A 112,943-nucleotide genomic window follows, 5' to 3' on the forward strand; every position below is an offset into this window, starting at 1 on the left:
CATTTTGAATCAAGATCTAAGGTATTTTTCTCGCTCAAGTTAGCCTTCCAAAGTAAATTGAATGGGTGTTTGAAAGCATTGCAAAGAAACCTGGGCAGGAGCTATTGAAATGGGTTCAAATCTCCACTGAGCCAAAGCCTTGATGGCAGAGCGATCCAAACCCTGAAAGCCTGAGCTTTGGGTGATACCAACTTCTTGCACAAGGCCTTGCTCACTTACACATAATCTTGCAATAACCAAACCCTGTTCCTTAAGTTGTCTGCTGGCTAAGGGGTAATGGGGTTTAGGGCTGTATATAACCTGTCTAGCTGTACCTAATGCGTGACGCCCAACTCCCTTGCTATCACTATGCGCATGGGATTCATTTACAGCACTGGAACTATCGCGCTCATTGCTGGAAGGTGTCTTGATTTGGGGTGCAAACAAGGATTTTTTCTGTTGAGATGACAATGTACTTTTACCTACTAGATTTACCATCAGAAAATCTGGAGCGGATGATGTGGACCCCGCAAATGATCCCGATAAAAGTATCAATAGTGCTAATAAATGAGAGAAAGTTACCCCTGATATTAGCAATACATTTCTAGACAATGCACCAGAAAGCAAATGACACCCTTAAAAAATAAATGAGAAAAACTATATTCAACTTACCAAAAAAATGTGTAGTAAGTTAACTACTGCTCTCAATGATTTTAAAGATGATGTAGTGGTTTAACAACCATGATCCCAATGGGGACGGGGCTTGTAGGGCTATTTAATGTGGTACTACTTTTGGGTTAATCGCCACAGTGAAGTGACTTCTTTAGATCTCGCTGCATGCAATGCATCCTCTTTATCAAATGCCTTGTTGTGCGTTGGCTTCGTATCTAAACGCGCAATCACTTTCAAGCCGGCCTTCTCAATCCAATTCAGAAGCTCTTCTCTTGTTCTCAAGCCTACGTGCTCTGCTAAGTCAGAAAGAATGAGCCAACCCTCACCATTTGGCAACAGATGATCTTTTAAACCGCTCAAGAAACCTTTCAGCATCTGACTCTCAGGGTCATACACCGCATGCTCTAGCAGGGAGCTTGGTCTTGCTGGTAGCCATGGTGGATTACAAACAATGAGTGCTGCTTTGCCATCTGGAAAAAGATTGGCTTTCTGAATTTCAATTTGTGAATTCAAGCCCAAGTGGTCAATATTTTCTTTCGCACAAGCAATTGCTCGATCACTTAGATCGGTCGCAATAATCTTCTGAATATCTCGCAGAGCCATAATCACTGCCAACACTCCGGTACCCGTCCCAATATCAAAAGCTATAGAGCCATCTTTTATTGCTTGAGGTATAGGGGCTTTCAGCACCAAGCTAATATATTCACTGCGCACTGGAGAGAAAACACCATAGTGTGGATGAATGCGAACCTCTTCATCATCTCTTGTCAGAACTTGAATACCTGTCTTGCGCCACTCATGAGCGCTAATAACGCCAAGCAACTCACGTAAAGAAATTACATAAGCATTTTCTTGTGCTCCATAAGCCTCAAGGCAGGCCTGAGCAACATCCGGCGCACGCCTTAAAGAGATACTATGGTCGGCGTTGACCTGTATCAAAATCATTCCCAGAATACGTGCGCGTTGGGATTGGGCAAGGCGATGCAGGTTGAATGCATCCAAGGAACTTTTGGTTTTCTCTTTGGTAACTCTGTCAGCTCTAGTGGATTTCTTGGAGGGCTTATCTACCCTTCTGACCAAAGCCTGCAAGAGTTGCCGCGCATTCTGAAAGTCGCCCCTGTAAAGCATCGCAGTGCCTTCACAAGCTAAGCGATAAGCAATATCAGCAGTCAGCGTGTCATCCGCAATCTGAATCTTTTTATGCGGCACAATCCCATTTTCAGAATGCCAATGAGCGGAACAGATTTGTCCGCCCTCTTCCCATTGAAGGGTTGCTGATTGTGTCACTTAGGAAACCACAAAGCGATTGTTTTGATAATCATCGATGGTTTGTTCAATTTCAGCGCGAGTATTCATTACAAATGGGCCGTACTGAACGATAGGCTCATGTAGTGGTAATGCTGCTAGCACGATGAACTGTGCCCCTAGCTCTCCAGACCTCACCTTTAAGCGATCACCATCCCCAAGAACGATAGCTGCCTGCTTTGGGGCGGGCATCATTGGCCCACCTATTTCTAGGGCGCCCTCGTAAACATAAACGAAAGCATTTAGCTCTTTTGGAATACGGTGTTCGAACTCACCATTAGTTGGTAAATGCACATCTAGAAATAATGGCGCAGTGGTGATCCCTTGAATTGGGCCTTGAACTGCTTTGCCACCATCATCGTATGTGCCCGCAATGACCTTGACTGAGCCCCCATTTACCAAAGCAGTCTTGGGTATATCTTCAACCTGGATATCCTTATAGCCAGCCGCTTTCATTTTTTCTTTAGCCGGCAAGTTAATCCACAACTGAAAGCCGCGCATAGCACCACTCACTTGCTGTGGCATCTCAGAATGAATAATGCCGCGCCCTGCCGTCATCCATTGCACCCCACCAGTCTTCAGGTGGCCTTGATTGCCTAAATGATCCTCATGCAGCATATGGCCTTCTAGCATGTAGGTCACCGTCTCAAAACCTCGATGAGGGTGGGCTGGAAAGCCCGCTACATAATCATTTGGATCATTAGAGGAAAACTCATCAAGCATCAAGAAGGGATCTAACCTGACTTGATTTTGACCGCCCAGACTACGGCGCAATTTCACACCTGCACCATCAGAGGTGGCAATGCCAGGAATAATAGTTTGGATGTTGCGGATCATATTGATGAATGTTTTGACTTGGCTTTGGCTAAGTTTTAACTTTAAGCTGGAGGATGATCCTCAGGATTGACATCTAGCGCTATCAAGAATCGAGACACCATGTTGTAAGCGGCAATTACCGTGACTAATTCCACGGTATCCGTGCTTCCCAAAGCCTTTTGCAAGCGCTTCATTAATTCAGGATCCACTTTGATGTTGCGCGTCATCTGAAAAGTCAAATCGGCGGCGTCATTTTCTACTGAAGAGTAAAGATCTTTTGGAAAATTCGGCTGTCCAATGAGTCGCAAACCTTGAACCTGCTCCTCCGTGCCGCCCGCTTTCTTGAAAGGTGGCGCATGATGAAAGAACTCATACTCAGCACCGTTCAACACGGCTACTCCACACATGGCCAATTCACGTAACTTTGGATCCAAAGAGAGGTTATTACGAATCTCGCCGATAAAGTGATTCCAGCCCTCTGCAATAGGAACGCTATGCAAGAGCATGCGGTCCAAATTAATAAATTGACCACCACGTCTTGTGCGAATAGCAGCGACCAACTCTGCTGGCTCTGCCAAATCCATTGGCTGATACGGAATTAAACGTTCTGACATGCTTACCTTTTATCAATACTGCTTATCAACAACTCTTACTGAGCAGTTTCTTTAATATTGTTTTCAATCACAAACTTACCCCAGATACCCATTTGCTTGCCGATAAAGTCTTGTGCAGCAACTGGGGTGCCACCAACAATTTGAATGCCTTGCATTTTGAACTTCTCAGCGACAGCAGGCGTCTTCAAGGCTTTATTTAATGCCTTATTCATTGCATCGATCACTGCCGGAGAGGTCTTACCGGGGGCCAATACCGCCCACCAAGCTGGCGCACTAAAGCCTGGGAAGCCGCTCTCAGAAATTGTCGGCACATTAGGCAAGGATGGTGAACGCTTGGCAGTTGTAATCACTAGCGGAATAACTCCACCGTTATCGATATGAGGCTTCACCAAAAATTCCGAGCCTACCGCCAACTCCACTTGACCGCCCAAAGCATCTTGCATTAAAGGACCGCCACCACGATAAGGGATGTGGTTCCAATCAAAGCCCGCTTGTTTTGCCAGACGCGCCATTGCTAAGTGACCCAAGCTACCAATTCCAATGGAGCCGTAACTAAATTGCTTGCCTGTCTTGGAAAGATCCACTAATTGCTTAAAACTGGTGATACCAGATTTTTTGCTCGCAACTAACACCATCGGCGATGTGCCAACCAAAATCACGGGGGCAATATCTTTAATCGTGTCATAGGGAAGTTTTTCTTTTAGACTAGGGTTCACACCATGGGTATCAAATACCACCGCAAAGGTGTAGCCATCCGGATCGGACCGAGTCATTGCAGAGGTGCCAATTACACCGGAGGCACCACCAACGTTTTCCACAATCACGTTTTGCTTGAGTTCTGCTTGCAAAGCAGGTGCCAATACACGAGCAACCTGGTCAACCGAACCACCCGGCGGAAAGACCGCAATTAAACGAATTGGCTTTTGAGTTGGCCATGTGCCAACACCCGCATTTTGCGCCAGAGCAACACCGCTAACTCCTAAGGCCATCAAAATGGCTAATAGGCTGTTTTTAAGGGCTTTTTTAGTCATTTTCACTAAATCCTGCATGGACTTTGTCTCCTCTAGATAAGACCTCAAGATTAACACCCCCTCAGCCTATTTGCTCGATAATGCTGCTGTAGCCCAGTGAGAGAAAAATGAAGTCGATTCTAAATATTGCAGCCTATTTATTTGTCAGCCTAGATGGCTTGCCAGAGCTGCGCGCCAAAATGCTGGATGAATGTACCGCCCGCCAGTTGAAGGGAACCATCTTGTTGACTGGTGAAGGCATCAATATGTTCCTGGCCGGCAAAACAGATGAGCTACGTGGATTTATGAATTGGCTCCGTACTGACCCCCGTTTTGCCCCACTTCAAGCAAAAGAAAGTTGGTCCGAGGATCAGCCCTTCAAGAAGATGTTGATCAAACTCAAAAATGAAATTATTCGCATGAATCATCCAGCGATTCGTCCTGAGGAAGGACGCGCTAATTTCATTAGCCCAAAAAAATTGCAAGAGTGGTTAGATCGCGGCACTGACGATCTAGGTCGCCCTGTAGTGATGGTTGATACACGCAATGCCTTTGAAGTCGACTACGGCACTTTTGAGAATGCATTGCATTTCAATATTGAAAAGTTCACCGAGTTTCCAGCAGCAATTTCTGCACATAAAGATGATTTAGCCGATAAGACGCTGGTCAGCTTTTGTACGGGCGGTATTCGCTGTGAAAAATCTGGCTTGTATATGCGGGAGATTGGCATGGAGCATAGCTACCAGCTAGAAGGCGGTATTTTGAAATATTTCGAAGAGGTGGGTTCCGCACATTACCAAGGCAGTTGCTTTGTCTTTGATGAGCGTGAGGCATTGGAGCCAAACCTAGACTCCATCCCCGTAGAACACTCCATTCGAAAGAAACTCAAAGCCAGCCAAGCCTGAGCAGGGCTAACGCTATCAATAGTAAAATGACTTGGCTGTACAAAACTAACTTACAACAACAATTCGGACTCGAGACATGTCTAATACGATCAATCGGCAAAAGCCGATTTTTTTGTCATCCCTTATCTTTGCTTTTTTGGGATTGGCATTCCATTTCAATGCGCAAGCACAAGGTGCAGCAACCTATCCAACCAAACCTATCAAACTGATTGCACCAGTAGCTGCTGGTGGCGGATTAGATAATATTGCACGAGCTGTTGCGGAAAAACTTTCTCGATCTATTGGTCAAACAGTGGTTGTAGAAAACATGGGTGGTGGTGGCGGATCAATTGCCTCACAAGCAACCGCTAAAGCACCAGCTGATGGCTACACACTCATGATTGCTTATGTAGGAACACACGGCACTAACCCTGCTGTCCGCAAACTACCTTACGACGCCATTAAAGATTTCACACCGATTGGCATGATTGGTGCAACACCTAACGTACTCATTATCAATCCTGACCTACCGATCAAGAATTTCAAAGAGTTTGTAGATTACGCCAAAAAGAATCCTGCCAAATTAAGTTATGGATCTGCTGGTCCAGGCACTCTGACACATCTTGGCATGGAGCAACTAAAGCTAGCAGCTGGAATATTTATGGTGCATGTGCCTTATCGTGGCGTAGGTCCTGCCTACACTGATTTATTGGCAAGCCAGACTCAAGCGATGTTCCCTACTCTATTTGCAGCGTTGCCATACATCAATACGAATAGGGTTCGTGGGCTTGCTGTTACTGGATCTAAACGTAGCCCAGTAGCACCCAATATTCCCACCTTCAAAGAGCTTGGATATAACGGCTTTGATGGCCAGCAGTGGTATGGCTTGGTAGGCCCCGCAAATCTTCCACCTGCGATTGTTGCCAAGCTCAATGCCGAATTAAACAAAGTTCTCGCGCTACCAGACTTCTCAGAAAAAATGACAAGTGAGGCTTTGACATTGATGCCGATGACGCCTCCTCAATTTACTAATTACATCAAAGAAGATATTGCACGCTGGGCTAAGGTTGCCAAAGACCGCAATATTGAAATCGATTAATTTTCAATACCCACTTATTTAAAAATACTCACACTTATTCATAGGAAATTTATATGTCTCACGCTATTGCTGCAGCAGCTGATCTCAATGCACCACCAGTCACCAAAATTTTGGCGGAGTTTGTTAATACTCACCCAAGCCAAGGATGGACTCCAGAGGTTGAACACGAAGGGCATCGTACATTCTTAAACTGGCTTGGTTGTGCGATCGGTGCAGCCAATCATGAGAGCATTGAATCCTCATTAGCTGCTATTCGTGAATTTCAACCAGCGCCACAAGCCAGCATCCTCGGTCGCAAAGACAAAGTAGATATGGGCGGAGCAGCATTGATTAACGGCATCAGCTCACATACTTTTGACTTTGACGATACTCACCTCAAAACCGTGATTCATCCAGCTGGCCCAGTGGCTTCTGCAATCCTAGCCTTAGGCGAACACATTGGCGCCAATGGTCGCCAAATGATTGACTCTCTTGTTCTGGGCATTGATGTTGCCTGTCGAGTCGGTAATGCAATGTATCCAGATCACTACCATCGTGGCTGGCATATCACCGGCTCCACAGGGATGTTGGGTTCTGCTGCTGCATGTTCACGCTTAATGGGTCTTGATCTGCAAAAAACAATTATGGCTCTGGGTATTGCTGCCTCACAACCGGTTGGTATGCGCGAGCAATTTGGCACGATGACCAAACCTTTTCATCCGGGTGGCGCTGCACGTGCAGGTCAACTTTCTGCGTTGTTGGCAAAACATGGTTTTACTGCAAGCTCTAAAGCGCTTGAAGCGGGTCGTGGCTATATGCAAACCGTTTCTACTAAGTGTGACTGGTCAGAAATTGATCGCGCACTCGGAAAATCTTTTGAGATTTCCTTAAATACTTACAAACCTTTTGCTTGCGGAATTGTGATTCACCCAGCTATTGATGCTTGCGCCCAATTGCGTGCCCAAGGTGTTAAAGCAGAAGACGTTGAACGCATTGAGCTGCGCGTTCACCCACTGGTACTCGAATTAACTGGCAAGAAAACACCTAAAGATGGACTAGAAGGCAAGTTCAGCGTGTATCACGGCTGCGCTGTAGGCTTGATGTTTGGTCAAGCAGGTGAAGGTGAATATGCGGATGACATCGTTAACCGTCCTGACGTTGTAGCTTTGCGCGCTAAAGTGAACGCGACTACCGATACCTCTATTAGCGAGGCATCCGTTGACGTTAAAGCCTTCCTTAAGGATGGCAAAGAAGTGCATATCTTTGTAAAGAATGCAATTGGCTCTGTAGAAAACCCAATGAGCGACGCTAACTTGGAGCAAAAATTTACAAGCCTGGCTGAGCCGGTAATTGGCAAAGAGAAAACCCTCCAACTGATTTCTGCACTCTGGAAATTAGGACAAGCGCCAGACCTTAAGCAAATCTTAAGCCTTTGCACTCCAGACTAATTTCACCTGAAAGTTTTTTCATTTATGGCTTCATTACCGAACATCGTTATTCTTGGGGATTATGAGCGCGCTTTACGTCGCTTCTCTAACTGGGATAAGTTAGACCAACAAGCTAAGCTCACCTTCTACCATGAGCCTTTGCGTGATGAAGCCTTATATGAAGCAGTAAAAGATGCCGACGTAATTGCTATCGTAAGAGATCGCTCGCCCTTCAATGAGGCGATGATCGCGCGCTTACCAAAACTCAAGTTTTTAATGTTTACTGGCGAACGCAATGGCACCCTAGAAGCCTCTGCTCTAGTTTCCAGAAATATCCCCATGGGCTGCACGCCAGGTGGGCCCTCAAAAGAAACTACCGCCGAGCTTACTTGGGCTTTGATTCTGGGCGCATCTAAGCGCCTGATTGAAGAAAATAAACTGATCGCCTCTGGTGGCTGGCGCGATGCATTTTCTCTCCTACCAATGCTCTCTGGCGAACGCTTGGGCATTATGGGCTTAGGTGCTATTGGCAGTCGGGTGGCACGTGTTGGCGCTGCTTTTGGTATGGAGGTTGTAGCGTGGAGTCCGCGCATGACCCCAGAACGTGCAGCAGCTGAAAATGCAAAAGCCGTTAGCTTAGATGAGTTACTCAAAACCTCTAAGGTGGTATCCATGCACTTAGTAGCTGGCCCCGGAACTAAGGGATTGATTAGCGCTGATCAATTGGCGCTAATGCGTCCAGATTCAATTCTGATCAACACTTCGCGCGCTGCACTCATTAATATGCCTGACCTCCAAAAGGCGCTAGCCTCCGGTAGACCAGGACAAGCAGCGGTGGATGTGTTTGATGTTGAGCCCCTTCCTGAAAAAGATGCACTACGCAACACTCCCAATCTTTTAGTGACGCCTCATTTAGGCTTTATTGCTGAACCAATTTTTGAGGCTTTCTCAAAAGGTATTACAGAAACTTTAGAGGCATGGCTAGAAAATAAACCAGTACCGCATCCCTTTAAGCCTCAATAATTTATTAATAAACAGCGTCCTTGATGCATAACCTAACCCCGTCACAGCTATTTATCAGTTTTAGCAAAATTGGCATGTCAGGCTTTGGTGGTGTACTCCCTTGGGCCAGACGAACCCTAGTGGAGCGGGACAAAATTCTGACGTCTGAGGAATTTAGTGCCATCCTTGGCATTTGCCAAATCGTTCCAGGCCCAAATATTGTTAACCTCGCTGTTTGCGTTGGCTCTCGATTTGCGGGAGCAAGGGGAGCTGCTGCGGCAGTCCTTGGTCTGACCCTCGGACCAATTGCCATCGTGCTGTTACTTGCCACGCTCTATCAACACTACAGCTATTTGGATACAGTGAAAGGACTATTGCGAGGCATCTCTGCAGTAGGTGTAGGCCTCATCGCTTCAACTGGTTTCAAGATGCTGCGCGATGAGTTTCACTTTCCTTTGATGCTGCTAGTGGTTGTCATCACTATCTGTGCAGTCACCTACTTTCATCTTGGTCTAGGTTGGGTTGTACTCGCTGTTTTACCGCTAGCACTATTTTTGGCACGCAAGAAAGCACTTAGTTCATGAGTATGCTTTTAAGCGTCTTCCTGAAACTATCCGCCTTCTCGCTAGTTGCGTTTGGCGGTGTCAACGCTTTGCTACCAGAGTTGTTGAACTTGGCCGTCTATCAAGAGCATTGGATTGATCTGCAAACTTTTTCAGATTACTTTGCTATAGCGCAAGCAGCACCGGGCCCCAACTTCATGACTGTAACCCTATTGGGCTGGCATATTTATGGCGTACTAGGTGCATTTATTGCCACGCTGGCAATTGCATGGCCCTCATCTATCCTGATTTATTTTTTGCAGCGATTTATTATGGGCATTCAAGATCCCATCAAGAAGAAATCTATTCAGTATGCAGCGGCAGCCCTAGCTATTGGACTGGTTCTTTCTTCTGCATGGCAAATTGCTATTCAAATTAACCATGGCGCGGCAGCCTACGCCTTGACCCTTGCGACTATTGGCTTTACATTGTTTACACGCTGGCACCCTCTATATCTAATAGTCATAGGTGGAGCCTTAGGCTTTCTAGGATTTGTTTAAACATTTTAGGAATTAATATGCGACTGATTCAATACTCTACCTTCTGCCTATTAAGCCTTCTCTCTACTTTCTGCAGTGTATCTTTTGCGCAAAGCAATTACCCCAGCAAACCCATTAATTTCATTGTTCCTTATGGTGCCGGTGGTGGCGCAGACTCACGTAGTCGTCAGATAGCCCAAAAAATGAGTGTCATTCTGAAGCAACCTATCATCGTCGATAACAAACCGGGGGCTGGCGGCAACATTGGCACAGAATTCATTTCTAGAGCTGCTCCGGATGGCTACACCATTGGAATGGGCAACTTCGCGCCCATGGCCGTTAATAAAACACTCTTTGGCAATTTGCGCTACGACCCAGAAATAGATCTCACTCCTATCATTTTGATTGAAAAAGGACCTCTAGTATTAGTTGTCAATCCAAGCTCCCCATACAAAACTGTTCAAGAAATTGTTGCAGTCGCCAAAGCTAAGCCGGGTGTTCTCACTTTCTCATCGGGCGGCATTGGAGGAAGCCATCAATTATCCGGCGAACTCTTTAAACAAAGCGCTGGCATCGATATGATTCACGTCCCTTATAAGAGTGGATCTGCTGGCTTAACCGATCTACTGGCCGGGAATGTCACCATGATGTTTGATCAAATGTATTCAGCGATGCCCAGCATCAAAGCCGATAAGTTACGCCCCATTGCGATTACTAGCAAGAAACGCTCTCCTCTTCTACCGAACGTGCCTACTTTTGCTGAAGCAGGCTACCCCAAGGTTGAAGTTCTCAATTGGCAAGGTCTTATCGCACCAAAGGGAACGCCTAAAGCCATTATTGATAAATTAAATGCTGCTGCAAATGAGGCGCTCAAAGATCCTCAGCTACGTGAACTCATGCTCTCGCAAGGGAATGAGATTGGTGGAGGGAGTCCTGCGGAATTTGCCAGCCTAATTAAATCTGAGAGTGCGAAATGGAGTGCTGTTGTAAAAACAGCCAATATCAAGCCGGAGTAAGGAATTCAATTTTGAATGGTATTGGGGGCTTAGTGCCCCCAATTTTATTTGAAAGCCTGGTAGGTCAAGATACCCAAGAAGGTCAGCACAAGTGAGCCAACTAGATTTAGTAGCGCTGTGCCCAAAGCCCAGGTAAATTCCCCGCGCTGCATAAAGCCAACCACCTCAGCAGAAAAGCTTGAGAAGGTAGTCAAGCCCCCTAAGAAACCAGTGACCACTAACAGTTTCCACTCTGGAGAAAGGCTTGGATTGTTACCGAAGAAGGCAACTGCAATCCCAATCAAGTATCCGCCAACCATATTCGATATAAAAGTACCTAATGGCAGCGCAGAAGCCATCCCAACGGTAGCGAAATTAAAGCCAGCCCTTAATAAAGCGCCGAAGCCTGCTCCAAAAAAGATTGCAAAGATAGGAAGCCACATAATCTACTCTTGTTATTGAATTGAAAAACCCAGCATGCCAATTGAACTCATCTCAATTCCATCTGTATAGATTTTGGCCTGCTCCCCCGCTTCCTGCAAGGCTAAGGTATACAAGGCTGGCCAATAGTGCTCTGCTGTCGGAATAGAAAGGTGTGCTGCATCTCCAAAACGCTCCCAGTCAATCAATGCCTCATGATGATTGGCGCGCATTTCTGAAACAAAAAAATCATTGAACTCTTTTGCCCATGGGTAAGGCTCAGCCCCATCTTGCCAATGAATGGTGCGTAAGTTATGCACCACATTGCCGCTAGACAAAATCAAAATATTTTCATCACGCAGGGGGCGTAATTGCTTAGCAAGCTCATAGTGCTCACGTGCTGACATTGCACCATCGAGACTCAGCTGCACCACAGGCACATCTGCATTGGGGTAAATGTATTTCAGAACCGACCAGGCTCCATGATCAATACCCCATTCATTTTCTTCAAGCACAACTGGGACGCTCAATAATTCTTGCACGCGATCAGCTAATGCAGGGCTACCTGGCGCTGGATATTGAACATCAAACAATGCTTGTGGAAAGCCACCGAAATCATGAATCGTTTTTGGTTTAGTCATTGCAGTTACCCAAACTCCGCGGGTTACCCAATGTGCTGAGATCATCAATATCGCGTCAGGGCGCTTTAATGATTTTCCCAGAGCCGACCATGCCGCTGTATAGCGGTTGGGCTCTATGGCATACATCGGACTGCCATGGCCAGCAAATATTGCAGGTTGGCGATGGCTAGTCATTAATACCAATTAACCGAATACGTAACCTGTATGAGCTGCAACCAGTGCAAACAAAATAGCCAAGCTAGTAGCGGCAGCCAACATCACGACCAATGTAATGATCTTTTTGTTGATCTCTTCTTTAGATTCGTTATGCCATTCGTTCATGCTAAATCCTCTATAAACACATTATTGAATGGAGTAATTATCCACTATCGACCGCGACCGGCCTTGCGCATCATGCCTTTTCCGCCACCAAAGCCTGCCTGAGGCCTTCCGGCTGGGCCAGAGGGTCCTTTTGGGACGGGTGGACGTGCTGGCGGCTTCGCTAATACCGCTTTTGCTGGGGTTTTTGAATCGGGTTTCTTTTCGTCAGTCACTTTGAGCTCCTATGGATATCATATTGCCATGATTACTGACTATTCTATCCAAGCTGTCGCAATTAATGCGATTCCCCTGATTTTTGCCATCACCATCCATGAAGCAGCCCATGGCTACGCAGCCCGCAGATTTGGCGATAATACCGCCTACATGCTGGGACGGGTGAGCCTCAATCCCGCTAAACATATAGACCCAGTAGGTACCCTATTGATTCCACTCGTCTTAATTCTGACGGGGTCTCCTTTTTTGGTGGGGTATGCCAAGCCGGTACCAGTCAATTTTGGACGACTCAGAAACCCCAGAATTGACTCGATTTGGGTTGCCTTAGCGGGACCGGGATCGAATTTCGGACAGGCAATCATTTGGGCGGTCTTTTGGGTCCTAGTGCAGGGCTTCGGAATTGATGAACCCTTCCTGACTTCAATGGCAAAAGCAGGAGTAATGTGGAATATCGGTTTACTGGTATTTAATCTGTTTCCGCTGCCACCCCTTGATGGCGGAAGAATTTTGGCAGGCCTTTTGCCTGCACGCCAATCTATTGCCCTAGGCAGATTAGAGCCATGGGGATTCTTTATTGTGCTCGGTCTCGTCTTTACGGGAATTATTGGCACCCTGTGGATGGAGCCCCTCAGCAGTTTTTTCCTGGGCATCATTAATCTTCTAATGACCCCCCTTAGAATGATTTTTTAAGTGGGCAAAAATGACTATTCTGGGATATGCTCAAAATAAGCAGTCCAATTGATCAAGGGAGAGCAATCATGAAACTACACAAATTTATTATGGCAGGCACTGCAACTGTTTTAGCCATTGGCGCAGGCGCTGCCTTTGCTCAATTTCAAAATGCAGAAAAAGCAATTGAATATCGTCAGAGCGTCATGACGATCATTAACACGCACTTCGGAAGAATTGGTGCTGTTGTTAAAGGTGCAGCACCATATAACAAAGATGATGTGAGCAAAAATGCAGAGATCGTAACAATGATGTCTACTTTGCCTTGGCAAGCTTTTGGTCCTGGCACTGAAGGCGGTAAAGCAAAACCTGAGGTGTGGTCAGACAACGCCAAGTTCAAAGCTGCGGCAGAAAAAATGCAATTAGCTGTTGTTGATCTCAATAAAGCTGCTCAGTCAGGCGACTTAGAGAGTATTAAAAAATCTTTTGGTGCAGTAGGAACAACCTGCAAAGGCTGCCATGATGACTTCAAAAAGAAATAAGCAATTTTTATTGATTGTTATTTCGTAATTAAGTAACCGACCGCTACCGCGATCACACTTAAAAGCATCAATGCGAAACCGCGCTGTAACACTCCATCCTTGGAGACACGACCCAAGTCAGCAGGCAAGTATTTAGCCTCCTCGCTTGGGTTGATTTCTTTATCGCCACTAATCATTGGCTTAATCAGATTCTCACCTTTAAATTTCTTGTAATACCAAATTGCTGCGATATGAATTGCAATCAAGGCGTAAATCACTACTTGATTACCTTCGTGAATCTCCGATAAAAATGAAGATATCGAACCAGACACATACTTTGCTAGTGGCCCCTGAAAGGAGACATCATCATCGACAAATAAGCCGGTGAACACTTGAACGCATAAGACAAAAATGAGTGCAAATACAGAAATCGCGCCAATGGGATTGTGCCCAAGAACGCGAGATGAACTTCCACTTAAGTAATCACAAATCGCTTTCTTAGTTGGTAAGAAAGAGGTGAAGCGCGCATGGGTAGATCCAACAAAACCCCAGATGATCCTGAAGATCAATAAGGTCAAAATACAGTAACCGAAATAAGCATGCCATTGGATGAATTCATCACCCAAGTTGACAGTCAAAAAGCTGCCGGCTATACATACCACCAGCAACCAATGAAATAAGCGGATTGGCAGATCCCATACTCGAATAATTTTCTTCATTCTTTAAGGATAACCCTCTTCTCCTCTAAAATAGAGGGAATTCATGAATCCCGGCAAAGCCTTTAGAACCCTACTGCTGTACCGCGTTGGCGCAACCCTAAGCTACCAAATTACGATGGTAGCGGTAGGTTGGCATCTTTACGAAATCACTAATAGCGTAGTTTCACTCGGGCTGATTGGTCTTGCAGAGCTCGTTCCCTACTTTGCGCTGGCTCTATATTCAGGTCATGCAGTAGATCACTACTCTCGCAAGTGGATTGCTGCAATCGCCTGCCTCATTCATATTGCGGTTGGATTATTTTTAACGGTCATCGCATTGGGATGGCTTAGCCCACCAATACCATTGATCTATACCGCAGTAGCATTTATTGGTATTGGGCGCGCTTTATTAAGACCTTCTTATCAAGCGCTTTTTGGACAAATCATTCCGAGAGACCAACTACCGCGTTACACAGCGTATGCATCTTCAGCGTTTCAGATCTGCGTAGTGGCCGGCCCAGGATTGGGTGGGCTCATGATTGGGTTTGCTGGTCTTGAATGGACGTATCTGCTCGCCGCCTTCTGCGGAGCAGTCGGTTTATACGGAATTACTTTCATTACTGCTGTGCAAGAAAAATCGAGCGACTTATCTAAGCACTTTTTAAAGAGCTTTTTGGAAGGGTTTCATTACGTCAGAAAACATGAACTCATTTTGAGCATCATGGCACTCGATATGTTTGCCGTTCTCTTCGGGGGCGCAGTCTCTATTCTTCCAGCCTTTGTGAAGGAGGTGCTCAATGCGGGCCCAGAAACTCTGGGGATATTGCGTGCCGCGCCCGCGGCTGGGGCAGTCCTTACTGGAATCTACCTCGCTCGGCGTCCCGTGCTAAAAGACTCAGGAAAATATCTTCTGATCTCAGTGGCAGGATTTGGGGCGGCGATTATTGCCTTTGGCATCTCCAGTAATTTGTGGCTCTGCGCATTTTTTCTATTTATCTCCGGATGCTTTGACTCGATTTCAGTGGTCATTCGAGGCAGCATCATGCAGCTCACCACGCCAGATCATATGCGCGGCAGAATTAGCGCCATTAATGGCATCTTCATTGGTTCATCTAATGAATTGGGTGCGCTTGAGTCTGGCATTGCTGCCAGCATGATCGGTTTAGTGCCATCCATCGTATTTGGTGGGGTCGCGACTATTGCCATCGTCCTCATTACTTATCGACTCGCCCCGCACCTTGGCAAACTCCACCTAAAAGATATTTCTTAGTGAGCAACTAAACAACTAGTTGCTATTTAATTTCAGGAAGATCTTTCTGAATAATCTTCAGGCCAGCACGTAATGCTTTTTGATAGCGCTCACGTTCAGCTTTAATCGTTTCTGCCGTCCAGGTGAAAAAACCTTCACCAGTTTTCATACCAAACTTGCCGCTTGCGATGCGATCACTCAAGCACTTTGCTATCGTTGGTGAATTATTTAAGGTTGGATAAATGGTTGCGCCTCCAGCACCATGCACCTCAAGGCCAGCATGATCTCGCTGCATGGCTGGGCCTGCTGCGATATAGCGAAAGCCAAAACCAAAACGAACGGCTTTATCAATATCTTCTGGTGTACAGATGCCTTCATCAACCATTGAAAAAGCCTCACGCGATAAAGCATGCTGCAAACGATTAGCCAAAAATCCTGGAAGATCTTTTTTCACAGTAACGGGCACCATGCCACAAGCAGTCATCAAACGTGAGAGGCTTTCACCCACCATTGGAGAAGTCTTTGCACCATATACCACTTCCACACAAGGTACTAAATGTGCAGGCATAAAGAAATGCAAACCAATCATACGAGCAGATGTTTTTAGGCCGCTGGCAATTTCACTAATTGGGAAGCTCGTACTATTGCTCGCCAATACCGCCTCAGGCTTTGCATATTTCTCCAACTTAGTAAATAGCTCTCGCTTGATATCTAAACGCTCAGGCACGCACTCAATCACTAAATCAATATCAGACCAATCAACCTCTTCAAGCGAACCCGCAACAGACAGTAAATGAATGCGATGCTCATAACCGAGATCTGCCATGGTATTTGCAAAGTAATCTGGCAGGAGGGCGCGCCGCTCTGTAGTTGGCTCAACCACCTGGACCGCGCAGCCACCGCGCGCACAAACGGCTGCAACGTCTGCACCCATAGTGCCGCCACCGACAATAACCACCTTGGTTTCAGCTGGGGTAAATAACATGAATACTCTCCTAAAAAGGGGAAGGACTTTTTCTGAAAAATCCTCTTACAATGGGGTCATTATTTCAATAAAAAAGTAAGTGAGACATGATCCCCGTCAATTCGGTGCTACAGGTCGGCCATTTCCCTGAAATTATGCAGGCAGAAATAGATCGGCGCTTTACCCCTTTTCACCATCCCGATCCTCAAGAGCCTGCTCCTGCCGGAAACTTTCAGGCGATTTTGATTCGCTCCAATACCAAGCTGCCCGAGGCCCTAGTTAAACAGATCCCCAGTATTCGTATGGTTGCTACTTGTGGGGTTGGCTATGACAACCTTCCTTTGGCTTATCTTAAAGAGCAAGGAATTAAAGCAAGCAACACCCCTGGCGTCCTAAACGATGCCGTATGCGAACTGGCCATTGGCATGATGCTCGCCCTACTGCGCCAACTGCCCGAGGCGCAGGAATACATCAAAAGCACCGCTTGGTCAAAAGCACCCTTCAGACTCACCACTACTTTGGCTGGTAAACGAGTGGGTATCGCTGGCATGGGTCGCATTGGGCAAGATCTGGCTAAACGTTTAGAGCCATTCAAAGTTGAGATAGCGTATTCGGGGCCTAATAAAAAATCTTTGCCCTACGCCTACTATCCAGATGCTCAAGAATTAGCCAAGGCCTGTGACATCTTATTTTTAGCTTGCCCAGCAACCCCCGATACAGACTATATGATTAATGCTAGGGTTCTAGAAGCCTTGGGTCCATCGGGATATTTAATCAATATTGCCCGCGGCAGTGTGGTCGATGAGGGGGCACTTTTATATGCGCTGCAACATAAAAAGATTGCAGGTGCGGCCTTGGATGTTTTTGAAAACGAACCTAACCCAAGTCATGAATTTTTAACGCTTGATAATGTATTGTTAACACCGCACATTGGAAGCGCTACCTCGGAAACACGAATAGCCATGACCAACTTAGCCGTAGATAATTTAGAAGCCTTCTTTAACCAACAAACACTTCCATCTGAAGTAAATAACTAAAAACGGAGCCAGCATGACGATTTCTCTGCACCCTTCCACCTTGCCAGCGGTGTTATCCCCTGTCATCACCCCATTTAAGGCGGACGGCAGTCCAGATGCTCCTAAGTTATTAAAACAATGCCAATGGCTAGAAGCTAATGGTGTTGGGCAGGCTATCTTTGGTACGAACTCAGAAGCAAACTCAATGTCTGCCCCGCAGAAGATGAGCACCTTAACAGCATTAGTGGAAGGTGGATTAAAGCCTGAGCACTTAATGCCCGGCACCGGGGCAACATCGATTGATGCTACTGTGAATATGACGCGTCACGCAGTCAACCATAAGTGCGCGGGCGTATTAATGTTGCCGCCCTTCTACTATAAAGACGTTACTGATGATGGTCTATTCGCTTATTTTTCTGAAGTCATTCAAAAAGTAGGCAGCACTGCTTTGCAGATTTATATCTACAACATTCCTCCGGTTACTAAGTTGACCTTAAGCCTCTCTTTGCTTGAGCGCTTAGCAAAAGAATATCCAAAGACTGTTGTGGGCATGAAAGATAGCTCTGGCGATTGGTCTTATACAGAATCGGTCATTAAATTACTGGCGCCCTCAGGCTTCCGTGTCTATGCAGGTAGCGAAGTATTCCTGATGCGTGCCTTGCGCGCTGGCGGTGTTGGCTGTATCTCCGCTACTGCCAACGTTAATCCAAAAGCGATTGCCGATTTAGCAGCACACTGGAGAGAATCAAATGCTGATGCTCTTCAAGCAAACTTGGATCAAGTGCGTGGAATTTTTGCTAAGTATCAAATGATTGCGGGCATGAAAACTGCTTTAGCCCATTACACCAAGGATTCTGAGTGGCTCAGAGTGCGTCCACCATTGATGCAGTTAAGCGCTGAGCAACAAGCGCAACTGCTCAGCGAGCTCAAAGCAATTAACTTCAGCATGCCAGGTTTGTAATTTAAAAAATAATTAGGAGACAACAATGAAACTACTCAAAGTGATTGCCTTATCGCTTAGCTTTCTTTGTGCGAGTGTTAGCGCCCAAAACATCTCTATCGCCACCGGCGGTACGGGTGGCGTGTACTACCCAATGGGTGGCGGTCTTGCCTCTGTTCTGTCAAGCAAGGTTCCTGGAATGTCTGCTACTGCAGAGGTGACCGGGGGTTCGGTAGATAACTTAAACCTCATCGGTACAGGTAAGCCATATGTTGGTTTCTCGATGGCTGATGCCGCTAAAGATGCCCAGATTGGCGAAGGTAAGTTTGCTGGCAAAAAAGTGGACTTACGCACTCTGGTAGTGCTTTATCCAAACCTCATGCATGTAGTGACCGTAGACTCCACTGGTATCAAGTCTATGAAAGACCTCAAGGGCAAGCGTATTAGTACCGGCGCCCCTGGTAGCGCAACGGAAGTCATGGCATTTCGCCTACTGGAAGCTGCTGGAATTGATAAAGACAAGGATGTTAAACGTGAGCGATTGAGCGTTGCCGAATCCGTTAATGCCATTAAAGACCGCAAAATTGATGCATTCTTCTGGGTGGGTGGATTACCAACAGCAGCCGTAACTGACTTAGCCAATACGCCAGGCACCAAGATTGTGATGGTCGACACCGGCGAAGAGGTAACTGCCATGAATAAAAAATATGGCAACCTTTACTTTGTAACTACCATTCCAAAGGCTACTTATAGCGGCATGGCTAGAGACAATAAAGTCGCAGCAGTCGCCAATATCTTGGTAGTCAATGCCAATATGCCTGACGATCAGGCCTATAAGATTGTTAAGGCAATCTTTGATAATAAATTGGAATTGGTGCGTACTCATCAAGAATTTATGAGCGTCAGCCTAGAAAACCAAAAAACAAAATCAACCCCTGTTGATTTTCATCCAGGCGCACTCAAGTACTTCAAAGAAAAGAACGTCAAACTAAATTAATTTGATGTTCTATCGGGGGTGAGCCAATCTCACCCCTTTCGTTTTACGGAAGTGAATACATAAAGCAGTGCATAAAAATAATTACAGAGGTTGAGACATGAATCAAAACGTTATCGATAACGAAACCCAAGAAAAACTAGACGCTTTTATCAAGCAAGAGGAAGGCGACTCTAATGACTACAAGGGACTGCTAGCGAAGTTCATCACCCTGGTGGCAGTAGGCATGTCACTCTTTCATTTATATGCCGCGTATTCAATCGTTCCCACACAAGAGTTACGGGTCATTCACGTTGCTCTGGTTTTATTTCTCGTATTCCTAAGCTTCCCCATTGCGGCTCGCTTTAAAAACAGGCTCATGCCTTGGGATATTGTCTGCGCACTTATCTCGGTAGCCATCGCGTATTACATTCTGAGTGGTGGCGATGACTTTATGGACCGCAATACTGCGCCTAACTCTACCGATGTCATGGTGGGCATTGCATTAATTGCCCTCATCTTAGAAAGTGTTCGAAGAACCAATGGCATGATCTTGGTTACAGTAACTATCCTGTTTCTACTCTATGCATTGTTTGGCAACTACTTGCCAGCCCCTTGGACTCATAAAGGTTATGATCTTGATCGTCTAGTAGGCTACATGTATATGACTCTAGAAGGCATCTATGGCACTGCCGTTGATGTTTCTGCAACCCTCATTATTCTCTTCACCATCTTCGGCGCTTTCTTGCAATTTACTGGCGCAGGAAAGTTCTTTATTGATTTCTCATTCGCAGCAATGGGCGGAAAATCTTCTGGGGTTGGCAGAACTATCGTAATGTCCTCCTTCTTGCTCGGAGGACCCTCTGGATCGGGCGTTGCTACCACTGTTACGGTTGGCTCAGTTGCAGCCCCCATGCTGGACAAAGTGGGTTACGAGAAAAATGCTGCTGGCGGCCTTTTGGCAGCAGGCGGTCTTGGCGCCATTATCTCGCCTCCGGTACTGGGCGCAGCTGCATTCTTGATTGCAGATTTTCTCAAAATCTCCTATTTAGATGTATTGCTGATGGCAACCATTCCAACTATCCTTTTTTATCTTGGCTTATTTGTGATGGTCGAAATTGATGTACGCAAATATGGCATGAAAAATATTCATTTTGAGTCTGCTGAAACAGCCTGGCAACTCACCAAGAAATACTGGTTTCACTTCTTCTCGCTCATCTCGATTGTGGTGTTTATGTTGATGGGCTTCTCTCCCGTGATGTCCGTTTTCTGGGCGACAATAGTTTCGGCTTTATCAAGCATGTTGCGTGAAGATACCGCCATCATTCCATGGGCATGGTTTAAAGGCAAAGAACCCATTCTCTCTGGCCTGTACAACTCCAATCTGACCAAGGCGCTTGCAACTGGTTCAACTGGTGTCTTAGCTATCGCTGCCACCTGTGCTGGTGCCGGTCTCATTGTGGGTACTGTTACCTTAACCGGTCTTGGCCTGAAATTTAGCTCGATTGTGATTCAGTATGCAGGTGGCTCGCTCTTGCTGACAACTATTTTTACCGCTCTCGTGGTTTGGGTGGTTGGCCTTGCTGTTCCAGTAACAGCCTCTTACATTATTTGTGCAGTAATCGCAGCGCCTGCTTTGATTAATTTAGGCGTGCCTGCTTTTGCAGCCCACATGTTTATCTTCTATTACGCTGTACTTTCGGAAGTATCGCCACCGACTGCACTCTCGCCATTTGCTGCAGCTGCGATTTGTAAAGGCAACCCCTATAAGACTACTTTGCAAACCTGGAAGTATGTTGCTCCAGCTATTTTGGTTCCATTTATGTTTGTTTTAGATAAGTCAGGCGTTAGCTTGTTATTAATGGGATCCACCAGCGCTCTAGAGCAGGCGGACTGGATGCAAATTGCTTGGGTCTCTTTCACGGCCGTTGTTGGAATCATCTGCCTAGCCGGTGGACTACAAGGTTGGTTCATTGAGAAAACCAAGATCTTTGAACGAATCATCATGGTGATCTCTGGGGTTGCCCTTGCCTACCCCTCCACAGAGGCAGATTTAGTTGGCTTCGTTGGATTTGGCCTGGTGCTAGTGACTCAAACGATTACCCATTTCAAACTCAATCCCAGATCTTCTTAAGGTACACCTGATAGGTGGACGGATCTCATCCTCAAAACAATAAGGCCCGCTTGAGCGGGCCTTATTGTTTCTAGTAATTGCTTATCTTAAGAGATCTTGGTCCAAGCGGCTTTACCTGCATATTTCTTGACAGCAGCTTCATCAAACTCGAAGCCTAAACCAGGGGTTTTATGCAAAATCAAATCCCCATTCTTAAAAGTCAGCTGCTTATTGATCAATCTACGGAAGTTCAGCACCTGATCATCCAAGAAGAATTCGACAAAGCGTGCATTAGGCGTAGCCGCAACCAATGGTGCATGCAAATCATGCATCCAGTGCGGACAAACTATGACGCCCTTCAAATCAGCGTATGCAGAAATTCTTCTCCACTCAGTAATACCGCCGCAGACAGCCGCATCAGATTGCAGAATGGCGGCGCCACCGGCATCAATCAACTCTCTAAAACGCCAACGTCCCGCCTCCATCTCACCGGTAGCAACGTTGATTTTGGTTTGACGCGCCAAGGCAGCATGTAAATCAATCGCATCTGGAGAAAAAGGTTCTTCAATCCAATACGGGTTGTATGCTTCAAAGCGACGCACGTACTCGAGAGCCGTAGGTAGATCGCGCCAGGCATTATTCGCATCAAGAGTGAGCAATACATCATCACCTACCGCTTGGCGAGCAGCCTTTACACGCACCTCTTCTTCCGATGGCGATAAACGCCCCACCTTCATCTTGACTGCCTTAAAGCCCTGCTTTACGTAAGACTCCATTTCTTTGCCTAATTTGGCAGGCGTTTTACCTTCAAGATAGTAACCACCACTAGCATAAGCTGGCACCCGATCATCAACCACTGAACCCAAGTATTGATGCAAAGGTAAATCAACTGAGCGTGCATTTAAATCCCACAAAGCCGTATCCAAAATCGAGATGCCGCGCATTACTGCACCTGCACGACCTTGGAGGATGGATTCGTTATACATTTCCATCCAGAGGCCTTCACTGCGGTGACTATTTTGACCAATGAGTTTGGGGGCTAGTAATTGCTCAACAGCGAGTTTGGCAATATCTCCGCCGGCACTGCCGACATAACAAAAACCGATGCCCTCATTACCATCCTTGCCGCGTACTTTTACCAAGCAATAGTGACGCTCGGAAACAGTACGAGTAGAAAATGAAGTGACTTTATCCAAAGGTACTGCTACAGAGGCAACTTGGATGGATTCAATAATCGGCATCTAAACTCCTTAATCAAAAATGGATTGTATCGAGAATTTAATTTGCCGACAGGGGTCCGAACAAAGAATAATTAATCCACTCAATAAGAAATGCATATGGCGAAAATGAGCCGAGTGGTTGCTATCCGAACAGGCATCTTGTAAGTTAGATTTGCTGCAAAGTTGATGCATTCACACTCCAATATCCTCAAACCACCATGTTGTGCAACAAATTTAGTTAAAAGTGGCAAAACTGACATTGCTAAAGGTGCCAGTTTTAGATCCTGGCCAGCCGATGAGGCGTCCGTTGTAAAGCAAAATTATGAGCAAAGGCTGAAAGCAGTCTTTGAAGCTCTCAAAAATAGCGCCGGATCAAGATTAAGTCTAATTTGCTGCGGCACAGCATATTTATTCAGAGATGCTCCCACATTATTAGATAATTGAGGGGTGAATAAAAAAGTATCTCTTAGCTCCCTGTTCACTAGGGGAGTAATCATTTTGTCTGGCTGCGCCTTTCTTAGCTCAACTCCGGGCTTGGCTTATGCAGCTCAAGCCCAAAGTAGCCAAACCCAAAGCACTACCCAAGCACGCAAGAAAATTACCGTTCAAACCAATAGGCAGGTTGGCTTCAAAGATAAATCTGCGGGTACTGGCTCAAAAACCAATAGCATGAGTCTGAACCCATCGCTATTTCAGCGAAAAGCCCCAGATGAGTTGATGCTCGACAGCGATGCAAACCTTGACTATCGAGTAGCCCAAGGGTGCCTAAGACGCAATTTTAATGAAAATAGCCTACCGGCTAGCGTTGGCATTGATAATCGGCAGTTCGCTGAATTCTTCAAAAATCAGACCAAAACATTTTTTGATCACATGCGTGGAGATTGCATCCCTTATGCGGTTGCCTTTGGAAGTCGTAATCGTTTCGACTCATTGAGCATCATGAATGGCCCAATCCAAGATAGTAAAACTGAAGTATGGACATTTACACCATCAGCTGTTGGTGGGTTTTTAATTCAGCAAGACTATCTCAAAGATGAGTCCAAACGCTTAACCGAGATTCGGATTCCTTTAAGAGATGTCTTGTATGACCCTCGAAAAGTAAGCGATCAATTGCCAGTTGAGCTGGTTTGGGAATTAAATTCCCTGATCAAGCAAATCTATCCTGAAGAAAATAATTCTCTTGAAAATACTAACAGCGTTGTGCGCTTGATTGTTGACTTTGGTGATCGAGAAAGATGGGCGCAAATTTGGGCTGCAGAAATTATTGACCCCAACACTAAAGACGTTTATGCAAATGCCTTTTGGATGGAGCGCAGTGACATTCCCGGGGGGTTTTTTACAGGATCTGGAGAATCGCTTGAGCGTTCTTTTTGGACTAATCCATTAAGCTATCGCCGTATCTCTCGGGGAGTTGGCATGGTAAGAGCCTCCTCAAGTAAGCGCAGCAAGAATCCTGCGTCAGTGGCTCCAACCCAGGCGCCAGCAACAAAGCAACGCTATCGCACCCATATGGGGATTGACTATGCCGCCCCAATCGGCACCCCCATCTTTAGTGTTGCCAATGGCAAAGTTGTGCACATAGGCTTTAGTGGTGCATTTGGAAACTTAATTGTTTTAGAGCATCCGGGCAATTACCGCACCTACTATGCGCACTTGAGCAATTACAACGTAGAACTTGAGTTAGGTAACGAAGTGCGGCGCGGCTTAGAAATTGGCTATGTAGGAACTACCGGGAGGTCAACGGGGCCACACCTACATTTTGAATTAAGAAAAAATGGAATCTACGTAGACCCCTATGGCTCTAAAACCCAACTTGATTTATGGTCTATGCGCGATAACGAAAGCGGGCAACTGACTAGAGAGATGCTTCTGCTCGGTAGCCCTATTAAACAGAACTAAATAAATTCAGCAATGCTGCTGAAATAAAAAGGGTCCAATTGGACCCTTTTAACTTGATGCTGGGTAAATTAACCCAGAACTAATACTGGCAATGTGGAATGCACAATGACTTCATGGGTCTCGCTACCCAACAGGATCCCTTTGATACCTGTGCGCTTATGAGACGCCATAACAATCACATCCGCTTTCGCTTTTTTTGCGCCAGCCAAAATGCCTTCAGATAGGTTGCTATTTTCAATGTGAAGACTTTTCACTTTAGCGCCAACTCCCAGCGCCGTTGTCGACTTTTTAAATACATCCTGTGCATATGCCTGACAAGCTTCTGTATGCTGTTTCTTTGAAATTCCATAACCCATGGTGCTATCTGAATAAACCATTGGAGGCGTAGGATCGGAAACGTATACCAACGTAATTGCAGCGCCATCCGCCTTAGCAAGGGCGGCGACTTTCTTTAAGGATTTTTTGCTGACATCCGAACCATCTACTGGCACCAATAAATGCTTAAACATGTTGACTCCCTTTAAATTGAACTACTCATTTGCTCTTTACATCATAATACTTATTATTAACCTATAAAAGAATAAAGGTAACTTAATTGATCAAGAATTTTGCCATTTACCTCTCATTTTTAATCGCCCTTATTGCAATCGATTTGGTATGGCTTTTGGGTATCGCAAAGAATCTCTATCGCAATGAGATGGGTGACTTAATGGCCAGCGAACCCAAACTTATAGCTGGGCTTGCGTTCTACCTGCTTTATGCATTAGGCGTCTGCATTTTTGTAATTGTTCCGGCGCTATCAAAACAGTCATGGATATATGCACTGCAATATGGCGCTTTGTTTGGTCTATTTTGTTATATGACCTACGACCTCACCAATCTGGCGGTGGTTAGAAACTTTCCAACACAATTGGCTTTCATTGATATTGCATGGGGCAGTTTTGTTACTGCCTTGTGTGCGAGTTTTGCTTATTGGGTTTGCAACCGTATCTCTTAGGCCATTGAAACATTCATCTTATGTTTTTTCGTCCCCGACTTTTTGACTCATTTTCTGGCTATAACCGCACCCTTTTTACGAAGGATATTTTTGCTGGATTAACGGTTGGGGTTGTTGCACTCCCATTAGCCATGGCTTTTGCTATTGCCAGTGGACTCAAACCCCAAGCGGGTATTTTTACTGCAATTATTGCTGGCGGGCTTATCTCCTTACTTGGAGGTAGCCGCGTACAAATTGGCGGACCGGCCGGCGCCTTCATCGTCATTGTTTACGGCATTGTGGAGCGCTATGGGGTTCCCAATTTATTACTCGCAACCGCCATGTCAGGAGTATTTTTATTTCTGATGGGAGTATTTCGCCTTGGAACGCTAGTACGCTTCATTCCAATTGCGGTCATTATTGGTTTTACCAATGGTATTGCCTTTTTGATTGGGCTATCTCAAGTCAAAGATTTCTTCGGACTTCAGATTGAAAAAATGCCAGCTCAATTTTTTCAATCAGTGCATGCACTCTACTTAGCAGCAGACACCTTTAACCCCATTGCGCTTGGTTTAGCTTGTGGGAGTCTTGCCTTACTGATCTTATGGAAGATATTTCAGAATCGCTTAGGTTGGCTCTCTCATCTTCCTGGCACTGTTGTAGCAATGGTAGCGGCAACAATCGTTACCAGCATCTTTAATTTACCAGTAGATACGATTGGTAGTCGCTTTGGCGGGATCCCTTCAGGGCTCCCCGCTTTTGAATGGATTCCGGTAAGCTGGGATAGCGCTCAATACATGGTGGCACCAGCCTTAACACTTGCCCTATTAGGCGCAATTGAATCTTTACTCTGTGCGCGCATTGCCGATGGCCTTATTCATGATCGCCATGAGTCAAATCAAGAGCTAGTAGCTCAGGGTATTGCTAACTTCACAATTCCATTTTTTGGTGGCATGCCAGCGACTGGCACGATTGCTCGCACAGTAACTAATATAGAGAGTGGCGGCACTACACCTGTCTCTGGACTCGTCCATGCAGCAACTTTACTAGTCATTGTTTTATTTGCAGCGCCGCTTGCCAAAAACATTCCTTTAGCTAGCCTTGCCGCCATCTTGATGTATGTGGCCTGGAATATGGGTGAGTGGCAGAAGTTCATCGATCTAAAGCAATTCCGCTTGCCGTATCGAATCACTATCTTAAGCGTCTTTATTCTCACTGTTGTACTAGATCTCACGATTGCAGTAGAGGTAGGTTTACTGCTCGCCTTTATCACCTTCATTTACCGTATCTCCAGTCTATCGCGTTGCGAGCCTGCTCTAGTTGACGATTACCCGGGACTGAGTAATCAGCAAGGTCGAATTGATGCCTATCGCATTCATGGTGCCATCTTTTTTGGAGCAGTAAAACTCCTAGAAAAGATTGAAGCGAATTTACCCTCACAAACACTCTTGCTCGATTTAAAGAAAGTAATCTACATTGATACTTCTGGCATGGATACAATCATGGAACTAGCGCACCTGTGCAAGATTCGTAATATTCGATTGATCATTTGCGGCTTAGCGCATCAACCATTAGAGATGGCAGAGCGCAGTGAATTTTTATCTACGCTACCCCAAGATTCTTTCTATCCAGATCTGAGCTCCGGCATAGAAGCAGCAACAACTTAAGAGCGACTTAAGAAATACAGAAGCCACCTTTTAATAAGGCTTCTGGCAATACCCAGGCACGATACATACCAAAGCCGCCTGCAATCAATAGAAGTGCAGCAGCCAAATACCTCACCCATAGATATTGCCCAAACTGAGTCAGCGCCGCTGAAAATTTAGAGATCAGTAATAGGTTAGGTAATGTACCCAAACCAAATGCCAACATCAGCGCGGCACCAGTTACTACATCACCCGATAAAAAGGCGAGTGGTAAAACGCTATAGACCAAACCACAGGGCACCAAACCCCATAGCATGCCGCTAAACCAACGCGAAGGGCCGCTCGCCATAGCGCCCAAGTATTTAGCCCAATAAGCCGCAATTTTTGCACTTAACCATTTGCCGCCAAGTAAACCTTCTGACTTGCCTATTCTGAGTAGACGCATGCCCATCAGAATTAAGATCAGGGAAGTTAAAGCAAATAAGGGGCGTTGGATTGGAATGAGGTTTTGCTGCCAAACCACGACCCCCAATGAGGCAGCAAGAGCGCCTAATAAGACATAGGTTGTGACACGCCCCAAATGCATAATCAGTTGTAGGTAAAAAAGCTCTGATTTGGGCCGCAATGGGGTCTCTGAGGTGCTTGGCCGCTCTATGGCAGCCGCTATCCCACCGCACATCAGAGCACAGTGCCAGCCACTCACAAGTGCACCCAGAAAGACCGCAACGAGTAAGCTAGTTGTCAGCATGAAATCAACAGAAAATAGGTAAAAGCCATAATCTTCATACTTATAGAATAAACTGATCTTATAGATCAGCCCTAATATGAACTACAAACCTACCGACAGCCCAACCAGCAAATGCTCAGTTTGCGTACTGGGTCAGTTTTGTCTACCGGTTGGATTAAATAGTAGCGAAGTTTCCCAAATCGATACCTTGGTTAAAGAGCGCGTTCATCTTCAAAAAGGTGAAAGCCTTTATCGTCACGGCGATCCACTCAGTTCTGTATATAGCGTGCGCTTTGGCACCCTTAAAACAGAGTTCTGTCTGCAAGACGGTCGACAACAAGTGATTGGCTTTCATCTGCCCGGCGAAATTCTAGGACTTGATGGCATTGGTGAGGGGCATTATCAGTCAGATGCGATTGCTCTTGAAGAGAGCGAAGTCTGCATTATTCGTTACGATGCTTTTGAAGATTTGGCTCGGCAGATCCCCGTCTTACAAAATCAGTTCCATAAAATCATGAGTCGGGAACTGACTCAAGATCAACGCCACCTACTATCACTTGGCACGATGCGTGCAGAAGAAAGATTGGCCGCTTTTTTATTGAGCCTCTCGCAACGTCTGGCTGCACGCGGCTATCTGAATAATGAATTCGACTTGCGCATGAGTCGCAATGATATTGGCAGCTATCTTGGGATTCAAATTGAAACTGTCAGTCGCATGCTCTCACGCTTTGCAGAGTCGGGCTTAATTCAAATCAAACAACGCCACATCAAACTCATCGATATGGATGGGTTATATGAACTGGCAGGTATTCCAAACCCAGATCGCCACGGCTGCGCAAGCCCTGAAATCCCAATCAAACAGGCTTAAATTAAGCCGCGGTCGACTTCCTTGCTATCTGGCGACTCAATTCCAGGCAGGATATAAGCAGTAAGTGCACTAGAAATTGCACAGAAGGTCCAAATCACAAAGAACCCGATTGTATAAATACCCTCATCAGAAACATCAGGGTGGTAACCAAAAAATAAAAGGTCTTGTGGGTGAATCACGGTAAATAACAAGCCCTCTGCCATGCCAGCCACCAAAAATGAGGGCCACAAAATCCAGATTAGTAGACGGTACTTCATTTTGCTACCTGCGCATCTTTAAGCTGCTCAACTTTAAGACCCTGCTTCACTACGCCATCACGCAATGGCTTATCTGCATATAGATTGATAGCCAAGTAAATAGTAATAGCGCAGCCAATCATGGCGACAGCTGGTCCACTAATTAAAAGCCATGGCCATAGTTGTTTGAACCATGGTTTAGTAGTTTGTTGCTCTGTCATATCCATCCTCTCCATTGCTTTTGGCTTAACGGGGAATAATAAAAGTAGATTTCTCTTCGCGGGTTCTCGTAATTAACTCGTCACCTGACATCTCATGGGCAACTACATCAAAATGAATTGGGTAGTTACCAGCCTCATTCGCTCCAACATCGGCGCTCACCTTGATCGGCATCAGAAGGTTGCTAGCTGGCCCAACCTCAATCTCGGTAACAATCTGCCCTTGTGAATTAAGCACTTTTAATCCATCCAAACCAAGCGCCTTTACCTGCACATTCATATTATTTTCAGATGCATTCATGATTTGAATGCGATAAATATTCTCAATCCTTACACCCTCGACCTCACGCGCCAATGCCCCACGATCACGCATCACATCAACCCTTAATGGGTTTCTGGTGGCGAGAGAAACTATAAAAGCGGCTGTAAGCACAGTGATAAAAGCGGTGTAGATCAATACGCGCGGGCGCAATATATGGCGAATCGCACTTTGATTGGACTCTTTATCCTCAATGGCACGCTCAGTCGTATAGCGAATGAGTCCTTTTGGATAATCCACTTTCTCCATCACTTGATCGCATGCATCAATGCAGGCGCCACAACCAATACACATATATTGCAAGCCATCACGAATATCAATGCCAGTAGGGCAAACTTGAACACAAATACTGCAGTCAACGCAATCGCCCAAACCCAGGGAAGTTAAATCTGCAGACTTGCTGCGACTGCCCCTTGATTCGCCACGCACTTTATCGTATGTCACCAAGAATGTATCTTTATCTACCATCACGCTTTGGAAGCGTGCATATGGGCACATGTATTTACATACTTGTTCACGCATGAACCCTGCGTTACCCCAGGTTGCAAAGCTATAGAAGCACAACCAGAAAGTCTGCCATGGACCCAAAGACAGATGAATTAATGCAGAACCTAAGGTGCTAATTGGGGTGAAATACCCAATAAAAGTAAAGCCTGTCCAGAATGCGATCAATAACCATAGGAAATGCTTCGTAATCTTTAAACGCCATTTACGCAAACCCCAAGGCCACTCTTCACCATCCAAACGAATCCGCGCAAAACGGTCACCCTCGACCTTGCGCTCGATCCACATGAAGATTTCGGTATAGACGGTCTGCGGACAGGCATATCCACAAAATAAACGCCCTGCAACTGCAGTAAATAGAAATAAAGCGAGCGCAGAAAGAATCAATAAGAGGGTGAGATAAATCACGTCTTGTGGCCATAACACGAGGCCAAAGATGTAAAACTTGCGCTGGATTAAATCAAAGAGAACTGCTTGACGGCCATTCCAACTAACCCATGGCAGGCCGTAAAACAGCAGCTGAGTAGCAAATACCAGAATAAAGCGCCAGCGGGCAAAGAGCCCTGATACTGAACGCGGATAAATCTTTCGCCGGACCTCGTAAAGAGACTCCTCAATAACTTCTATCGGAACAGGTTTCCCACCCGGCGGAATATATGGCACTAATTACTAATCTTATTTAGCTGCAGCCGGTTGTTTACTGTTAGATAAACCCCAGACATAAGCTGTTAACACCTGGATCTTCTCAGGACTCAATACCTTGTCTTGAGCAGGCATCATTGCCATACGACCCTTAGTTACCGTTTCAATAATCGTCGCTTCTGAACCGCCATATAACCAAGTTTTATCAGTTAAGTTTGGTGCACCAATAGCAATATTTCCTTTGCCATCAGGGCCATGGCAGGCTACGCAGTTTGCAGCGAATACTTGTGCGCCACGAGCTGCTTTCGCATCATCTGCAGACAGACCTGAAAGGCTGCGTACATAGTTAGCAACATCCACAATTTGATTGCTATCCAGCTGTGGGAATGGAGGCATCACACCGCCACGTCCATAGGTAATGGATGCCTTGATATTTTCTGGTGAACCTCCATAGAGCCAGTCACCATCAGTCAAATTAGGGAAGCCTTTAGCGCCTCCAGCATCAGAGCCATGACACTGTGCACAAGAATTCAGAAAGAGGCGTTGACCCATTTCGCGGGCTTTAGGATCGGCCGCCACTTGCTCAATGTCCATCTTGACGTATTTCGCATAAACAGGCTTGAGCTCATCATTAGCATTAGTCATTGATTGCATTAGCGATCCATCAGTACTGTAGCCCAACACTCCAGGAAACGATCCAAGACCAGGGAATAAAACCAAATAAACCAATCCGAAGATACAAGAGAGCAAGAACATCCACATCCACCAACGTGGCAATGGATTATTTAACTCACGCAGATCGCCATCCCATACGTGACCCGTATCAGCAACCGCGCCATCGGCCGTATGCACAACCTTAGCTTTTCTTTGGGAGAACAAAAGCCAGATACACCAGAAAATTCCAACTAATGCAACTAAGGCGATGTAAGCACTCCAACCGCTGCTAAAAAAGTCACTCATGATTTGTCCTTACTAAATTCATCCGGAAGATCAAATGGAAGATCTGCTGATTCCTGATTTGCTTTCTTGCGCCCAGGAGACCAAGCCCACAAAACAATTCCTATAAAAAAGACAAGGCCTATTACTGTAGAAAATGCCGAGAGGTAGGGAGTAATCTGTTCCATTTGATTTAAGTAGTTTTAATTAATAACCTTGTTAATTACTTCGCTACAACTTCTTCGACAGTAATATAGCGACGCGTAATGCCCAACCCCTGAAGATAAGCAACTAAAGCATCTAACTCCGTCTTACCCTCTAACTCTGCAGGTGCATTTGCAATCATTTCATCAGTGTATGGAACGCCTAAACGACGCATAGCAACCATATGTGACTGAATAGAGCTTGCATCAGCTGCATTTTTTCCGAGCCAAGGGTAAGCAGGCATATTGGACTCCGGCACCACATCGCGCGGGTTGTTTAGGTGGATCTGATGCCAAGCATCTGAATAGCGTCCACCTACACGAGCTAAATCTGGGCCTGTACGCTTACTACCCCATAGGAATGGATGGTCATATACAGACTCGCCAGCCAATGAATAGGGACCGTAGCGCTCTACTTCAGAACGCAATGTCCGTATCTGCTGTGAATGGCAACCAACACAACCTTCACGTTGATAGATATCGCGACCAGCTAAACGTAAAGCTGTGTATGGAACAACGCCAGGACTAGGCTCAGTCGTAGTGTGCTGGAAAAAGAGCGGGACAATTTGCACCAACCCTGCGATCGATACGACCACGATCGTTGCAATAATTAACCAACCAACGTTTTTCTCAAGCGTTCCGTGGGAAAAGAATTTATTTTCGCTAGACATTTTCTTCTCCTTTTAGTGTTCAGCAACGGCCATTGGAATAGGCGCATTTACAAAAGTTTTACCCTGCACTGTTTTGAAGACGTTATACGCCATCAAGAACATGCCGCTTAGGTAGCACAATCCGCCCATCAAACGAATAACATAGAAAGGGAAAGTCGCTTTAACAGACTCGACAAAGCTATATGTCAAAGTGCCGTCTGGTTCAAACGCTCTCCACATCAAACCTTGCATAACGCCGGCAATCCACATTGCAGCGATATAGAGAACAACACCAATAGTGGCGATCCAGAAATGCAACTCGATCCACTTAGTGCTATACATCTCTTTTTGACCAACCAAGCGCGGGATCAGATAGTAGAGAGAGCCAATAGTAATCATGGCTACCCAACCCAAAGCACCAGAGTGAACGTGTCCAATAGTCCAGTCTGTGTAGTGAGACAAGCTATTCACTGTCTTGATAGACATCATGGAGCCTTCAAAGGTAGACATACCGTAGAAGGACAGTGCCACTACCAAGAATTTCAAGATCGGGTCACGACGCAATTTATACCAAGCGCCAGACAATGTCATGATGCCGTTGATCATGCCACCCCAAGATGGGGCTAGCAAAATTAAAGAGAACACAGTACCGAGCGACTGAGTCCAGTCAGGCAAAGAAGTGTGCTGCAAGTGGTGAGGACCTGCCCACATATACGTGAAGTTCAATGCCCAGAAGTGAACAATCGACAAACGATATGAATAGATTGGACGCTCAGCCTGCTTTGGAATGAAGTAATACATCATGCCCAAGAAGCTAGTGGTCAAGAAGAAGCCTACTGCATTGTGACCATACCACCACTGAACCATTGCATCTTGAACCCCAGCATATGCAGAGTAGGACTTCCATAATGTTGCAGGCATCTCTAAGTTATTAAAGATATGCAGAATGGCAATAGTCAGAATGTATGCGCCGAAGAACCAGTTCGAAACGTAAATATGTTTCGTTTTACGCTTCATGATGGTGCCAAAGAAAACAACTGCATAGGCTACCCAAACTACAGTGATCAAAATATCAATCGGCCACTCAAGCTCAGCGTATTCTTTTGAGGTTGATATGCCCAATGGCAATGTCACTGCAGCCAGCACAATAACTGCCTGCCAACCCCAGAAGGTAAAGGCTGCTAGCTTGTCACAAAACAAACGCGCCTGACATGTACGCTGAACGATGTAATAGGATGTTGCGAATAAGGCTGATCCACCAAAAGCAAAAATCACTGCATTGGTGTGCAAAGGACGCAAGCGACCATAACTCAACCAAGGAATATTAAAAGTGATTTCAGGCCAGATCAACTGGGCTGCGAGAATAACTCCCACGAGCATGCCAACAATTCCCCAAAGCACAGTAACGATGGCAAATTGGCTGACAACCTTGTAATTGAAGGTATCTTGATTACTCCCCACGGTAAGTCCCATGGTTTCTCCTTTTTTGTGACCAAACAGCGACATAATCCAAATAGACTGGATTGATTATCAAAGTAGAGCCCTAAGGGGGATTTGATCTATATCAAAAAGGGTGGGGCAAATTCAGGGGGTGTTGTGAAGATAAACCCTAGATTTCTCTAGGCATTTATCTATATAGCTATTATTGAGAGTGTTTACTAACTTATTTGGATTTTGGAGTGTCGTCGTCCATCAAAATCGCCTCACCGGGACCGTCTAAATCGTCAAATTGACCACTTTTTATGGACCAGTTCAAAATCCAGACCAAAAGGCCAATTAAAACCAGAGAAATGGGAATGAGAAGAAATAGGCTTTCCATTCCTATAGTCTAAGCCTTTCGCAAACGCCAGGCATTTAAAGTCACGGCTAATGAAGAAAGCGACATTCCGATTCCGGCAACCCAGGGATTTACAAAGCCCATCATTGCGGCAGGAATGGCCAGCAAGTTGTAAGCCAAGGCCCACCATAAGTTTTCTTTGATGATTGCGTGAGTTTTATCAGCCAACAATAAAGTCTTGGCTAAAGGCTCTAGAGAACTAGCCGTCAGAATTGCATCGGCTCCAGCAGCAGCTAATGGTGCACCAGCGCCAACCGCAATAGAAATATCAGCACGAGCAAGCAAGGGGGCATCATTCACACCATCGCCAATAGCCCATACAAAACGATTTTCTTTTTGCAGTCTTGCAATGTAGTCATACTTATCTTCAGGCGTACAGCCGCCTTGATAGTGCTCGATACCAACATGCTGAGCCCACCATACAACCGTGGCGCGATCATCACCAGAAACTAAATGCACTGCAATCTTTCTCGACTTCACTACTTTCAGGAATTGCTCTAATCCTGCTCTAGGTGTGTCCAAGAATACAAAGCTGGCTACCAATCCTAGTGCATCCGCTAAATGCACCTGACCGTATTGCCCTAATTGCGCACTCTGCTCTACCCCCAGCCATAGCGCACTTCCCAAGCGGTACTCACCCGAAATTAAACCTTTTCCCAGTTGATTCATCACTGGTTCACTCAATGTAGGTAAAGATAAATTTTCAGCTTTAGCGGCACGCATCAAAGAAAGTGCCAACGGATGCCTTTGCCCTGCCTCCAATGCCGTAGCTAAGGCCAAGGCATCTTCACGTCGATAGCCAGTACGCAAATTAATGACCTCTTGCAACTCTGGCTGACCCATCGTTAGTGTGCCGGTCTTATCTAACACTAAGTCAGTTGCTTTTACTAAACCTTCCATCACATGACCACGCACAATCAGTAAACCTAATTTAGTTACCGCACCTTGCGCTGCTGCCATAGCAGTTGGAACTGCTAGCGATAAAGCACAAGGGCAGCTAGCAACTAGAACAGAAACCAAAACTGTCCACGCACGACTAGGGTCAAAGTACAACCAAATAGCGGATGATGCAAACGCACCAAATAGCAAAAAGGCAACAAAATAAGCAGTCCACTTTTCAGCCAGACTCACCATGACTGGTTTAGCAAGTAATGCTTGATCTAATAAGGAAGCAATTCCAGCAATGCGGGTTGATTGTCCAACCGCTTCAATTCGCATGAACAATGGATTGAGAATATTGTGGGTACCGGCGTATACACGGTCACCAATCTTTTTCTCAACCGGCTTAGATTCGCCTGTGAGCAAAGACTCGTCTAAAGCACTCACATTTTCAATCAGGACACCGTCAGCAGGCACCACTTCCCCTGGAGAAACTCGTAATACTTCCCCAGGATTGCAATTAACCACGGGAACCACTTCAATTTCTTGTAATGCTGGATAGTTCAATGCCCGCTCACATGTTGCAGGCAGTTGTTTAGCTAAGGCTTCTGCTCCACCTTGCGCATCTTGTCTTGCTAATAGCTCCACATATCTGGCCGCCAAGATAAATGCCACAAACATGGTGATGGAATCAAAATAAGTATGCCCAACACCAGCAACTAAATTAATAGTGCCCGCAATAAATACCAAAGCTAAAGCCAATGCAATAGGAACATCCATTCCCAACATATGCGTTTGCTTAAAAGACTGCACACTTCGCCAAGCCGCCTGGAATATTGGACCTGCTGAGTAGACCATCACAGGAACAGTCAATAACCAGCTAGTCCAACCTAAAAGAATCTCAAATTCCGGAGTAATGTCGGCGCCGACATACGTAGGCCAGGCATACATCATGACCTGCATCATGCCCAGCATTGCTACACCTAGTCGCAAAAGAAGGTGGCGCCTTTCCTTTTTAGCGCGATCTAATGATTGGGAGGGTTCAAATGGCCAAGCCTCATAACCAATGCGCTCAATTTCAAAAAGTAATCTTGCTAAGCTCGTTTTATCTGGAGAAAAACGAACCATTACTTTTTGAGTAACATAATTGATTTGCACATCCTTAACACCTGCATTACGACGTAAATGTTGCTCGCACAGCCAAACACAAGCTGCACATCGAATTTTTTCTAAACGTAAAGTGGTTTCAAGATCACCCTCCCCTCCAGATGGACGAGTGAAACGCCCTCGCAATGAAGGATCATCATAGGGCTTAAGCTTCTCCGGAATCTCATCACTTGCAAGATAGGCCGCCGGCTTATCACCCGATTGAGAACGTCTGGCATAAAAAACTTCTAGGCCTTCTCCATGAATTGTTTGCGCAATTGCCATGCAACCTGGACAACAGAATGGACGCGCCTCGCCACCCAGTTCCGCCTCAATGAGTTCCCCTGGGAGAATCTGGATTGAACAGTGATAGCAAACTAAAGCATTCTTCTTGCTCATCTGCTCATTTATCTGCTCATTTATCTGCTCATTCATCTGATTACTCATACGCGCACTGAACTACCCCAGCCCCTACGTCGCTCATAAATCACAAACAGAACACTCCACATGACTACAGCAACGTATGCCCATACCCAGGCAATTTGTGAAGTACGTGAACCGGAAATATCCAAAACAAAACCAAAAATGGCGGGGCCCAATAGACCACCACCAAACCCCATCAATGAGTGCAGGCCCATTGCAGCGCCCTTGATATTTTCTTGCGCACTAATTACCAAGCCTGCAGTGAGCGTTGAGGAATCTGCCATGATGAAAATAGCGTGCCCGATAGCCAAAGCAACAATCAACCACCACGACTGGCCAGTTGAGCAAGCGAATGCAATCCCTAATACCGCACTAGTTAGCATCACAATGCACACCCATTTTTGACGCCCTACTCTCAAAGCAATTTCATTACCCAATATAGAAGATGGCACGCCAAAGAAATTAATCACTCCAGCTAAAGTGGTTGCAGTCAGAAAGAAATCTTCGCCAGAAGCAACTGCACAAAAAGCAAAGAAGGCAACAATCCAGCTTCTTGAAGCAAAGAGTTCTAAAGTATGTGCGGTATATCCAAAAATAAAGCCTGATGCATTTTTGTCTTGTAAAACTAATTTCCATTTATCCACTGGAAAGATATCGTGCAGACGGATATTGATCGGCCCCTGCCATTTTTCATGCTGAAGCGCTGGAATTAGCAACAAGACAATCAGAAATGCGCTAAATGGGCCTAAGGCAATCAAACCAAATACATAGTGCCAACCAAGCGCATTCAAAATCCAACCAGAACACAAATACGAAAATCCAGTACCGATGCCAAAGAAGGCGGTATAGAACGCAATATGTCTAGTTAACTCTCCCGATTGGATGCGGTCTGACAAAATCTTGAGGCCTGGCATATAAGTACCAGCAAGACCAGCGCCATTCAACGCCATAAAAAGTAGGGCCGTCCAAAAGTTATAAGCCAACAGACTCATACCCAAAAGACCGCAGCTTGCTGTGAGACCACCTATTAAATACACCTTACGCGCGTCTACCCGATCTGTTAAAGCCGTAGCTAATGGAACGGCAAGCATGTAGCCAAAGAAAAAAGCGCTCGCAATCAGGCCTGACTGCAAATTACTGAGATGCCACTCTTCTTGCAAAGTCGTTAACACGACGGCATAGCAAGCAAAACCCAATAAAGCACAGGTTTGTGCCAAAAGCATAAGAGGGGTATAGCCAGCTGAACGAAAGCGCATAGTTAGTCAGTAGAAACGTGAACTCATTCTACTCGCCCAGAACGAATTAGACCCGCTACACTACTGTAAACAAGACGGAGAAAGTATGAATAGCAAATCTTTGATAGTTCGTTTATTGCAGATCGGGGCCGGCCTCATCATTGGCTTTGCAAGTCCCCTGGCATCAGCGGAAAGCTACCCCTCCAAACCCATTAAAGCGATTGTTCCTTTTGCACCTGGCAGTACAACCGATCAAATTGGACGCGCTTTTGCGGCAAAAATGTCTGAGTCATTAGGCCAGCCCGTAGTTGTTGAAAATCGCCCTGGCGCAAATGGCCTGATTGGTGCAGATTTTGTGGCCAAGGCCCCCGCAGACGGCTATACGATTTTGTTCGGAACCAATAGCACCAATGCCGCGCTGAAGAGCTTGGTTAAAAATTTACCCTATAACCAAGACACTGCCTTTACTCCCATTGGATTTTTTGGATCTGCTCCACTTATTATTGCCATCAATAATGATGTGCCCGCTAAATCACTCAATGGCTTTGTTTCTCTAGCCAAAGCTAATCCAGGAAAAATGACTTTTGCTTATGCAAGTACATCACAGCGCGTTTCATCAGAAATGCTGGCAAACTTTGCTGATATTAAAATGATTGGGGTCTCTTACAAGAGCGGCCCTAATGCTATGACTGATTTAATTGGCGGTCAGGTGAATATGTTCACATCCGACTTTGGGGTCTCATTACCTCAGGTACAAGCAGGCAAAATCCGTGGGCTAGCTGTAACCTCTTTGAAGCGCTCGCCGGCGATTCCCGAGCTACCTACAGTCAATGAAGCCCTAGGCATCAAAGGATATGAACTCATCTCATTCTTTGCGGCATTTGGTCCTGCAGGCATGCCAAAGGACGCTATTCTCAAGCTAAACCAAGCAATTAACAATGCGGCTAAATCAAAAGATTTGGCAGATCGACTTTCTGCAAATGGTTTTGAAACTCAGCCAGGAACGCCTGAGGCTCTTGGCCAAAAGATCAAACTAGAAACTGCTAAGTGGGCCAAAGCGATTAAAGAAGCTGGCATGGAGCCAGAATAAAACTAGCAGCGTTATTGCTGACTTCGATTTGGGGAGTCTTGAAAACCATTAGAGCGGTAAGTGAGAACCAAGGTATCACGATAACCATATTTTGCTAATGGCTGAATTGGGGTTGATTCATGAATCATGCGCTGATCATTCATTAACAATAAAGACCAAGGTTGTGTCAAGGTGAAACGCAATCCTGCGGAGCCAGAGGTATCAAATATTCTGGTCTCGCCACCTTTAATACCCTCTCGACCTAATAAGAAGACTGCTACAAAATCAACGCCATCGCGATGGGCGCCTTCAGGCGTTGGACGTCCGATACCATCAGTAGTATCAATTCGAAATTGATGCGCCTCAACAAACCAAGTATTCACAGGCTTTAGGCTATTCAAGAGATGTGCAAGCCCGAGCAAGACAGATTGCCAAGCAGCATTACTTAATAACTCACCTTGAATAGGCTCAAACCAGCGCTCAATTCCACCATGCAATGCGTTGTAATCCAGTGATTGCCAGTGTGCGCGATGTGGAACCAAGGTGAGCTCATCGCCCTTAATCTCATAGCTAGCATGTCGACGAAAGCGATAGCGCCCACCATCTTTTAAATAAGGGTCGCGGGGCAAGTTTTCCCAATACTTGGTAAGGGTTTGAAGCTTGGATAGATCTACGTTGCTAAACTCAGCAACCGTCTCAGCGGACACCACTGCAAAGCCGTCATCACGCAAAGCTTGATCAATCTGCTTGAGGGGGGTCAGTGTTGGCGCAAGGCCAGTAATTGTCATGGGTCTATTTTAGGTCAAGCAGCAAAAATGCGTTAATCCAACTGTGCCCCAGATGCCCTCACAATTTTTGCCCACTTAGCCAACTCATCCTTTAGTAAAGCGCTCAACTTATTAGTTGGAACGGGTGCAAGATCCAAGCCCTGTGCAGATAGTTTCTCACGCACTTCTGATTTAGATAGGGTCTTCTCCATCGCTGCCTGTACCTTGTTTATTACATCCGCACTAACGCCAATAGGGGCAAAGATGGCCACCCATACCTCACCAACACAATCAGGATAAGTTTCAGCAATCGTTGGAATTTCAGGCGCAGCACTAGAACGCTTTGCAGAACTAATCGCGATCGCCTGAAGCTTCCCTGCTTTAATGTAGTTGAGTGCAGAGGGTAAGCTCGCAAATGCAAGTGGCACTTGTCCACCTAATACATCATTAATTGCTGGGGCTACTCCTTTGTAAGGAATATGTTGCATTTCAATGCCAGCGCTCGCATTGAGCATGGCACCTAATAAGTGACTAATCGTGCCATTACCAGCTGATGCATATGACAACTCTCCAGGCCTCTTCTTAGCCGCAGCCACGACATCCGCCAATGTTTTATAAGGAGATCCTGGTGGAGAAACTAATACATAAGGCGTTGCTCCAATGTAATACAAAGGCACAAAATCATTTACAGGATCAAAGCCAGGATTTTTATACAAAGAAGGATTGATAGCTTGCGCACTATTAATGGTGAGCAGTAAGGTATAGCCATCCTTAGGTGAGCGTGCAACACTTTGGGTACCAATATTACCGCCAGCACCAGGTCTATTTTCAACCACAATGGAGGCGCCAATAGCTTCACCAAATGATGGTGCAATTAAACGCGCAACGATATCATTAGTGCCACCCGCTGCCTGAGGCACCACCATGGATATGGGCTTGCTTGGGTAGGTCTGCGCCTGAACTCCAATAGAACCAAGCAAGCCTAAAGCCAAAAATAGATGTTGAATTAGCCTGCTCATTTCCAGATCCCTTTTAATTAACTAAATTTAGGCGGTGACGCACTTCACCCACATGCCCTTTGAGGTCGTATAGTTCTTTCGCATCCAACATGGATACCTTGATATTTCCAACGCGCCTCTCGATATCTTCAAGATCTTTGAAATTCTTTTCTTTTAGCGCTGGATTTTGGGCATTCTTCTCAATCACCTTGAGCTCTTCATATACCTGAGCCAACTTCAATCGTAAGAAGAAGTTCTTAGTCGACGGAATATAAGTAAATAGCGGAATCAGAATAACCAATAATGGAATGACAATTTTGACAAAACGTCCAGCCCACACCGCTGTCCAGAATGGTAAGTGGCGATGTAAGAATGAAGGCCCATCTTTTAAATAGATTTCTGCATCTACATGCAAGGGGAAATCCAAGCCTGAGCTAGATGGAAACTCACCCACTTTTTGTAGGCGAGAATAGGTTTTCAAAATATCGTAGGAAGCCCCAAGCAAAAGCGATACCAAGGCCGGACTGACATTATCATGGGCAACCAAAGTAGCAGTAGGGGCCATTACCTGAATATCTTGACGTGGCTGATCAAACTCAATACTCAACAAACCTCTAGGAACAATCACTTTAGATAGGTAGGTTAAGTTGCGGGTATAAGCATCTGCCTGGTCAAAGCTCATCAAACGAATACCGGGTACAGAGTAAAACTTATGCAAAATCGGCGCCTCAGCTGCAGCCACAATAAATACGGCATCTAATTGCCCATTATTTAATTTCTCGATAGCATCATCTGGCTTAAGTTTTTCCAGCTTAATCTCATTTTCAGAAATGCCACTAACTCGCAATAAATCTTTAGCGAGCACTAAAGTACCACTTCCTTCATTGCCTATAGAAACTCTCTTGCCTTTTAATTGTTTCAAGATAGTGAGTTGACCACCATCAGTTTTAAATGCAGCATCGCGATACCAAACCCAAATAGGTTCGTAAAACATGCCTGCAATCGATACTAATTTTGGATATTCATTCAGATTGGCGACCCCACCCTGCACCATTGCAAAATCAATCCCAGACTTGGGGTCATTTAAAAGAGCTAAGTTATCTAAGGTCCCACCAGTAGATCGCACATTAAGATCAACACCCTCTTTAGCTATTTCCGTTTTTAGACGCTCACCAAACTGGTAATACAGCCCCGTAGGAAAGCCAGTGGCCATTTCAATCGACTTGGGAGGCGGAGGAACCAAGATCCAGAGTACGGCAAAGAAAATGATCAGTAGCGCAAAAAAGCTGATTACCAGAGCTATAGGGTTATAAATTTGTCTTTTGATGAAATTCATGGAAATCTCTTGTGTTTTTTGCATTATGCCCCGAGCAAAGCAATAGGCAAAGGTTTCAAAACAGGCCTAATAAACCACGATAAGATGATGCTTTTAAGTAGCCCTAAAGAACATGATGAATTCAGCAAAAACTAAGGTAGCCCTAGTCACTGGTGCAGGAACTGGTATTGGGCGGGCGGCTGCCAAAGCCCTTCTAAAGGGGGGCTATCAAGTGGTCCTAACTGGACGCAATCTAGATAGATTAGAAAAGGCTATTGCTGATATCGGCGGTAATCAAAGTAACTGTCTTGCGGTTGCTTGCGATGTTGGCAAACCCGATGAAGTCAAAAAGCTATTTGCGGCACTTAGCAATCAATTTGGCCGCATTGACGTACTCTTCAATAATGCCGGTATGGGGGCTCCTGCTATCCCAATGGAAGACTTAAGTTATGAGCAGTGGATGAGTGTAGTCAATGCCAACCTCTGTGGTGCGTTCTTGTGTTCACAGGAAGCGATTCGTATGATGAAAGCGCAATCTCCACAAGGTGGCAGAATTATCAATAATGGTTCAATCTCAGCACATGCACCTCGTCCAATGTCAGCGCCCTACACGGCGACCAAACATGCCATCAGCGGCTTAACCAAAACCATTGCATTAGATGGCCGCCCTTTTAATATTGCATGCGGTCAAATCGATATCGGCAATGCTGCAACAGAGATGACTGAACGTATGGCTGCTGGGATCCTGCAGGCAGATCAATCGATTAAGGTAGAGCCACGCATGGATGTTGATCATGTTGGTGAGGCCGTACTGCATATGGCCCAACTGCCACTCGAAAGCAATATTCTGTCGATGACGATTATGGCAACCAATATGCCGTTTGTGGGTAGAGGCTAAAACCTTAATGGCGAACTTGGTCAACTAGTAGGCGAACATTGGTTGTGCCGACCTTAATTGTCTGCACTGAAGAGATTAAATCCCCCACTTCCGGCTTCGCCATCCCAGTCTTAGAAATGCGCACCTCGACACTCACCTCAGATAGTTGAGACAGAGGCGCACTGGGATTCATCGCCAATGAATCATTCAATATAAAGCTCATTGGAAAGTCAGTTGCTGATGCCTTCAAGACAGCCACAGGCATACGCTCACCAGGCTTGCGTGCAATCACCATCACAATGTCGCCAGGCTTAATCTTAGATTTAAGGTCAGCAGACAATTCAATTTTTCCGCTAATGCCTTTTCCGGCTGGAGCAACCGGCGCTGAAGTAGTCAGACCACCTTTAGAGCGCGCCTCAGCAATAGATCCTTGAATAGCACGCGCCTCATCCGTATTGGGCGGAAGTTGTTGCGCAAGCTTATCCCAGGACTGCACCGCTGCCTTGTAATTTTTAGCGTTATAAGATGCGGTTCCAGAAAGCCAAAGTGCCATCATGTTATTCGGGTCCAGTTTTAATGCCTGATTAATCAACTGCGAAGGCTTCCCAACAAAACTCCCACTTGCATTGCTTGCCAGTACATCTGCATAGTCGGCTAACAATTGCGGATCAGAATCAATAAAGCTACCAGCACGTGCGTATGCTTTGGCAGCATCCTCATCACGGCCCAAGATTCGATAGGAACGAGCTAACATCGCCCAGCCTTTTAAGTTGCCAGGATCTTTTTCCATTTTGATGGCAAATTCAGCCACCATTTTTTCGACACCTTCCTGGGTGACTGGTTTTTCAGAATTGTTTTGGGCCACCCGAACAACATCCCCCAAGGAGAAATACAGCGCCGATGAGAGCAAGACGATAAAGATACATAACCCGATTGCAGTCTTCTTTGAGGAACCTGCAACCTCTCGATCATCCTCTTCAATAGTGTCTTGAAAGAGTCTCTGACGCATTTCTGCATGCGCAATTTCATAATCAATAGAAGTAATTACACCAGCCGTATGTTCAGCCTCTAATTTATCCAACTCTTCTCGGTATATGGTGGCATTCATCTGACGACGCGATGTCGACGAGCTCTTCGCGGGAAAGATGAATGGGCGCAGCAATAGCACCAATACCAGAACCAGGAGTAAAAAGGCGGGGATCAAAAAGCTAGTCACTTATTTCATCCCTCTTTCTTATCGCTTGCATTTAATAGTGCATCGATTTTTTGATTATCAGCATCAGTCAGCGCGACATTAGGCACGCTGCTATCTCTGCGTCTTAAATACATTAATAAACCAGCAACGCCCAGACCCAAAATAACAAATGGGCCAATCCATAACAACCAGGTCACCGGCTTCACTGGTGGGCGATACAATACAAAATCGCCATAGCGCTCAACCATAAATGAGCGGATTTGATCATCGCTCTTACCCTCTTTGATCAATATGCGAATTTCACGACGCAAATCATTGGCCAAATCGGAGCGTGAGCCAGCTAATGACTCGTTCTGACACACTAAGCAGCGCATCTCTTCTGAAATACTAATTAATCGCTGTTCTGTTACAGGATCATCCGCGAGTGGTGCAGCATCTTTGGCAAACGCGTTGCCTAAACTAAACACGCAAACGGCGATTAATAAAATTCGCCTCATGATTTCTTTAACTCACTCAGCATAGGATAAATTTTTTGATTCAATAAATCCATTGTTAACGGGCCAATATGTTTAAAGCGAATCACTCCTGCCTTATCGATGATGTAAGTCTCAGGTACGCCATAGACGCCGTAATCAATACCAACACGCCCATTGCCATCAAAAGCGGAGAGTGAATAAGGATTGCCTTGTTTTGCCAGCATTGCTACAGCATCTTCACGCTTATCTTTGTAGTCCAAACCAATCACTGGCGCTATTTGGGACTTAGCAAGCTCAACCAATACCGGATGTTCTTCGCGACAAGCTACACACCAGGATGCCCAAACATTTAAAATCCACACTTGCCCCTTCATACTTGCTGGTGAAAACATTTTATTAGCATCGGCCAACTGAGATACTTCAAATGCAGGGGCAGACTTGTTAATTAAAGGTGATGGGACCTCATGTGGATCACGATTTAAGCCAATAGCCAAAAAGACTACCAAGCCCACAAACAAGATCAGAGGGATTAAAAATTTTGCTTTCATGCGAACTTGCTCTTTAACTTCAGTCGATAGCGCTTATCCGACATAGCCAACACGCCACCTAAAGCCATCAACAGGCAACCACCCCAAATCCAATCCACAAAAGGCTTGTAGTAAACACGTACAGCCCAGGATTGATCGGCCAATTCTTCACCTAGTGATACATAAATATCGCGGGTGAGCCCAGCATTAATCGCTGCCTCAGTCATTGGCATCGTCGAAGAAAAGTAGCTTCGCTTCTCTGGATAAAGATTGATGTGATCGCTGCCATTTTTAGAGAGCAAGAACGTACCGCGCATTGCCTGGTAATTTGGGCCGCGAGCATTACTAACACCCTGAAGCTGGATTTGATATCCACCAACACTTACTGTATCGCCAGCGGACATGCGCACATCTTTTTCTTCTTGATAAGCACCCACCATTGTGACGCCAATCACAAATACCGCAATACCTAAATGCGCCACCTGCATACCAATAAAAGAACGGGTTGGTTTACCGGCTTTGGCTTGGCGAATAATTTGCATGCAGCCCGAAGCGATTACCCAAAATGCCAACATGAAGCCCATGCCTGCAAGCCAAGTAAATTGGCCCATGATTAAGGGAATTCCAACGCCTGCAATCAGAGCGACTGCGCCTGCAATCCATAAGCGCTTGATGATGCTGATTAAATTACTCTGCTTCCAGCTTGCCCATGGACCGATACCCATCAATACCAGCAATGGCACCATGATGGGCACGAATACGCTATTGAAATAAGGAGGGCCTACAGAAATCTTACCTAGATGCAAAGCATCAATCAGCAATGGATATAGGGTGCCCAGTAAAACAGATCCGGCAGAAACCACTAAAAAGACATTGCCGAGCAAAATCAATGTTTCTCTGGAGCTCAAACTAAATTTGCCGCCCATCGAACTCTTAGGCGCACGCCATGCGTAAAGCATCAGAGACGAACCAACGACGAGTGATAAGAAGATCAGAATAAAGATGCCGCGCCTTGGATCGGTTGCAAACGCATGAACTGAAGTTAGAACACCCGAACGAACCAAGAAGGTTCCTAGTAGCGATAAAGAGAAGGCGGTAATTGCTAAGAGCACAGTCCAACTCTTAAAGCCACCGCGCTTTTCAGTAACAGCTAAAGAATGTAATAAGGCAGTACCCACGAGCCAAGGAATAAACGAGGCATTCTCAACGGGGTCCCAAAACCACCAGCCGCCCCAACCCAATTCGTAATAGGCCCACCATGAACCCAAAGCAATACCGAGGGTCAGGAAAACCCAAGCAGCGGTTGTCCAAGGACGTGACCAACGAGCCCAGGCGGCATCTAATCTTCCAGACAATAAAGAAGCAATTGCAAATGCAAATGCCACTGAAAAACCAACATAACCCATGTACAACATTGGCGGATGAAATACTAAGCCCGGATCTTGCAAGAGTGGATTTAATGAGCGGCCATCTTGAGCAGCAGGCAATAAACGCTCAAACGGATTTGAGGTTGTTAAAACAAACAGGAGCAAGCCACTAGTGACCAGCCCCAAAACACCAATGACTCGCGCCACCATAAAGTCATCTAATGCTTTCGAAAGCTGAGCAACCAAAATGGTCCAGGTAGTCAGCAAGAAAATCCACAATAAAAGCGATCCTTCATGACCACCCCATACTGCGCCTAACCGATAAATCACTGGTAGTTGTGAATTGGAGTGCTCAGCAACATAGAGTAAAGAAAAATCATTGGCGTAAAAACTCCAGGCCAAGATTCCAAAAGCAATCGCCAGCAATAAGAAAACCGTTTGCGCAGCAGGTCTTGCTAATACTAGCCAATCACGTCGGCCATAGTGCGCGCCTAGTAATGGCAAAACCCCCTGAATACAGGCAATACAAAGCGCCAGAACTAGTGCGTAATGTCCAAACTCCGGAATCATTTATTCGTTCCGTTTTTTTGAGCTTGCTCTAAAGCATGTTTTGCTTCAGGAGGCATGTAGTTCTCGTCATGTTTAGCCAATACTTCACTGGCAATAAATTCACCATTCGCATTCATACGGCCTTGGATCACGGCACCTTTACCTTCCTTAAACAAATCAGGAAGGATGCCTGTATAGGCTACTGGAATATCTTTCACCAGATCAGTAATCACAAAGTGCACGGTTAGGCCATCGCGCTTTAAAGAGCCGTCTTTTACCATGCCACCAATTCGGAAAGCCTGACCTTGAGGCGCTTTGCCTGCTGACACTTCACTTGGGGTGACGTATAAAGCAATATTACTATTAAGCGCATTCAAAATTAAAAGTGCGGCTACACCAATTACGATCAGCGCTGCAACAATCATCAATGCACGTTTATGTCTAGGCTTCACTTACTAATCTCTTTATCAAACTGCTCAGCTAATTGCTCTTGCTTCAACCGACGTACGATTGCTCTAAATCGAGCACGCACCATGAGGGATTCCAATATCAATACCAGCGCACAAACACCAAAACTACTCCAGACATACAGTGCGTAGCCGCCCATGGCAAAAAACTCAGAAGGGCTATTCCACATCAGATTTTCACCTCAATTGATTGTCTCACCCAATCAGCATGGGCTTCACGTTCCAAAATGATTGCCCTCACTCGCATTAAGGTGACTGCAATGGTGTACATCCAAAGACATAAAGCCATCAACAGCATTCCCCAGAGCATGGTTTGTGCCATCGCCGGGGCTTTTGTGAGAGAAACGGAGGCGCCTTGATGCAAGGTGTTCCACCATTTCACTGAGAAATAAATGATCGGTACGTTTACAACACCTACCAAAGCCAAAATGGCGCTCGCCTTATCGGCACGGCGAGGATCATCAATCGATGCTCGCAAGGCAATAAAGCCCAAATACAGAAAGAGAAGAATTAACTCTGAAGTCAGCCGAGCATCCCAAACCCACCAGGCACCCCACATGGGCTTGCCCCAGAACGCTCCGGTCCACAGAGATAGAAATGCCATCCAAGCACCTATAGGGGCAAGAGCCTGCGCCATCATGGCAGACAAACGGGTATTCAAGACTAGTCCTAATCCTGCCCATGTAGCCATAACTAAATAAATAAACATCGACATCCAGGATGCGGGCACATGAATAAAAATGATGCGATAGCCCTGCCCTTGCACAGCGTCTACCGGCGCAACAAAGAAACTTACCCACAGACCAGCAGCACCAAATAGAAAAGCCAATACCCAGAAGAATGGGATGAGCTTACCCGCCACCGGATAAAAAGTGCTGGGGCTAGATAACTTAAACCAGTTAACTAAGCGGTGATTAGAAAAAGTATTTATCGGATTCATTCAATTGCAATCTTTACAGCAGCACTACTTACCCAAGGAACAAATGCTAAAGCCAAAATCAATAATGCGCCAAGCAATGAAAAATGGCCTGACGTATCCAAACCCACACTATTAGCATATACGGCGCCAGCGCCAAAAATGAGAACCGGAATATATAAAGGCAATATCAATAAGCTTAATAACACGCTGCCGCCTCTGACACCCAAGGTTAAGGCTGCACCTATGGAGCCTAGCAAGGATAGCACTGGGGTACCTAATAATAGAGTTCCCATCAGTACATACAAAGAGCTAGCATCCAGATCAAACTGAATGCCGATGATCGGAGCTAAGAGCACGAGCGGCAGCCCACTCACAATCCAATGGGCAATAATTTTTCCAGTTACCAATAAGACCATCGGCTGGGGCGACAAGGCGAGCTGCTCCAAAGCGCCATCTTGATAATCGGCAGCAAACATCCGCTGCAAGCCTAATAGAGTAGACAGTAAGGCTGCAACCCAAAGAACGCCTGGAGCAATCTTACGCAGCAAAGCAGCATCCGCACCAATACCTAATGGAAACAAACTAGTCACCACGACAAAAAAGAAGAGGGCCGTAAGTACCTCGCTCTTGCGGCGCATGACCAAGAGCAAATCACGGCGAATGATTGCGAGCAGAGCGTTCATAGGTCTAGCACCCTCACACGCGAAAGATCCACTGCTTGATGGCTAGTCAGTACCACTAGACCACCTTGCTCCACATGCTCTGCTATTAACCCTTGCAAATCTTGAACGGCACGAATATCCAGCGCATTGAATGGCTCATCCAAAATCCACAGCTTCGCTTGACGTGTCAACATACGTGCCATTAAGACTCGACGCTTTTGTCCAGCCGATAAACAACTGACCGGTAGGCTCTCGCGCCCACGCAATCCAAAACGCCAGAGCGCTGCTAAAGCCTTATCACCCGGCAAATGAATGTCGTCTAGCACTGCATACAGCTGCAGATTTTCCAATGCAGTGAGATCCTCTTTCAGAGCATCACGATGCCCCAGGAATAAAAGCTCCCGATGATATGTAGAAGGGTCTTTAGCGATTGACTGATGATTCCAAAGAACCTCTCCCGCCTCTGGCTTAGATAAACCCGTCAGGAGTCTTAAGAGGCTAGTTTTTCCAACCCCGTTCTCGCCGCGCACATGTAGGCACTCTCCAGCCGTTACTGTGAGATTCAGATTCTGAAATAATTGTCGCTCCCCACGAATACATGTCAGCGCACGGGCTTCGAGCGTCAAATGCGGTGTATTGGAGGAGGAATGAGTATCAGCTGTCATGTGGACTTGGGGCTTGAATCAACCACCCATGGCATTGTCCAAGAGCCCCTAAGAGTTGTCAAACCAGCAAAAGTGGAATTAAAGGAATAATCCCTTTTAATTCAATTACTTATGTAATTATAAACCGAGTCGGCCGAGAATGAAAAAACTACCCGTAGGTGGTTTTTTCAGATGACATCAGCCCAACGAAAGGAATTACTCCTTTTTAGAGCCCTCAATAGCAATCATGATGGTTACATCGTCACCCACGTTCGGCGCGTATTTACCCATATTGAATTCCGTGCGTTTAACTTTTGTTTCAGCATTGGCACCGCAATAATCAGCACCAGACATTGGATGTTTTTTACACTCAAAATTAGTGATATTCAATGTAACTGGCTTGCTTACACCCTTCAATGTCAACACCCCTTTTAAAGCAACTGGCTTGTCGCCTTTAAAAATCATATCGTTTGATTGAAAGCTAGCAGTTGGAAACTGTGTAGTCGATAAGAAATCTTCACCCTGGATGTGATTATTGAATACAGTCGATCCTGTATCGACAGATTTCGTATCAATGGTGATATCTGCACTGCCTTTTTTAGCTGCTTGATCAATCGCTACAGTTCCAGCAACTGCATTAAAGCGACTGGTCTGCTTAGAGAATCCTAAATGGTTATATTCAAACTGAGCAAAGGTGTGGTTAGCATCAGTAGCATAAGTTACTGGCGCAGCAAAAGCAGAGCTAAGGCCAATAGTTGTAAATAAAGCGATAAGTAATTTTGATTTCATGTAATTCTCCTGATTAAAAATTGAGTAAGTAAGTTAATTTGTAAAACTATTTTGGATTTAAGACTAAGTGAACATTGACTGGCACCTCATTGGCGACTGCAGAAGTGTCTGCCCAGTTTCCAGCACCCAAGCCAAAATCCAACCTCAGCACCTGAAAGCTAGCATCAAAGACCATCTGCTTGCCTTGCAGCTGATACTTCACGGATATCAACAGTGGCGCAGCTTTGCCCTTGATGGTTAGGGTTCCATGGGCATCCAAACTATTGGGGCCCGTAATCTTTACAGCATCCGTTACATAGCTGGCAGTTGGAAAGAGCTTTGTACTGAACCAGTCTTTTCCTTTTGCCTCTTCTTGCAACTCTTCCCCACCAGCATTAAAACTTGAGATTTCAATAATGAGGTTAGCCTTCGCTTTTTCTGGCTCGTCTGGGTTAAATAAAACCTTCCCAGAAAATTTTCCAAAACTTCCAGAGATTTTTGAACCCATTAATTTGCTTGTAAAAGTAATTTTACTTTTCGCGGCATCAATAGATGAATACTCCACTGCATAAGCCGAGCTTGCAGCGCTAATAAATAGCATCGCCAATAAAGCCTGTGCCAACATTCCTAAATGAAATGAAAATTTACTTTTCACGGGTAGACCCTCCAAAGGTCATACGACTTAATAAGCCATCTTTATCGATAAATTGATGTTTTAGAGCAGCCAAAATATGAAGTCCAACCAAAGCTATTAATCCATTAGCCAAAAACTCATGGATCTCCTTCAACTGATGGCCAAGTGTCTTATCTTTATCTACCAGATCCGGTAATTCAAATAAGCCAAAGTAGTTGACGGTATAGCCCTTAGCAGAACTCATTAACCAGCCCACAATCGGAATCAGAAGCATCAATAAGTACAGTGCAAGATGGGTTAGCTTCATTGCATGCTCTTGCCATGCTGGCATTGCGAGGTTTAATGCAGGAGCTGGGTGAATTGCGCGCCACAATAAGCGCAGAACCACCAAAAAGAATATGGTGACACCAAGCCATTTGTGCCAGCTGATTCCTGTAATTCTGAGTGGACTCAATGGCATATCATCCACGGCAATTGCAATTGACCATGTTGCAAATATCAAGAGCGCCATCACCCAATGCAAGATGATGGCAACAGAGGTGTATCTGACTTTATCCATTATCCGCGCAACTGTTTGGTAATTTTTGCAACACGCTCGCCATACAGTCGTGCAGTCTCCAGATCACCTGCATTTACTTCGTCAGCACTTGCATCAGATGGTGTTTGCATCATTGCACCCGCAGATGAACCCACATAGTTAATATCATCACGCTTTGCAGCTTTCGAATTCGAAGGCATCAATCCAGTGCCAACCCAAAGACCAGAATGCTGCATAGCCAAAGTAAAGAAGTAATGTAGGGTTGAATGCTTATCACCATTCATTGTTGCTGAATTCGTAAAACCACCGAAGACCTTGTCTTTCCATTGTTGTGAAAACCATTGCTTAGAGCTAGCGTCAGCAAACTTCTTAAACTGCCAACTCACCGTACCCATATAGGTTGGAGAGCCAAACACAATAGCGTCAGCATCATTGAGTGTCGCCCATTGTGCATCAGTAATATTGCCCTCAGCGTTAATGGCAATCAATGTTCCATTAGCGCCTTTAGCAATAGCCTCAGCCTGCTTTACGGTGTGCCCATAACCACTATGAAATACAACAGCTACTTTACTCATCAATTTCTCCTAAAAAAATCTTGACTTGATGTTTATGATTTAAATGCGTCTCTCAGCAACCGCAATGACTCTTCTAATTGCTTTAATTCATTTGATGATAATTTCTTAAATGCGCCATTTAGATGTTCCAAATGCTCTGGAAATACTTTTTCAAATAATGACTGTCCAGATGCCGTTAAACCAATCAGCTGACTACGCGCATCTTCAGAATTTATCTGACGAAAAATGAGACCTTTTGCTTCCAAGCGCTCTAGCACCCCCGTTAACGTTCCCTTGGTCACCAGTATTTTCTCACCCAACTCTTTACAAGACATCGGCAACTGATTACCCAACGTGGCAATCACATCAAACTGGGTCATCGTTAAACCCATTGCCGCTATGTGCGGAGCTGAATAACGCTCAAAAGCTTGATAGGCAGAAACGAGGTTTCTCAGGACGGGTAAAAAGTTCATAAATCCTATTTAAAGTACTAGTTAGAACTAATATAGTACTAATACGAACTATTTGCAATAAAAAACTAAGAAACCTTCAATTTATAGGGTTTAAAGCCAGTACTACATTGCAATTAGTAAGTGCTAGCTCACTAGGTTAGCCTCTGTTAGCTTCCTTGGCTAGCGCTTAGCGCACAGAGCGAGACACGCCCGCCTTTAGAGGGCTCTACTCCGGCTTGATGCCAGCACTCTTAATAATCTTGCCCCAGCGAATCGATTCCTTCTTTTGAAATGCTCCGAATGCCTCTGGTGTCATAGCGTAATACTTTGCGCCCTCTGCTTCCAACTTCTTTTGAACTGCTGGCTGCTGCATGATTTTGGCAACTTCATCGTGTAATTTTTTAACAACTACAGGTGGGGTACCTGCTGGAGCAAATAGACCAATCCAATTCTTTACATCAAATCCCGGCAAGGTTTCGCTAATACTTGGCAAATCTGGCATAGATGGATCTCGCCCTGCGCCAGTGACAGCCAAACCTCGCAACTTATCACTTTTGACGTAAGGAAGAATAGTAGGCATGGTTGCAAACATCACTTGAGTTTGACCCCCAATGAGATCAGTAATAGCTAAGGCATTCCCTTTATAAGGAATATGCGTCATGTCTACTTTTGCAGTCATTACAAAAAGCTCTCCAGCCAAATGACTAGCGGTACCGATGCCCCCAGAACCGTAAGAAACTTTTCCTGGGTTTGCTTTCAGATAAGCAATTAACTCGGCAACATTTTTAACGGGTAAATTTGGATTAACCGCTAACAAACCTTCTGCATCCAATACGAATACCACCGGCACAAAATCCTTCAGGGGATCATAGGGCATGTTTTTAACCAAGTAGGGATTAACAGCATGTGTGCCAATACTTCCCATGATTAAGGTGTAGCCGTCTGCTGGCGATTTAGCCACAAAGTCGGCACCAATATTTCCACCGCCACCTGCCTTGTTTTCCACAATAACTGGCTGCCCAAAAGACTCGCTCAAGCCCTGCGCTATGATGCGTGAGAATCCATCCGCAATCCCACCTGTGGCAAAAGGAGAAATGATTTTAATTTGGTGGTTCGGGTAAGTGCTTGCTTGGGCAAAGGTGTTTTGATAAGCAAACAAGCCGAGCATCAGAGTAAAGACGAATGTAATTTTTTTCATACTACTTTGCTACTGATCCGTGATGAATGGGTGCTGCACATAAGCCTTGAACTTGGTATTTCTGAATCAGATCATTCACCAGACCACTACGAATGCATTCTTCTACACATGCACTCAGAAAATCGATTGCCTCTACATTAGATTTATTGGTTGCGATTGCTTGCTGAATTCCAGTGAATTGACCCTCCAATATTCGCAAACCTGGATGTTTTTTTGCAAAGGCTACTAAGCCTGTCTTAAGGCCGGCCAGCGCATCTAAGTGCTCGCTAAGAAAAAGTTCATTACTTGCCTGGAGACTATCTGCGTGAACTAGAGAGGCATGCTTTAAATTTCTTTGTAACCAGTGATCGTACGCACTCTTAAAGAAAGATGCGATTCGAACCCCCGGTTGATCCACCTGAGCAATATCTTGTATTGGTGACTCATCAGACACCAAGTAAGTTGCCTCTAGCTCCGCATAAGCAGGAGTAAATATCACCTTTTGTGCACGTGCTGGATCAGATCCTACTAAAACAATTCCGCACCTACCGCTAGCGGCAGCATCAACCACCTCATCTTGAGTCTCAAAACCCTTTAGGTCTAATTTCACATCCATACGCTTTGCTATCGCGCGACAGATATCCGGCGCAATACCCGTAGGCTCTCCTGAAGACGTGCGACCAGTCACTAACAAGAAATTACCAAGATAGACGGCAGCAGAAAGTACACCGTGAGGGGCAAGCTGCGCCCTCACTTCAGAAGCAATTGAATTCAAAATAATCCTTAGGATTGAAAGTTAGAGACTGCTCAGAATTGAACTATTTCACCTTCAGTCATCGGAATAATTTTGATATTGCTACCCTTCATAGCCTCCTGAAACTCGGCTAACGTACCTTTAGTCATCGGGTTAGAATTGTAATGCATTGGGATCACCATCTTTGGCTTCACCCAGGTGCGCAATGCATATGCAGCATCATCCGGAGCCATTGTGAAATTGCCTCCAATTGGAACCATTACTAGATCGGGCTTGTAGTGTTCGCTAATGAATTTCATATCACTAAATAAGCCGGTATCGCCCATGTGCCAAATCTTAAAACCGTTCTCAAGCTCAATAATGAAGCCCATAGGCTCGCCGGCGGGATGTGACTCCATCTTGTCTGTAGCCGGATTCTTCCAAACCAATAAAGAAGAGTGCTCTGCTTGAACTGCGGTTACCTTGATTCCAGGCGCAGGTGTTACGCGACCCGTTTTATTAAAGCGATGACCCAAGTCTGCTGGCAGAATTCCCAAAGTAGTGAGTGGCGTCACCATATCGGCTGGACCATATAACTTGATGTTATTCATCTTAGCCACAGCTGGGGCATCGCCAAGATGGTCAACGTGTGCATGCGTCACTAGCAACACATCAATCGGACCAATCGCCGCCAAATCATTCTTGTAAATCGGCGGAGTCTTAGGTCCGCCAGTAATCCAGGGATCAATCAGAATCATTTTTCCCTGAGGAGATTTAATCCGGAACCCAGCCTGTCCAAGCCATAGCGCCTCAGTCTTACCCTGAGCACCTACAGCTGGAGAATTCTGCGCATTACTGAGTGAGGCTGTTGAAACTAATATTGCCGAAAGCAATAGGCTCAAACCGCTTTTAGTTGAAAAGCATTTCATTCATTCATCTCCTGATGATTGTAGTAATCAGGAAACTATAGACCAAATTGAATGTTTAGGCTTATGACGCAATGCGTCAATTTTCAAGGCATTATTTCCAGAAAAGGGAAGCCTTTTGTGGTGAGTCGGATTTAATAGAAAGCGCCCTCTTTTGAACCACCCCTTGATAAGTTGCCTCGATCACATAGTCACCAGACTCAAGATTAATCAGCATATAAGGCCCATCTGCTTGGGCATCAAAAATGAGCTGTTTTTTAGAACTCATGATTTTGATACTTGCTCCGAAGATCCAGACTCCCCTGCCATTTTCTATTTGAGACATTTCTAATAGCAATGGCCATTGCTTTGCATCAGCTAAAATCGCAACAGTCTCACTCTCGCCTACCCCACCAGTGATGTAAGAAATTCCCTGTGAATGTTGTGTCTCAGGAATTTGTGCCAAGGACAAACAGCTCAATAAGATGATTGGAGTGGCAATCAGTATTTTGAGAAGTGTTTTCATACTTCTATCTTACGTCTGATTGATGCATAAAAAAAGCCCCGCATACACGGGGCTTATGTGCGTTAGAACACTTAAGCTTATGGAGTCATCACAATGGCGCCTGAAACTTTTCGTCCCTCAGCAGCACGATGCGCATCAGCAGCTTGCTCTAAAGAAAATTTAGCACCGATTTGTACTTTAACCTGCCCTTTGGCAATTGCATCAAATACTGCTTTGGCATTTTCTTTTAACAAAGCTGCAGTAGCGTTGTGCGGAAATACAGAAGGTCTAGTTAAAAACAGGCAGCCCTTCTTATTTAAGATCTCTGGCTGAATTTCTGGAGCTGGGCCTGAAGCAGCGCCAAACAAAGCGACTGTTCCAAAAGGAGCAGCACAATCTAAAGAGCCTAAGAAAGTAGTTTTAGCAACAGAGTCATAAACCACATTGGCTTTTTTGCCACTAGTGGCTTTAAGCACTTCTTCAACCCAATTTGCTTGAGAGTAATCAACAACAGCATCGCAACCCGCTTCTTTAGCAGCCGCAAACTTTGCTGGCGAACCCACAGTGCCCACGACAAATGCACCCAATGCTTTTGCCCAACCAGCTAATATTTGACCAACGCCGCCAGCAGCTGCGTGCACGAGCACTACATCACCAGCTTTTACTTTATAGGTTTTTTGCACAAGATATTGTGCAGTCATTGCTTTAAAGAAAACGGCTGCAGCTACTTCATCAGAAATATTGCTTGGCAGAACAACCAATTTGTCGGCTGCTACATTACGTGCGCTTGCATAAGCACCAATCCCAGCATTCATATAAACGACGCGATCACCCACTTTTAAATCAGTGACGCCTTCGCCCAAAGCCTCAACCACACCTGTAGCCTCATGCCCAAGGCCCGTAGGCATCTCTAATGGATAAACGCCTGAGCGCTGATATACGTCAATGAAATTAAATCCAATGGCAGTTTGACGGAGCTGCACTTCACCTTTTGCAGGTGGTGGCAATTCTTTATCAATCACTTTGATTACGTCTGCACTACCTAGTTCTGTAAGACTAACGACTCGAGCTTTTGTCACAGGTCACCTAATTATTTTTATATAGAGAAAAACATCATACAGTAAGGGCGCCAACAGAATCGTCTTCAATTACCGCCCAAGTACTGTCACCCAACTTCTTTACTGCCATTGAATAAGTCCAGCCACCTGGAATTCCACAGCTCCATTCTTTCGGACCATTCTGAATCAATACATTGGTGTTATTTCTACCGTCATAGTACAGATGATAAATTTTTCCATGAATAGGATTAAAGCCAAATTTAGCGCTATGCACCATTTCCGTAGCATCTAGCCTTGCTTGCAGGGCTTTAGCTTGTTTCATCAAGACCTCAGCCTGCTCCATAATGCGATCGTACTCAAGCTTGGCATTTTGGCGAGCTACGTTAACAGCCTTATCTTTTTCCTCAGTAACTTTAATGGGCGCAAATACTGGAGCACCCACCTCCATTGGATATTCAATCCCTGCATGTCGCGCTGGATCGGTATCTTCGATTCTCATGAAATGCCCTGTATAAACTAATTTAATGAATAGATGCGATTACTTAATCAAGCCACACGCAATACGTGGGCCAGAATTTCCTGCAGGCTGAGATTTGTAATCATCCGGGTCTCTGTGCACAACCACAGAGCGACCAACAATTCCAGTTGAGCCTGTATTTACAGCAAATCCATGTAACTTAGCAGTGTAAGTTGCGTTGCCATTGGCATCGGACTTAATGTTGGGCAGATCTCCTGCATGATTCATGCCGCTATTTGGCATGCCATGAGATTTTGTTTCAGGATTGAAGTGACCACCTGCGCTGGTTGCATCCGGAGCAGAGCAATCGCCTTTTTCATGAACATGAAAGCCTTGCTCTGAGTTTGGCTTTAATCCAGAAAACTTACCATTGATGAGAACATCATCTCCTTGCCAAATGAATACCACTTCACCCTTGGCTTGTGAGCCTGACCTTGAATCAAGGCTAGCGCTGGCTTTTTGCCCGGCGCCTTGCTCCATCGATTGGCATGCCACTAATGACAACATTCCCACAGCGGATAAAGCAATTGAAATTTGCTTGATTTTATGATTCATCTGGATCTCCTTGGATGAGGCGCCCAAAGGCGACTTCCAAGAAAGTGTGACACAAATCCGGTGCTTTTGCTTAGCGCTTGTAGAAGCTCAAAGTCACCTCACCCAAATCAATCCCAAACTTACTCATCTTGGCCTTATTGAGCATTACCTTGGGGGTAATTAAGTACATCCAATCATTAAATTGCACGTTATATATAGCGCCATCCACCGGCAAAGCAAGGGTATAGGTCCAGTTAAGCGCATTTCCGGCAAGCTGACCTTGCGCATCACCCACCACATCATCAGCCCTACCAATGTAATTACCCGGAGATTGCTCAGTTAGCGTCCAGATGCGCGTTTGCTTTGTGCCATCAGAGTATTCGAAACGTTCATCCAAGGTTCCGACTTTTTTACCTTCAACTACCGTCCAATTTCCTTTGATCAGCACGGTAAAACGCTTTTTCACTTCACCGCTACGATCAGTAAAGATGCCATAGGCATCAATCGTTCCAGAAAAGTATTCACTCAGGTCTAAAGCTGGTTTCTCAGCTGCATATTGAGAAACCTGAGGTGAAGAGCATGAGACTAAAAGCGCTCCACAAAATATTGTGAATGCAAGGCGTGTAAAAAAAGATTTCATAGCTTAACAAGCCTCATTAAAAAGTGGTGGTGGACAGGTTTGTCCCAATAGTTCTGTCCTGAGTTTAGGGGCACTTGTTTTAGGATCTAACCAAATTCCAAAAAATGCTTTTGAAAACTCTGACCCAGGTATTTGTGCGATTTGCTTGCCATCGTGATAGAAAATAGTCCCTTGCTTTGGGGAGTAGATAGCCGTCAAGGTTTGTCCCGACTCAACATTAGGCAAGAATGACGCCAACTCCTTGCCCCAAAGGGCAGCCTGATCATCAGGTACGCCAGTGCGCTTCATTTCCTCTGCGCTCCGATTGGCAATCGATTTACCGGAGAAGGATTTTTGATAGCGCATATCTAATGCAAACTCAGAGGAAGACAGTGAACCTACCCTATAAAAGGAAGCATCGTAAATATGTAGGCCCCACCAAGTCAGTCGACCGCTTCCTTGCAGTTTTGCAGTACTTAAATATGCAGACACCTCCAAAGGATCGCGCGCAAAGCTGAGCGGCACGAAGAAACTCAGTAGAGTGGCTATGAGGAGAAGATAAATTCTCTTCATTGCTGCGCTGACCTTGAACGAGCCTTCACCAATCGCAATGCTGGTGGCCCAAAGAGATTGGATATCGCATGCCGATTCTTGGCAAAAAAGAGATAAGCCAATTTCAAGAATGGTTGGAGCGGCTTTCTTGAAAAGAACCAGGCCATACGAGGTAAGTTTGCACGACGATAGGCCTCAGGAAAAACTGAGACGCCTTGTATCAATTTGCCACTAGCAAACTGACCATACATCGCCGCCAATGCAGCCTCACAAGAGACGCCCACCTTTTGAGGATCATACTGATCTGAGTTAATGTCGACAAAGCCCAATAGATTGTCTTGATTGCGTCCCGATAAAAAGAGAATCTCCGCCTGGCACAACGGGCAAGCGCCATCGTAAAACAAGGTAAGCTTTTCTAATTGAGTCATTGTTCAGCAAGTTTACGGCTTATTCAATAAACTGGCTGACATGGATATTTTTAAGGTTGCTATGCAAAAAGAAGTTGCGCTAAATGTTTTTGGTGAACCCCTCATTCCCTGCTCTTTCGATCCCCTAACAGGGTTTTTTAGGGATGGCTGCTGCAAAACCAATGAAGAGGATGTGGGCAGTCACTTAGTTTGTGCGATTGTGACAAATGAATTTTTGCAATTTAGCCTGCAAAAAGGAAATGACCTTATCACCCCAAGACCAGAATATCAATTTCCAGGGTTAGTGGCTGGTGACCAATGGTGCTTATGCATCAATCGCTGGGTGGAGGCACTCAATGCCCAATGCGCACCATTTATCAAACTGGAAAGTACTCACATTAAGGCACTAGAGACTGTCCCCCTGAATATCCTGAAAGAATATTCCAGAGAAATGTAAAAGCGTGAAAGCGTTTTATACCGACCATTTTGTATTGCCACTTCCAGAGGGGCATCGCTTTCCGATGGAAAAGTATTCTCGCTTACGTGATTTGGTGAGTGGAGAAAAAAATATTGAGCTTATAGAAGCGCCGCCTGCAACAGATACCCAAATTCTGTATGCTCACGACCCAAGCTATCTCATTAAAGTCATTGAAGGAAAGCTTTCTCCACAAGAACAAAGAGAAATTGGATTTCCGTGGAGCAAGCAGATGGTGGAACGTTCACGTCGCTCAGCAGGCGCCACGGTTGCTGCAGCCAAAACTGCTTTACGAGAAGGTATTGCCGCCAATCTTGCGGGCGGTACCCATCATGCATATCGAGATGCTGGTAGTGGGTTTTGTGTTTTCAACGACTCAGCTATTGCTGCCCGCGCTTTACAAAAAGAGATTAGCTCATCCCTCAAAGTTGCAGTGATTGATTTGGATGTGCACCAAGGAAATGGCACTGCGTCTATTTTGCAAAATGACGATTCTATTTTTACCCTTTCTATTCATGGAGAAAATAACTTTCCATTTAAAAAGGAAAAGGGCGATCTTGATTTGGGCTTAGAGGACGGTTGCGATGATGCCACCTATTTACATGCCCTATGCCAATCCCTAGATCAACTGGATTCACGCTTTAAGCCAGACTTTCTCATTTTTTTAGCTGGTGCCGACCCCCATGAAGGTGATCGCCTAGGAAGGCTGAATGTCAGTACAGCAGGAATGCGCTTGCGCGATGAGACTGTATTTCAGTATGCCTTGGATAGACAACTACCCATCGCGTTTTCAATGGCGGGCGGTTACGGAAAGGAAGTGACATCTACAGTGGATATTCACTTTCAGACCATTAAGACCGCCCTGCAATTTCAGAAGCAATATTAAATCTTTAGCTCTTCTTTTTTGAGACGCTTTTTGGGCTAGCGAGACTACTGACATTCTCAACGCTGCTCTCAAAATTCGTAAATGAGTCTGCCATTGCGGCACGAATCAACTCAAAATTTTGCAGGGCATTATTAAATGAGGTTTTAAAAACTGAGACATAAGCCTCGCTACCAAGCGGAGCATTATCTGTAGCATCATTTACAAAGTGAATTAAATCCGCCTTAGATTCTTGAATCATGGTTTCGGCAATATCGGCGAGCTCTTGATTACCGCTTTTAAGCACCTGAAGTAATTGGTTGTGATATTGGGAGATCTCTTTGGCAGCATCCTGCAATACCTCTGCATGAACATACTCAAATGCAGATCGAGGATCCTGAGTTTTCATTAGCTCAGATACTCTCTTCTGAATCATGCCGGCTAATTCCTGCGTCGCCCGCTGATTAATCTGTGCGATTGCCTGAGCACTTTCAATCGCCACGCGCCCAGCTGCCTTGGTTGCATCAATAGCTCTTTGTTGTCCTGGAATTGCATTCATATCAAGTGATTTCTTGGTCATATCAGCCTTTCAGATGGGAAATGTCAGATACCAATCTACTCTCGTTCAGGCGGGTTTCTATAGAGAAATACCAGTAGATCTAACCGATACAGGCAAAAGAAAAGCCCCAGACATTGCTAGCTGGGGCTCTAAGACTGCTGAGACATGGATAGACTCTGGTTTTAGCTTTACTCCAAACTTACTTTGTATCTGGCTTCTTCTTTGGAAGACTGTTCAGAGTCTCGGCACTATTGAGCTGCTGATCCACTAAGTAGAGCGTACCCCCATAGTTGGCCTGCAGATCGTATCCTGAGAGACCTACTGTGTAGAAAGTAATATCTGGGTTGAAGGAACGAATCGTACCGCCAGAACCAGCAGAAAAGTTCGCATCTACATCGATACCGCCACGGCGCCCATCAATTGAAGTCAACAAAAACTGATCGATAGCACCGGGAGTCTTAAAGATCGCCACTTGGTATTGATCCTGATACCCAGCCCCCAAACCTTCACCTGTTTTGAGCGCTTGCATAAAGATAGGTTCTTTGCGACGCTTATCAAAAAGGACGCCTTCACCACGGGCCACTACTAGCAAAACGATATTGACATTGGTAGTAGTAAAGACTGCATAGCCAGCTGCCTCGTCAATCTCTTTGCGAACAGAAGGGTTTTGCTTAATTAATGCATCAAGACCAGTCTTTGACATTTTCAAAGTAGCATCGCGCTTTTGAATAATCTCTGCAGTAGTGAGCGGCTTGCCATCTTGACCAGTGGATTGGCAGCCAGCTAGAAAAGCTGCTGACAACAAAGTTAAGGTAAGGTATTTCAAAAAAGATTTATGTGTATTGGTCATATTTAGGTGATTGATAGGGTTTAAATAGTCAGTCTCAATTGAGAGTATTACTCTAAGGATCTGGGCTTCTTGGTTTCCGATACCGGAATAACTTTTCCGCCCAAAACTGTCGCATACACTCCAACATCTTTAATTTTGATTGCGGGAACAGTTTGTGGGTCCGCATCTAAGACCGCAAAGTCTGCGAACTTGCCGGCTTCAATACTCCCTACCTTATCCTCTACTCCTAAAGTGTAAGCAGCATTAATGGTGATCATCTTCATTGCATCAGAGGCAGTTACCGCCTCAGCTGAGCCCCACACCTTGCCATCGTTGTACACATCCTTACGAGTCACTGCAGTCCACGCCTCTTTTAAGGGCACAGGCGCAGACACAGGCGCATCTGAATGAATAGAAGTAACAATGCCATTGCGAACTAAAGTACCAAGTCGAGTTGCATAAGATACGCGATCCATACCTAAGGCTGGGTATTCCAATTTAGCGCGCTCAGAAATATAAGAAATATTGGCACTGACTACAGCACCAAGGGCCTTAATCTTCATCACCATTGCAGTCGATGGAATACCAAAATGGTTAATCGTGTACCGATGATCAAAGCGTGGCTTGGCATCAATCATTAACTGTAAAGCGTTAATAGAATTTTGATTGCCAATATCCCCATTGCTATGAATGTGAATGTGATAACCCGCGTCCCACCATGGCTTCATGGCAGTAGCAAAGTCTTGTGCAGACTTATAGTTTGACGAGCCTAGACTTCCATCGGTATAGCCTGGGTGCTCCATACGCATGGTTTCTGGTAAGTAACCGCCATCACTATAGAACTTCACGCCTTGGAATATCAAACGGTCGTTGTCTTGCTGTTGTAGAGCCTGTGCTTCTGCAATCGCCTTATCACCATACTTCTGAATAAAGGGCTCTGAGTAAACGACAGGAACAATCCTTAAGGCGCCTGCGGAGGATTGACTAAAGGCCTTAGCAATCTTGAGCTCCATATCGATGTTCAAAGTACCAAATGCCAAATCACCAGAAGTGGTGATTCCGCCCTGCTGCATGAGATCACTCATATATAAATAGTCAGTCGGAATTTCACTGGGGTTGAGAACATCTTTTCCAGCAATGCCCAAAATATAAGTTACCGCAGGGATTTCTAAGAACTGGCCATTTAATTGACCATCCTTATCAATGCCTACGCCTTTCACATTCTTCACCTTCTCAGGCGTGATGCCATAAAACTTGATGAAAGCACTATTGACATACATATCATGGCCCGAAGCATCCCATACAACAATGGGTCTCGTGCTCGAAGCTTGATCTAAGAGCTGACGATCAGGCATCTTCCCCATAGCCACTACGTCAAAGCCCCAAGCCAATAGTGTCTTGTTCGGATCCTTGATGTCATCAGAGTATTTTTTGAGCTGTGTCATTGCTGACTGTAAATTAGCAACCCCAGGAAACGCTGGCCCCCATGGATTTGGCATAGGCGATGGTGTCAGTAATGGTTTGTTGAACAAAATACCACCCAACAAAGGGTGCGCATGTGGCTCAATAAATCCCGGGTACATGACTTTATTAGCAAAATCTTTATTAATCTGCGTTGGGTACTTGCTTGTCCAAGGCTTCATATCTTCCAAAGAGCCGACAGACAAAATACGTCCATCAGCAACAGCAACAGCAGTTGCATTAGGAATCGCCGGATCCATCGTGACAATTTTTTTGGCCACAAATACAGTGATATTGGTGACCTTAGGTGTTGATGGAGGATCAAGCAATTGAACCGCTGAAACAAGGCCAGAGAATAGACCTAGTACACCGGCATAAATAATTTTAGACTTTAGATTCACTGGGAGCCTCTATCAAACCTTCATTTATAAAATACTAAGCATGCGTCAATTGCAATCATCAATCTATTAAAAAAAGAAGCTCGACAAGCGAGCCCCTTTTAATCATGGATATCCAAACTTCAATTAATTAATTCACTGGAACCAAAATCTTAGGTTGAGCTAATTTGACATACTTTATTTCTTTAGCATTCACATCCATTTTTTTCAGATCAAATGCATACGTATTATTGTTTTCAAACATCTTGACGTTGTAAACCATGGTTTTATTGTTCGCCACAATGCTCCATTCAGTTACCTCATAGCCACCAGTGCCGCCACCATAAGGGTTACTAGCTGGCAAGGTCACTGATCCAGGAGGAATATCAAAGCTTCCTAGAATGTGCCAAGCAGCACCGTCCATTTGGGCGTTGGTAAAGTTTGTTGGCACTGAGTTAGATAAAAACAGTGCGCGAATGAAGCGGCTTGGGCTTAGGAAATCGCCAGGAAGACCATGCAATCCATTACCAGAACTCGGTGCTGCGTAGGTAGCTCCATTAATAACTAGTGGTGGCTTCTCTACCTTAGAGAGATTGGCATAATTTCCAATGCTATTGAGGTGATCCTGAAATGGAGGATCATTTGTTAAAACAGTCGTTGGATTGTCCATAATAGATAATCCATTTTTGGAGTACTCTACTACGATACTTTTACCGTTAGCATCGTGCAACGTATAGTGCACTGGTGGAGTTTGATTTCCATAAACAGCCAACTTTGCGCCATTGACTTTAATCTTTGGTAGACCGGCCTTCACTTCATCAACAGTAGCAAAATTCGTCAGCACATAAGTGAGCACCTGAACTGAATTGATGCTACTGGATGACTCAGCTTGAGTAACTGCTTGGTAAGCGGCACTATTGGGATAATTCAGTACACCTCCAACGAGGCCTTTCTCATTCATGCCGTCGACAAGTTCAGGCAAGCCAAGCGCATTCATTCCAGCTACCGCATATTTTGAATTCCAATTCAGACCAGAACCATATTTACCATCAACACCAATTCCCTGATGGGCATAAGCTCTTGGAATAGTCGTTAACTGAGAATTCAATGGCAAACCAAATTCCATTGTGCGGCCATAAACATAGCCGCCATCGCTCCCTTTTAGCAAGAAGCTAGTGCAGGCATTACTCACTAATGGAGCAAATGCCAAAGTAACCGAAACCGAAGCAGCTAGTACTTTTTTGAACATCTTTTGTTTCATGATTAACTTCCTATCTTGTATAAGTTAGTACTTCTAAGGCAAATTACTTCAGAATAACTAGTGTTGCTGTTGCACGAGCACCCCAACCAGATGGTCCGCCCGGAGTATTGCTCACGTAATACATCGGGCCTGCACCGAAAGAAACAGGAACACCATCAAACACCATTAATTTAGAGACGCCAGCGTAAAGAGGGTTGGAGGTACGGTGAGCATCGTAGTTATAAAGCGCTTCCATATTCACCGTATAAGTCCAAGCCTCTTTGTTGGTATAGGCCACAAAAGGTTGTCCATACAAATTATTTTGTGTACCAAAAGTTGGATTGCCACCTACATTCCATGATTGATAACCAAGCAGGCCATAAGTCCATGGGCCATCACGGTTTAGTACTACCCCAGTCACGCCGGCACCTGTTTGTTGTGAGCCAAACTTACCGCTATTACCGGATGGTGATTGCGCATACGGGCCAATACCCCAAATCCAAGAGGAGTTGGTATTGGGTGCATAAAAAGACTCGAGAGTTACGCTAGCAATGCCATAGCCAGAGAATGACTTGCCTGAAGCATCTTGAACACTAACTTCTCTCACACCCGCAACAATTGGTCTCACGATAAAGACATCCCCACCGCCAATATTAAATGGCGCTACCGGCTGAAATAGGAGTGACTGCTCTGAGCCGCCTTGGTTTTTACCTACGCCACGACTAAATTCATATTGCAGTGGCACAGAGATCATATTAGCGATTGGGTTTGCCAATTTCTTGGCAATATCAACGCTGTTTACCTCTGGCTTGGCAGAAACACTCACTTCGCCAGATTTCTCAGCCGAAATTGTGCCTGCACGCGCAGGAATTTCTTGAGCAAAAACTGAAATGCTTATGAATCCAAGTGCCACTAAAGGAGTAAATATTTTTAAAGTAAATTTCATAAAATATTTAAAAGAGATTTAAAAGTGGAATGTTGCTGATAATTGCGGGCCTTGAAAGGTTGTCTTCTGAAGAAGGCCTGCACCGTTAGTCTTCGAGCTACTCATGTCATAGTAAAGACCGCGATAAACCAAGGAGACATCAACCCACTTTTCAATCGTCTTACCAACACCAGCCATTGCCTGCCAAGTCACGTTAGTTGTTCCGCCGCCACTGCCGATATCAGCGTAGAAAGGAATATACCAAGTGGAATCTGCGATGCGATAGCGTCCTTTAAAGCCAACAATCGGATCGACAGTACTGACAGTCTTAGAGTCGCTTAATGAATAGTTGGTGCCATCAAGTGCAAGGTTCATCGTAGCAGTCATGCTAATCCAGCGAACCCCTAATAAACCATCAACATTGGCATTTTGATTATTGACTAAATTATAAGTAGCAGCACCAGTCAGCATAGTTTGCTGAACCGTAGGTTTCATCGCCAGCTTAAAGTTGTAACCCGGCGCTGGAGTGACTGAAGTAGTACCACTCTTTTGCAATGTAGCACTAACCAGATCAGCCATTATTCCCCAGCTACCATAATGAGCCTCTCCAGAAATCATTCCTCCTGATTTGAGGTTGCTAATAATATCGCTCATGTTCACGTCTGCAGTATTAAGGTACTTACCTTTGTAATTCAGTGTTGAACTAATATTAGGAAGCCAGACATAAGGCGTTACATCAACAGTCCACTGATTAGAGATCTTGGGAATCGGTGTGAGCGCCTCATCTGCATGAGCAACACCTACAGACATGAAGATTGCAGATATAGCTATTAGAGATGCAAGAATTTTCTTATTCATAAAAGGACCGATGCGATATAAGGTTGGTAAGGAAATATTTAATACTAATTTTGGTACTAATTATAGTCTGTAGGCTTAACCGTAAAAGACCTGCGCTCTAGAAGTTATAGGAGATCTTCGCGTAGGTAGACCAGTCGTACTGGTGATAACTTTGAACCACTTGTTTACTAGCACCCACTGCAAATACCCAGTCCTTAGTGAGGCGATGGGTCACCATAGCATCAATCGGCACAAACCAGCCCCCTCCAGCAGAGTTGTAAACCGCACCGTTTTCATCCCAAAAACGCAGCATTGTGTTTGGAGATAGCTGGAAGCCAATAGTTGGGAATATTTGCAGGTTTCTGACCAATGCAGGTTGATTGGGGTTAATGGTCTGATTATTGTTTTTAGTATCGAAGCCGTACATATAGCGCAATAAGGGCGAGAAATCGGTCACACCCAACAGACTATCGACCTCAGGAACAAATGACCACCCTAATTGCGGGCCAACCGCCCACTGCCCATTATTACCAAATGGAAATACAACACGACCACCAACCAAAGCACCCAATGACTTAAGAAAAGTTCGGTCTTGACCCCAGATAGTGACCATGGTGTTGCCCGCACTGAATTGCCCTGAATTATTAGCGGACGAAATGGAGTTGTAATTGGATGCGTAAGAACTATCGAGACGTATACGCCCTCGCCAATCACCTGCCTCCAAGGGATTGTAGTAACGTAACTTCAAAATATTTTGATAATTATCGTTACCGTCGTAATTGTGATAACCCCAAAACTCTAACACCTTGCTGTTCGTCAGCTGCTGAGAATCATTATCAAATTTTGAGAGGGGAACCAGTAAGCCCTCTGCATAACTTGCTGAAGCAAAAAGACTGATGATGAGTAATAAAAATAATTTCATAAAAAGGCGATGCCACCCTAAGGTGGCATTTATTAAATATAGCTCTTTAAATATTTTGCAGCTTACGGCATTACAACATGCCAAACATTATTGACGTTATCACCCGTCTTATCGCCAGGGTTTTTGTCCTTAACAAAGAAGTACAGTGGCTTGCCTTTATAGGTCAATTGCTTCTGACCATCGTTACGACTGATATAGGAAAAGTCACCGGAGAGCTTAATGCCTGGCTCCACATAGACTGGAGGCCAGTTGGTCGCACAGGTTGATACGCACTCTGACTTGCCTGAGCCTGCCTGATCTTTATCAAAGGTATAAATGGTCTTGCCATAACTACTAGTCAAAATACCATTGGTTACTTTAATAAAATCTGCTGAAGATGTTTTGACATCAGGCGTACCCGAGCAAGCAGCCAATCCTAATGCAACTGTTAATGCTGCGCAAAGTCTTAATAAATATTTCATTGTTGATCCTTTTATATAAGCTACGAATTAATTACCTGGGCCAACCAAAGTAACTTCAATGCGACGATTCTGTGCACGACCTTCTGGAGTTGCATTAGAAGCAATTGGATCAGATTCACCCATGCCTTGCGCAGAAATAAGACTCTGACTTACACCCTTGCGAATGAGGTAGTCAACTACGTTATCCGCCCTCTTGGACGACAGATCGAGATTGGTAGCAATACCTTGATTACGTAACTCAGCACCAATAGCAACGTTATCTGTATAGCCACGAACCACTACCTTAGTATTTTTGAAGCCAGATAATGTTGGTGCCATTTTTGCCAATACCTGCTCAGCTTTAGCATTCAAGCGATAACCGCCCTCTGGAAACAGGATTTTGTCGCGGATCGTAATGCGCAACTCACCTTGTAATTGGCGAATTTCCACTTCATCGCCTTGGTAGGCCTGTTGAAGCTGGCTGTATGCCTGGTCCAACTGGTTGTATTTACCTTCGGTGACGCAAGCACTTAAGAGCGCAAGTGCCGAAATAGATAAGGCTAGTAATCCTTGTTTCATGAAACTCATGTCATTTCTCCAATTTGAGTAAAAATAAGCCTTTTAGACCATTAAGAGCACTATAAGCCGAAAATTAGGCTACAACCCTCTAAAACTTATAAAAAATCTAAACATTAGAGTCAAAAGTATTCACCAAGACGTCTTTAGCACCCAATACGCCCCATATTATTGGTTATCTATAAATCCGATCATAAATATCAAATTTATTCATTAGACAAATAAACAACTCAGGTTCAAAATTCATCCAGTTGCAATAGTTACTAAAAAATTGATTAACCAACACTAGGAGCGCAGCATGTCCATTATTAATACCGCAGTACAACCTTTTAAAACCGAAGCTTTCCACAACGGTAAGTTTGTAACCGTTACTGACGAAACCCTCAAGGGCCATTGGTCAGTTCTGATTTTTATGCCAGCAGCATTTACTTTTAACTGCCCAACAGAAATTGAAGATGCAGCAGAGAACTATGCTGAATTCCAAAAAATGGGTGCTGAGGTGTATATCGTAACCACCGATACGCATTTCTCACACAAAGTTTGGCATGAGACTTCACCAGCTGTTGGTAAAGCGAAGTTCCCACTCGTTGGCGATCCAACACACACATTGACAAATGCATTCGGCGTTCACATTCCTGAAGCTGGTTTGGCATTGCGTGGCACATTCATCATCAACCCAGAAGGCATCATTAAGACAGCAGAGATTCATTCAAATGAAATCGCTCGTGATGTTTCTGAAACATTGCGTAAGTTGAAGGCTGCTCAGTACACAGCAGCACACCCAGGCGAAGTATGCCCAGCTAAGTGGAAAGAAGGCGCAGCAACCTTGACTCCATCTTTGGATCTCGTAGGCAAGATCTAAGTTGCTCAGTTAAATAGTTAATCCATAGACTCTCTTTAAGAGAGTCTATTGGAGAGGACAAGATCCTGCCCAATAGACTCACCTAAAAAATACCCAAGGAAATCATCATGCTTGATACCAATATCAAATCCCAGTTAAAGGTATATTTTGAAAAGATTGTTAGCCCAATCGTTCTTGTGGCTAGCGTAGACGGAAGCGATAGCTCCCAGCAAATGCTCGAGCTCTTAAATGAAGTGGCTGAGCAGTCCGATAAGATTACCGTCAAAAAAGACGGCAAAGCTGAACACAAGCCAAGCTTTACTGTCAGCAAGGTAGATCAAGAAGCACGCATTACATTTGCCGGTTTGCCGATGGGCCATGAAATGACTTCCTTTATCTTGGCTATCCTGCAAGCTAGTGGCTACCCAGCAAAAGTTGAGCAAGAGGTGATTGATCGCATTACTAAGTTGGATGCAAAGCTCAGCTTTCAGACATTTATCTCTTTGTCGTGCCACAACTGCCCTGACGTTGTACAGGCATTGAACTTAATGGCAGCCCTCAATCCAAACGTCACCCATGAAATGATTGATGGCGCCCTTTACCAGGGCTTGGTAGATCAATACCAAATCATGGCCGTCCCAACTGTTATTTTGAACGGCGAAGCATTTGGCCAGGGTCGTATGAGTGTTGAAGAGATTGTTGCCAAACTGGACACATCGAGCCCGAAGGAAGAGGCTGCAAAACTCTCCGCTAAAGATCCATTTGACGTATTAGTGATTGGTGGTGGCCCCGCTGGTGCTGCTGCTGCAATCTACGCGGCACGTAAAGGTATTCGTACCGGCATTGTGGCTGAACGTTTTGGCGGTCAAGTCATGGACACCATGGGTATTGAAAACTTCATTTCTGTAAAAGAAACTGAAGGGCCTAAATTGGTTCAAGCACTTGAGCAACATGTAAAGAGTTATGAAGTCGACATAATGAACTTACAGCGTGCCAATGCTTTGCGTAAAACGAATCATGGCCTTGAAGTGGAATTAGCCAACGGCGCAGTACTGAATAGCAAATCTGTGATCATCAGCACTGGTGCTCGCTGGAGAGAGATGAATGTTCCTGGCGAACAAGAATACCGCGGCAAAGGAGTCGCCTATTGCCCTCACTGTGATGGCCCTTTATTTAAAGGCAAGCGAGTAGCGGTGATTGGTGGCGGTAATTCCGGTGTTGAAGCTGCTATTGATTTGGCAGGCATTGTTAGCCATGTCACCCTCATCGAGTTTGATAGCAAGCTCCGTGCAGATGCAGTATTGCAAAAGAAGATGGCTAGCATGCCAAACGTAACCGTCATCATGAGCGCGCTCACCAAAGAAGTATTGGGTGCCAATGGCAAGGTCAATGGTTTGCGCTACCAAGATCGCACCAACAATAATGAGCACAATATTGAACTGGAAGGTATTTTTGTCCAAATCGGCTTGTTACCAAACACTGATTGGCTAAAAGGCAGCGTTGATTTATCCAAGCATGGCGAAGTTATCGTTGATGCAAAAGGTGAAACCTCTTTGCCAGGAGTATTTGCAGCAGGAGACTGCACCACCGTTCCATACAAGCAAATCATTATTGCGATGGGTGAAGGGGCTAAAGCTTCACTAGGAGCATTTGATTACTTCATTCGTTCATCGGTTACTGAGCCAGAAGAAGCAGTTGCTGCGTAAGCTACAATTAATTGGCAGCAAAACAAAAGGGAGTCTTTCGACTCCCTTTCTCGTTTAAAGAGAAATATGACTTATTCTGATTGACCTGATCTAGGTGCTTGCCATGGCCAACGGCCATCAATCTCTAAAGTCAGGGACCAGCTTAAGAAGCAACGAATTAATACAATGGCGCCCAATACCGCCACACTAGTCAATGTTGGACTGATGGCTACGGTCCGAATCACATCACCCGCAACCAAGACTTCGAGCCCCAAAATAAGTGAGCGCACGATTTGTATGCGAAAAGTTTTATAGGCAATATCGGCCGTCTGAGTAATCAGGCCTTTTGCGAAACAGAAGAGGCCCCATAAAACACCGATGGACACCACGGCCACGCCAAGAGCATCCATCACATCACTGACATCTCGAATAATTTCAATTTGATTCATGTTCCGGTCTTTTGAGATTGAATGCCTACATATTAGCTCGTTTAGCACTAGCCTCCGTTATAAATTACACTGTGCCATCTATTGCTTTATTAAATCCAAGGAAATCAGAATGAGCTTAATTGACAAATTACAGTGGCGCTATGCCACCAAGAAAATGGACTCCACAAAGTCCGTACCACATGAAAAGGTAGAGTTAATCCTAGAGGCGATTCGCCTGACTGCCAGCTCTAGTGGATTACAGCCGTATGAAGTGCTTGTGATTACCAATCAAGCTATTCGCGAGAAGATTAAAGCCATTTCCTGGGACCAAACCCAAGTAGTAGATTCTTCTCATTTGCTCGTTTTTGCCGCTTGGGATACCTATACGGCAGAGCGAATTAATCAATCATTTGATATGACTGAGAAGCTGCGCAACTTCAAAAGCGAAGCTGGTGACATTTACCGCCAGAAGCTACTTAGTGGTTATACCGCGAGAGATGCTGAAACCAATTACACCCATGCTGCAAAGCAAGCATATATAGGACTTGGTACTGCCCTCATTGCGGCAGCGTACGAGCAGATTGATTCCACACCAATGGAAGGCTTTGATGCTGCAGCTCTCGATGAAATCCTCGACCTCAAAGCAAAAGGTTTGCGCAGTGTTGTCATGCTGCCGCTAGGTTATAGAAAGGCAGATGAAGACTGGTTGCTTAACTTGAAAAAAGTCAGAAAGCCTAAGGAAGACTTTGTTACTTGGATTGAGTAAGAAATAGAAGTATAGAAAAAGTAAAAGCCACCCGAGGGTGGCTTTTTTAACAGCAAAATTAACTATTCAGTTAATTAAGCAGCTTTACGGCTTTTAGCGGCTGGCTTAGTAACAGCGTATTGACCTTGAATATTTGCCAAAGCAGCATCAACACTCTTCTCAAAGTTAGCAAATGCGTCAGTTGCAGATGCGCGAACTTGATCAAACTGTTGGAGTGAAGAATCAAATGCAGTTTTGAATGCAGAAACAAAAGCTTCAGAACCAGCAGGAGCTGTCTTAGTAGCTTCTTGAACAAACTTAACCAAATCAGCACGTGCGTCATTAACAGAAGCATCAACTACTTGAACTACTTCCTTGTTACCGTTACGAACTACTTGGTTTACTTTAGCTTGATAAGCAGCAGCGTATTTAGCGGCTTCTTGAGCAGCTTCTGGCTGAGCTAATTTAGCTAATTGCTGTGCATCCTTGATTGCCAACAATTGTGAGCTTGTATCTTGAGCAGCAACTAAAGCATCTTTAGCAGCAGCTTGGTTGATTTCAGCTAATTCTTGAGCGCTTTCAACAGCAACTTGTGCCAAATGTTTAGCAGTTTCGATTGCTTTAGCTTGTGCAGCAGCGAGTTGGTCGTTTAATTGAGTTTGGAACATGATTTATCCTTAATTTGTTAAATGGGTATTTATATTGCAATGCACCATTCTAAGATCCCTATTTTCCAAAAGCAAGATATTTTTGTTGCAAAGCAACATATATTTTCTAAAACCCCATTTCAAGGCTTTAAATAGGGTTTATTGGGTAATTAAATTCTAATTTTCCCATATAGTTTTTAGGGGAATTAGCTAGGAACTTCCAAAAATCATTAGCAATAAAGGGTTAGGCGTTCCTACTTTACCCAGGTGGTAAATTCCTCTGCACTGACTCTAGGAGTGTGAAAACTGTTCACTAATGCGTTTTTGTCGGCATATCCAAGTGCCATACCGCACACAAGCATCTCGTTCTCTTTCGCACCAATGCAAGGCAGGATGATCTTTGCATAGTCATTCCATGCCGCTTGTGGACAAGTATCCAAGCCCTCACCTCTGGCTGCAACCATCATGTTCTGCAAGAACATTCCATAGTCAAGCATCGAGCCCCTACCAAGCTCTTTATCGATAGTGAAGAAGATGCAAACTGGCGCACCAAATGCCTCAAAGTTTTTTCGATGCTGAGCATGCATCTTATCTTTATCGCCTTTAGTAATCCCTAATAAACCATACAGGCCCCAACCGTTTTCACGACGCCTGTCTATATAAGGGCTAAACCATTTTGTGGGGTAATAGTCGTAGGCGGATTGATATTCTTTTGCTAAATCGGGATTGAGTGCAATGTCATCATAAGCAGCGCATACCTTTTTGCATAAATCATCAAGAGCTTTGCCTTCTACAACATAGGCCTTCCAAGGTTGCGTATTAGTACCGGAGGGTGCACGCGCAGAAATATTGAGTAACTTGAGCACGGTCTCTTTGGTGACGGCTTCTTTTGTAAACGCTCTTACCGACATACGCGAGGTAATTGCCTCGGCTGGAGTTAATGTCTGCATAAAGATTCCTTAGCTTTATTTAGGTTTAGCGCTACTTAGCTCTTGCTTTATGTAGCTTCCGATAACTATCGATTAAACGATGATGCCTATCTAGCCCCTCTAACTTCATGCTCGTTGGCGTTAAACCATAGAAAAGCACGCTTCCATCGATTGAACCCAAAACGGCATCCATCCTAGCATCACCATACATACGGCGGAAGTTCGATTCATAGTCTGCCATCTCCAATTCATCATCTAAGTGAACTTCAAGGGCAGCATCTAGAGCTTGGTAAAACAATTTACGCTCTACTGTATTGTCGTTGTACTGAAGAAAAGCGCCCACTAGCTCATGTGCTTCCTCAAATTGCTTTAGCGCAAGATGAATCAACAGCTTTAACTCCAGAATAGTAAGTTGGCCCCAAACGGTATTCTCATCAAACTCAATGCCAATTAATGTGGCGATGTCTCCATACTCATCTAGTTCGTTATTTTCCAAACGATCCAGAAGTGCAGTTAAGCTAGCATCATCTAGTTGGGATAAATTGAGAATATCCTTGCGGAACAGTAAAGACTTATTAGTGTTGTCCCAAATCAAATCTTCAATTGGGTAGACTTCAGAGTATCCTGGGACTAAGATTCGACAAGCTATTGCGCCCAGTTGATCATAGACAGCTACATAAGCCTCTTTGCCAATCGCTTTCAGAATACCAAACAGAGTTTGGGCTTCTTTAGCATTCGAATCCTCGCCCTTGCTAGAAAAATCCCACTCTACGAATTCATAATCTGATTTAGAGCTAAAGAAACGCCAGGATACAATGCCGCTGGAATCAATAAAGTGCTCAACAAAGTTGTTCGGCTCAGTCACGGCCTCGCTGGCGAAAGTAGGCGGGGGCAAATCATTCAAGCCCTCTAAGCTGCGCCCCTGCAATAGCTCAGTCAAACTTCTCTCTAAGGCAACTTCAAGGCTTGGGTGAGCACCAAAAGAGGCGAAGACGCCCCCTGTTCTTGGGTTCATTAAGGTGACGCACATCACTGGATAAACTCCGCCAAGTGATGCATCTTTAACTAGTACCGGAAAGCCCTGCTCTTCCAAGCTCTGAATACCAGCCAGAATGCTGGGATATTTCAAGAGCACTTCTTGCGGTACATCCGGCAATGCAATTTCGCCTTCCAAAATTTCACGCTTTACTGCTCGCTCAAAAATCTCTGACAAGCACTGCACCTGCGCTTCAGCTAGTGTGTTGCCAGCGCTCATCCCATTACTGACGAACAGATTCTCAATCAAGTTAGATGGAAAATACACAGTCTTGCCGTCCGATTGCCGCACATACGGCAATGAACAGATGCCACGCTCTACATTACCGGAATTAGTATCCACTAGATGCGAAGCCTTTAGCTCTCCATCTGGGTTATAAATGTTTTGAGAGTATTCATCTAGAATTTCAGTGGGCAATGCATCTTTCTTACCTGGCTTGGACCAACGCTCATTGGGGTAATGCACAAACTCTGCATTGGCAATATCCTCACCCCAATACGCGCCGGCATAAAAATGGTTATTACTCAAGCGCTCGATATACTCGCCCAGAGCAGAAGCCAAAGCACTTTCCTTGGTTGCACCTTTACCATTGGTAAAGCACATCGGGGAATGCGCATCACGTATATGCAAGGACCATACATTCGGAATCAGGTTGCGCCACGACGCGATTTCGATCTTAATACCCAGGTTAGCCAAAAGACCTGACATATTGGCAATGGTTTGCTCTAGGGGCAGATCTTTACCCAGAATACGGGTGCTAGCGCTAACGTCAGGCCTTAAGGTCAATAGACTCTGCGCATCAGCATCAAGATTGGCAACCTGCTCAATAACAAACTCGGGGCCTTCCTGTACTACCTTCTTAACTGTACAGCGCTCAATTGAGCGGAGAATACCTTGTCGATCAGTTGCCGAAATATCGGCCGGCAGCTCAACTTGAATCTTAAAGATTTGTTTGTAGCGATTTTCTGGATCAACAATATTGTTTTGCGATAGACGGATATTCTCAGTAGAAATATTCCGCGTCTCGCAATACAGCTTTACAAAGTAAGCTGCGCATAAAGCAGATGAAGCTAAAAAGTAATCAAATGGCCCTGGCGCAGAACCATCGCCTTTATATCGAATGGGCTGGTCAGCAATGACTGTGAAGTCATCAAACTTTGCCTCTAAACGAAGCTTATCGAGAAAGTTGACCTTAATTTCCATAGAGATGATTCCAAAATAGTGCAAAAAATGTTGTGAGCACTATTATCCATCCCGGAACCAACTGCAGAATGCCTTTGAAGGCTAAGTCAGCCACATTTGGCGATATATGCCATCCGGATCATGATCTTGGGTTTGCTTGGCTACATTAAAAGGTCTGCCTCCCCTAGGATCGGTGCCTTTTCCGGCAATATATAACCAATTACCTTGATTACTATAAACATCATAGTCAATCAATTGAGATTCAAACCAGGCACAACCTGCTTGCCAATCACCCTTCATGTCATAAATCCAATAGCTCGCCACAACTTGACGCATACGATTAGATAGGTAGCCTGTTTTTTTCAATTCACACATACCAGCATCGACAAGTGATTCCCCAGTATTACCAGATGACCATTTGTAGAATTTTTCAGAATCAAATTGATTGCTAGGCACCTTACTTAACCCTTGAGAGCAATAAAGCTTTTTGCCATACTTAAAGTGCAGAAACCGGAAGTAGTCTCTCCAAAGCAGCTCAAACCAAAGCCAGTAGGTTCCATCATTTGCCCCATAGCAAAATTCATAATCTGCTAATTTCTTTGCAATGGAACCCGCAGAGCAACAACCATGCGCTAGCCATGGGGAGAATTTGCTAGAGTAATTCATACCAATCAGCTCATTACGCGTTTGCTTGTAAGTATCAGGAAGGCGTCGCTCAAAATATTGCTGAATATGGGTATGAGCACTCCGCTCCCCACCCCAAAACTTATTGCCGCTAGACAAAATATTTCTGCCCAATACCTTGATGGAGGTCAGCTCAATAGCTGGTAGCGAAGGAATACTCTTGGGAGCATGCACGGGAATAGCAAACCGTAATTTTTGTTTTTCGACTTGTTGGCGAAATTGGGTAAAGACATCTGGCATCTCTTGTAATGAAAATGGCAAGTCTAGAGGATCCAACATGCTGGATTGCCATAGTGGATTCGTCTTAAAACCAGCACTACTTAATAGAGCCACTTGCTCCAACTCTTCGGGCGCATGAATTTGTTCACAATAAATGATGTCTACATCAATCAGCGCTTTTAACTTCTCAAACACGTCTAGGACATCACCGGTCATTTCAAATAAGTCTGACCCTAAGTCTCGAAGCTGGCTGCGCAATTCCTGTAAAGATTGATCCAAAAATACCTTGCGATGTTCCCCTATCCTCGGAAATCCCCATGCAGTATCTTGTTCTAAGCTGGGCTGATGAATATAGACTGGTAGCAGATGATCAACTGACTTACACGCCTGCAAAAACGATGGATTATCTTCTAAGCGGAGATCATTTCTAAACCAATAGATTGCAGTTGTCATTTATCTGCACCAATCTGAATTACTTGACTCCTATAGGCATCCGATAGCGCTTTTTTGACTATCTTATAGATGTCGAGATCAAATTCCGCATCACCTGACTGCGCCAACTCATAAAGCTCATCCTGATTAATCGCAGTACCCAAGTAGCACCATTTATCAACTACGATCATCTCGCCGCCCTCTTTAATGGCAATGGCTCCAGAATACGGCCAAACCTGAACCTTAAAAAGTTCCATGGCTGTTTTTAACTGCAAATTATGTAAGGCAATCGAGGCAAGATTGATGCAGGTCCCGCTGCATTGCTTTACTTGATAGCCAAAGCAAGATTTACCCTCAATACGCCTCTCTAGACCAAGCAAGGCCTCGCATAAATGATATTTCTTAGCCACTGCCTTCAAATAAGAATGCGCTTCTCGCTTGCTGTAAAACAAGCCGTATAAATTATCTTGCAATCCAGGAGCTAAATGATGATGGGTCACCAAAGAAGGAACCAGGATTCCGGCAACATCCTCTGCCAGGCTCCAGGCACACAGATCCTTAGATTTACGCAGTTTAATATTGAGAGAGGGCATACGCTCTTTTATCAATCTCGATTCGAGAATTAAGGCGCCCAGCTCTCCACTCGTTTCGATCCAATCAATATCTCGAACCTGTAAAGAAAGTTTCATTTCTTTACGTTGCGTTAAAGCGCCCTGAAAGTGCCCCATCACCCTACTCCGCAAGGAAATACTTTTGCCAATATAAAGAGGGGTCTTATTTTCCCCGTAAAAGATATAGCAACCTGGGCCATCGGGTATGGAGTCAATTACACCCTGGTCTATGTTAGGGGGAAGACTAGCATTGCCAATGAGTTGGTTTATCGCCTCATTTAACTTTTCTTGCCCAAACCTTGACTCACACACACGCCAAAATTGAAGCAATAAATCAGCATCCCCTAGTGCACGATGTCTAGCACTTACCTTAAGTCCATGCGTACTAATGATGGTGTCGAGGTTATGACGTGGCTGATCTGGGAAAAGTAATCGAGATAGCTTTACGGTACATAAAACTTTAGGCTTAAAGTCAATGCCAACCCGCTTAAAAGAGGCCTTGATAAAACCATAATCAAAGCGAGCGTTATGAGCGACAAATATTTTTCCTTCCAGCTCTTTGTTTAAATCCTCTGCAAGCTCAGAAAAACAAGGCTGCCCTTGTACCATTGATGGCGAAATGCCAGTCAGTCTTTGAATATTTTGCGGGATATAGGTTTGAGGATCAATCAACTTTTCCCATATATAAATTTGATTACCCGCCAGGGTTTTAATGCCAATTTCAGTAATGCGATCACGATCGAAGTGAGACCCTGTGGTTTCAATATCTACAAAAGCTAAATCGGGGTAAGGGCTACGCTGACTGTTCACGCTAGAAATGTTAATTCCATTTAGCTTGCAGATGAACCTCTATTCAGATAGTCAGCAAAACTAAAAATAGAGTTTGGCCCGCGAGGCACATCCTCAACTTTTTTAAAGCTTGTTTTAACAACCTTTTGAGTTTCGCCTTTTTTCTTTTTTTCGTGACTAGGGTTGGCTTGCTTTTCTATTAGCAAGTATGGCTTTCGCTCTGGCGCAGTTTGAACTTCACTAAAGCGTGGAATGTAATCTTTAATAGCAGAGGCTAGCGTCACATTAGAGATGCAGCTCATCATGTAGGTTTCAAGTGATTGATAGAGCTCTTTAGCAATATCCGATACCTCCACTTTTTTCTTCTTAATTAGGTTCATTGCTAGAACGATATCCTTGATGGTAATAATTCTAGGATCCTTTGAAAGTTGATACCCGCCTGCCCGACCTCTAACTGCAGTCACAAGACCCGACTCCCTTAGTGGACGCAGCAAAAGTTCGATACGACTGACTGATATATGCTGTCTTTTTGCTATCTCTGGAGCAGGGACAAGCTGCCCATTAGCTGAATGGCTTGCAATATCTACGAGGGTATTGAGAGCTACCCTGACTGCTTTGGTGACTTCCATGGGATTTTCGGCATAAAAGTTAGATTGAGGCTAGTATGAAACTGATCCGAAAAGTGTGCTGCAGCGCATTAATTAACCCTATCTAACTTATGGTTGAAATAACTAGACCCCAGCACCCCCTTACCCATCGGCTACTTCGCTTTCTAGCCTGCATTCTGGCCGGCGGAATCATTTCTCAAGCCATAAGCTGCCTAGCGGCTTATTTATTAATTAGCGATTCACAAGCTGCGGGTATGGTGGCGCACATAGTAGTTCAGCAACTTTCCTACTACTTTTTAGGATGTGCGTTCGCAATCTTAAGCATTGCCAACATTCTCATTAAAAGGGGTTCGTCTCCACTTAAAAATATCCGCCTACTTTTACTAATACTGATGATGGCAGTTGCAGTGGTAAGTTTTCTTCTCATACCGCGCATGGATTACTTGAGGGAAACAGCGCTAATAGATGGTATGCCAGTCATGCTCTCGCCGTTTGCCAACTACTTTCAGGTTTTGAATATCTTAGTGCTGATGCTGCTGTTAACGCAGATCATTGCCGGCATCCTGGTGGCATGGCGCCTGACTAAATCAGAATCAACCTAGATACGCTCGAACCGCAGCAATCAAGGGTATCTGCTGCTCTGGTCTTAGAAACTGACCCAGCTCTATGCGTAGGCTTGATTGGCTGATGTGAAAGAATTTCGAGCCTTCCGATGGCAATTCAATTTTGGCCCACTGCGTATTCAGCTCATACACAGTCTCTTTGTAGCCAATGAATTTTTTGACCAGAAGACGTTTGTCATCAATCTCAATCGTTTCACAATCTAACGCATGTCTACAGTAAATTAGAAATCCGAGCGTTACCGCACAAAGCTCCAAAGCTGTAAAAATGGGAATGACCCATACTCCCGCCAAAAAGAACCCAGTTGCAACTGTTAGCGAGAGACAAACTAGAACAATATAGAACTTGAGGAGCTGCTTAGGAGTCAGCGCGCAGTTTCTGCGCATTTGCCAGCGCTTCATATTGATGTAGTTCTGGAAATGACTAGTGAGAACCTATTGGCCTTTACTACGCTCTTGAGATTTCGCTAACTGGTCGGCGCTTCTTTGTTGAAAATCCACCATGGAGTGATACCCCATTTGATAACAAGGGCAATGCTTACCCAGAATCCAGCGAGCGAGTTTGACACGAAGTTTTTGGATCATTTTTACCTCTTATTGGTGAACCTCAAATGTAAACGGAAAATGCATTTATTGCTGAGCGCAGATTAAAACTGGGGGGTATTTACCGCGAGATTCGCGTCAGCAAAAATTATTCAAATCCATTACATTGATTACATGACTAATTTAGACTCCACCACTCGAAAAATACCGCTATTCCCATTGGGAACCGTACTATTTCCGGACGGCGTAATTGCCCTCAAGATCTTTGAGGCACGCTACCTCGACATGATTAAGACATGCTTGCGTGAAAAAACAGAATTTGGCGTTGTTAGCATCATGAAAGACCAGGACTCCAAAGAAGATTCGCCCCTGGTTTTCTCCCAAATCGGAACTCTGGCTCTTATTGAAGATTTTGACCCTATTCAACCCGCCTTGTATATGACTAAGTCATCTGGAACGCAGCGCTTTAAGCTTCTTCATAGCCAACAAGAGGCTAATGGTCTGTGGATTGGTGAAATTGAGCTTCTAGCGAATGATCCCGTTACCCCTATCCCTGAAGAACATCAAAAGGTTGTGAAACTATTGAATGAAATTATTTCAGTGATTCAAAGTGAAGATTTATTAGAGGAGTCCCCGTTTAAGAAACCCTTCAAAACAGATGACTGCGGCTGGGTGTCTAATCGCCTTGCAGAACTGTTACCCATCTCCTTGGCCCAAAAGAACCATCTACTAGCCCAAACTAATCCCAGAATCAGACTTGACCTAGTTACGGAAATTATTGAAGACGATGGCTTAAGCAATCTCATGCTGCACTAAATCCATGCTTGATGAGCTTATTCGCAAAACGATTCGTGAAATGGTGGGCGGTGGTGGGCCCCCGGTTGCCTTTCTAACGCCAGCAGGCGATCGCGGCCTCTTTGGCCCGGAATCTATTGTCTGGAAAGTTCATGCGGACTTTATTTCAATGATGATTGGCGGCATTAGCTCGCTGATCATGCAAGCTCTTCATCCACAAGCCTTAGCAGGAGTATGGGATCACTCTAGCTTTAGAGAGGACCTTAAAGGTAGGCTCGGTAGAACGGCTTTCTTCATTGCCGCTACCACCTATGGATCAAATGAGATGGCAGAAAAAATTATTGAAAGGGTTAATCAGATTCATGCAAAGATTAATGGCTTTGATGAATTCGGAAAACCATATTCGGCTACCGATCCACACCTACTAGCTTGGGTTCATCTCACAGAAACGCATAGCTTTATGCAGGCTTTTGAAGACTATAGAAATGAAAAGCTTAGCTCACAAGACAAGGATCAATACTTTGTTGAAATGAAATCCCTAGGCGAAAGAATGGGCGCCCATAATTTGCCCGTCACCTATGCTAAAACAGATAGTGCAATTCAACACTATATTCCTGAGCTTTACTTTGGAGAACGCGCAAAAAGTATCCTCGATTTGCTCGAGAACTTTCCTAGTAAGCTTGCTGCAAAGCCCTTTATCAAACTCATTACTCGTGCCGGCTATCTAAACCTGCCGGATTGGGTCTACCCATTTATCAAAAGGCCAACTCCTAGCCTGATTGAGCGCTTAGCAGTGAAAAAGAGTGTCGATTTAATTTCAGTACCGATTCGCGAGGCCCTTAAGGATGGGGTGGCCGCCCACTCGCTCCGTAGAGTTTATGGATAATTTATTTGGGAAGACGTCATGATCACTAATTACCTGATATCGGCTATGGTTGGCATCATGCTTTTCTTTACTATCGTTGTAGCCCCAACTGTTTTTAAGGTGCTACCCACTGAATGGTCTGGCAAGTATGTTCGCAACTTCTTTCCCAAGTACTATGCTTGCCTAGGCCTGATTACCACTGCCTGCATTTTTACCGTGGCTGATGGAGATAGCAAGATTTTATTGGCGATCTGCGCACTACTATTTGCCTTTACCCTCTTCTACCTGACTGGAAAAATTAATGAGGCCAAAGATCAGGGCAAAAGTCGTCACTTTCATTTATTGCATGGTGCAAGCGTTGTTATCAACCTATTTCAGTTGATTATTTTTATTTATCTTTTAGTCAAACTGTCATGAATATACGGATTACTCGGATTGGGGATTAACCTTATTTGGATCTGACTCCCCAACCTTATCTTGCTTGATTGGTAAATTTAAACTGGGGGCGGACATTTTTTCGCCATCCCAAACTTGGCCACACCAACACTCACCTGCATCATTAATGATGCATACACCTGAGCCACAGCAACGCTTATCTGGAGTCTTCATAAATTAGCCTAATCAAAAAATTGAAATTAAGACTATTCTAGGGTTTTTATGAAACTAGCGCTTAATCTTGCAACCGGTAAATGATGCAAAGCACTTTATTTGAAACCTCCCGCGGTGATCATGCCGTAGATATATTGCTAAAGGATGGGGGCGCTCGCTACTACCCCAAGGTATTTACCGAACAAGATTGCAAGGCATTGATGAACCGGCTTCAGACCTCACTTAAATGGGAGCCAGAACAACTCATGATGTTTGGGAAGTTAGTGACTACTCGGCGTAAAGTTGCTTGGGTTGGGGATCCTCAGTGCAGCTATACCTATTCTGGGGTAAAAAAGATCCCGCAAGCATGGACGTCTGAGCTCGTCTTGATTAAAGAAAAGCTAGAAGAAATATCACAAGCCCAATTTAATTCTTGCTTACTCAATCTCTACCATGATGGAAGCGATGGCATGGGTTGGCATAGTGATAATGAAAAAGAGCTTGATCCCTTATCACCCATTGCATCCCTCAGTCTTGGGGCGCAGCGCAAATTTGCCTTTCGCCATAAAAAGGACAAAGAAACGATTTCTCTTTTTTTAGAGAATGGTAGCGCCCTCATCATGCGTCCACCCACTCAAGAATTTTGGCAACACGCTTTGCTGAAAACAAAAATCGTATCCGATATGCGCATTAATCTGACCTTTCGAAAAATAGCTCTTTGTGATGAATAAGCTCAAACCAAAACTATCTGTAGCAATCATAGGTGCAGGCTTAGCAGGCCTTAGTTGTGCCGATAGATTGCAAACGCTAGGCTTTCAAGTCCATGTTTATGAAAAGAGTCGCGGACCAAGCGGTCGAATGAGCACTCGTCATGGTGAAGGTTGGTCGGCAGATCATGGGGCTCAATATTTCACAGCAAGAGATCCAGTGTTTATTGAAGCGCTCAATACATGGATTAAGGCAGGCGTAGCCGCCAACTGGAATCCATGCTTATCTATATATGAAGGTGAGCAATGGCGAGAGGGGAATTCCACCGAGCATCGCTATGTGGGTGTGCCTGCCATGAACTCACCCGGTCAATATTTAGCCAAGACCATATCTATTGAGTTTAATCAGACTATCGATAAAATTTACCGGCAAGATGGGAAATGGTTTCTCCATGGCCTAGAGAATGGTGAAATTACCCAATCCTTTGATTACTTAGTATTAGCGATTCCTTCACCTCAGAGCTACGCTCTTGCCAAATTAGTAGACCACTCCATTGGAGCAATTTGCTCTAGCGTAAATATGCAAGGCTGTTGGACGGTGATGGCACGGTTCTCAGATAAAGAGAATATGCCATTTGATGCCGCCTTCATTAATGGTGGAATCATTAGCTGGATCTCTCGGAATAATTCCAAGCCTGGACGCACTGGCCAAGAGGCCTGGACAATACATGCAAACCCCCAATGGAGTCAGCAATGGATTGAGCTAAATAAAGAGGAGGCTAGCAAGCGAATCCTAGAATCCGCAAAGAAGCTTGGACTTAATTGTCAGAATGCTGAAATTTCTATTCATCGCTGGCGTTACGCAAGCGGAGCAATTAATACAGAAATGGGATTTATTCTGAATGAAGGTAGCAAGCTCAATCTGTGTGGCGACTGGCTCAATGGTGGCAGAGTTGAGGGAGCCTGGTTAAGTGGCTACAAACTAGCAAATGCAATGAATATTTCAGCAGAAACGAACCCATAAGGACCGTATTATGTCGACTAAGGCATCTATCGAATTACGAGATCTAAAACTCCAAACCCAGATTGGTACATACAAAACCGATGACATCATCCCTCATAGTCATTTATTGGATCTCACACTTTGGATTGACTCGAATCTCGTGTTTATTTCCGAGGACAAGATGAGTAATGTCTTTGATTACGACCCTCTTGTACTTGAGATTACGAGGCTAGCTAGTAATTGTCATTATGAAACTCAGGAAAGACTGATGAGTAGAATCACCGAAGCCTGCGCTAGCTATCCTCAAATCCAATCACTAGAAATCGGCCTTAGAAAATCACCCGTTCACAATAACTCGGGCTCGCTTGGCGTTAGACTAAGTCTTGATGAGGAAGCTTTATTGCAATTAAGAAGCTAAATCTTATTTATTGATAAATTACTGCTGCAGTATTTATCAGCGATAGGAGGCGCCTTGCTTGCCATCACCACTATCCAAAAGATGCCCAGTTTTCACAAAGATAGTGCAGCCCTCTTTGCTAAACGGTTGATGCAGACTCATGTGAGGGCTCCTGATCCAAGAGCCGGCAGGATAGCGCCCATGCTCATCTTCAAACACCCCATCCACCACAAAGATTTCTTCGCCGCCGTAATGCTCATGCGGATTGAAATACGTTTGAGGCGCCCAACGCACTAAGGTTGAACCGCTACCTTGCTGCATGAGTGGCATCACATTTAGCCCAGGAACCATGCCCTGGTACCAAGGTGTAGTTTTGGTATCGATTACCTCTCGCACCACCTGATCTGGACCAAGATGCCGCAACTTCACAAAAAGAGTACAGCCAGACTTGCTAAATGGCGCATGAGAAGATCCCGGGGGATTCATGAGGTAAGTACCAGCAGGATAGTCACCTGTCTCATCGCTAAACACCCCATCTAAAACCAAGATCTCCTCACCAAATTCATGGGTGTGGGTTTTAAATTGGGTGCCAGGCTGATAGCGCACGATAGAAGTCGCTTTTGCCACCTCATCGCCTATACGGTCAAGTATGCGCCGCTCAACCCCTGGCTCAGAACTAGGGATCCAAGGCAAATCATGATGGTTAATGACGACTCGTTGGCTGTAATCAGAATGGATATTCACTTGGTATATTTTATATATGCAAACATCCCTAAGCATAGCAAGCTAATGGGATAGGCGCTTAAAGGAGAAAAAGGGGTGCATACCCTCTAATACAAACTACGCTACAGTCTCATGAATACACTGCACTTAGTTATTGATTATCGGTTTAAAAGGGTTTCATGAGCATACTTCCCAATCCATTTAGCGCACTTGTCATCGGAGCATCGGGGACTATTGGCTCCCATTTTGTAAAACTATTGGAGAGTGATACATCTTGCTCCAGAGTAATTGGCATTCATCGAAATTCTGATCATGCAATTGACTACTCTCAACCTGAAACTATTGAAGCCTCCGCAAGCAGTCTGGCTGAGTTGGGGCCATTTCAACTAATCATTAATACTATTGGTGTCTTGCACTCGGAACAATGGATGCCTGAAAAGAAATTAGATGATTTAAATTCAGCTCAACTGGCCGAGATGTTCAATACAAACACCATTGGTCCAGCCCTAACAATCAAGCATTTCTCAAAAGTCCTGGACCAAAAGCATGGAGTTATGGCAACCCTCTCTGCTAAAGTGGGCAGTATTGAAGATAATCGACTGGGTGGTTGGTATAGCTATAGAGCTTCAAAAGCCGCGCTCAACATGATCATCAAAACAGCCTCTATCGAATTTGCAAGAACCAAACCCAATATTGCTTTGATTGCTCTCCACCCCAGCACCGTGAAATCTGGATTGTCACAGCCTTTTCGTGGCCAACAAATCGGCAGAGATCCCTTAGAGGCTGTGACTGATATGTTCAACGTACTTGCGAATGTAAATAAGGAAGATTCAGGCAGCTTTCTGACTTACTCAGGAGAAAAACTGCCTTGGTAGCAATTAGAGCCCGTCTAGATTCATCTCGCTACAACACCTATAGGCAACTGAAAATTACTCAGTAACTTGAACACCCTTCCAAAATGCAATATACCCAGCAATATTATTTGCAGCTGATTTAGGCTCAGGATAATACCAAGCTGCATCCTTATTGGATTGGCCATTGACATCTACATCGTAGTAGCTGGCAGTGCCTTTCCAAGAGCACACAGTATGCTTTTCTGACTTCTTAAAAAACTGCATATTTAAGCTAGCAGATGGAAAGTAATGATTGCCCTCTACCACAATAGTTGCATTTGAATCAGCTAAAACTTCGTTATTCCAAATAGCTTTCATACCATCTCCTTGTGAAGATTTAGCATAAAGCAAATATTAACTTTATGCTGTATAAAGATTGACGACTTTAATATTTATTCTGTCATCAAAAATTCATGCAAATACCGACTTCTTCAGCAAATACCGCCGCAATTGACCATGACTTTATTCCTGAGATCGAATTGGGCTTGCTGGCTGAGAACGCCTCTATTTCTCCAAAGTTTTTATACGACCCCTTAGGGTCACACCTCTTTACTGCCATTACCCTATTGCCAGAGTACTACCCAAGCAATACTGAAAAAAATATTTTTACTCAATACCGTGATCAAATTTCACAAGCAGTAGGTATTGGTGGCACCTTGATCGATTTGGGCGCTGGAAATTGCCAAAAAGCAGAATCCTTTTTTGAATCTCTAAAACCTTCAAACTACCTGGCGATTGATTTTTCATCTGGGTATTTGCAAGATGCTTTAAATAAACTTTCGGGAAAATATCCGCATATTCTGATGCAATGCATTGGTATGGATTTTTCCAAGCAACTCATCATTCCCGACTCCATTGCCACGACTAAAAGGACATTCTTTTATCCAGGCTCCAGCCTTGGAAATTTCCTTCCATCAGAAGCACTTCATCTGCTGAGTCAAATCAAGAATCAAGCCAATGATGGCGGCTTGTTAATTGGCGTGGATTTGATGAAAGAGGATTCCGTGCTGATGGCAGCATATGATGACCCTCTAAAAGTAACGGCTGCTTTCAATCTTAATATTCTTCGGTCGATCAACTCGCATCTGAACTCTAATTTCAAGGTAGAGCAATTCAGACATATAGTCAAAGTAGATCATGTAGAAAATAGGGTTGAGCTTTATTTGGAAGCGCTCGAGAACGTGACAGTCTCATGGTCAGGAAAATCAAGGAAGTTCATACAGGGCGAATTGATTCATACAGAGAATTCACACAAGTACACTATTGAATCTATCAAGCAATTACTGATGAGCGCTGGTTTTGAAACCACACAAATCTGGACTGATCCCAAAAACTATTTCGCAGTGATATATGCAAAATAACCTTTCATATCAAGCCCCCTCAGCAGATGGGTTACTAGAGCAATTTCATAGCTCTAGAAAGTATTCTGTAGATCTCATTGCGAATTTGAGCGCTGAAGACTGCCAAGCACAGTCTATGGAAGATGTGAGCCCCACTAAATGGCACTTAGCACACGTCACTTGGTTTTATGAAGTAATGGTTTTGAGAGCCTTTGAAAAGAACTTTTCGTTTTGGAACCCTGAATTCGCTGTTTTATTTAATAGCTATTACAACGGGGTTGGGGATAAACATCCACGCAGTAAGCGCGGCCTGTTAACACGCCCCTCCCTCCAGCAAGTACTCGAATGGCGTAAAAATATTGAAGATCGAGTGCAGAGTCTCTTAAAAGAAAATTCCTCTGAAGAGCTACTATGGCTAATACAGCTTGGAATAAACCATGAGCAGCAACATCAAGAGTTGTTATTAACTGATATTCACCATCTTTTTTCAAACAACTCACTTTGGCCCATCTACACTCCTCAAAATAACGAACACTCCTCATTGGAGAAGCCATTTAAATGGATAGAGGGTATCAGTGGCCTAGTTCAAACTGGCTATAAAGGTAACGGGTTTCATTTTGATAACGAAGGCCCACAACATTCTGCGCTGAATCAAATCCATTCGATTGGCAATCGACTTGTCAATAATTTTCAGTGGCTACAATTTATTGAAGATGATGGCTACGATAATTTTCTATGGTGGTTAGATGCCGGATGGGCATGGCTTAAAGCGGAAAAGATTTCTGCTCCACTGTATTGGAATAAAGATAACGAAGGTCAGATGTTGCGCTTTTCGCTGAATGGCAATAACCCACTTGATCTGCAGGCGCCAGTATCGAATATTAGCTATTTTGAGGCAGATGCCTTTACGCGATGGGCTAATCAAAACCTTGCCGGCTTTGCTGGAGCCCGTCTACCCACTGAATTTGAATGGGAAGCGTTTGCTCAATTCCATTTTGAAGCTGATAACGATCTATTTGGCAAAGTATGGCAATGGACTAGTAGTAACTACACTCCCTATCCTGGCTATAAGCCATGGGGCGGAATTGCTGGTGAGTACAACGGTAAATTTATGGTCAATCAGATGGTGCTTAAAGGAAGTTCAGCTTACACACCTAAGGGTCACTCAAGAATTACTTATCGAAATTTTTTCCCAACACATGCACGTTGGCAAATGACGGGCTTAAGGCTTGCTAAAGATGGCATTTGATTTTGATACCCCTACCAATCGACTAAAGACAGACTCTATTCGCTGGGATATTACTCACAGCAAAGAGGTCCTTCCTTTATGGGTGGCAGATATGGATTTTAAATCCCCACCCTGCGTGATTCAAGCGCTGAACGATAGAGTGCAACAAGGAATTTACGGATATACCCATAGCCCCAATCAAATGAACAGGATGATTGCAGACTATTTGCAAGAACAATACCAATGGACCATAGATCCCGATTGGATTGTGATCCTCCCTAGCGTTGTTTCTGGACTTTATACAGTCGTCCAGCAACTCACCAGCAAAGATGATGGCGTTCTCGTTCCTAATCCTGTCTACCATCACTTACGTCTTGCTTGCACCACTGCCAATAGATCACTTCAAGAAATGCCACTGGTATTGAAGGAGGGTCGCTGGGTTTTGCCGAGTGATCTGTTTTCGGAAATTGTTAGTGCCAAGACTAAATTGGCCTTATTTTGCAACCCCCAAAATCCAGGCTCAACGGTATATACCAGAGATGAGCTAAAAGAATTTGGTAATTTTTGTGTTCAAAATGATTTATGGATTTGTTCGGATGAGATTCATGCAGGCCTTGTGCTGGCTGAAGACAGAAAACATATCCCGCTTGCAAGCATCAGTAAAGAAATCTCGGGGAGGACTGTTACCTTAATGTCCTTAAATAAGACCTTTAACTTCCCTGGCATCGGCCTCGCTTGGGCTATTGCGGAAAATCCAGAATTACGAAAAGCAATGCAGGTTGGCCTTCATCAAACCATTGCTCCACCCTCTTTGCTTGCCTATACAGCAACAATGGTAGCCATGAAGGAAGGTGAACCTTGGAGAAAAGCCTTAATTGAATACTTGAGAAAGAATCGGGCTTTGATTCAAGAAAGAATTGACAGCATTGCCAGATTAAGCCTGGACAAAATGGAAGGCAGCTATTTGGCCTGGATTGATTGCACTGAACTGAAGAACCAAAACCCCTATCAACTCCTCCTAGATGCTGGATTAGCCACTTCACCAGGTAGTCAATTTGGTAGAGATCAATTTGTCAGACTCAATTTTGGAACACAAAGAAGCCGATTAAATAACGCTTTAGATATTATTCAAAAGGCCTGCTCATAAAAACAGATGAAACCAATTATCAAAATAGACTTTGTATCCGATATCGCCTGCCCTTGGTGTGCTGTTGGCCTTGGTAATCTTAACCAGGCAATGGAAGAGCTAAAGGATAAAGTGGATTTTGAAGTTCACTTTCGTCCATTTGAGCTTAATCCAAATATGCCCAAAGGTGGTCAAGATGCCATTGAGCATCTCACTGAAAAGTATGGATTAACAGTAGACCAGGTCAAGGTTAATCAAGCCAACATTAGAAGTAAGGCATTAGAGGCTGGATTTGAGTTTCATCCAGAGGGCCGCAAACGGGTTTACAACACCTTTGATGCTCATCGCCTCCTCTATTGGGCGGCAAAAGAATATGACTTACAAAAGCAAGCCGCCCTAAAAGTGGAATTACTCAACACCTACTTCTGTCTTGCGGTCAATTTAGATGATCAAAAAAATCTAATCGATGCAGTAACTCGTGCTGGCTTAGACCCCCAAAGGGCGCAGGCAATTCTAAATGGCGATGAATTTACTCGCGAAGTCAGAGCAGAAAAAATGACCTATACAAAAGCAGGAATCAGCTCTGTTCCCTCGATCATTCTGAATGAGCAATACCTTTTACAAGGAGCGCAGCCTCCTGAGTCATTCGTAAATGCATTTGAGCAACTAATCCAAAAGAGTTAATAGATAAAACTCCACTATTACTGACGAGGGTTTGCTTTTCTGGTGGGCCCACTAGGACTTGAACCTGGGACCATAGGATTATTAGAGCAGACATCCAAAGAAAACTACTAGGATTTTAAGAGGCTACATCTCCTAAATATCGGTGTGTAGTGTTTTGTGTAGTGGATTTAATGAAACTATAAGAAGTGTTAGCTCACTCTTTAGTTTGAAAAATCAAAGAAATTTTAGAGTAACCGTTTCGCACTTCATTGCTCCAAAGTGCTTTTTAAAGGAGATATCACTAGGCAACTGCTATAGATTGCTTTGAGCAGCCTTAATCATTTTTTTAACCTCTAAGCTCTCATTAATAGGGTGAATGGTAATTTGCGGATTTTGCTTAACAAAAACGCGAAACACTTCATCTGCAAATGCCTGGCCAATTGACTCAACACCTTTAAAATCCAACAGCACAGTTTTGAAGCGATCTACACGATTTAAAATTCGTTTCGCTTGTGAGCGTGAAATAAGTTGACCGCCTTCGTAAAGAGCTAGCTTCACCGGAACAATAGTCTTATTAAACACATAATCCTCTTCTTCCGTTCCGCTAAAACTATCAAACACTTCACGTAAGGTTCTTTCGGAATTAAGCACTATTTTCATAACCACTCGAGTTCCCTTGTGACTCCTCTCGCTATCTAACAAGAAGTCCATGCCAGAACTATCAGCGTGCGTAAAGACTAAATCACCAGAGAAAATAAAGAATTCATCGAAAGCACGGGATGAGAAAAAGATTCCTTGCCCAGTATGATTTCGTGGATCGGTAGTGAGCTTTCCTTTGCTCAACTCCAAAATAGACTCGCGTGGATCATGTAATTTCAATAATCTAGCAATATGGTTAAAAATTCCCTCGCCATTATCAACAATTGATATTGAAACAAAATCAGGCGTTCTTTCTACATGAATATAGACCTCAGCACCTTCTGAATGATCAATGGCATTGTTTAGCATTTCAGTAAAACCGTAATGACAAATATTGGCAATTTCTTTTGGTAAGCCATTAAATATTTCACTAAAGTCTCGAGAGTAGACTTCAGACTCCTCTAATCCCTTTAATTTAAATATGCCATCATGAAATCGTTTTGCGCCCAACTGATAAGTACGGGCCTTAGTGCTTCCACTTGAGGCTAAAAATCCATCTTTTACCAACGCGGCAAAATGTGCATGAATAGCCTGCCTTGTAAGGCCGAACTTTTCTATTGCTGCATGTGCTAAATCTGACCTATTAGCCTTGACGCCATCGATCAAGTACTGACGAATCTCTTGGGAGCGTTTAGTTTTGGAAAATTTCATGTCAATTTTTGTAAAGTTTTATGGAATTATTGTAAAGATTTTTAATATTATTGTAAAGTTTTAAGAAGATCATTGCCAAGAAAAACACAAAAGTAGCACTTAGACCCGCTCTAAAACGCTCTTAAACCAGTTCACCCCTAAATCAAGCTGAGGGCAGACATCCGAAGAAAACCAACAGAATTTCAAAAGGTTATGCCTCCTTAATATCGGTGTGTGAGTATTTGTATGACTAATTTAAACAGAGCAGAAGAAACACTAGCTCACTCTTTGGTTTTCATAACCACAGGAATTTTGGAGCAACCATCTAACACTTCGTTACTCCAAAGTGGTTCTTTTATTCAAGCCCCAAACAGTTAGCATAATAAGTAACTGTTGCAGGCCAGTCTGAAAATACACCCTTAACACCAACTTGTTGGGCTAACACATCTAAAACCTCATAAATTTGGCCATCGGAGTAAATGGCTGATTTTATGGATTGGTGATACCAACCTCCTCCCTTATTCATAGGGCCATCACGCTCCAATGACCATGTGATGATATTTAATCCCGCATCTTTTGCTGCCTTTGCATAAGCCGATGGAATAATTTCTCCAATGCTATTCGTTGCCAATAAAACCCAAATAGGAGGAGCAATATAACGCACCCCTTTCGCATAAAGCTCTTGCATGGTTGGCTTTAACATTTCAGGTTCAGCAGCATTAAAACCTTTCTGCTCATATCTACCATCCAAATAAATTGCCTGCTTTCCAAACTCTGGTTCATTTTGAATCCAGTACATCACATCATTCAAATTAAATGATTGTGGAAAAACATCATTAGGAGAAATGCCAGCATTCTTGTAATCATTAATTAGAGCTTGTGCATATTGCTCTTGGGTAAAACCTAAATAAGGCATGGGCACTACTGGCTCTTTGAGTTCTGGGGTAAATTTACCGCCAAATTGTTTAAATAAAGCGATAGATTCCTGATGTGTTAGCAAAGTGCCGCCAGCTTCGGAATATAGCTCGGTCCTCCAAGATGGTGTTCCTGCCATATAGGACTGAATATCCTTGGCTTTTTTATTAAATCCATCCATCTTGCCACGCAGGGTTTTAAATTCGCCTAGAATGATATCAGTTGTACGACACTCTGCAACTGCCGGTTCTCCGCTATTAGCTGGGATAAAAGGCTTTGAACATTTCTCTTTTAAATTAGTTAACAAGATATTCGTTGTTCCCTGTAAATCATTTTGCGCATGACGACAAACCAATTGCTTATCTTTAGTAAAAGTAACGTCGCATTCAAAAATACCGGCTCCCATCAATGCGGCAGCCTTATTTGACTGAACTGTATGCTCGGGAAACTCCAAAGGAGCGCCACGGTGGGCTATTGAAAATAAAGATCGACGAGGGGTCATCCCAGTACAACTTCTTAGCTTACTTTTTAAGGGGCCCTCTTTCATGGCATCGATTAGATAATATGGTCTTACCCCGAACTGAATTTCCTGTGCAAATCCCGACATGCTGCTTAAAAGCAAGATCGTTACAAGTAAAGGGGATAATTTTTTAGGAAATCGCATTTAGAGTACTATTTTTTGACCCAAAATACTGATACATGATCAGCACCATAGCCAAAAAGACTGTCCCACCAAAGCCAATAATAATGAGCGGCAAGCTGATGTTTATCCACAAGAGAATAGAGTAGACGAGGAGCATAAACAATACTGCTAAGTTCTCACTAAAACCCTGAATGGCGATAGATTGGCCGGTTGCCATCAGTGAATGACCTCGGTGTTGCAATAATGCATTCATTGGAACTACAAAATAACCGGATAACCAGCCTAAGAGCATTAATAAAAAATAGGCTGGTAAATCGTTCAAGGTCAATTGGATTGAATGCATGCGAAAGAGAACGATTGGCGGCAAGAGTTCATCGCTATACATCCCCATTAAACAGACGACTAAGCCCATCAGTGCGCCGTAAGGCAATACGTTAGCAGAATTCTTGAGAGAGACTTTACATGCCGCATATACAGCCCCTGCTGCAACCCCTATTGCAGAAACGGCTTGTAAAGCGGCGCTTTCAGAAAGATTCATATGTAGGGCATATTCGGCCCATTTCAACATAAGGAATTGAAGGGTTGCTCCAGCTCCCCAGAATAAGGTGGTCACCGTTAAGGAAAGTTTACCTAGCCGATCTCGCCACAGGCTCACAAAATAAGTTGAAAAATCCCGCACCAAATTGCCACAATGTAGGTTCAACTTTTGATAGCAAAATCCTACCTTTAATAAGGGTACATTTAGTAAAGCAGCCGAAGTATAAATGGCTGAAATCAAATAGATAGCCATTGCTGCGGAGCTAGAAATATCACCTCTTATGAAATCAAGATTAGCAAGTTGGAAAAAAACATGCAGAAAATCACTAATTAGAAATCCCCCCAATAAGGTTCCAAAAATAATTGAACCAATAATGAGACCTTCCATCCAACCATTTGCTGCTACCAACTTATCTGAGGGTAGTAGCTCAGTCAAAACTCCATATTTTGCAGGGGCATATAAGGCGGCACCTATGCCGACGATGCCATACCCCAATAATGGATGTACCCCAAAAAGCATCAGGCCGCACCCGCCAGCCTTTAGTACGTTAGAAATCAACATCACCTGGCCTTTCGGCCTGGAGTCCGCAAAAGCACCTACAAATGGGGCAAAAAGAACATAAGGTATTACAAAAGAAATCTTGAGTAAAGGGGATACCCAATCCGGCTCTTGCATTGAAACTAAAAGAGCAATGGATACTATGAGTAATGCGTTATCTGCTAGTGATGATAAAAACTGTGAGAAAGCTATCGTATAGAAAATACGATTCATTGCTTAATGAAAATTTCTCTTAAAACAGGCGATGAAGCCAGTTTATCTTTTGAGTTGGCATTGAGTATTAAATCGCGATAATTGTTTTCTAATTTTTTGGTCACTTGATCCCATGAAATTTCTAAGGTTGTTTGCCTTGCATGGGCTCTCAAATTTTCTAAATTAACATCATCTTTTATTAACTCAAGGCCTGCTGCGACGAATGAGTTAGCCTCATTTGGACTGGCTAAAAATCCATTGGTACCATGATCTATAAATTGCCGAGCTGCTGCATAGTCATATGCCAAAACAGCCAATCCACTAGCCATTGCTTCAATTGTTACGTTGCCAAATGTTTCACTTAGGCTAGAAAATAAAAAGATATCGCCGCTAGCATAATGGCTTGCAAGTGCCTCACCCCGCTGCACCCCAGTAAAAATACTATTAGGACAACTCAACTTTAAGGATCCTTTTTCAGGTCCATCGCCAACCCATACCATTTTCAGATTTGGATTAACTTGTGACATTGCTTTAAATGTTTCTACAGTGACTTGTAGATTTTTCTCTGAAGCAAGTCTACCGACACATAAGACCACTTTTTCATGGTCCTTAATTCCCCAATGATTTCGTAATTCTTGACAACGCTTTGATGGATTAAATAATTCAGTATCCACTCCTCGAGCCAGTACTTTGAGCCTCTCAAATCCATTACTGAGCAACTGATTTTTGAGCTCCTGAGTTGGCACCATTGTGAAGTTGCTATTGTTATGAAAGTATCGAAGATACCTTTGAATCGGATTTTTTAGGAGGCTCATTCCATAGTGGGCTGAATAAGCATCGAAATTTGTTCTGAAATCTGAACAAATAGGAATATTTAATTTTTTTGCCGCCTCCAGCGCTGACCAACCGAGAGGTCCTTCGGTAACAATATGGACAAGACTAGGCCTATCAGATGCCCATTGCTTTAACAGCATATTTTTTTGAGGTAGGCCCATCCTGAGCGAGCTGTAACCCGGTATAGGCATTCCTAATGTCAGTATTTCTTTGAAATGAGATTCATTTTTAGGTTTATCTTTTAAGCCCTGACGAGGCCGGACAAGTGTGATGTCATGCCCCATCTCCGCCAGGCCCTTAATGAATCGAGCAATCGTGCTGGCTACTCCATTAACCTCTGGAGGATATGTTTCCGTAACAATAGCAACCTTTACCGATACATTCGGCTTTAAGTCACTACTCTCTCCCAAGGTATTTGATGTCATTGACTATGAGTATTCTCGAAGAAAATAACAGTTTTATGACATTAAGAATTTTTTAAATGTCTTAAATTTGTCACAAATAAATTGTAAATATTGGTCATATTCATATTTTTGTAATGCAGCCCTTCAATATTCAGAGGATCCAAAATTGATTCAATTTCTTGAAACCCTAAAAAAACAGCGCTGGGATGATCATCGCTACTATCACCATAGCCGCATCAATCAATCGCTACACTTTGTCAGTGCTTTAAGTTTTTTAACCGCCTACTTTTTATTATTTACCGATCCTATTGCAGCTTCATTGCTAGCTTGGTTGGTTGCAATGACCACTCGTCAAAGCGGCCATTTCTTTTTTGAGCCAAAAGGATATGACGAGGTTAATAAAGCCACCCATGAGTACAAGGAAGAAATCAAAGTAGGCTACAACCTCAATAGAAAAATTGTTCTTTTATCCATCTGGGCAGCGATCCCAGTATTGGTGTATTTCAATCCTGTATTCTTGCAAAAATTTATCGCTTTTAATACCTTCACAAATACCGAAGGTTTTATTCGACAAACCGGCCTCTTATGGCTCTGGCTTGGTGTTGGTGGCGTGCTTTTCCGCACTTTCCACCTCTTTTTCATTCATGACGTTGAGGCTGCCTTGGCATGGATGACAAAAATTATCACTGATCCATTCCATGATGCAAAAATTTATGCGACGGCACCCTTGTATTTATTGCGCGGACAACTCATCGACCCTATGAACCACCTTGAACTCAACGAAGAAAACTTGGGCTCAATCAACTCCTAATGCAGATACATGTCGGATAGTATTTTTTCTAAATAGCATTTCTTTAATAATTTGACGCTTAATTGCTTTATTGCTTAGCCCATTTCCATTCCACCACCAAGCATCCTGCTTCATGGATTGGGCTGCGGCAATAAAGCGCTCTAGAACGGCTAGCATGTCTGCATCGCTATAGTTCAGACTGAAAATAAATCTTCCCGTTCCAATCCAACTTAGTGCTAGGCCTTGCTCTTTTAAGTAGTACTGAAACATCCAGTTGTAGCGACTTGGCTCCGTGAAATAGACGGTCCAAATACTAGACATATTCGCAACCCTTACTGGCAAATCCAATGAAATTAATTTTTCATTAAAGAGATTAGCGCGACGATTCCAAACTTCATCCAAATCTTCATACATTTTTTTGATAGCTGGAGTTTCAAGTTGCTCTAGGAATACTTGCATGGCACCCATCACATATGGATGTGAGTTAAAGGTTCCTCTAGCAAAACAAATGTCGGCTGGCTTTTCTTCCCTAAACCGCTTCATTAAATCACTTCGTCCGCACACTACACCAATCGGCAATCCACCACCTAAGGTTTTACCGTAAGTCACCATATCAGCCCGTACGCCAAAATATTCTTGAGCGCCGCCCTGAGCCAAACGAAATCCTACAAATACCTCATCAAAAATGAGAACAATTCCATTCTTTGTGCAAACTTCCCTTAATTCTTGGAGCCATTTGGTATAGGCAGCGCGATCATAATGTGCAGTACGCGAGCTATCTAATAGAGATGAATCGCCAGGCGCCCCTTTATTTGGATGCATAGCCTGCAGTGGATTCACTAATACGCAGGCAATATTTTTTCGATTACGCAGCACCCGCAGGGTATCTTGATCCATCTCCTTCAGTGTGTAGGTTTCCCTAGGAGGGAGTGGATTGCCTATGCCAGGCTGAACATCTTCCCACCAACCGTGATAGGCGCCATTAAAACGCACCACATGGCTACGCTTTGTATGGTAACGAGCCAAGCGCACCGCCTGCATTACAGCCTCTGTGCCAGACATATGAAAGGATATTTCATCCAATCCCGAAATGGCTGTCAAACGCTTTACATTGTCCGCAACAATGGGGTTATAAAACCCCAAAACAGGCCCCAGCTCAGAAACACGTTTAGCCCCTTCTTCAATGGCCTTTTTATAAAAGTCATATCCGAGAACATTGACACCATATGACCCAGTTAAGTCATAAAAGATATTGCCATCCAAATCAGTCAAGGTAACCCCGGATGAGGACTGCATAAAGCTACCGGATTTCAAATGCTCGCTAACAAAAGGGCTAAATTGAAAGGGTGCTCGATACCTACCTGTAAATTGCAGATCTGATATATTTTTGGACGCTTGATTTGTCAGGGCAACTGATTTTGCAAAACGCTCCTGATAGATATGCGATAGGCGCATAAAACCAGCTTCCCTTAAGGAGGCGATCTTGTCTGGCGCACCATCGACTTTAAAAAAAGAGTCTCGATTAAAGGAGTAAAAAGGAATTAAACGGGCTACCCTCTTAGCCATGCGTGAGTGGCCAGCTAAAGATGGATGTTTTGCCTTAGATAGCTGCAATCTCGTATAGACCTTCCGAACAATCCACACCCCAAACCCTGCTCCGAATATACTTAATGCAATCCAACTATTCATAAATACTCCAATTGTTCTTTCTTGACACTTTTACTTCATTTGTTTGACAAAATTATGTCAATGAAAAAGACCATCCAAAGCATTCTGTCCCAAGAAGACCTCAATTTTCTTCTGACTAATCGTATTCCCCGCAATACGCTGACTCGCTTTATTGGCTGGTTTAGTCAAATTGAAAACCCACTTATTGCTTATATCTCCATACAGGCTTGGAAATTCTTTTCTGCACTTGATCTATCTGAGGCCAAGAGTCAGCACTTTAAAAGTATGCACGCCTGCTTTACGCGTGAACTTAAGCCCAATGCAAGACCAATCAATCAAGACTTCAATAATCTAGTGAGCCCGTGCGATGCCCTGATAGGAGCATTCGGGAAAGTCAGCGACGGAAAAGTTTTTCAAGCTAAAGGCTTTCCTTACGCCTTAGAAGACCTGATACCCAACAAGAGATTGGCCAAGAGTTATGAGGGCTGTGAATATGTAACCTTGCGACTCACTTCAAGTATGTACCACCGCTTTCATGCTCCAACGGCAATGCGAATCAGAAAAATCACTTATATCTCTGGTGATACCTGGAATGTCAACCCAATTGCACTAAAGCGAGTTGAACGACTCTTTTGCAAGAACGAAAGAGCCGTAATTGAATGTGAAGTAGACCATCCAGATAAGGGAATTGAAAACACAACTCTGACGCTGGTGCCTGTCGCAGCCATTCTGGTTGCAAGCATTCGCATGCACTGCATTAATCTACTTTTACATCTTCGTTACAAAGGCCCTAATGAGATTGACTGCGATTTTGCTGTCGCTCGCGGTGAAGAATTAGGCTGGTTTCAGCACGGCTCAACCATTATTGTTTTCGCCCCTAAAAATTATTGCTTGCTACCAAACTTAAATCTGGGTGATCACATTCGTATGGGTGCAGCTTTATTTGAATACTCGCAAGATTAATAAGCTATTTACAGGCCAAACTCAGAGTATCGCGGCTGCGCTCCATCCCCTCAGCCATCATTTCGAAACCCTTCCGAATATTATTTCTCATAAAATATTCTATGATCACATTCGGAATTACAGAATCTGGCTCCATGATGCTGGTATATCTCACTAGCACACCCTTTTCATTGTTATGTAGTCGCCATGTCCCAGAATAGGCTTTGTTATCGCCCTTAATCTGTATAAAATTTAGACCCTGATTTGGTAGCTCCGTAAACTCCACTTCATAACGCAGTTGAATAGGGAATAATAAAACCCGCTCCTCAATGGACCTTTCTACAGTAACCTTATTACCATTCCTTCTGCGTACCTTAGACTCAACAATTCCTGGAGTCGTTTTTACGTCCTCATAATCTGTCAAAAAAGTATATGCCTCACACTGGCTAACTGGCGCTATGTAGCTAGCCTGCACCTTAAAAGCCGCTCCTACTTTTTCTACAAATACCTGCAAATCATAGGGAGTGGGCTCGGAGCTTGCATAACAAGATTGACCAGCCATTAACAAGCATAAAAGAAGCGCTCGCTTCAGAAAAGAACTACCTGGTCTGGATAATGCATTGGTAATACTCAATATTCTTCCTCAATATTGAGATCTAAAAATATAAGTGCCTCTGCATCGGCCAGCTCTGCGCACTCTACCCCATTCATTTGATCATCAAAAGAGAGTTGAGCAAAACGTTCAGCCGCTATGAAATTATTCTTCTGGTAATTATCTAAAGCCAACAATTGATTCCATGCTGCTTTTTGAAAATGCTCTGCAGCCATTCTTCTTAAATTAATAACCTTGTCATTTGAATTTTGATCTAGCATTTTTTCTCCTTCAATTAGGTATTGAACTTGAATAAGATGCTCTGCCTTTTATATGACATTTAGATGAATTTTTGCATTCACTTTTGTCATAATTGAGGCCTGTATATCAAACCTATATATGACAGTTTCACTATTTAAAATAATTAAAAAAATATTTAAGTGAGCGATAGATTTGTCATATTTATTCATCAAGAATACATATTACTTATGGGAGATGAAGAGCAACTGCTCCTTTCCGGTCTCCTCAGCTTGCTCTAACAGCCCATAGGTAACCACTTCTAATTTATTTAGGGAGAGCATTGATGACTACCTTTACTACCGAAGATCGCGAACTTGTTGAAAAAGAGCCTATTCCCTTTTATGGCTACTGCTATTTAACTGACCCATCTCCCAAGGATACTAATTCTCTTTTGCATCCAGTGCTTAAGAAAATTAAAGTGGAATACAGGGTTGATGACAGCAGTGAGGATTTAGAAGATTAGGCTTTAATGCGCTTTATTTTTCTTGCCTAATTTCTCAGGCTTGCCGTTGCCATACAAGCACCAGTATTGGATTTCGTCAATGAGGACCTCAACATCTTTCATCTTGAGATTTCTAAAGTCTTCTAGCCCAATAGATCCAGTTTCTCTTAATTTCTCGATAGCGTCTTTTAATGCACTCATATTGCTGTCTTTTTTGTTGAATTGAGTGATTAATTCTAATTTTAGGCGTTTTATTATCGCCGATGGATATAGCTTTGATCTTATTTCGAGCATTTTGGCGTTTTATGACCAAATGACTACAAATAATTCTTTTAGTCATGAACTTAAGCTCTTTTAATCTAAAAAGTTATTTTGCTGTCATGCAATATTCATCAATAAGGCACATACTACCTAAGTAGTATCCCTAGTATTTTTAACCAAAGGAGCCTTAAATGACACAATTATTGAGTCTCTTAAATCAAGTCTTTGGCAACCAGACCAAAAGCAATGATTTAGAGCAGTACATCAATAGCCGCAACCCTAATAGCCATCAGCAGGTAGAGCAACTTACTCGTGACTACCTGTATCACTACACCAATTCTAGGGGGCTATAAATCATGAAAAAACTAAAACGCCTGCTCATTAAAGCGGCTTTAGCTTGGGTTGAAGCTCGTAAAGCCTACGCCAGTCGCTATGTTAATCACCGCCTAGGTTCATGAGCTTAAATTTAGGAAAACACTAAATGAAGTTAACCGTCTTTCGTTACAAAGTCTGGGATCATCAAGATGATGATCATGTTCACGTTGCGCCTTACTATGCCATTCGAGAATATATCGAGCACCTAGAAGGCGCAACCGTGATTGAAGATGATCATTTGGAAGTAGATGAGTCTGATCTTGATGCACACGGACGAATTGCTGTAAGAGACGAAGGACAGTGAGTAAGCGTCGCTTAAATTGACGCTTTAATTCACCAGATCTTTAGGGCGAGTAATGGGCCTTAGACTCATTTGCGAATGTATAAAATCACATACTAGATTGTCAAATGGTACCGGATGGCCTGCATTTAAAACCTCAAAGGTATTCAAGCGAGGGATAAACGCCTTGATCTCCTGAACACGTTGCTCAGTGCATATCTTAGATTCCCCGCCATAGACCAATCCAACCTTGCCTTTAAAGCCCTCTAGTGCTTCATGAAAATTCATGCCCCACACATCGGCACGATATGAGAGGTCAAAATGCCCAGGAAGCTGTACATCAGCGATTGCTTTTACATCAACACTCAATTCTTTGGCAAGCTCTCGAACTTCTTTGAAGCCTAGCTCATTTTTCATAGACTTATAGAGGGTATACAAAGCAGTCCAATTCACCGTTAAAGCGATATCGTTTAGAACGATAGCGTTAATCTTTTTATCAAAAATCTTTGTCAGATACATTGCTAAGACTCCGCCCATACTGGTGCCCAGAATGGTGAGTCTTTGATGCGTCTTACCTCCAACCAATATAGCGCCTTGAATTAACTCGCTAACATCTGAGAGGTACAGGGACATCTTGTAGGCCCCATATTCATCAATATAGTCAGACTCGCCTCTGCCTGAAAAATCAACGCTAATGACTTTGTAATTTTCAAACTTTAAAAAATAATCATGAATTCCTAAAAAGGATCCCTTTGTCTCAAGTAAACCTGGCAGACATATTAAAATATTTTCTGCATTCACACCCCCAGAAACCGTATAAGCAATCTTCCGAGGATGCTGTTCATCTTGAATCTGAAAATATCGAGTCTCAGGTGCAATGTTAGCTAATACTATAAGGGGCACAGTCGGCGGATTGTCCTCATGAGGCACAAACTGTATTACAGGCTCGTATTTAAAATCAGAAATCTGTTGGCTATCTTGAGCAACAGCAGTAATAGGATGTTTATTAGATGGCTGAATCCACTTAATGACTTCAGCTTTAGCCCCCATCAGCACATTGAAAATCTTTTTCTTCATTCAATAGTACCTATTAGCAGTTATTGGGATTCATGGATCTCATCCTCTTGACTGTATAGAGTCTTGATGACAGAAATAATTAATATGCACCAGAATAGCAATCAAGCTAACTGACCCTAGATAAGCGTCGCTTAAATCGACGCTTGAGCACCACAGGGATGAGAAATTGGTTTGTCGTTTTAAACGACATTCCGAGTCAAGAGGAAATCTGGAAGACTTAGGGAAATGGTGCCAAACCGTGGCCAACACTAGAGATTCAATGGACCACTTCTAATGTTTTGAGAATTCTTGGTGGCCCGGGGCGGAATCGAACCAGGGCCGAGGATGTCTGATCCTAGAATCTCCAGCCCAAAGAGATGCCGTAAGCATTGATATTGACCTTATCGCTAGAGCCATCACTCCAGTAAACAGTCTTGTAGTTTTGTTGAGACACCTCAACCCTTGTAAATAGGTTTTTGGTCAACAAATACTCGGCGCCGATGCCGTAACTAGGCCCATTAATCCATTGATAGTAGCCAGGAGATGAATACTTAGATCAGGAGTAGCCAAGCTTGACATAGGCCATTAATTTTTCTGTAAATGCGTAACCCACTTTTCCGCCAGCTTCAATCGGATTATGGGCATCTGGATCTGTGCCAGAAGTATCTGTGGTGCCTAAATCGTATGAACCATACACTCCAATCAACCATTGATCATTGATTGCCCTATAAGCATCAGCGGTAATGCTAGGAACGCCGCTTCTACTGGTAGCTGAATCGCCCGGAGTAGATTTGTCTGTAATGGAATTTAATGAGTAATCAATTGACAAACCAAAACCTTCAAAGTTTTGTGATTGAGCAAAGGCCGCTGGACTTAATAGCATCCATAGCAAGATTGCCATCTTTTTCATTGCTTCCCTTTATTTTAGTATTTGCTAGATTCTATCAACGGGGAAATGAAAAAACCACCCTAAGGTGGTTTTGGTTGTGCTACCCGAGACATAGTTTACGTTTTATACCGGACACATACTTTACAGTTTTTGGCATAGGAGGGACCACTCTATGCCGTGGAATGAAAGTACGAAGATGGATGAAAAGCTTAAATTTGTGTCTCGTTATCTTGATGGCGAGAAGATTGCTACCCTGTGTCAGGAGTTCGGTATCTCTAGAGTGACTGGCCATAAGATCATTGATCGTTATAAAGACAGTGGTTTAGAAGCCTTTACGGATCGCAGTAGACGACCCTTTCGGCAAGCCAACCGCTTGCCCTTCCAGGTTGAGCAATTGATTGTGAACCTGAAAAAAGAGTTTCCAACCTGGGGCGCTCCTAAACTGCGCGACAGATTGCACACCCACTACCCGGAGTTAGCATTGCCCGCCAAAAGCACGGTGCATGCCGTTCTCGATCGCCATGGCTTAGTCAAAAAGAAACGCAGACGCCACCACCCCAAGCTCACGGGGACCAACTTATCGGATCTCAAAGAACCGAATGCTCTATGGTGCGTGGACTACAAAGGGGAGTTTATGCTGGGTAATAAGCAGTACTGTTACCCCTTAACCGTGACGGACTATGCCTCTCGCTTCCTCATTTGCTGTGAAGGCCTAGAGAGTACTCGCGAAGCGCAGGCTTTTACGGTCTTTGAGCAACTCTTCAAAGAGTATGGGCTGCCAGGCTCCATCCGCTCAGACAACGGTGTGCCGTTTGCCTGCGCTAATGCGCTCTATGGTTTAAGTAGTCTATCGGTGTGGTGGCTTCGTTTAGGCATTGGTATTGAGCGCATTAAGCCCGGCAATCCTCAGCAAAATGGTCGCCATGAACGCATGCATTTAACGCTCAAGCAAGCGACGACTAAACCCCCTGCCAAAACACTTTTGCAACAGCAAGATAAGTTCGAAGACTTTATCTATGAGTACAACTATGAGCGGCCCCATCAAGCCCTGGAGATGAAAAAACCGGCACAGCTCTATGTTCCTTCGACCCAAAAATACGAAGGACTGCCCGATGTGAGTTATCCCTTCCACGATAAGACAGTGACCGTGACTAACTGCGGACGCATCTGTTTAGATGGTAAGAAGATTCACTTTAGTACGGTGTTCGCTGGTCATGACGTAGGCTTACGGCAGGTCGAAGACGACGTGTGGTTAGTGAGCTTTATGGATTACGATATGGCTTACTTTGATATGGAGTCTTCTCGGGTACAAGCCTTAGAAAACCCATTTGGTCCCAAAGTATTGGGGATGTGATTGGTAAAGGTGTAAACCATGTGGTCGGTACCGGACGTAAAGCATGTGTCCGGTACGTACCTTTGCTTTTCTGGTGGGCCCACCAGGACTTGAACCTGGGACCAAAGGATTCCGGTTTGTGTTGCTTTCACAACTCCCTGGACTATGCCTTCATCATATTGATTGCTCAACTTAGATGGGTGCCGTCTAGTCTCTACACCTTCAACAGCACTTTCATACTGAAGCTTGGCTCGGCGTTAGCTTGTGCAGCTTTTGGCTACATTTAGCTTTCTCCGAATTTGACACCATCCCTTATGCAGTTTCCACGCATAAGGCACAACTTTCGCTATGAGTCCTCTGCTCTAACCAACTGAGCTATGGGCCCTAAATCGTTACATTTACTGCACACCTTTTGACGGGTGCTTTACTTCTTAAAACCACACTAAAACCGCATTTACTACACACCATGAAAAAAGCTCTGGTGTGTAAGCGGTGTGTAAGCAATTTTGACTACCTAATCGACCACTAACCTCTTGAATCTATTGAGGTCTTTGTTACAAGACCCCTAGGGCTTCTTTCTTATGAGAACAGACATCCAAAGAAAACCACTAGGATTTCAAGAGCTTACGCCCCCTAAATATCGGTGTGCGAGCTTTTATGTAATGAAATAAATAATCTTTTAAAAACTCGTATCTCACTCTTTGGTTTTCAAAATCACAGGAATTTTGGAGAACTGTTTAGCACTTCGCTGCTCCATGGAATTAACTAAGGCACAAGCGTTACTTAAAGTAACACTGAAAAATCCACCGTAAGGTGATTTGGGTGTCTCTCCTGCTTAATCTCATTCGCCTGTGATTTTCTTATCCCTTATTAATTGACCCCAAGTTGCCGATTCTTTTGCCATATATTTTGCAAGCTCCTCACGTGAAGTGGGCATTGGCGTCAGGCCATGATCATTCAACTGCTTGACCACATCGGGGGATTTCAATACTTTCACGATTTCGGTATTCCAACGGTCTAATACTGGAGCTGGCACCTTGGATGAAGCAACAAAGGCATACCAGTTAGTCGCATTAAATCCAGGATATCCCGATTCAGCAATAGTTGGAACTTTAGGGAGTGACTTTAGTCGTTGTGGACCAGTTACCGCTAGAGGAATGAGTTTGCCATTCTCAATGTAAGCTTGTGCCGTACTGTAAGTTGAAAAATAGGCGGCGACTCTTTCACCGAGTAAGTCCTGCATAGCTGGTGCTCCACCCTTATAAGGAACATGTACTGTATCAATACCCGCCATTTCATCTAACAACTCTCCAGCAAGATGCGAGGCTGATCCGGGGCCAGTAGAAGCATATTCTAATTTTTTAGGATTTTTCTTTGCGTAAGCAATGTACTCTGCAAAGGTTTTAATCCCTGTTCCCGAATTAACCACAAGAATATTTGGGAAATTAACGCCCATAGTGATTGGTGAAAGATCCTTAAAAGGATCATATGGCAGCTTCATCATATGGGGAGCAATGGTTAGCGGCCCAACTGAACCAAATAGGATGGTGCTGCCATCTGTAGGTCCATTAGCTGCAAACTGATGCGCAATATTTCCACCTGCACCGCCACGGTTATCCACAACCACATTTGCACCAATATTCTCACCGAGTTTTTTTGAGATGATCCGAGCAGCTGTATCTGCAGCCCCACCAGCTGCGAACCCAACTACCATAGTGATCGTCTTTTTAGGGGGAAACTCTTGAGAATTTGCTGAGTAACTAAGTAAGCTAAATACCAGAACCAGAAACACATTTAAAAGATTCTTATGATTCTTGGTGGCCATTTATATTATTCTCCACTTAAGCCAAGCTTGTTAGGCTGGCGTTTTTCAATTGCGTTCTTTAGAAGCGCTGCAAGCCTGTAGAATCCGTGGGCAAATTTCCCATAGGGCATAGTTAAAAAGAAACCCATTACAAAACCTAAATGAATAGCTAGCAATGAAGGCATTGCACTAGTATCTCGGTAAGCTAATAAAGCCAAACCTGAAGCGCTTATCAGAAATAGCAAGACGATAAATCCCCTATCCATTGGCTTTTGAGAAGCATCACCATGCTCCGCATTTCGCTTGAAATTTAGATACAACAAGCCTGCAGGTCCAACCAATAATCCAATACCGCCAAGCGTACCCAAAACTACTGGCAAGCTACTAAGGGCATAGGGGGCATGTAAATCTAGTAAATAGTGATACAAAGTTGCTAAGCTAGTGGCGGCAAAGCAAAGCATGAATCCGTAGAAAGTAAAATGATGAAACCGTTTGCGCCACAAAGTAAACGCATCGTCATCGTTATTACATCCCTCTCCATGACCGCCACCAAGATACTTCAAAGTTAATGCATCATGTGTCGCTTCAGCTACCGCGCCACCCGAATTAGTGCCCGGTGAAATCTCTCGCCAGAAATTCTGTAGGCCAATGAATAAGGCAAGAACTGAAAATCCAAAAACTACACCAAACATGATTGCTAAGGTATTGTGCGAGAAGATAGCGTAAAAATTTCCCTTAAGCGGACCAGAAGTTAAAGTTCCATTCACTACCAGCGTTAGCAGTAAAAATAGAATAAGTGAAAGGGATGTGGCCATCGCAACGGCCACCCCATTTGTTTTGTATAAGGAGCCAAAAGCTTTTGGCCATGCATAAGCAATGTATGTGTCCTTGCGAACTTGTGCCATTACTTTCGGAATATTTACTGCAAATTCATGTGGTGGAGCGTATTGGCAAGCATGCAAACATGCCCCACAGTTATGACAAAGATTTGCCATGAAGTTCACATCAGCAGGCAAAAACTCTATCCTTCTGGTCATAGCAGGAAATACCGCACAAAATCCCTCGCAGTATCGGCAAGAGTTGCAGATAGTCAGCATGCGAGCCGCCTCTACTTCTGGTGCATTTGAGCCCAAAGTACTCGCTTCCAAAATTAAGGAGTTAAGTTGCTGCATGAGAATGACCTTTTTGATGTAATGCTACTTTTGCTGCTTCGCTTCCTGCTATTCGGCCAAATACTGTACCAATAGCCATACCTATACCTGCTGCGTACCCTTTACCCAATACATTTCCAGCCATCATTTCCCCAGCTACAAATAAATTTTCACTCGGTTGATCCTGAAAACGCACTGCTGCTGTTTGATCCGTCTTTAAACCCAAATAGGTAAAGGTAATGCCAGGTCGGACTGCATAGCCATAGAAGGGGCCTTTATCAATAGGTAAAGCCCAATGTGTTTTGGGTGGCTCTAGACCCTCGGTGTGACAGTCATCCATGATCGTATGATCAAATGTTCCCACTCGGCACGCAGCGTTATAGGCACTTATCGTTTGCACTAAAGCGCCTGGATCTAATCCAAGCTTTTGCGCTAACTCTTCTAAGGCATTTGCTTTTTCGCCTGGAAATACTGGAGGCATAAAACGACCCAATACTTTTGAATCAATGATTGAATAGCCAATTTGACCGGGCTGCTGAGCAACCAATCTTCCCCAAAAAGCATAGCGCTTTGGCCAAAAGTCTTCGCCCTCATCGGAAAAACGCTGGGCATGTTTATTCACCACAATTCCAAATGAAACTGCATCGATGCGCGTACAAATACCGCCATCATATAAAGGCGCACGCGCATCAACCGCAACCATATGCGCCTGAGTTGGATCGCTTACAGAATCTGCACCGAGGTCTATTAGTTGCTTAAGCAAAACGCCTTTATTGTATTGGGTGCCCCGAATTAAAAAGTTATCGGCTGGGGACTCGCCATGCTCATTAACACCCCAAGCTTCTTTGAGCCACTCGCGATTAGACTCAAAACCTCCTGCCGCTAGAACACAAGTCTTTGCCTCAATTCGTTCATCGCCTACATAAGCCGCTAAGAATTTTCCATCTTTCACTTCTAATGCATCTACTGGAGAGTTGTATCGAATTAGAACACCCAACTTCTCAGCACTTCGGTAATAGGCATTTACTAAGGCTTTACCACCGCCCATAAAAAAGGCATTAGTACGCGATAGATTGAGAGTCCCAGATAAAGGTGGCTGGAAATGGACTCCATATCTTGTCATCCATTTACGACATTGAGAAGTGGAACGAATAACAAATCTTGCCAATTGTTCATCCGTCTTACCGCTAGTCACCTTGAGTACATCCTGCCAATATTCTTCTTCCGAATAGGACTCCAGCATGACATCTTCTGGTTGATCATGCATTGCACGAATATTACGGGTATGCGCTGAATTACCGCCACGCCATTCTTTTGGTGCAGCCTCCAAAATCAATACGGATGCTCCAACCTCTCTGGCCATTAGAGCGGCGCAAAGTGCAGCATTACCGCCGCCGATGACTAAAACATCTGGTTGACTATTCTTCACTTGGGAATTTATGCATGAGGGAGTTGTCCAATATAACTTTTAGCAAGTTTAGATCAATATAGTGATCTACTTCATCGCCGGGAGCGGTGCGGCAAAAAGAAAACGACTTAAGAATTTCTTCCTAAGTCGCTGATTTCATTGGTGGGCTCATCAGGACTTGAACCCTAACCAAAAGCACATTTAATGAATTAAATCCGGTAGATAGGGCTTTACTGATAGAGAGCTTGGAAAAACCTTATTTCTAGCGCTTATTAACCAAGTCCGTCACATAATGCAATCAGTTAGAAGTGGAATTCAATTCTGATTGCCGGGGTACTTCCAAGGGCACCATTAGGAGAATTTAGTGTCGGCGAACTATAAGCCGGATTACCAGCACTACCACTGTTGTAATTGCCAAATTTATTCAGCCAGTACTCATACTCAAAACCAATTTGCAACATGTCTCTTTTAAGGCCAAATGAAGGACTTAGGTCATACATAATGGCTGTATCCAAATGCGTTTCCGGTCCGGAAGGATTTCCACTCTCTAAATTACCTTTTGTGGCGATGTAATCCAGAAAACCTTTGAAAAGAAAACGGGATGTTCCAATCTCGAAAGGCACGCCCCAAACTAAGTTAAAGGATGGATGCAGCTTATAGTAGTACCGGCCATTTGGAATCGCTGTGGCAGGGTTGCAGGTACTAGCTGGCATGTTATTAGCATAGGCACAATTACTTGGGTGATTACTTTCCCAAAGAGCCAAAACACTTGCATTCAGGAATCCAGGCACATCCAGCATGATGGTGGGACCAACTACCAACATTCTCTTTTCTGATTGGTAAGCGTTATTTTTTGTATTCCAGTCAAATCCAGCGGTGGCACCAAAGTCACGCATCCAACCATATTGATAATTACCACCAAAAACTTTGCTGGCATAGACAACATTGCGGTAGACAAAATACGCTTCGGTTGCCCCCTGATTATGGTTACCCAATACAGGATCCCCACTCGTAGATTGCAATACGTCTAGATTGGCATAATTAGTGCCATATATATAGCTTCCAGAATATGAGAATGTGAGGATGTTTTTTGGAATCGCGTTGCCCTCATATGGCTCAGAATAATTAAAGCCATAGCGATACCCAATATAAAAATCATCCCAATCATCATCTGCTTTAGCGCAATTCGTGCCCGCCAATAAGAGCAATGATGTTAATAAATAAACCAACCTCTTACCAAAAAACACTTTAAGCCTCTATGAAACCAGGCGTGTTGAGAATAACCTCTTTAATAGCCGCATAGTAACGAACATACCCCACCCTATATTCTCTTTTTAGCTTCTTGGCGCAAAATACTCTTTGGCACCATGCAAGAAACATCATAAGCACCTTCTTTTGGGCGGCCAATACGGCAATCCATCACAAAGGTAGCCAATCTATAGGCGCGGTCTTCGGTGATGGAAAGATTTTTCGACATCTTCCCAATAGACTTCATGGATGCTTCCTTCATAGCGGCCATCAGATCCTTTGGATCACTTGCATAGCTTACCCAGAATTTTTTGTTATCTTCTTTTGGAATATCCAAAGCTTTTTTAGCATTAAGCTTCTTCGGAAGAATGCAATAAGTTCCCAAAACTTCATTGACCACTTCAGAAATTGGGCAATTCCAATTTTGGATCATTATTTTTTCTGCCTCAATTTTCGAGACTTTTCTAGAGCTCTCAATAAAGCGTGTTGTTTCAGTTTTAAGATTTTCTAAGGCTTGATTCAAATTTAAATCATAGCCAACCGTTACCCAAGACTTGGGGGTTTCAATTACTGGCCAAAACCCAAATTCTTTACGTTCATTCTTTTTAATCAATGTAATCGTTACATTAAGTTCTGAAAAAGCCGTTTCCAATGCATCTAAATCAACTTCTCCATTACCTTGTGCGGCGTGGGAGTCACCCGTCCAAATATAAGCGCCATCTATAAATACTGGAAGATAAGTAGTTGAACCTACCGTCATCTCCCGCAAATCCAAGTTACCCCCATACGCCCCAGGCTGCTTAGAGTCACAGCCAATTGTTCCCGCTAATGATCCCGGCATCTTTACGCACCAACCAGAATTTTGTGGTGATGGAGGATTTTTTTCGTTGAATGAATGAACGTTTGTATAGGGCAAAAGCTGCTCTTCTTTGGAGCGTGCAACAGCCAGAATTCCCGGAAAAGGGGCAAGAGGAACAACGATATTAGACTCAAACTGCATTTCCATTTTGTCATTATCTAAGTAATAACTATCAACCCTTGGTAGAAATTTATCGTAGAAAAGACCCGCCTTTGCTGCACTATTATTGGTTGCGTAACTACGCATACGAATCTTATTAATACGCACTGCCACAATATCGCCCTTTTGAGCTCCCTCAACAGCGATAGGTCCAGTCAAAGTGTGAGGACCTCGACCTGGAAACATTGGGTCT

131 protein-coding genes (2 of these 131 cut by a window edge) are annotated in these 112,943 nt (G+C 44.2%); 43 read left to right on the forward strand and 88 right to left on the reverse strand.

Annotation, left to right across the window (positions count from 1 at the left end; translation table 11 throughout):
* From hemP to ICE89_RS10715, 6 genes are all read right to left on the reverse strand, one after another.
* Positions 1-38, reverse strand: the 5' portion of a protein-coding gene (gene hemP, locus ICE89_RS11810; protein ID WP_216262510.1) for a hemin uptake protein HemP. The gene continues 142 nt to the left of window position 1, outside the view; 38 of the gene's 180 nt are visible here — the first part of the coding sequence; the start codon lies at positions 36-38; its stop codon lies off the left edge, out of view.
* A 1-nt stretch (position 39) separates the two neighbouring features.
* Positions 40-426 carry an energy transducer TonB gene (locus ICE89_RS10695; RefSeq protein ID WP_216262511.1) on the reverse strand — a complete coding sequence of 129 codons (387 nt, stop codon included), beginning with the start codon at positions 424-426 and terminating at the stop codon, positions 40-42.
* A gap of 339 nt (positions 427-765) precedes the next feature.
* Positions 766-1,938, reverse strand: a complete 1,173-nt coding sequence (locus ICE89_RS10700; RefSeq protein ID WP_216265880.1) for a methyltransferase — start codon at positions 1,936-1,938, stop codon at positions 766-768.
* Positions 1,939-2,793: a pirin family protein gene (locus ICE89_RS10705; RefSeq protein WP_216262513.1), complete on the reverse strand. Its 855-nt coding sequence runs from the start codon at positions 2,791-2,793 to the stop codon at positions 1,939-1,941. It abuts the gene before it with no gap.
* A 41-nt stretch (positions 2,794-2,834) separates the two neighbouring features.
* Positions 2,835-3,386, reverse strand: a complete 552-nt coding sequence (locus tag ICE89_RS10710) for a carboxymuconolactone decarboxylase family protein (protein ID WP_216262514.1) — start codon at positions 3,384-3,386, stop codon at positions 2,835-2,837.
* Positions 3,387-3,421: 35 nt separating this feature from the next.
* Positions 3,422-4,417: a tripartite tricarboxylate transporter substrate binding protein gene (locus ICE89_RS10715; RefSeq protein ID WP_255558819.1), complete on the reverse strand. Its 996-nt coding sequence runs from the start codon at positions 4,415-4,417 to the stop codon at positions 3,422-3,424.
* 107 nt (positions 4,418-4,524) lie between these two features.
* Between ICE89_RS10715 and ICE89_RS10720 the strand changes: the two genes are divergently transcribed.
* From ICE89_RS10720 to ICE89_RS10750, 7 genes are all read left to right on the forward strand, one after another.
* Positions 4,525-5,301 (forward strand): sulfurtransferase, encoded by a 777-nt coding sequence (locus ICE89_RS10720; RefSeq protein ID WP_216262516.1) that lies wholly within the window; start codon positions 4,525-4,527, stop codon positions 5,299-5,301.
* Positions 5,302-5,377: 76 nt separating this feature from the next.
* Positions 5,378-6,379 (forward strand): tripartite tricarboxylate transporter substrate binding protein, encoded by a 1,002-nt coding sequence (locus ICE89_RS10725; protein ID WP_255558820.1) that lies wholly within the window; start codon positions 5,378-5,380, stop codon positions 6,377-6,379.
* Between the two features lie 53 nt (positions 6,380-6,432).
* Entirely contained in the window at positions 6,433-7,806 is a 1,374-nt protein-coding gene (locus ICE89_RS10730) for an MmgE/PrpD family protein (RefSeq protein ID WP_216265882.1), read from the forward strand.
* A gap of 24 nt (positions 7,807-7,830) precedes the next feature.
* Positions 7,831-8,808: a D-2-hydroxyacid dehydrogenase family protein gene (locus ICE89_RS10735; RefSeq protein WP_216265883.1), complete on the forward strand. Its 978-nt coding sequence runs from the start codon at positions 7,831-7,833 to the stop codon at positions 8,806-8,808.
* A 23-nt stretch (positions 8,809-8,831) separates the two neighbouring features.
* On the forward strand, positions 8,832-9,371 hold the full coding sequence (locus ICE89_RS10740) for a chromate transporter (RefSeq protein ID WP_216265884.1): 540 nt from the start codon (positions 8,832-8,834) through the stop codon (positions 9,369-9,371).
* Positions 9,368-9,889 carry a chromate transporter gene (locus ICE89_RS10745; RefSeq protein ID WP_216265885.1) on the forward strand — a complete coding sequence of 174 codons (522 nt, stop codon included), beginning with the start codon at positions 9,368-9,370 and terminating at the stop codon, positions 9,887-9,889. The genes ICE89_RS10740 and ICE89_RS10745 overlap by 4 nt, the downstream gene beginning before the upstream one ends.
* A gap of 17 nt (positions 9,890-9,906) precedes the next feature.
* Positions 9,907-10,884, forward strand: coding sequence for a tripartite tricarboxylate transporter substrate binding protein (locus tag ICE89_RS10750; protein ID WP_216265886.1), 978 nt, complete (start codon positions 9,907-9,909; stop codon positions 10,882-10,884).
* Between the two features lie 44 nt (positions 10,885-10,928).
* Here the strand turns inward: ICE89_RS10750 and crcB are convergent, their stop codons facing one another.
* The 4 genes from crcB to ICE89_RS10770 are packed head-to-tail and all read right to left on the reverse strand — an operon-like array spanning position 10,929 to position 12,457.
* Entirely contained in the window at positions 10,929-11,306 is a 378-nt protein-coding gene (gene crcB, locus ICE89_RS10755; RefSeq protein ID WP_216265887.1) for a fluoride efflux transporter CrcB, read from the reverse strand.
* 12 nt (positions 11,307-11,318) lie between these two features.
* Positions 11,319-12,098, reverse strand: coding sequence for a 4,5-DOPA dioxygenase extradiol (ygiD, locus tag ICE89_RS10760; RefSeq protein WP_216265888.1), 780 nt, complete (start codon positions 12,096-12,098; stop codon positions 11,319-11,321).
* 9 nt (positions 12,099-12,107) lie between these two features.
* Positions 12,108-12,245 carry a hypothetical protein gene (locus tag ICE89_RS10765; protein WP_169709848.1) on the reverse strand — a complete coding sequence of 46 codons (138 nt, stop codon included), beginning with the start codon at positions 12,243-12,245 and terminating at the stop codon, positions 12,108-12,110.
* Positions 12,246-12,289: 44 nt separating this feature from the next.
* Positions 12,290-12,457 (reverse strand): hypothetical protein, encoded by a 168-nt coding sequence (locus ICE89_RS10770; protein ID WP_216265889.1) that lies wholly within the window; start codon positions 12,455-12,457, stop codon positions 12,290-12,292.
* 28 nt (positions 12,458-12,485) lie between these two features.
* Between ICE89_RS10770 and ICE89_RS10775 the strand changes: the two genes are divergently transcribed.
* Both ICE89_RS10775 and ICE89_RS10780 read left to right on the forward strand, forming a co-directional pair.
* Positions 12,486-13,148, forward strand: a complete 663-nt coding sequence (locus tag ICE89_RS10775) for a site-2 protease family protein (RefSeq protein WP_216265890.1) — start codon at positions 12,486-12,488, stop codon at positions 13,146-13,148.
* Between the two features lie 68 nt (positions 13,149-13,216).
* Positions 13,217-13,669 carry a cytochrome c gene (locus ICE89_RS10780; protein ID WP_216265891.1) on the forward strand — a complete coding sequence of 151 codons (453 nt, stop codon included), beginning with the start codon at positions 13,217-13,219 and terminating at the stop codon, positions 13,667-13,669.
* A 17-nt stretch (positions 13,670-13,686) separates the two neighbouring features.
* On the opposite strand, the gene ICE89_RS10785 is transcribed toward ICE89_RS10780, so the two are convergent.
* Positions 13,687-14,367 carry a cytochrome b/b6 domain-containing protein gene (locus ICE89_RS10785; RefSeq protein WP_216265892.1) on the reverse strand — a complete coding sequence of 227 codons (681 nt, stop codon included), beginning with the start codon at positions 14,365-14,367 and terminating at the stop codon, positions 13,687-13,689.
* A 43-nt stretch (positions 14,368-14,410) separates the two neighbouring features.
* Between ICE89_RS10785 and ICE89_RS10790 the strand changes: the two genes are divergently transcribed.
* Positions 14,411-15,616 carry an MFS transporter gene (locus ICE89_RS10790; protein ID WP_216265893.1) on the forward strand — a complete coding sequence of 402 codons (1,206 nt, stop codon included), beginning with the start codon at positions 14,411-14,413 and terminating at the stop codon, positions 15,614-15,616.
* Between the two features lie 22 nt (positions 15,617-15,638).
* Here the strand turns inward: ICE89_RS10790 and ICE89_RS10795 are convergent, their stop codons facing one another.
* On the reverse strand, positions 15,639-16,580 hold the full coding sequence (locus ICE89_RS10795; RefSeq protein WP_216265894.1) for a 3-hydroxyacyl-CoA dehydrogenase family protein: 942 nt from the start codon (positions 16,578-16,580) through the stop codon (positions 15,639-15,641).
* A gap of 86 nt (positions 16,581-16,666) precedes the next feature.
* Between ICE89_RS10795 and ICE89_RS10800 the strand changes: the two genes are divergently transcribed.
* From ICE89_RS10800 to ICE89_RS10815, 4 genes are all read left to right on the forward strand, one after another.
* Positions 16,667-17,596, forward strand: coding sequence for a 2-hydroxyacid dehydrogenase (locus ICE89_RS10800; RefSeq protein WP_216265895.1), 930 nt, complete (start codon positions 16,667-16,669; stop codon positions 17,594-17,596).
* A 13-nt stretch (positions 17,597-17,609) separates the two neighbouring features.
* The gene (locus ICE89_RS10805) at positions 17,610-18,536 is read left to right on the forward strand and encodes a dihydrodipicolinate synthase family protein (protein ID WP_216265896.1); all 927 of its coding nucleotides are present in this window, start codon (positions 17,610-17,612) and stop codon (positions 18,534-18,536) included.
* 25 nt (positions 18,537-18,561) lie between these two features.
* Positions 18,562-19,512: a TAXI family TRAP transporter solute-binding subunit gene (locus tag ICE89_RS10810; RefSeq protein ID WP_216265897.1), complete on the forward strand. Its 951-nt coding sequence runs from the start codon at positions 18,562-18,564 to the stop codon at positions 19,510-19,512.
* 97 nt (positions 19,513-19,609) lie between these two features.
* Positions 19,610-21,622: a TRAP transporter fused permease subunit gene (locus tag ICE89_RS10815; RefSeq protein WP_216265898.1), complete on the forward strand. Its 2,013-nt coding sequence runs from the start codon at positions 19,610-19,612 to the stop codon at positions 21,620-21,622.
* An 86-nt stretch (positions 21,623-21,708) separates the two neighbouring features.
* Here ICE89_RS10815 and ICE89_RS10820 read toward each other — a convergent pair whose 3' ends face one another.
* Entirely contained in the window at positions 21,709-22,842 is a 1,134-nt protein-coding gene (locus ICE89_RS10820) for a mandelate racemase/muconate lactonizing enzyme family protein (RefSeq protein ID WP_216265899.1), read from the reverse strand.
* A 426-nt stretch (positions 22,843-23,268) separates the two neighbouring features.
* Here ICE89_RS10820 and ICE89_RS10825 point away from each other — a divergent pair, with 426 nt between their 5' ends.
* A complete protein-coding gene (locus ICE89_RS10825; RefSeq protein WP_370625364.1) occupies positions 23,269-24,720 on the forward strand; it encodes a M23 family metallopeptidase in 1,452 nt (483 codons plus the stop codon).
* A gap of 68 nt (positions 24,721-24,788) precedes the next feature.
* Here the strand turns inward: ICE89_RS10825 and ICE89_RS10830 are convergent, their stop codons facing one another.
* Positions 24,789-25,229 carry a universal stress protein gene (locus ICE89_RS10830; protein ID WP_216265900.1) on the reverse strand — a complete coding sequence of 147 codons (441 nt, stop codon included), beginning with the start codon at positions 25,227-25,229 and terminating at the stop codon, positions 24,789-24,791.
* Positions 25,230-25,315: 86 nt separating this feature from the next.
* On the opposite strand from ICE89_RS10830, the gene ICE89_RS10835 reads away from it, so the two are divergent.
* Together ICE89_RS10835 and ICE89_RS10840 are read left to right on the forward strand one after the other, a co-directional pair.
* Complete coding sequence (locus tag ICE89_RS10835) at positions 25,316-25,717, forward strand: DUF2177 family protein (protein WP_216265901.1); 402 nt, start codon at positions 25,316-25,318, stop codon at positions 25,715-25,717.
* A 20-nt stretch (positions 25,718-25,737) separates the two neighbouring features.
* The gene (locus ICE89_RS10840; protein ID WP_216265902.1) at positions 25,738-27,363 is read left to right on the forward strand and encodes a SulP family inorganic anion transporter; all 1,626 of its coding nucleotides are present in this window, start codon (positions 25,738-25,740) and stop codon (positions 27,361-27,363) included.
* 7 nt (positions 27,364-27,370) lie between these two features.
* Here ICE89_RS10840 and ICE89_RS10845 read toward each other — a convergent pair whose 3' ends face one another.
* On the reverse strand, positions 27,371-28,090 hold the full coding sequence (locus ICE89_RS10845; protein WP_216262537.1) for a sulfite exporter TauE/SafE family protein: 720 nt from the start codon (positions 28,088-28,090) through the stop codon (positions 27,371-27,373).
* A 76-nt stretch (positions 28,091-28,166) separates the two neighbouring features.
* Between ICE89_RS10845 and fnr the strand changes: the two genes are divergently transcribed.
* The gene (gene fnr / locus ICE89_RS10850) at positions 28,167-28,937 is read left to right on the forward strand and encodes a fumarate/nitrate reduction transcriptional regulator Fnr (RefSeq protein ID WP_215358279.1); all 771 of its coding nucleotides are present in this window, start codon (positions 28,167-28,169) and stop codon (positions 28,935-28,937) included.
* On the opposite strand, the gene ICE89_RS10855 is transcribed toward fnr, so the two are convergent.
* The 10 genes from ICE89_RS10855 to ICE89_RS10900 all read right to left on the reverse strand — a co-directional run bounded on the left by ICE89_RS10855 (position 28,934) and on the right by ICE89_RS10900 (position 38,186).
* Complete coding sequence (locus ICE89_RS10855; protein WP_216265903.1) at positions 28,934-29,194, reverse strand: hypothetical protein; 261 nt, start codon at positions 29,192-29,194, stop codon at positions 28,934-28,936. The genes fnr and ICE89_RS10855 overlap by 4 nt on opposite strands.
* On the reverse strand, positions 29,191-29,394 hold the full coding sequence (locus ICE89_RS10860) for a FixH family protein (RefSeq protein ID WP_216265904.1): 204 nt from the start codon (positions 29,392-29,394) through the stop codon (positions 29,191-29,193). The genes ICE89_RS10855 and ICE89_RS10860 overlap by 4 nt, the downstream gene beginning before the upstream one ends.
* A gap of 25 nt (positions 29,395-29,419) precedes the next feature.
* Positions 29,420-30,877: a cytochrome c oxidase accessory protein CcoG gene (ccoG, locus tag ICE89_RS10865; RefSeq protein WP_370625365.1), complete on the reverse strand. Its 1,458-nt coding sequence runs from the start codon at positions 30,875-30,877 to the stop codon at positions 29,420-29,422.
* Between the two features lie 12 nt (positions 30,878-30,889).
* Entirely contained in the window at positions 30,890-31,816 is a 927-nt protein-coding gene (ccoP, locus tag ICE89_RS10870; RefSeq protein ID WP_215361801.1) for a cytochrome-c oxidase, cbb3-type subunit III, read from the reverse strand.
* Entirely contained in the window at positions 31,813-31,980 is a 168-nt protein-coding gene (locus ICE89_RS10875) for a cbb3-type cytochrome c oxidase subunit 3 (RefSeq protein ID WP_216262542.1), read from the reverse strand. Before ICE89_RS10875 ends, ccoP begins: the two co-directional genes overlap by 4 nt.
* A gap of 35 nt (positions 31,981-32,015) precedes the next feature.
* A complete protein-coding gene (gene ccoO, locus ICE89_RS10880; RefSeq protein ID WP_215320652.1) occupies positions 32,016-32,666 on the reverse strand; it encodes a cytochrome-c oxidase, cbb3-type subunit II in 651 nt (216 codons plus the stop codon).
* A 12-nt stretch (positions 32,667-32,678) separates the two neighbouring features.
* Complete coding sequence (gene ccoN / locus ICE89_RS10885) at positions 32,679-34,118, reverse strand: cytochrome-c oxidase, cbb3-type subunit I (protein WP_215361806.1); 1,440 nt, start codon at positions 34,116-34,118, stop codon at positions 32,679-32,681.
* A 190-nt stretch (positions 34,119-34,308) separates the two neighbouring features.
* Positions 34,309-34,464 carry a cbb3-type cytochrome oxidase assembly protein CcoS gene (gene ccoS / locus ICE89_RS10890; protein WP_216223553.1) on the reverse strand — a complete coding sequence of 52 codons (156 nt, stop codon included), beginning with the start codon at positions 34,462-34,464 and terminating at the stop codon, positions 34,309-34,311.
* Between the two features lie 9 nt (positions 34,465-34,473).
* Complete coding sequence (locus ICE89_RS10895) at positions 34,474-36,954, reverse strand: heavy metal translocating P-type ATPase (RefSeq protein ID WP_255558823.1); 2,481 nt, start codon at positions 36,952-36,954, stop codon at positions 34,474-34,476.
* Positions 36,951-38,186 (reverse strand): MFS transporter, encoded by a 1,236-nt coding sequence (locus ICE89_RS10900; protein ID WP_216265905.1) that lies wholly within the window; start codon positions 38,184-38,186, stop codon positions 36,951-36,953. The genes ICE89_RS10895 and ICE89_RS10900 overlap by 4 nt, the downstream gene beginning before the upstream one ends.
* Positions 38,187-38,271: 85 nt before the next feature.
* Here ICE89_RS10900 and ICE89_RS10905 point away from each other — a divergent pair, with 85 nt between their 5' ends.
* The gene (locus ICE89_RS10905) at positions 38,272-39,255 is read left to right on the forward strand and encodes a tripartite tricarboxylate transporter substrate binding protein (RefSeq protein WP_216265906.1); all 984 of its coding nucleotides are present in this window, start codon (positions 38,272-38,274) and stop codon (positions 39,253-39,255) included.
* An 11-nt stretch (positions 39,256-39,266) separates the two neighbouring features.
* Here ICE89_RS10905 and ICE89_RS10910 read toward each other — a convergent pair whose 3' ends face one another.
* Genes ICE89_RS10910 through ICE89_RS10920 form a run of 3 tightly spaced genes read right to left on the reverse strand, consistent with a single transcriptional unit; the run spans position 39,267 to position 42,335 of the window.
* Complete coding sequence (locus tag ICE89_RS10910) at positions 39,267-40,022, reverse strand: 2OG-Fe dioxygenase family protein (RefSeq protein ID WP_216262546.1); 756 nt, start codon at positions 40,020-40,022, stop codon at positions 39,267-39,269.
* A gap of 32 nt (positions 40,023-40,054) precedes the next feature.
* Positions 40,055-41,020: a tripartite tricarboxylate transporter substrate binding protein gene (locus ICE89_RS10915; protein ID WP_216265907.1), complete on the reverse strand. Its 966-nt coding sequence runs from the start codon at positions 41,018-41,020 to the stop codon at positions 40,055-40,057.
* 13 nt (positions 41,021-41,033) lie between these two features.
* The gene (locus ICE89_RS10920) at positions 41,034-42,335 is read right to left on the reverse strand and encodes a TAXI family TRAP transporter solute-binding subunit (protein WP_216265908.1); all 1,302 of its coding nucleotides are present in this window, start codon (positions 42,333-42,335) and stop codon (positions 41,034-41,036) included.
* A gap of 115 nt (positions 42,336-42,450) precedes the next feature.
* Between ICE89_RS10920 and ICE89_RS10925 the strand changes: the two genes are divergently transcribed.
* Complete coding sequence (locus ICE89_RS10925) at positions 42,451-43,212, forward strand: SDR family oxidoreductase (RefSeq protein WP_216265982.1); 762 nt, start codon at positions 42,451-42,453, stop codon at positions 43,210-43,212.
* A 4-nt stretch (positions 43,213-43,216) separates the two neighbouring features.
* Here the strand turns inward: ICE89_RS10925 and ccmI are convergent, their stop codons facing one another.
* From ccmI to ICE89_RS11045, 24 genes are all read right to left on the reverse strand, one after another.
* Entirely contained in the window at positions 43,217-44,407 is a 1,191-nt protein-coding gene (ccmI, locus tag ICE89_RS10930; RefSeq protein ID WP_216265909.1) for a c-type cytochrome biogenesis protein CcmI, read from the reverse strand.
* Between the two features lie 5 nt (positions 44,408-44,412).
* Positions 44,413-44,883 carry a cytochrome c-type biogenesis protein gene (locus ICE89_RS10935; RefSeq protein ID WP_216265910.1) on the reverse strand — a complete coding sequence of 157 codons (471 nt, stop codon included), beginning with the start codon at positions 44,881-44,883 and terminating at the stop codon, positions 44,413-44,415.
* Complete coding sequence (locus ICE89_RS10940; protein WP_216265911.1) at positions 44,880-45,410, reverse strand: DsbE family thiol:disulfide interchange protein; 531 nt, start codon at positions 45,408-45,410, stop codon at positions 44,880-44,882. The genes ICE89_RS10935 and ICE89_RS10940 overlap by 4 nt, the downstream gene beginning before the upstream one ends.
* Positions 45,407-47,326 (reverse strand): heme lyase CcmF/NrfE family subunit, encoded by a 1,920-nt coding sequence (locus tag ICE89_RS10945; protein ID WP_216265912.1) that lies wholly within the window; start codon positions 47,324-47,326, stop codon positions 45,407-45,409. Before ICE89_RS10945 ends, ICE89_RS10940 begins: the two co-directional genes overlap by 4 nt.
* Positions 47,323-47,757, reverse strand: a complete 435-nt coding sequence (gene ccmE / locus ICE89_RS10950) for a cytochrome c maturation protein CcmE (protein WP_072583721.1) — start codon at positions 47,755-47,757, stop codon at positions 47,323-47,325. Before ccmE ends, ICE89_RS10945 begins: the two co-directional genes overlap by 4 nt.
* Complete coding sequence (ccmD, locus tag ICE89_RS10955; protein WP_216262554.1) at positions 47,754-47,942, reverse strand: heme exporter protein CcmD; 189 nt, start codon at positions 47,940-47,942, stop codon at positions 47,754-47,756. Before ccmD ends, ccmE begins: the two co-directional genes overlap by 4 nt.
* Complete coding sequence (gene ccmC, locus ICE89_RS10960) at positions 47,942-48,712, reverse strand: heme ABC transporter permease CcmC (protein ID WP_216262555.1); 771 nt, start codon at positions 48,710-48,712, stop codon at positions 47,942-47,944. The genes ccmD and ccmC overlap by 1 nt, the downstream gene beginning before the upstream one ends.
* Positions 48,709-49,374 (reverse strand): heme exporter protein CcmB, encoded by a 666-nt coding sequence (ccmB, locus tag ICE89_RS10965; RefSeq protein ID WP_216265913.1) that lies wholly within the window; start codon positions 49,372-49,374, stop codon positions 48,709-48,711. The genes ccmC and ccmB overlap by 4 nt, the downstream gene beginning before the upstream one ends.
* Positions 49,371-50,018, reverse strand: coding sequence for a cytochrome c biogenesis heme-transporting ATPase CcmA (gene ccmA / locus ICE89_RS10970; RefSeq protein WP_216265914.1), 648 nt, complete (start codon positions 50,016-50,018; stop codon positions 49,371-49,373). The genes ccmB and ccmA overlap by 4 nt, the downstream gene beginning before the upstream one ends.
* Positions 50,019-50,213: 195 nt before the next feature.
* Positions 50,214-50,786 carry a YceI family protein gene (locus tag ICE89_RS10975; RefSeq protein WP_216262558.1) on the reverse strand — a complete coding sequence of 191 codons (573 nt, stop codon included), beginning with the start codon at positions 50,784-50,786 and terminating at the stop codon, positions 50,214-50,216.
* A gap of 46 nt (positions 50,787-50,832) precedes the next feature.
* Complete coding sequence (locus tag ICE89_RS10980; RefSeq protein WP_216262560.1) at positions 50,833-51,420, reverse strand: YceI family protein; 588 nt, start codon at positions 51,418-51,420, stop codon at positions 50,833-50,835.
* Positions 51,410-51,958 carry a cytochrome b gene (locus tag ICE89_RS10985; RefSeq protein ID WP_216265915.1) on the reverse strand — a complete coding sequence of 183 codons (549 nt, stop codon included), beginning with the start codon at positions 51,956-51,958 and terminating at the stop codon, positions 51,410-51,412. Before ICE89_RS10985 ends, ICE89_RS10980 begins: the two co-directional genes overlap by 11 nt.
* Positions 51,958-52,512, reverse strand: coding sequence for a flavodoxin family protein (locus ICE89_RS10990; protein WP_216262562.1), 555 nt, complete (start codon positions 52,510-52,512; stop codon positions 51,958-51,960). Before ICE89_RS10990 ends, ICE89_RS10985 begins: the two co-directional genes overlap by 1 nt.
* A gap of 32 nt (positions 52,513-52,544) precedes the next feature.
* Positions 52,545-52,964 (reverse strand): MarR family winged helix-turn-helix transcriptional regulator, encoded by a 420-nt coding sequence (locus tag ICE89_RS10995; RefSeq protein WP_216265916.1) that lies wholly within the window; start codon positions 52,962-52,964, stop codon positions 52,545-52,547.
* Between the two features lie 205 nt (positions 52,965-53,169).
* Positions 53,170-54,141: a tripartite tricarboxylate transporter substrate binding protein gene (locus ICE89_RS11000; protein ID WP_216262564.1), complete on the reverse strand. Its 972-nt coding sequence runs from the start codon at positions 54,139-54,141 to the stop codon at positions 53,170-53,172.
* Position 54,142: 1 nt separating this feature from the next.
* Positions 54,143-54,895, reverse strand: coding sequence for a transporter substrate-binding domain-containing protein (locus ICE89_RS11005; RefSeq protein WP_216262565.1), 753 nt, complete (start codon positions 54,893-54,895; stop codon positions 54,143-54,145).
* Positions 54,896-54,927: 32 nt separating this feature from the next.
* Positions 54,928-55,782 (reverse strand): metal-dependent hydrolase, encoded by an 855-nt coding sequence (locus ICE89_RS11010; protein ID WP_216265917.1) that lies wholly within the window; start codon positions 55,780-55,782, stop codon positions 54,928-54,930.
* Positions 55,783-55,873: 91 nt separating this feature from the next.
* Positions 55,874-56,284: a carboxypeptidase regulatory-like domain-containing protein gene (locus ICE89_RS11015; protein ID WP_216262567.1), complete on the reverse strand. Its 411-nt coding sequence runs from the start codon at positions 56,282-56,284 to the stop codon at positions 55,874-55,876.
* 77 nt (positions 56,285-56,361) lie between these two features.
* A complete protein-coding gene (locus tag ICE89_RS11020; RefSeq protein WP_216265918.1) occupies positions 56,362-57,342 on the reverse strand; it encodes a zinc-binding dehydrogenase in 981 nt (326 codons plus the stop codon).
* Between the two features lie 34 nt (positions 57,343-57,376).
* Positions 57,377-57,820: a DUF2452 domain-containing protein gene (locus ICE89_RS11025; RefSeq protein ID WP_216262568.1), complete on the reverse strand. Its 444-nt coding sequence runs from the start codon at positions 57,818-57,820 to the stop codon at positions 57,377-57,379.
* Positions 57,821-57,859: 39 nt separating this feature from the next.
* Positions 57,860-58,393, reverse strand: coding sequence for a superoxide dismutase family protein (locus ICE89_RS11030; protein WP_251368457.1), 534 nt, complete (start codon positions 58,391-58,393; stop codon positions 57,860-57,862).
* A gap of 70 nt (positions 58,394-58,463) precedes the next feature.
* Positions 58,464-59,012, reverse strand: coding sequence for a DUF3833 domain-containing protein (locus tag ICE89_RS11035; RefSeq protein ID WP_216265919.1), 549 nt, complete (start codon positions 59,010-59,012; stop codon positions 58,464-58,466).
* A gap of 3 nt (positions 59,013-59,015) precedes the next feature.
* Entirely contained in the window at positions 59,016-59,564 is a 549-nt protein-coding gene (locus ICE89_RS11040; protein ID WP_216265920.1) for a chalcone isomerase family protein, read from the reverse strand.
* Entirely contained in the window at positions 59,561-59,971 is a 411-nt protein-coding gene (locus tag ICE89_RS11045) for a thiol-disulfide oxidoreductase DCC family protein (RefSeq protein ID WP_216265921.1), read from the reverse strand. Before ICE89_RS11045 ends, ICE89_RS11040 begins: the two co-directional genes overlap by 4 nt.
* A gap of 40 nt (positions 59,972-60,011) precedes the next feature.
* Here ICE89_RS11045 and ICE89_RS11050 point away from each other — a divergent pair, with 40 nt between their 5' ends.
* Together ICE89_RS11050 and ICE89_RS11055 are read left to right on the forward strand one after the other, a co-directional pair.
* Positions 60,012-60,407: a DUF2237 family protein gene (locus ICE89_RS11050; protein WP_255558826.1), complete on the forward strand. Its 396-nt coding sequence runs from the start codon at positions 60,012-60,014 to the stop codon at positions 60,405-60,407.
* 4 nt (positions 60,408-60,411) lie between these two features.
* The gene (locus ICE89_RS11055) at positions 60,412-61,311 is read left to right on the forward strand and encodes a histone deacetylase (RefSeq protein ID WP_216265922.1); all 900 of its coding nucleotides are present in this window, start codon (positions 60,412-60,414) and stop codon (positions 61,309-61,311) included.
* A 4-nt stretch (positions 61,312-61,315) separates the two neighbouring features.
* On the opposite strand, the gene ICE89_RS11060 is transcribed toward ICE89_RS11055, so the two are convergent.
* The 9 genes from ICE89_RS11060 to ICE89_RS11100 all read right to left on the reverse strand — a co-directional run bounded on the left by ICE89_RS11060 (position 61,316) and on the right by ICE89_RS11100 (position 69,465).
* A complete protein-coding gene (locus tag ICE89_RS11060) occupies positions 61,316-61,867 on the reverse strand; it encodes a phasin family protein (RefSeq protein ID WP_216262573.1) in 552 nt (183 codons plus the stop codon).
* A gap of 178 nt (positions 61,868-62,045) precedes the next feature.
* Positions 62,046-62,696, reverse strand: coding sequence for a hypothetical protein (locus ICE89_RS11065; RefSeq protein ID WP_216262574.1), 651 nt, complete (start codon positions 62,694-62,696; stop codon positions 62,046-62,048).
* A 47-nt stretch (positions 62,697-62,743) separates the two neighbouring features.
* Positions 62,744-64,537 carry an amidohydrolase family protein gene (locus ICE89_RS11070; protein WP_216262575.1) on the reverse strand — a complete coding sequence of 598 codons (1,794 nt, stop codon included), beginning with the start codon at positions 64,535-64,537 and terminating at the stop codon, positions 62,744-62,746.
* A gap of 127 nt (positions 64,538-64,664) precedes the next feature.
* Positions 64,665-65,774, reverse strand: coding sequence for a linear amide C-N hydrolase (locus ICE89_RS11075; RefSeq protein WP_216262576.1), 1,110 nt, complete (start codon positions 65,772-65,774; stop codon positions 64,665-64,667).
* Positions 65,775-65,817: 43 nt separating this feature from the next.
* Entirely contained in the window at positions 65,818-66,699 is an 882-nt protein-coding gene (locus ICE89_RS11080; protein WP_216265923.1) for a hypothetical protein, read from the reverse strand.
* 18 nt (positions 66,700-66,717) lie between these two features.
* Entirely contained in the window at positions 66,718-67,536 is an 819-nt protein-coding gene (locus ICE89_RS11085) for a hypothetical protein (RefSeq protein WP_216265924.1), read from the reverse strand.
* Between the two features lie 97 nt (positions 67,537-67,633).
* Positions 67,634-68,437, reverse strand: a complete 804-nt coding sequence (locus ICE89_RS11090; protein WP_216262579.1) for a hypothetical protein — start codon at positions 68,435-68,437, stop codon at positions 67,634-67,636.
* Between the two features lie 62 nt (positions 68,438-68,499).
* Positions 68,500-68,898, reverse strand: coding sequence for a hypothetical protein (locus tag ICE89_RS11095; RefSeq protein ID WP_216265925.1), 399 nt, complete (start codon positions 68,896-68,898; stop codon positions 68,500-68,502).
* A gap of 27 nt (positions 68,899-68,925) precedes the next feature.
* Complete coding sequence (locus ICE89_RS11100; protein ID WP_304608654.1) at positions 68,926-69,465, reverse strand: OmpA family protein; 540 nt, start codon at positions 69,463-69,465, stop codon at positions 68,926-68,928.
* Positions 69,466-69,751: 286 nt separating this feature from the next.
* Here ICE89_RS11100 and ahpC point away from each other — a divergent pair, with 286 nt between their 5' ends.
* On the forward strand, positions 69,752-70,315 hold the full coding sequence (gene ahpC / locus ICE89_RS11105; protein ID WP_216265926.1) for an alkyl hydroperoxide reductase subunit C: 564 nt from the start codon (positions 69,752-69,754) through the stop codon (positions 70,313-70,315).
* Between the two features lie 107 nt (positions 70,316-70,422).
* Positions 70,423-72,000, forward strand: a complete 1,578-nt coding sequence (gene ahpF / locus ICE89_RS11110; RefSeq protein ID WP_216265927.1) for an alkyl hydroperoxide reductase subunit F — start codon at positions 70,423-70,425, stop codon at positions 71,998-72,000.
* A 71-nt stretch (positions 72,001-72,071) separates the two neighbouring features.
* Here ahpF and ICE89_RS11115 read toward each other — a convergent pair whose 3' ends face one another.
* Positions 72,072-72,428, reverse strand: coding sequence for a DUF1622 domain-containing protein (locus ICE89_RS11115; protein ID WP_215361887.1), 357 nt, complete (start codon positions 72,426-72,428; stop codon positions 72,072-72,074).
* Positions 72,429-72,537: 109 nt separating this feature from the next.
* Here ICE89_RS11115 and ICE89_RS11120 point away from each other — a divergent pair, with 109 nt between their 5' ends.
* Complete coding sequence (locus ICE89_RS11120) at positions 72,538-73,173, forward strand: NAD(P)H-dependent oxidoreductase (protein ID WP_216265928.1); 636 nt, start codon at positions 72,538-72,540, stop codon at positions 73,171-73,173.
* Positions 73,174-73,247: 74 nt separating this feature from the next.
* On the opposite strand, the gene ICE89_RS11125 is transcribed toward ICE89_RS11120, so the two are convergent.
* The 6 genes from ICE89_RS11125 to ICE89_RS11150 form a co-directional block, all read right to left on the reverse strand.
* Entirely contained in the window at positions 73,248-73,820 is a 573-nt protein-coding gene (locus tag ICE89_RS11125) for a phasin family protein (RefSeq protein ID WP_216265929.1), read from the reverse strand.
* A 233-nt stretch (positions 73,821-74,053) separates the two neighbouring features.
* A complete protein-coding gene (locus ICE89_RS11130; protein ID WP_216262584.1) occupies positions 74,054-74,749 on the reverse strand; it encodes a nitroreductase in 696 nt (231 codons plus the stop codon).
* Between the two features lie 31 nt (positions 74,750-74,780).
* Complete coding sequence (locus ICE89_RS11135) at positions 74,781-76,967, reverse strand: OsmC domain/YcaO domain-containing protein (protein WP_216265930.1); 2,187 nt, start codon at positions 76,965-76,967, stop codon at positions 74,781-74,783.
* A gap of 81 nt (positions 76,968-77,048) precedes the next feature.
* Complete coding sequence (locus tag ICE89_RS11140; protein ID WP_216265931.1) at positions 77,049-78,302, reverse strand: DASH family cryptochrome; 1,254 nt, start codon at positions 78,300-78,302, stop codon at positions 77,049-77,051.
* Positions 78,299-79,702 carry an exonuclease domain-containing protein gene (locus ICE89_RS11145; RefSeq protein WP_216265932.1) on the reverse strand — a complete coding sequence of 468 codons (1,404 nt, stop codon included), beginning with the start codon at positions 79,700-79,702 and terminating at the stop codon, positions 78,299-78,301. The genes ICE89_RS11140 and ICE89_RS11145 overlap by 4 nt, the downstream gene beginning before the upstream one ends.
* Positions 79,703-79,722: 20 nt before the next feature.
* Entirely contained in the window at positions 79,723-80,310 is a 588-nt protein-coding gene (locus ICE89_RS11150; RefSeq protein WP_215310667.1) for an Rrf2 family transcriptional regulator, read from the reverse strand.
* 89 nt (positions 80,311-80,399) lie between these two features.
* Between ICE89_RS11150 and ICE89_RS11155 the strand changes: the two genes are divergently transcribed.
* Entirely contained in the window at positions 80,400-80,891 is a 492-nt protein-coding gene (locus ICE89_RS11155; RefSeq protein ID WP_215310668.1) for a hypothetical protein, read from the forward strand.
* On the opposite strand, the gene ICE89_RS11160 is transcribed toward ICE89_RS11155, so the two are convergent.
* Both ICE89_RS11160 and ICE89_RS11165 read right to left on the reverse strand, forming a co-directional pair.
* The gene (locus tag ICE89_RS11160; RefSeq protein ID WP_216265933.1) at positions 80,883-81,311 is read right to left on the reverse strand and encodes a DUF2244 domain-containing protein; all 429 of its coding nucleotides are present in this window, start codon (positions 81,309-81,311) and stop codon (positions 80,883-80,885) included. The genes ICE89_RS11155 and ICE89_RS11160 overlap by 9 nt on opposite strands.
* 33 nt (positions 81,312-81,344) lie before the next feature.
* Complete coding sequence (locus ICE89_RS11165; RefSeq protein WP_216265934.1) at positions 81,345-81,494, reverse strand: hypothetical protein; 150 nt, start codon at positions 81,492-81,494, stop codon at positions 81,345-81,347.
* Between the two features lie 132 nt (positions 81,495-81,626).
* Between ICE89_RS11165 and ICE89_RS11170 the strand changes: the two genes are divergently transcribed.
* From ICE89_RS11170 to ICE89_RS11180, 3 genes are read left to right on the forward strand one after another with little or no spacing between them, the layout of a single operon-like run.
* On the forward strand, positions 81,627-82,268 hold the full coding sequence (locus ICE89_RS11170) for an LON peptidase substrate-binding domain-containing protein (protein WP_215310671.1): 642 nt from the start codon (positions 81,627-81,629) through the stop codon (positions 82,266-82,268).
* Positions 82,269-82,272: 4 nt separating this feature from the next.
* Complete coding sequence (locus ICE89_RS11175) at positions 82,273-83,133, forward strand: oxygenase MpaB family protein (RefSeq protein WP_216265935.1); 861 nt, start codon at positions 82,273-82,275, stop codon at positions 83,131-83,133.
* A gap of 18 nt (positions 83,134-83,151) precedes the next feature.
* Positions 83,152-83,529 carry a DUF4149 domain-containing protein gene (locus tag ICE89_RS11180; RefSeq protein WP_216265936.1) on the forward strand — a complete coding sequence of 126 codons (378 nt, stop codon included), beginning with the start codon at positions 83,152-83,154 and terminating at the stop codon, positions 83,527-83,529.
* A gap of 9 nt (positions 83,530-83,538) precedes the next feature.
* Here ICE89_RS11180 and ICE89_RS11185 read toward each other — a convergent pair whose 3' ends face one another.
* Positions 83,539-83,721, reverse strand: a complete 183-nt coding sequence (locus tag ICE89_RS11185; RefSeq protein WP_216265937.1) for a hypothetical protein — start codon at positions 83,719-83,721, stop codon at positions 83,539-83,541.
* 80 nt (positions 83,722-83,801) lie between these two features.
* On the opposite strand from ICE89_RS11185, the gene ICE89_RS11190 reads away from it, so the two are divergent.
* The 3 genes from ICE89_RS11190 to ICE89_RS11200 are packed head-to-tail and all read left to right on the forward strand — an operon-like array spanning position 83,802 to position 85,828.
* Complete coding sequence (locus ICE89_RS11190; protein WP_216265938.1) at positions 83,802-84,431, forward strand: alpha-ketoglutarate-dependent dioxygenase AlkB; 630 nt, start codon at positions 83,802-83,804, stop codon at positions 84,429-84,431.
* Positions 84,424-85,431: an NAD(P)/FAD-dependent oxidoreductase gene (locus ICE89_RS11195; RefSeq protein WP_216265939.1), complete on the forward strand. Its 1,008-nt coding sequence runs from the start codon at positions 84,424-84,426 to the stop codon at positions 85,429-85,431. The genes ICE89_RS11190 and ICE89_RS11195 overlap by 8 nt, the downstream gene beginning before the upstream one ends.
* A 10-nt stretch (positions 85,432-85,441) precedes the next feature.
* A complete protein-coding gene (locus ICE89_RS11200; protein ID WP_216861994.1) occupies positions 85,442-85,828 on the forward strand; it encodes a dihydroneopterin aldolase in 387 nt (128 codons plus the stop codon).
* 36 nt (positions 85,829-85,864) lie between these two features.
* On the opposite strand, the gene ICE89_RS11205 is transcribed toward ICE89_RS11200, so the two are convergent.
* Complete coding sequence (locus ICE89_RS11205) at positions 85,865-86,551, reverse strand: cupin domain-containing protein (protein ID WP_216265940.1); 687 nt, start codon at positions 86,549-86,551, stop codon at positions 85,865-85,867.
* Between the two features lie 158 nt (positions 86,552-86,709).
* On the opposite strand from ICE89_RS11205, the gene ICE89_RS11210 reads away from it, so the two are divergent.
* Positions 86,710-87,405, forward strand: coding sequence for an SDR family NAD(P)-dependent oxidoreductase (locus ICE89_RS11210; RefSeq protein ID WP_216265941.1), 696 nt, complete (start codon positions 86,710-86,712; stop codon positions 87,403-87,405).
* A gap of 54 nt (positions 87,406-87,459) precedes the next feature.
* On the opposite strand, the gene ICE89_RS11215 is transcribed toward ICE89_RS11210, so the two are convergent.
* Positions 87,460-87,741, reverse strand: a complete 282-nt coding sequence (locus ICE89_RS11215) for a DUF427 domain-containing protein (RefSeq protein WP_216265942.1) — start codon at positions 87,739-87,741, stop codon at positions 87,460-87,462.
* Positions 87,742-87,836: 95 nt separating this feature from the next.
* On the opposite strand from ICE89_RS11215, the gene egtD reads away from it, so the two are divergent.
* From egtD to ICE89_RS11235, 4 genes are read left to right on the forward strand one after another with little or no spacing between them, the layout of a single operon-like run.
* Positions 87,837-88,784, forward strand: a complete 948-nt coding sequence (gene egtD, locus ICE89_RS11220; protein WP_216265943.1) for an L-histidine N(alpha)-methyltransferase — start codon at positions 87,837-87,839, stop codon at positions 88,782-88,784.
* On the forward strand, positions 88,774-90,012 hold the full coding sequence (gene egtB, locus ICE89_RS11225; RefSeq protein WP_216265944.1) for an ergothioneine biosynthesis protein EgtB: 1,239 nt from the start codon (positions 88,774-88,776) through the stop codon (positions 90,010-90,012). The genes egtD and egtB overlap by 11 nt, the downstream gene beginning before the upstream one ends.
* Positions 90,002-91,138, forward strand: a complete 1,137-nt coding sequence (locus ICE89_RS11230) for a MalY/PatB family protein (RefSeq protein WP_216265945.1) — start codon at positions 90,002-90,004, stop codon at positions 91,136-91,138. The genes egtB and ICE89_RS11230 overlap by 11 nt, the downstream gene beginning before the upstream one ends.
* Positions 91,139-91,144: 6 nt before the next feature.
* Entirely contained in the window at positions 91,145-91,801 is a 657-nt protein-coding gene (locus tag ICE89_RS11235; RefSeq protein WP_216265946.1) for a DsbA family oxidoreductase, read from the forward strand.
* Positions 91,802-92,092: 291 nt separating this feature from the next.
* Here ICE89_RS11235 and ICE89_RS11240 read toward each other — a convergent pair whose 3' ends face one another.
* The 4 genes from ICE89_RS11240 to ICE89_RS11255 all read right to left on the reverse strand — a co-directional run bounded on the left by ICE89_RS11240 (position 92,093) and on the right by ICE89_RS11255 (position 97,214).
* Complete coding sequence (locus ICE89_RS11240) at positions 92,093-93,130, reverse strand: STAS-like domain-containing protein (protein WP_216265947.1); 1,038 nt, start codon at positions 93,128-93,130, stop codon at positions 92,093-92,095.
* 334 nt (positions 93,131-93,464) lie between these two features.
* Positions 93,465-94,688: a glycerophosphodiester phosphodiesterase family protein gene (locus ICE89_RS11245; RefSeq protein ID WP_216265948.1), complete on the reverse strand. Its 1,224-nt coding sequence runs from the start codon at positions 94,686-94,688 to the stop codon at positions 93,465-93,467.
* Positions 94,675-95,976, reverse strand: coding sequence for a lysophospholipid transporter LplT (gene lplT / locus ICE89_RS11250; protein ID WP_216265949.1), 1,302 nt, complete (start codon positions 95,974-95,976; stop codon positions 94,675-94,677). The genes ICE89_RS11245 and lplT overlap by 14 nt, the downstream gene beginning before the upstream one ends.
* The gene (locus ICE89_RS11255; protein ID WP_216265950.1) at positions 95,973-97,214 is read right to left on the reverse strand and encodes a glycosyltransferase family 1 protein; all 1,242 of its coding nucleotides are present in this window, start codon (positions 97,212-97,214) and stop codon (positions 95,973-95,975) included. The genes lplT and ICE89_RS11255 overlap by 4 nt, the downstream gene beginning before the upstream one ends.
* Before the next feature lie 145 nt (positions 97,215-97,359).
* On the opposite strand from ICE89_RS11255, the gene ICE89_RS11260 reads away from it, so the two are divergent.
* A complete protein-coding gene (locus ICE89_RS11260; protein WP_216265951.1) occupies positions 97,360-98,004 on the forward strand; it encodes a hypothetical protein in 645 nt (214 codons plus the stop codon).
* On the opposite strand, the gene ICE89_RS11265 is transcribed toward ICE89_RS11260, so the two are convergent.
* Complete coding sequence (locus tag ICE89_RS11265; RefSeq protein WP_216265952.1) at positions 97,990-99,672, reverse strand: aminotransferase class III-fold pyridoxal phosphate-dependent enzyme; 1,683 nt, start codon at positions 99,670-99,672, stop codon at positions 97,990-97,992. The genes ICE89_RS11260 and ICE89_RS11265 overlap by 15 nt on opposite strands.
* Before the next feature lie 60 nt (positions 99,673-99,732).
* On the opposite strand from ICE89_RS11265, the gene asd reads away from it, so the two are divergent.
* A complete protein-coding gene (gene asd / locus ICE89_RS11270) occupies positions 99,733-100,614 on the forward strand; it encodes an archaetidylserine decarboxylase (protein WP_216265953.1) in 882 nt (293 codons plus the stop codon).
* Between the two features lie 4 nt (positions 100,615-100,618).
* On the opposite strand, the gene ICE89_RS11275 is transcribed toward asd, so the two are convergent.
* On the reverse strand, positions 100,619-101,227 hold the full coding sequence (locus ICE89_RS11275; RefSeq protein ID WP_216265954.1) for an SRPBCC family protein: 609 nt from the start codon (positions 101,225-101,227) through the stop codon (positions 100,619-100,621).
* Entirely contained in the window at positions 101,224-101,466 is a 243-nt protein-coding gene (locus tag ICE89_RS11280; RefSeq protein WP_216265955.1) for a hypothetical protein, read from the reverse strand. Before ICE89_RS11280 ends, ICE89_RS11275 begins: the two co-directional genes overlap by 4 nt.
* A 302-nt stretch (positions 101,467-101,768) precedes the next feature.
* Between ICE89_RS11280 and ICE89_RS11285 the strand changes: the two genes are divergently transcribed.
* A complete protein-coding gene (locus tag ICE89_RS11285) occupies positions 101,769-101,948 on the forward strand; it encodes a hypothetical protein (RefSeq protein WP_216265956.1) in 180 nt (59 codons plus the stop codon).
* A gap of 3 nt (positions 101,949-101,951) precedes the next feature.
* On the opposite strand, the gene ICE89_RS11290 is transcribed toward ICE89_RS11285, so the two are convergent.
* Positions 101,952-102,128: a hypothetical protein gene (locus ICE89_RS11290; protein WP_216265957.1), complete on the reverse strand. Its 177-nt coding sequence runs from the start codon at positions 102,126-102,128 to the stop codon at positions 101,952-101,954.
* 251 nt (positions 102,129-102,379) lie between these two features.
* On the opposite strand from ICE89_RS11290, the gene ICE89_RS11295 reads away from it, so the two are divergent.
* Entirely contained in the window at positions 102,380-102,541 is a 162-nt protein-coding gene (locus ICE89_RS11295) for a hypothetical protein (RefSeq protein WP_216265958.1), read from the forward strand.
* Positions 102,542-102,669: 128 nt separating this feature from the next.
* Positions 102,670-102,867, forward strand: coding sequence for a hypothetical protein (locus ICE89_RS11300; RefSeq protein ID WP_216265519.1), 198 nt, complete (start codon positions 102,670-102,672; stop codon positions 102,865-102,867).
* A 24-nt stretch (positions 102,868-102,891) separates the two neighbouring features.
* Here the strand turns inward: ICE89_RS11300 and ICE89_RS11305 are convergent, their stop codons facing one another.
* Together ICE89_RS11305 and ICE89_RS11310 are read right to left on the reverse strand one after the other, a co-directional pair.
* A complete protein-coding gene (locus ICE89_RS11305; RefSeq protein ID WP_216265959.1) occupies positions 102,892-103,920 on the reverse strand; it encodes an alpha/beta fold hydrolase in 1,029 nt (342 codons plus the stop codon).
* A gap of 535 nt (positions 103,921-104,455) precedes the next feature.
* Positions 104,456-104,809 carry a hypothetical protein gene (locus ICE89_RS11310; protein ID WP_216265960.1) on the reverse strand — a complete coding sequence of 118 codons (354 nt, stop codon included), beginning with the start codon at positions 104,807-104,809 and terminating at the stop codon, positions 104,456-104,458.
* 151 nt (positions 104,810-104,960) lie between these two features.
* On the opposite strand from ICE89_RS11310, the gene ICE89_RS11315 reads away from it, so the two are divergent.
* Complete coding sequence (locus ICE89_RS11315; RefSeq protein ID WP_216265961.1) at positions 104,961-106,142, forward strand: integrase core domain-containing protein; 1,182 nt, start codon at positions 104,961-104,963, stop codon at positions 106,140-106,142.
* A gap of 820 nt (positions 106,143-106,962) precedes the next feature.
* On the opposite strand, the gene ICE89_RS11320 is transcribed toward ICE89_RS11315, so the two are convergent.
* The 5 genes from ICE89_RS11320 to ICE89_RS11340 all read right to left on the reverse strand — a co-directional run.
* Positions 106,963-107,946, reverse strand: a complete 984-nt coding sequence (locus ICE89_RS11320; RefSeq protein WP_216265962.1) for a tripartite tricarboxylate transporter substrate binding protein — start codon at positions 107,944-107,946, stop codon at positions 106,963-106,965.
* A 5-nt stretch (positions 107,947-107,951) separates the two neighbouring features.
* Positions 107,952-109,097: a tricarballylate utilization 4Fe-4S protein TcuB gene (tcuB, locus tag ICE89_RS11325; protein ID WP_216265963.1), complete on the reverse strand. Its 1,146-nt coding sequence runs from the start codon at positions 109,095-109,097 to the stop codon at positions 107,952-107,954.
* A complete protein-coding gene (gene tcuA, locus ICE89_RS11330) occupies positions 109,084-110,505 on the reverse strand; it encodes an FAD-dependent tricarballylate dehydrogenase TcuA (RefSeq protein ID WP_216265964.1) in 1,422 nt (473 codons plus the stop codon). Before tcuA ends, tcuB begins: the two co-directional genes overlap by 14 nt.
* A 281-nt stretch (positions 110,506-110,786) precedes the next feature.
* A complete protein-coding gene (locus tag ICE89_RS11335) occupies positions 110,787-111,731 on the reverse strand; it encodes an outer envelope protein (protein WP_370625366.1) in 945 nt (314 codons plus the stop codon).
* Between the two features lie 74 nt (positions 111,732-111,805).
* Positions 111,806-112,943 carry the 3' portion of an acetamidase/formamidase family protein gene (locus ICE89_RS11340; protein WP_216265965.1) on the reverse strand. It continues 359 nt past the right edge of the window, so 1,138 of the gene's 1,497 nt are visible here — the last part of the coding sequence; its start codon lies off the right edge, out of view; the stop codon is at positions 111,806-111,808.

The sequence above is a fragment of the Polynucleobacter sp. AP-Kaivos-20-H2 genome, from assembly GCF_018882215.1.
In the GTDB taxonomy this organism is placed as follows: Bacteria; Pseudomonadota; Gammaproteobacteria; order Burkholderiales; family Burkholderiaceae; genus Polynucleobacter.

Bases quoted from the DNA above. Each gene is read 5' to 3' on its own strand.
- ahpF (WP_216265927.1), top strand. From the start codon at position 70,423: ATGCTTGATACCAATATCAAATCCCAGTTAAAGGTATATTTTGAAAAG.
- ICE89_RS11305 (WP_216265959.1), bottom strand. From the start codon at position 103,920: ATGAAGAAAAAGATTTTCAATGTGCTGATGGGGGCTAAAGCTGAAGTC.
- ICE89_RS11265 (WP_216265952.1), bottom strand. From the start codon at position 99,672: ATGAATAGTTGGATTGCATTAAGTATATTCGGAGCAGGGTTTGGGGTG.
- ICE89_RS10945 (WP_216265912.1), bottom strand. From the start codon at position 47,326: ATGATTCCGGAGTTTGGACATTACGCACTAGTTCTGGCGCTTTGTATT.
- ccoO (WP_215320652.1), bottom strand. From the start codon at position 32,666: ATGTCTAGCGAAAATAAATTCTTTTCCCACGGAACGCTTGAGAAAAAC.
- ICE89_RS10810 (WP_216265897.1), top strand. From the start codon at position 18,562: ATGAAACTACTCAAAGTGATTGCCTTATCGCTTAGCTTTCTTTGTGCG.
- ICE89_RS10785 (WP_216265892.1), bottom strand. From the start codon at position 14,367: ATGAAGAAAATTATTCGAGTATGGGATCTGCCAATCCGCTTATTTCAT.
- ICE89_RS11080 (WP_216265923.1), bottom strand. From the start codon at position 66,699: ATGAAATTTACTTTAAAAATATTTACTCCTTTAGTGGCACTTGGATTC.
- ICE89_RS10860 (WP_216265904.1), bottom strand. From the start codon at position 29,394: ATGACAGAGCAACAAACTACTAAACCATGGTTCAAACAACTATGGCCA.
- ICE89_RS11300 (WP_216265519.1), top strand. From the start codon at position 102,670: ATGAAGTTAACCGTCTTTCGTTACAAAGTCTGGGATCATCAAGATGAT.
- ICE89_RS10745 (WP_216265885.1), top strand. From the start codon at position 9,368: ATGAGTATGCTTTTAAGCGTCTTCCTGAAACTATCCGCCTTCTCGCTA.
- ICE89_RS11175 (WP_216265935.1), top strand. From the start codon at position 82,273: ATGCTTGATGAGCTTATTCGCAAAACGATTCGTGAAATGGTGGGCGGT.
- ICE89_RS11030 (WP_251368457.1), bottom strand. From the start codon at position 58,393: ATGAATCATAAAATCAAGCAAATTTCAATTGCTTTATCCGCTGTGGGA.
- ICE89_RS11290 (WP_216265957.1), bottom strand. From the start codon at position 102,128: ATGAGTGCATTAAAAGACGCTATCGAGAAATTAAGAGAAACTGGATCT.
- ICE89_RS10855 (WP_216265903.1), bottom strand. From the start codon at position 29,194: ATGAAGTACCGTCTACTAATCTGGATTTTGTGGCCCTCATTTTTGGTG.
- ICE89_RS11120 (WP_216265928.1), top strand. From the start codon at position 72,538: ATGAGCTTAATTGACAAATTACAGTGGCGCTATGCCACCAAGAAAATG.
- ICE89_RS11085 (WP_216265924.1), bottom strand. From the start codon at position 67,536: ATGAATAAGAAAATTCTTGCATCTCTAATAGCTATATCTGCAATCTTC.
- ICE89_RS10780 (WP_216265891.1), top strand. From the start codon at position 13,217: ATGAAACTACACAAATTTATTATGGCAGGCACTGCAACTGTTTTAGCC.
- ICE89_RS10925 (WP_216265982.1), top strand. From the start codon at position 42,451: ATGAATTCAGCAAAAACTAAGGTAGCCCTAGTCACTGGTGCAGGAACT.
- ICE89_RS10905 (WP_216265906.1), top strand. From the start codon at position 38,272: ATGAATAGCAAATCTTTGATAGTTCGTTTATTGCAGATCGGGGCCGGC.
- ICE89_RS11075 (WP_216262576.1), bottom strand. From the start codon at position 65,774: ATGAAACAAAAGATGTTCAAAAAAGTACTAGCTGCTTCGGTTTCGGTT.
- ICE89_RS10725 (WP_255558820.1), top strand. From the start codon at position 5,378: ATGTCTAATACGATCAATCGGCAAAAGCCGATTTTTTTGTCATCCCTT.
- ICE89_RS11035 (WP_216265919.1), bottom strand. From the start codon at position 59,012: ATGAAATCTTTTTTTACACGCCTTGCATTCACAATATTTTGTGGAGCG.
- ICE89_RS11310 (WP_216265960.1), bottom strand. From the start codon at position 104,809: ATGAAAAAGATGGCAATCTTGCTATGGATGCTATTAAGTCCAGCGGCC.
- ICE89_RS11320 (WP_216265962.1), bottom strand. From the start codon at position 107,946: ATGGCCACCAAGAATCATAAGAATCTTTTAAATGTGTTTCTGGTTCTG.
- ICE89_RS10795 (WP_216265894.1), bottom strand. From the start codon at position 16,580: ATGTTATTTACCCCAGCTGAAACCAAGGTGGTTATTGTCGGTGGCGGC.
- ICE89_RS10875 (WP_216262542.1), bottom strand. From the start codon at position 31,980: ATGGAACAGATTACTCCCTACCTCTCGGCATTTTCTACAGTAATAGGC.
- fnr (WP_215358279.1), top strand. From the start codon at position 28,167: ATGAACTACAAACCTACCGACAGCCCAACCAGCAAATGCTCAGTTTGC.
- ccoS (WP_216223553.1), bottom strand. From the start codon at position 34,464: ATGGAAAGCCTATTTCTTCTCATTCCCATTTCTCTGGTTTTAATTGGC.
- ICE89_RS11115 (WP_215361887.1), bottom strand. From the start codon at position 72,428: ATGAATCAAATTGAAATTATTCGAGATGTCAGTGATGTGATGGATGCT.
- ICE89_RS10730 (WP_216265882.1), top strand. From the start codon at position 6,433: ATGTCTCACGCTATTGCTGCAGCAGCTGATCTCAATGCACCACCAGTC.
- ICE89_RS11200 (WP_216861994.1), top strand. From the start codon at position 85,442: ATGTCGACTAAGGCATCTATCGAATTACGAGATCTAAAACTCCAAACC.
- asd (WP_216265953.1), top strand. From the start codon at position 99,733: ATGAAAAAGACCATCCAAAGCATTCTGTCCCAAGAAGACCTCAATTTT.
- ICE89_RS11230 (WP_216265945.1), top strand. From the start codon at position 90,002: ATGGCATTTGATTTTGATACCCCTACCAATCGACTAAAGACAGACTCT.
- ICE89_RS11185 (WP_216265937.1), bottom strand. From the start codon at position 83,721: ATGAAGACTCCAGATAAGCGTTGCTGTGGCTCAGGTGTATGCATCATT.
- ICE89_RS10910 (WP_216262546.1), bottom strand. From the start codon at position 40,022: ATGACAATTACTGGCCTTGCGCCAACACTGACCCCCCTCAAGCAGATT.
- ICE89_RS10840 (WP_216265902.1), top strand. From the start codon at position 25,738: ATGTTTTTTCGTCCCCGACTTTTTGACTCATTTTCTGGCTATAACCGC.
- ICE89_RS11160 (WP_216265933.1), bottom strand. From the start codon at position 81,311: ATGAAGCGCTGGCAAATGCGCAGAAACTGCGCGCTGACTCCTAAGCAG.
- ICE89_RS10820 (WP_216265899.1), bottom strand. From the start codon at position 22,842: ATGCCGATTATTGAATCCATCCAAGTTGCCTCTGTAGCAGTACCTTTG.
- ICE89_RS10740 (WP_216265884.1), top strand. From the start codon at position 8,832: ATGCATAACCTAACCCCGTCACAGCTATTTATCAGTTTTAGCAAAATT.
- ahpC (WP_216265926.1), top strand. From the start codon at position 69,752: ATGTCCATTATTAATACCGCAGTACAACCTTTTAAAACCGAAGCTTTC.
- ICE89_RS11100 (WP_304608654.1), bottom strand. From the start codon at position 69,465: ATGAGTTTCATGAAACAAGGATTACTAGCCTTATCTATTTCGGCACTT.
- ICE89_RS10975 (WP_216262558.1), bottom strand. From the start codon at position 50,786: ATGAAATCAAAATTACTTATCGCTTTATTTACAACTATTGGCCTTAGC.
- ICE89_RS11180 (WP_216265936.1), top strand. From the start codon at position 83,152: ATGATCACTAATTACCTGATATCGGCTATGGTTGGCATCATGCTTTTC.
- ICE89_RS10985 (WP_216265915.1), bottom strand. From the start codon at position 51,958: ATGGATAAAGTCAGATACACCTCTGTTGCCATCATCTTGCATTGGGTG.
- ICE89_RS11285 (WP_216265956.1), top strand. From the start codon at position 101,769: ATGACTACCTTTACTACCGAAGATCGCGAACTTGTTGAAAAAGAGCCT.
- ICE89_RS10845 (WP_216262537.1), bottom strand. From the start codon at position 28,090: ATGCTGACAACTAGCTTACTCGTTGCGGTCTTTCTGGGTGCACTTGTG.
- ICE89_RS10790 (WP_216265893.1), top strand. From the start codon at position 14,411: ATGAATCCCGGCAAAGCCTTTAGAACCCTACTGCTGTACCGCGTTGGC.
- ygiD (WP_216265888.1), bottom strand. From the start codon at position 12,098: ATGACTAGCCATCGCCAACCTGCAATATTTGCTGGCCATGGCAGTCCG.
- ICE89_RS11125 (WP_216265929.1), bottom strand. From the start codon at position 73,820: ATGTTCCAAACTCAATTAAACGACCAACTCGCTGCTGCACAAGCTAAA.
- ICE89_RS10990 (WP_216262562.1), bottom strand. From the start codon at position 52,512: ATGAGTAAAGTAGCTGTTGTATTTCATAGTGGTTATGGGCACACCGTA.
- ICE89_RS11155 (WP_215310668.1), top strand. From the start codon at position 80,400: ATGGTTGAAATAACTAGACCCCAGCACCCCCTTACCCATCGGCTACTT.
- ICE89_RS11095 (WP_216265925.1), bottom strand. From the start codon at position 68,898: ATGAAATATTTATTAAGACTTTGCGCAGCATTAACAGTTGCATTAGGA.
- egtD (WP_216265943.1), top strand. From the start codon at position 87,837: ATGCAAATACCGACTTCTTCAGCAAATACCGCCGCAATTGACCATGAC.
- ICE89_RS10720 (WP_216262516.1), top strand. From the start codon at position 4,525: ATGAAGTCGATTCTAAATATTGCAGCCTATTTATTTGTCAGCCTAGAT.
- ICE89_RS10940 (WP_216265911.1), bottom strand. From the start codon at position 45,410: ATGAAAGCAAAATTTTTAATCCCTCTGATCTTGTTTGTGGGCTTGGTA.
- ICE89_RS11140 (WP_216265931.1), bottom strand. From the start codon at position 78,302: ATGACAACTGCAATCTATTGGTTTAGAAATGATCTCCGCTTAGAAGAT.
- ICE89_RS11215 (WP_216265942.1), bottom strand. From the start codon at position 87,741: ATGAAAGCTATTTGGAATAACGAAGTTTTAGCTGATTCAAATGCAACT.
- ICE89_RS11165 (WP_216265934.1), bottom strand. From the start codon at position 81,494: ATGATCCAAAAACTTCGTGTCAAACTCGCTCGCTGGATTCTGGGTAAG.
- ICE89_RS11065 (WP_216262574.1), bottom strand. From the start codon at position 62,696: ATGACCAATACACATAAATCTTTTTTGAAATACCTTACCTTAACTTTG.
- ICE89_RS11090 (WP_216262579.1), bottom strand. From the start codon at position 68,437: ATGAAATTATTTTTATTACTCATCATCAGTCTTTTTGCTTCAGCAAGT.
- ICE89_RS10805 (WP_216265896.1), top strand. From the start codon at position 17,610: ATGACGATTTCTCTGCACCCTTCCACCTTGCCAGCGGTGTTATCCCCT.
- ICE89_RS10895 (WP_255558823.1), bottom strand. From the start codon at position 36,954: ATGAGTAATCAGATGAATGAGCAGATAAATGAGCAGATAAATGAGCAG.
- ICE89_RS10900 (WP_216265905.1), bottom strand. From the start codon at position 38,186: ATGCGCTTTCGTTCAGCTGGCTATACCCCTCTTATGCTTTTGGCACAA.
- ICE89_RS11130 (WP_216262584.1), bottom strand. From the start codon at position 74,749: ATGCAGACATTAACTCCAGCCGAGGCAATTACCTCGCGTATGTCGGTA.
- ICE89_RS10935 (WP_216265910.1), bottom strand. From the start codon at position 44,883: ATGAGGCGAATTTTATTAATCGCCGTTTGCGTGTTTAGTTTAGGCAAC.
- ccmA (WP_216265914.1), bottom strand. From the start codon at position 50,018: ATGACAGCTGATACTCATTCCTCCTCCAATACACCGCATTTGACGCTC.
- ICE89_RS10815 (WP_216265898.1), top strand. From the start codon at position 19,610: ATGAATCAAAACGTTATCGATAACGAAACCCAAGAAAAACTAGACGCT.
- ccmB (WP_216265913.1), bottom strand. From the start codon at position 49,374: ATGAACGCTCTGCTCGCAATCATTCGCCGTGATTTGCTCTTGGTCATG.
- ICE89_RS11000 (WP_216262564.1), bottom strand. From the start codon at position 54,141: ATGAAAAAAATTACATTCGTCTTTACTCTGATGCTCGGCTTGTTTGCT.
- ICE89_RS11280 (WP_216265955.1), bottom strand. From the start codon at position 101,466: ATGCTAGATCAAAATTCAAATGACAAGGTTATTAATTTAAGAAGAATG.
- ICE89_RS11245 (WP_216265948.1), bottom strand. From the start codon at position 94,688: ATGCGATTTCCTAAAAAATTATCCCCTTTACTTGTAACGATCTTGCTT.
- ICE89_RS11040 (WP_216265920.1), bottom strand. From the start codon at position 59,564: ATGAAGAGAATTTATCTTCTCCTCATAGCCACTCTACTGAGTTTCTTC.
- ccoN (WP_215361806.1), bottom strand. From the start codon at position 34,118: ATGGGACTTACCGTGGGGAGTAATCAAGATACCTTCAATTACAAGGTT.
- ICE89_RS10715 (WP_255558819.1), bottom strand. From the start codon at position 4,417: ATGACTAAAAAAGCCCTTAAAAACAGCCTATTAGCCATTTTGATGGCC.
- ICE89_RS11240 (WP_216265947.1), bottom strand. From the start codon at position 93,130: ATGAAATTTTCCAAAACTAAACGCTCCCAAGAGATTCGTCAGTACTTG.
- ICE89_RS11135 (WP_216265930.1), bottom strand. From the start codon at position 76,967: ATGGAAATTAAGGTCAACTTTCTCGATAAGCTTCGTTTAGAGGCAAAG.
- ccmD (WP_216262554.1), bottom strand. From the start codon at position 47,942: ATGTGGAATAGCCCTTCTGAGTTTTTTGCCATGGGCGGCTACGCACTG.
- ICE89_RS11315 (WP_216265961.1), top strand. From the start codon at position 104,961: ATGCCGTGGAATGAAAGTACGAAGATGGATGAAAAGCTTAAATTTGTG.
- ICE89_RS10705 (WP_216262513.1), bottom strand. From the start codon at position 2,793: ATGATCCGCAACATCCAAACTATTATTCCTGGCATTGCCACCTCTGAT.
- ccoP (WP_215361801.1), bottom strand. From the start codon at position 31,816: ATGAGTGACTTTTTTAGCAGCGGTTGGAGTGCTTACATCGCCTTAGTT.
- ICE89_RS11190 (WP_216265938.1), top strand. From the start codon at position 83,802: ATGATGCAAAGCACTTTATTTGAAACCTCCCGCGGTGATCATGCCGTA.
- egtB (WP_216265944.1), top strand. From the start codon at position 88,774: ATGCAAAATAACCTTTCATATCAAGCCCCCTCAGCAGATGGGTTACTA.
- ICE89_RS10995 (WP_216265916.1), bottom strand. From the start codon at position 52,964: ATGAACTTTTTACCCGTCCTGAGAAACCTCGTTTCTGCCTATCAAGCT.
- lplT (WP_216265949.1), bottom strand. From the start codon at position 95,976: ATGAATCGTATTTTCTATACGATAGCTTTCTCACAGTTTTTATCATCA.
- ICE89_RS11295 (WP_216265958.1), top strand. From the start codon at position 102,380: ATGACACAATTATTGAGTCTCTTAAATCAAGTCTTTGGCAACCAGACC.
- ccmC (WP_216262555.1), bottom strand. From the start codon at position 48,712: ATGAATCCGATAAATACTTTTTCTAATCACCGCTTAGTTAACTGGTTT.
- ICE89_RS11195 (WP_216265939.1), top strand. From the start codon at position 84,424: ATGAATAAGCTCAAACCAAAACTATCTGTAGCAATCATAGGTGCAGGC.
- ICE89_RS10750 (WP_216265886.1), top strand. From the start codon at position 9,907: ATGCGACTGATTCAATACTCTACCTTCTGCCTATTAAGCCTTCTCTCT.
- tcuB (WP_216265963.1), bottom strand. From the start codon at position 109,097: ATGCAGCAACTTAACTCCTTAATTTTGGAAGCGAGTACTTTGGGCTCA.
- ICE89_RS10915 (WP_216265907.1), bottom strand. From the start codon at position 41,020: ATGAGCAGGCTAATTCAACATCTATTTTTGGCTTTAGGCTTGCTTGGT.
- ICE89_RS10920 (WP_216265908.1), bottom strand. From the start codon at position 42,335: ATGAATTTCATCAAAAGACAAATTTATAACCCTATAGCTCTGGTAATC.
- ICE89_RS11255 (WP_216265950.1), bottom strand. From the start codon at position 97,214: ATGACATCAAATACCTTGGGAGAGAGTAGTGACTTAAAGCCGAATGTA.
- ICE89_RS10765 (WP_169709848.1), bottom strand. From the start codon at position 12,245: ATGAACGAATGGCATAACGAATCTAAAGAAGAGATCAACAAAAAGATC.
- ICE89_RS11170 (WP_215310671.1), top strand. From the start codon at position 81,627: ATGACTAATTTAGACTCCACCACTCGAAAAATACCGCTATTCCCATTG.
- ICE89_RS11150 (WP_215310667.1), bottom strand. From the start codon at position 80,310: ATGGAAGTCACCAAAGCAGTCAGGGTAGCTCTCAATACCCTCGTAGAT.
- ICE89_RS11210 (WP_216265941.1), top strand. From the start codon at position 86,710: ATGAGCATACTTCCCAATCCATTTAGCGCACTTGTCATCGGAGCATCG.
- ICE89_RS10775 (WP_216265890.1), top strand. From the start codon at position 12,486: ATGATTACTGACTATTCTATCCAAGCTGTCGCAATTAATGCGATTCCC.
- ICE89_RS10710 (WP_216262514.1), bottom strand. From the start codon at position 3,386: ATGTCAGAACGTTTAATTCCGTATCAGCCAATGGATTTGGCAGAGCCA.
- ICE89_RS11235 (WP_216265946.1), top strand. From the start codon at position 91,145: ATGAAACCAATTATCAAAATAGACTTTGTATCCGATATCGCCTGCCCT.
- ICE89_RS11025 (WP_216262568.1), bottom strand. From the start codon at position 57,820: ATGAGAATCGAAGATACCGATCCAGCGCGACATGCAGGGATTGAATAT.
- ICE89_RS11015 (WP_216262567.1), bottom strand. From the start codon at position 56,284: ATGAAAACACTTCTCAAAATACTGATTGCCACTCCAATCATCTTATTG.
- ICE89_RS10735 (WP_216265883.1), top strand. From the start codon at position 7,831: ATGGCTTCATTACCGAACATCGTTATTCTTGGGGATTATGAGCGCGCT.
- ICE89_RS10800 (WP_216265895.1), top strand. From the start codon at position 16,667: ATGATCCCCGTCAATTCGGTGCTACAGGTCGGCCATTTCCCTGAAATT.
- ICE89_RS11050 (WP_255558826.1), top strand. From the start codon at position 60,012: ATGGATATTTTTAAGGTTGCTATGCAAAAAGAAGTTGCGCTAAATGTT.
- ICE89_RS11010 (WP_216265917.1), bottom strand. From the start codon at position 55,782: ATGAAATGCTTTTCAACTAAAAGCGGTTTGAGCCTATTGCTTTCGGCA.
- ICE89_RS11060 (WP_216262573.1), bottom strand. From the start codon at position 61,867: ATGACCAAGAAATCACTTGATATGAATGCAATTCCAGGACAACAAAGA.
- ICE89_RS11045 (WP_216265921.1), bottom strand. From the start codon at position 59,971: ATGACTCAATTAGAAAAGCTTACCTTGTTTTACGATGGCGCTTGCCCG.
- crcB (WP_216265887.1), bottom strand. From the start codon at position 11,306: ATGTGGCTTCCTATCTTTGCAATCTTTTTTGGAGCAGGCTTCGGCGCT.
- ICE89_RS10830 (WP_216265900.1), bottom strand. From the start codon at position 25,229: ATGTTTAAGCATTTATTGGTGCCAGTAGATGGTTCGGATGTCAGCAAA.